Below are 115,343 nucleotides of genomic sequence, written 5' to 3'. Positions count from 1 at the left end.
AGCCGTAGTAAAAGCGACATTCCCGATGGAGATTGACTGGAAGATCGTACCGGCCGCCATCTGGCGCCGTTATCGCCAGGGCCTGCGCCCGGTGGAAGCGCCGGACCCGATCCGCTGGGAGGACCTTCACGGCATCGACACCCAGAAGGAAAAGCTGGCCCACAATACCGAACGCTTCCTGGCCGGAAAGCCGGCCAACCACGCGTTGCTCTGGGGCTCCCGGGGCACCGGCAAGTCGTCCCTGGTCAAGGCCCTGCTGAACCGCTACCGGGAGCAGGGACTGCGGGTGATCGAGGTGGACAAGGAAGACCTGGTCCACCTCCCGGAAATCGTCGATGATATCCGCCAGCGCCCGGAGCGGTTCATCATCTACTGCGACGACCTGTCCTTCGGCGATGGCGACCCGGCCTACAAGCCGCTAAAGAGTGTCCTTGAGGGCTCCATCGAGCTGCCGCCGGAAAACGTGCGCGTCTATGCCACCTCCAACCGCCGTCACCTGATGCCGGAGTATTTCAGCGACAACCGCAACACCACCATGGAAGATGGCGAGATCCACCCCTCGGAGGCGGTGGAGGAGCAGATTTCGCTGTCCGACCGTTTTGGCCTCTGGCTGTCCTTCTATCCCTTCCGCGAAGAGGTCTACCTGGAAGCGGTGGATGCGCTTTTTCCGGACGTGCAGGACCGCGAAGCCCTGCATCGGGAAGCGCTGCAGTTTGCGTTGGCCCGGGGCGGGCGAAGCGGTCGCACCGCACAGCAGTTCTACCGCATGCGCAGTGGTGAAATCCGCTGAAGCGTCCGGGTTTCAGGATTCAGCCGAACGCCAGTTTGAGTGACGCGAAGCCGCCGGCCGGGTAGTGCGCACGGCGCGGCTCAGCGCCGCTGGCATGGCGGAATCGGGGCCGCCAGTACAGCAGCTCCTCGAACAGGGTGCCCAGCTCCAGCCGCGCCAGGGGCGCACCGGGGCAGACGTGAATGCCGGCGCCGTAGAGCAGGTTACTGGAGGCATTCGCCTCGGGTCTGATGGCATCCGGATCACCAAACACTGCCTCGTCCCGGTTGGCGGCCGCCCATAGCAGGGTGATGCGCTCGCCGGCCTCGATCCGGCGCCCGCCGAGGGTCACCGGGCAGGTGGTAACGCGGCGGTTCGACATCAGCGGTGCGTCCCGGCGCAACAGTTCATCAATGGTGGCATTCAAGGTTTCCGGTTGGGCGGTAATTCGCTCCCGCAATACCGCATCGCCAGCCAGGGCATGCAGCACAATGCCGACACTGGCGCTGATCGTGCCCAGCTCGCCGACCGTCCAGTTGCGCAGGATGCTGACCAGCTCCTCATCGCTCAGCGAGCGGCCATTCACGGTTTCATTCATCAGCGCCGTGGTGGTGTCGGCAGGCGCCTGGTTGCCGGCTTCGCGGCGTTCCGCCAGCAGCGAGCGAATGGTGCTGTCGAAGTCCACGGCCACCTGGGCCATGGCCTCGCGGTCGCCGGAAAGGGTGGCGGCCAGGTTGCGGTGCAGCCATTCGCGTAGCGGTTCGTGGAGATCCGAGCGCCAGCCCATAAAAGCGCATTGGATGCGCAGCGCAAAATCCTCCGCAAAGGCCGGGATCACATCCACCTCGCCCTGTTCAGGGAGGGACTGAACCAGCTCCCGCGCGATGCGGCGGCACTCCGGCTCAAACCGCGCCATGGCATCCGGGCTGAAGTAGGGCTCGATGATGGCCCGGTAACGCCCGTGTTCCGGCGGGTCCATGCCATTGGGAACCGACAGGTGCTGGGAAACGGTGTTGGAGAAGGTTTCCGGCTCATGCAATACCCGCATCACGTCCGCATGACGGAAAAGCGACCAGTGCTGGTAGTCGCTCCAGGCCACGGGGCATTCACAGCGCATGCGGTCATATGCTTTCAGCGGCTGATGCAGTATGGCCGGATCCCGTGGATTCCAGTCCGGATTGCGGGTGTTGCTCATGAAAATATCCTCAAGGAAAGGGCGGCACACTCTGCATTATGACGCACGGGCTGCGGTAGTGCGGCTGAATCCATCAAGTTTTATGGGCGCCTTGCCTTACTCCTCATAAGGATTTAACAAAAATACATTAATATAAATATTTGGATCAGCTCCGTACCGCGAAACGGGAGGAGCGGGTTCATGGCGGCCACGTTGAGTGTCCCTCCGGACTGGCGAGCCACCTGATCCAGATGGAAGACGCCCTCGAGACGCCTATGCAGAAGGAAGAGGAAGTGGTGTTTCCGATGCTGGCTCGTGGGATGAACGGCATAGCAAACCAGCCCGTGGAACTGGAAAACAATGTGCTGTTCGCGGATCTCACAGAGACGGCCTTAGCGGGTTTGATAGTCATCAAGTGGTGACGCTTCCGATTCGCGTAAGCTGGCGATAGCTCAATACTGCATGCTTTCTGGAGGGTCACATCGATGAGCGATGAAATAGTAATTACCACTGAGCGCGCGGCGTTCGAGCAGGTTGACGGCGGTTGGCAGGTCACGCTGGCGCGGGAACTGGTGCATCCACCGGAGCGGGTCTGGGCATGGCTGACCGAATCGCAGTACCTGCGTGAATGGCTGGCGCCCGGGGAGATTGAGCTGAGCCCCGGCGGGCGGGTCCGGATTGAGTTCGAGATGAGCGGTGAACCCATTGATTCCCATCTGCTAACCCTGGAGCACGAACGGCGCCTGGCCTATTCCTGGAGCAACGGCGATAGGCCGCAGCGGCCCATCCGCTGGCTGCTGCAGCCTGGAGGCGGCGTGACGAGGCTGAGCCTGACACTGGAACTGCTGCCCGACGATCGCATTACCCTCAGTGCCGCTGGCTGGGATGCGCACCTGCAGATGCTGGAGGCCGCGCTGGAAGGGGTCTCGATCAATTTCCCGATAGCGCGATTCAAGGAGTCCCGGCAGCAGTTCGACGAGGCTTTAGCAGAACCGGAGTCATGTTGGTCACCCTGATGGCGCCGACCCTTCTGACGCACAGGCTGGCCAGCTCTTCTGATTCAGAAGGGGTGATTCAGAATTCGGGTCCCCAGATGCCGATCAATGCGCCGGTTCCCACGATCAGGGTGCCAACGACCTCCGCGAAAATCAGCAGCACCATGCTCATGGTCATCACCCAGGAAGGCAGAGTGAACCGGCCCAGAAGGTGAGGTTGCCGGAACTGGTTGCTGGTGTCCTGGAGGATCCCGTGCAGGATGTAGCTGGCAATGGCCAGAGCAAAAAAGGCCAGGGCAGCGACGACTGAAAGGCTGTTGATCCAGTCCGGAAACACGCTAAGGCGTGCAAACGCACCCAACAGCAGGGCCGCGAAACTGTAGAGCAGCGAGCTGCGGTGGGCGATGTCCACATACCGGGGCGCGCTGGCCCTGCTGGAACGCCGTATATGCACCCATTTCCAGACACCGGTGAGCAGACCGGTCATAAAGAAAATGAAGGCAGCGCTGAGGCAGAGTTTTTCAGCCATTGTCATGAAGGTTCTCCAGCCGGACGATGCTGGTCACTGAAGCATACTGCAGGCGCATGAGCCACCCAATCGAACGAAAACTTCCACTCCTTCCGCGGAGGTCTTTGGGTCATATTGTGAACGGGTGGTTCTGTCTGGGGCACGGCGGCCGGGATCCGCAATCCTCAGGCCGGGGGAGCCGTTAGGCGATCAGGCCAACCGGATTGATGGTTTTGGTCATTGTGGCAATGCCGGCGCCCCGCGACACTGAGCGCGAATGGACAACACCGGAGCCCATAGATGATCTCTCGCCCTCTCTTCGACAGCGACCACAACCAGTTCCGTGACACCGTTACCCGCTTTCTTGAGCATGAAGCCGTTCCCCACCACGGCCAGTGGGAAAAGGACGGCCAGGTCAGTCGCGAGCTCTGGACCAAGGCCGCCGAGCTGGGTCTGCTTTGCCCCAACGTGCCGGAGGAATACGGTGGTGCCGGGGTCGACTTCCGCTACAGCGCCGTGGTGATGGAAGAGGTCAGTCGGCTGGGCCTCTCCGGCATCGGCTTCTTCCTGCACTCGGACATTGTCGCGCCCTACATCCTCCACTACGGCACCGAGGAACAGAAGCAGAAGTACCTCCCTAAGATGGCCCGAGGTGAGATGATCACCGCTATTGCCATGACAGAACCCGGCGCCGGCAGCGATCTGCAGAGCATTCGTACCACCGCGGTGAAAAATGGCGATCACTATCTACTCAATGGGTCCAAGACCTTTATCACCAATGGCCAGATGGCGGACCTGGTGATCGTGGTTGCCAAGACCGACCCGAAAGAGGGTGCCAAGGGCACCAGTCTCTTCCTGGTAGAAGCCGACTGGGAAGGCTTCGCCAAGGGGCGCAACCTGGAAAAGGTCGGCATGAAGGCCCAGGACACCTCGGAGCTGTTCTTCCAGGACGTAAAGGTCCCTGCTGAAAACCTGCTGGGCAGCAGCGAAGGGCAGGGCTTTATGCAGCTGATGCAGGAGCTGCCCCAGGAACGTCTGCTCGTGGGTCTGGTGGCGCTGGCCGCCTGCGAGGGGGCCTTCCAGTGGACGCTGGACTACACCAAAGAGCGCAAGGCCTTCGGCAAACCTGTCATCGGCTTCCAGAATACCCGCTTCAAGCTGGCTGAGCTCAAGGCCGACATCACGGCGGGCCGCACCTTCGTGGACCGGTGCCTGGAGCTGCATCTGGATGGCAAGCTCGACGTCCAGACCGCCGCCATGCTCAAACAGTGGACCACCGACCTGCAATGCCGGGTCATGGATGAGTGCCTGCAGTTGTTCGGCGGTTACGGCTACATGTGGGAATACCCCATCGCCAGGGCCTGGGCCGACGCGCGGGTGCAGCGTATCTACGCCGGGACCAACGAGATCATGAAGGAGATCGTCGCCCGCTCCTTCTGAGCATCCGCGTTTCACAAATGCCAAGCGTATCAAGGTAAGCGCCGCCCGCGTCCGGTACAGTCGCGTCAGGGAAATGACCCAGACAACGCGACGGGTGGCGCACTCATGAACAAACGCATTCTCCAGATCGGCCTTCTTGCCATGGTCGTGATTGGCCTTGCCGGCTGCCTCAGGGAAGAAAGTTCCGATGAGTTCGAGGAGGACATTCAATCCCTGGCTAGTCCCATCAGTAACAATGATCCAGATCGTTACCATGGCCGGGTTATGAACGGTAAGCTGGAAAACGCCCTGGTCTGGCTCGATAGGGATGCCGACGGTCAGTTTGATGACGATGAGCCGGGCGCGTTCACCAATGCCGAAGGGCGTTTTGAGCTGGATATAACCGGGTTTCAGACGGGTAAAGATGAAGCTGACATTAACCCCCGTGAATTTCCTCTTATGGCCACTGCCATTCCCGGTTTTACGAGGAATGGGCAGGGGGATACCGTTGATCAAGCTTTTTTTCTCCTGGCTCCTCCCGGTGTGGAACTGGTGACGCCCTTCACGACCATGGCGGAGACGTGGCGGCGTCTTCAGGGACTTGAGGTTCGCGGTGAGAACAGCATCGAAATTGGCGAGGCGGTCAGCAGAGCCGGTACCGAGATCAATAATCGGTTGAGCGGTACTGAGGAAGCCATCGGGGTTTATTCCGATTATCTGGTAAGCGGCGCCGAGCGGGTCCCTTTTTATGCTCGCGCTTTACGGCGTCTTATCCAAAAACAGGTTCCTGGTGATATTAATGAGCTTGTGCGGGATCTAGGAGGGGCTGAATCGCCCGATGAACTTTCTAGCCCAGCGATATTTGCCAAAAAGGATCTGGCGGTGATTGGTTCCATTCTGCTGGATCAGGCAAAACCGATTCTCGGGGAGGTTGATGAAGCAATCCAGGTAAACGGGGGTGTTGATGGTTTTCAGCTTCCCGAACTTGAGAGCGTCAGAAGTTTTAACCCCGACCTTAGCGACCCCTGGCTGCTTCGTGAGCAAAGGCTTTACCTGCCGGTAGACGGAGGGGACCCCTTTACCTTGGGTGACTTGGGCGAGGTTCCGGACGGAGCACGCCAGGCTGGCGCCAGCCGGTATGACTACGGTTTGGGAACAGTGTTGCGCCGCGCTACTGTGCGTGGGCATGTGGCCCCATCCATGGAATTTGTGACGCGTCTCGCCAATGAAAGCGGCCGTATGGCGGATCAGGGTGCTCAGCTTGGAGTGGGGTTTGATCTGGATGATCCGGTCCCTGGCGCGGTAGATACGACTGACAGTCCTGATGAACGATTCCTTTTCGACTGGAGCTGGAGTAAGGACGGTAACCTGGCGAGTCTGCAGTCATTGCGGTTTGATACGGTCGGCCTTGGTAGTCTGGCGGACTATGAGCCGGAGGATGCGGATCGTTTCTACCGTGTCTCCACCGTTGAAGAACTTGAAGAAAATACTCGTATCAGTGCGGTGGAGCGTGTTGATGGCAATGGCAATCCGCCCGATTGGCTTATTGAAGAGCCGGCCAACGATGGGTACGAAAGCACGATCGATTTCCGGGTCTACAATCTTTCCAATGGGCAAGAGCGCAATCGGACAATTACCGGGTTCTCGGAATGCGGTGAGCCGAATTTCAGTGCGCCCAATGACCGCGTCGCCAATGCCAAGGTGGAAGTGACCGTTAAAGATGGCAATGGTGAAACAGTTGCGACTGAAAACTATTATGGCCATCGCCGGGAATCTGATGAGCCCGGACCCCGGTTCCGGGTTCTTTCAGTAGAGCGCTTGCCAAACAATGGAGACCCGACGAGTCGCTGGGATTATGAATATTATGACGACACCAGCGAGGGGCTGTTATCAGAGCAACAGCCGGACCTGCTTCGCTCCCTGCGAAAGACCGAGAGTGGCTTTGGTACTTATTGCCCGGATAGCGAGGGCGGTGAGCGGGATATAAGTGGAACCAATCTGGACGCCATGATCACGTATGAGCATATCCGGTTCACGCAATACCTGGAGCAGATCGGAGCCGGTAACTGATGGATCAGGGGGGGGTGCCGTAAACGACGAGTCGAAAAGGATTTGACAGGCCCCCTGACGCGCAGTAAAGTACGCGCCAGATTCGGGCGGCGCCCGGAGCAACAGAAAGACCTCTTGCCGAGGTGGCGGAAATGGTAGACGCGCTAGCTTCAGGTGCTAGTGTCCGTAAGGACGTGGAGGTTCAAGTCCTCTCCTCGGCACCACTTTTTATCCTTCCCCTTTTGTGCTCCCATAACAGTTTTCGCCCCCCTAGGTCCTAATAATATTCACAATCCAGCCACAGGCGAACGCAATGGCTTCAGGAACCCTGCAAGACGACCCCCACGGAAAGCGCGAAGCTGAGAAGTATGAGCGGCCCGTACACAGCCGTGAAATGATTCTGGAACACCTCAAGAAACGCGGCGCGCCCGCTACCCACCAGAAGCTCTGCGAAGAATTCGATCTCGATGACGAGGAGCTTATTGAAGGGCTGCGTCGTCGGCTTATTGCGATGGCCCGGGATGGTCAGCTGATATGCAACCGTCGGGGCGCCTATCTGCCCATCACCGAAGCCGATCTCACTCGCGGGCATGTTCAGGGCCATCGCGATGGCTTTGGTTTCGTGGTTCCGGACGGCGAGGGAGATGACCTTTTCCTCAATGCGCGTCAGATGCGCCAGGTGTTTCATGGAGACAGGGTCCTGGTCCGCGAGGATCAGCGCGATGCACGTGGACGTCGTGAAGGGGTTATTGTCGAGGTGCTTGAGCGCAATACGCATCAGGTTGTGGGCCGCCTCCATCGTGAAGACGGTATTGCCATGGTCCAGCCGGAAAATGCCCGCATCAATCAGGAAATCCTGATCCCCGAAGAGGGTTGTGGAGGCGCCGGCCATGGCCAGTATGTGACGGTCGCCATTGATAAGCAGCCCTCCATGCGCAACAAGCCCGTTGGCCGCATTGTGGAGATCCTGGGTGATCACATGGCGCCTGGTATGGAAATTACCGTGGCCATCCGTTCCTACGGCATACCGGACCAGTGGCCGCCCGCGGTGACCGAGCAGGCCAGACAGATTCCCGAAGAGGTTTCAGGGGAAGCCAAGCAGGGTCGAGTCGATCTGCGTGATATGCCCCTGGTGACCATCGACGATGAAAGTGCCCGTGACTTTGACGATGCTGTTTTTGCCGAGAAGCGCAAGGGCGGCGGTTACCGGCTGGTGGTCGCCATTGCCGACGTGGCCTGGTACGTGCGCACGGGGACGGCGCTGGACGAGGAAGGCAAGAATCGGGGCAACTCGGTGTACTTCCCGGACTATGTGGTTCCCATGCTGCCGGAGAAGCTCTCCAACGGGCTCTGTTCCCTGAATCCGGGCGTTGATCGCCTCTGCATGGTCTGTGACATGAACCTGAGTCGTGATGGCCGGATTACCGGCTATCACTTTTACGAAGGGGTAATGCACTCCCATGCACGCCTGACCTACAACAAGGTCAGCGCCATTCTGGAAACGCCCGATTCCGACGAGGGCAAAAAGCAGCGCGAGCAGTACGCCTCGGTGGTGCCCCACCTCGAGACGCTCTACGGCTGTTACGACATGCTGCGCCAGGCCCGGAAGGAACGGGGTGCCATCGAATTTGAGACGACCGACACCCAGATCCGTTTTGATCGTGAGCGCAAAATCAGCGAGATCGTGCCGGTGGTGCGCAACGATGCCCACAAGCTGATCGAGGAGTGCATGCTGTGTGCGAACGTAGCCACGGCCCGCTTCCTCAAGCAGCATAAGATCCCGACGCTCTACCGTATCCATGACGGACCCTCTCCGGAACGCCTGGCCGACGTGCGCCAGTTTCTGAGCGGGTTGGGCCTGGATCTTCCGGGCGGCGATGAACCAGAGCCCCAGGACTACCAGAAGGTTCTGAGTCAGGTTGCTGGCCGGCCCGACTCCCACATCATCCAGACGGTGATGCTGCGCTCCATGAAGCAGGCGGTGTACAGCTCCGAGCAGCGCGGTCACTTCGGGCTCGGCTTTGATGAATACGCCCACTTCACCTCGCCGATCCGGCGTTATCCCGACCTGCTGATCCACCGGGGCATCAAGTCGGTTATCCATCGCAAGGCAAAATCCGGTGCCATGGAAAGCCTCAAGGGATTGTTTGGCAGCAATACCAAGGCCAAGACGGTGGTGCCAGCAGAGAAGCCGGATCCTGAACTGGCGCGCTATGACTATTCACTTGAGCAGGTCCAGCAGCTGGGCGAGCACTGCTCAATGACCGAGCGGCGCGCCGATGACGCTACCCGTGATGTTACGGCCTGGCTCAAGTGCGAATTCCTGGAAAGCCATGTCGGGGATGTTTTTGATGGCGTGATCGCTTCCGTAACCGGCTTTGGGTTCTTTGTGGAACTGTCTGGAGTCTATACCGAAGGCCTGGTGCATATCTCCGCCCTGGGTGGTGATTTCTATCACTTTGATCGTGTGCGCCATACGTTGATTGGCGAGCGCACAGGCACAACCTATCGCCTGGGTGACGAAGTCCGGGTCCGTGTGGTCCGGGTGGATCTCGATGATCGCAAGATCGATCTGGAACTCGAAGATTCCGAAACCGGGGGCAAGGGCGGCAATAAGAAGAAATCCGGAGCAAGCCGGCGCCGGCAGTCACCGAAGAACGATGGTGGCAAGGGCGGCAAGAAGGACGGCGGCAAGAGTGCTGGAAAGGAAGGCGGTAACAAGGAAGGCGGCAACAAGGGCGGCGGTGGCCGTAAACGCCAGAAGTCCCGTCGTGACGGCTGACCAGGGAGGTTAGGGTGGCGCAGCGTATTCTGTTTGGGTGGCACGCCGTCGAGGCGTTACTGGAACACCATCCCGAGCGCGTCGTCCGGATCCAGTTCCAGCAGGGACGGGACGACAGGCGCCGAAAGCACGTCCGTGCCCTTGCCGAATCCTTTGGTGTGGCCATGGAAGAGTGCCATCGACGGACCCTGGATGAACTGACGGACGGCGAGAATCACCAGGGAATCGTCGCCCGCGTCAAGGCGGCACCGGAGGTTAGGGAAGCCGACCTCCTCGAACGGCTTGAGGCGTCCGCAAGACCGCCCTTCCTGTTAGTGCTTGATGGCGTCACAGACCCCCATAACCTGGGTGCCTGTCTGCGAACCGCCGATGCCGCCGGTGTGGATGCCCTGGTTGTTCCCAAGGACCATTCCGCGCCGCTCAACGGCGTGGCCATCAAGGTGGCCAGTGGTGCCGCCGAGTCCGTGCCCGTTGTAAGAGTCACCAATCTTGCACGCTTTATGCGCCAGTGTCGCGACCTTGGCGTCTGGTTCACTGGAACCACCGGCGACACGGACACCACCATCTATGACCTTGATCTCAGTGGCCCTCTCGGGCTTGTGATGGGCGCGGAAGGCGCGGGGATGCGTCGTCTGACCCGTGAACACTGCGATCAGTTGGGAAACCTGCCAATGGCGGGAATGGTGAGCAGTCTCAACGTCTCCGTAGCAACCGGAGTCTGTCTTTTTGAAGCCCGTCGCCAACGGCTGATTGCATCCTGAGCCTGTCGTCCCTAAAATGTGCGGTCCCCGTAATTCGGGGTTGTAACGCGATGCGCCCAAAGGGCATTGCTTCTGATCACTCCTTGCTTCCGTCGGACGCCCACGGAGGCTGCTTAACCCGTAAGGAGCTACAATGCGTCATTACGAAATCGTGACACTGGTCCATCCGGATCAGAGCGAGCAGGTCCCCGCCATGATCGAGCGATACACCAAGCTCGTGAATGAGGACGGTGGTACGGTACACCGTGTTGAGGACTGGGGTCGGCGCCAGTTGGCCTATCCGATCAACAAGATCCACAAAGCCCACTATATCCTGATGAACATCGAGTGCTCCCAGGAAGCGCTGGGCGAGCTGCAGCACAACTTCCGTTTCAATGACGCGGTTATCCGGGACCTTGTGGTCAAGAAGGATGAAGCGATCACCGAGCCCTCACCGATGAAGGCGACGGAAAACCGCGAAGAGCGCCGTGACGAGCGTCCGCGTCGTGACACCGAGACTGATTCCGGCTCCGACGCCTCCGGTGGCGAGAGCGAAGAGTCCGCGGAAGCCGAAGAAAGCAGCGAATAACACTCATCAGTGATGTAAGGAACCCTATTCATGGCACGTTTTTTCAGACGTCGTAAGTTTTGCCGTTTCACCGCGGAAGGCGTGAAAGAGATTGACTACAAGGATCTCGATACCCTGCGTGGTTACATTACCGAAACGGGTAAGATCGTACCCAGCCGTATTACCGGAACGCGCGCGCGCTACCAGCGCCAGCTCGCGACAGCCGTAAAGCGGGCGCGTTATCTGGCTCTGCTGCCGTACACCGACAGCCACGACCAGTAATACCCGGGGCTGATCAATGCAGCGTCTGGCCGAGTTCATATTGCGGGGTCCGGTCTATGCCGCGGGCGTAGCCCTGGTCGCAATGGCGGTACCTTTCCTGTTCTGGGTCAGTGCCGCCGCTGTGGCTCTGGTAACGCTGCGGTTGGGTCCGCGACAGGGGCTCAATGTCGGCATCTGGGCCCTGTTGCCGGGCGCGGCCTGGTTTCTGTGGGGAATGGATCCCGCACCACTGGCGGTCCTGCTGTTGACCATGGTGATGTCAGCCATTCTCCAGGCCACCGTTTCCTGGGAAAAAGCCCTGATCGGTGGCGCGGCAGCCGCCATTGCAGTAGCTCACGCCATACCCCTGGTCGCCCCCGACTTTTTCGGGCAGGTGACGGGGATGGCCGAGCAGGTGTACTCAGAGATGGACTCCGAGGCCACGGCCAATCTGCCGGAGGGGCAGGATCCGGCTTCAGTGATCCGTATGATGATGATCGCGACGCTGGGGCTGCTCAACTATGGCCTGGCCGTTCTGTCGACGCTGCTGGCTCGTGGCTGGCAGGCAAAGCTGTTCAACCCCGGAGGGTTGAAGAAGGAATTCCATGAATTCCGCCTGTCCGCCCCGGTTGCGCTGGCGGTGCTGGTGGTCCTTGCCGTAGGGGATTACGTTGGTCTCAATCCAACGTTGTTGCTCCTGGTGCTGGGACTGCCCTTGTTTATGGCCGGAATTGCGCTTGTTCACGGCGTTGTTGCAAAGCGTGAGCTGGCGCGCGGGTGGTTAGTCGGGTTCTATATAGCCCTGATCATCCTGACGCCCTGGCTGTTTTTGGTTTTGATGATTGCGGCAATTATTGATAGCTGGTTCGATATCAGACAGCGACTATAAAAGAGGTTAATGGAATGAACGTTATTCTGCTCGAGAAGATGCACAAGCTGGGCGACCTGGGTGACCAGGTTAAGGTAAAGGCGGGCTATGGCCGCAATTACCTGATTCCTTACGGCAAGGCGGTCCCGGCAACCAAGGCGAACGTTGAAGCATTTGAAGCGCGCCGCGCGGAGCTTGAAAAAGCGGCCGCGGAGCGGCTTCAGCAGGCGCAGACACGTGGTGAAGCCCTCCAGGACACGAATGTGACCATCGAGGCCAAGGCGGGTGAGGAAGGCAAGCTCTTCGGCTCCATCAGCGTACGGGACATTGCCGACGCCGTTTCCTCCTTGGGGACTGAGGTGGAGAAGAGTGAAGTGCTGCTTCCGGAAGGCCCGATCCGGGTAACCGGGGAGTATCAGATTGGTCTTCAGCTCCACACCGATGTGCAGGTTACGATCAACCTGAATGTCGTCAGGGGTTAATCCGGTCCACAGCAACGGAGTTCCCGGCTGATGGTGCAGGAACGGCAGGCGGATGACGACACTGGTCGTGTCAAGGTGCCGCCGCACTCGGTTGAGGCCGAGCAGGCGGTGCTTGGCGGCCTGATGCTGGATAATGCCGGCTGGGAAGTTGTTGCTGATCTGATATCCGCCAATGATTTCTACCGCTCAGAGCACCGGCTGATCTTTCATGCCGGCGAGCGCCTGATCGCCAACGACAAGCCCCTGGACATGGTTACGCTCGGGGAATGGCTCGAGCAGTCGGGGGACCTGGAGTCCTGTGGTGGACTTGCGTATCTGGGACAGCTTGCCGAGCAGACGCCCGGTGCCTCCAATATCCGCTCCTATGCGGAGATTGTTAAGGAGCGTTCGGTCCTGCGCCAGCTGGTGGAGGCTTCCGGACACATTGCCGACTCCGCCTTCAATCCCAAGGGCCGCACCAGTGCCGAGCTGCTGGACGACGCGGAAAGCCAGGTTTTCCGTATCGCCGAGGACCAGGTTCAGCAGAGCGGTGGCCCACGCGAAATAAACCCCATCCTCAAGGAAACGCTGACCCGGATCGAGGAACTGTTCGAAACCGAAGGGGGGCTGACCGGGCTTACCTCCGGGTTCAAGGATCTGGATGACATGACCTCCGGGTGGCAGCCGTCGGACCTGGTGATTGTGGCGGGCCGTCCATCGATGGGTAAGACCGCCTTCGCCATGAACCTGGTGGAGAACGCCATAATGGCCTCGGAACAGTCCGTGCTGGTGTTCAGCATGGAAATGCCGGCGGATGCCATTGTGATGAGGATGCTTTCCTCGATCGGCCGCATCAATCAGAGCCGGATACGCAGCGGCAACCTTGAGGAAGAGGACTGGCCGCGACTGACCTCCGCCATCAGCCTGCTTAAGAACAAGCCACTCTATATTGATGATACCCCGGCGCTCAGCCCCACGGAAATGCGTTCGAGAGCGCGCCGGATCGCGCGGGAAACCGGCAACCTGGGCCTGGTTATGGTCGACTATCTTCAGCTTATGCGCGCCCCGGGTAACTCGGAAGGGCGTACTGCCGAGATTTCAGAAATCTCCCGTGGCCTGAAGGGGTTGGCCAAGGAGCTGAATTGCCCTGTTATCGCTCTGTCGCAGCTGAACCGGAGTCTTGAGCAACGCCCGAACAAGCGACCAGTAAACTCGGATCTTCGTGAATCCGGAGCCATTGAGCAGGACGCGGACGTTATTGCGTTCATCTACCGGGACGAAGTGTACAACGAGGACAGCAGCGACAAGGGAACCGCCGAGATCATCCTCGGAAAGCAGCGGAACGGGCCGGTAGGCACAGTGCGTCTGGCCTTCATCGGTGAGTACACCAAGTTCGAGGATCTGGCTTTCGGGGATTATGGAGACGACTATTAATGCCGCGACAGACCCGAGCCCGGATCGATCTGAATGCGCTCAGGGGTAATTTCCGGCTGGCCCGGGAGCTGGCGCCTGGAACGCACTCCATGGCAGTGGTCAAGGCCGACGGATACGGTCATGGACTGGAGGCGGTGGCACAGGCCCTGACCCAGGAAACGGACTGCCTCGCGGTTGCCACCCTGGAGGAAGCCCAGCGCATCCGTCAGGTCGGCCTGAGCCCGGAAGTCGTTCTCCTGGAGGGGGTTCACGAGCCCAGCGACTGGCGGCTGGTTGTCGAGGGCCGATTCCAGCCGGTGTTGCATTCGCTCCACCAGCTTGAAGGAGTGGATTGCGTTCCGGGCAACGGGGCTGTTCCAGTCTGGGTAAAATGCAACACAGGCATGAATCGCCTCGGTCTGGACGCGGAAGGCGTCGAAACCATGGTATTGCGGATCCGGGAAACTCCAGGGTTGGAGGTGGCGGGCCTGATGACCCATTATGCCTGCGCCGATGACACCGCCGACGCCATGACCGGCGAGCAGGCACGCCGCATGCGCGCGATCAGCCGGGAATTCCCCGGGCTTCCGGTCAGTGCCGCCAACTCAGCCGCGCATTTTCATGGCAACGAAAGCCATTTTGACTGGACCCGCCCGGGTATCATGCTCTATGGCGGCACACCCCTTATCGGGCGCCGGGGACCGGATCTGGACCTCAGGCCGGTAATGAAACTGGAATCGCGCGTTATTGCCGTCCGCACGCTGGCCCCGGGGGAAACCGTGGGGTATGGCGCCACCTGGACCGCGGAACAGCCAACGCGCATGGGCATCGTCGAAATCGGTTATGGCGACGGTTATCCGAGGCACGCGCCCAACGGAACGCCCGTGGCTGTTGATGGGTGCCGGTGTGAGCTTATTGGCAGGGTTTCCATGGATATGATCGCAGTCAGTCTTGAGGCCTGTCCCCAGGCTGGTGTCGGTTCATCGGTGGAACTCTGGGGCGAGACGGTTTCAGTGGATGAGGTGGCGCAGCTGTCGGGCACCATAAGCTACGAACTGCTTACGGCGGTCTCACCCCGTGTTCCCCGCCTCCATGAGAGCGGGGAGGAGGCCTAGCGGGTCTCAGGCTCGAAAAGGATTTCCTCCATGAATTCCAGGATACCCTCGATGTGTTTGTCGTCCGCCTTTTTCACGACATTATGGATGACCATCCGGGTCCCCTTGAGCATGCTGCTGATCCCCATGCTTGCCATCTTCTGGAGCATGGGCCCGGCTTCCATACGCCTCAACGGTTCCAGGAAAAAGAAGTCCACCCCGGTTTCGGTCAGTTTCAGGATGGTATTGTAGAGTTCCTCGCGCTTTTTCTTGGTGACGCCGTTGGTACGGATGTCGTCAATCAGCTGGTTGGTTTCGGTAACCAGTGATTCCGGAAGGGGGGCTGCGAGGTGGTACTGGTCCTTTGGCATATCGTCTGTCTCCTGTGTTTGTCATGCCCAGTGTCATTACCATTAGAAGGTGTGAGCGAGGGTTGGGCATTGGCTGAAATGGCAGTTATTCTGTCGGCGAGGCAAGATGATGGCAATATAGGGAAGTGCATGGCGTGAAAATACTCGTTATCTATGAACCGGGGGCGTTTGGTCAATCGTTGCTGGAACGCCTGAACCAGACCGGGTTGAATATCACGCCGCTGCTGCTCAGTCGTCCGGCCGAATTAGCACTGGATCAGCTCCAGTCCTGGCTGGAGCCGGATTTCGACCTCGTGGTCAATGCCATCACCATGGACGACCCTGAGCTGGCGGAACAACAACCAGAAGAGAGTCGAGTACGCCTGTACGATATTCCCACGGCCCTGGCCCAACGGGCGGCCTTCCATGCGGTTGCCATGCTGCAGCTTTCCAGCTGTTATGTCTTCGATGGCCGCAAGCAGCAACCCTACATCGCCAGCAATCCCGGCAACCCATTATCCATACTCGGCCAGTGCCAGTGGGACACGGAGCAGTTCCTGCGCAGCAATCTCCCCCGGCACCTGATCCTGCGCACGGGCTGGTCTCTTGAGCGCTTTGTGGAAAAGGTAACCACCTACCCCGGCTCCGATCCCATGCACATGAGTGGCCGTCATTTCGGTCAGCCGACGGACGTTTCTGACCGGGTTCGTGTGGTTGTGGCAATCATGCAGCAGCTTTCATGTGGCGCGGAGGCCTGGGGAACCTATCAGTATGCGGGTGCGGATCCGGTGTCACTCTATAAACTGGGATTGGAAATCGCCGCGACGCTTCCCTCCGGAAAACAGCCCCACCTGATCGAGGAGGAAGCTCCCTGGCTGCGGCTGGAGCCGACCAACGCCATCCTCAACTGCAAGAAAATTCGCCACACCTTCGGTATTCAGCAGCGGTCATGGCGTGATTCACTGGTTGCCGATCCAGAGGCATGACGGACGCGTAACAAACCCGGTACAATTGCGCCTCTAAAAAACATAGCATGCGATTCATTTTTACCCGCTAGGATGGTCTGATGAGTACCACGCGCCGATTCATTATCGTAACCCTGGGTCTTCTGCTTGTGTTCGGCGGTATCGCCGGTTACAAGGTTTTCGAATACCGGATGATGCAGCAGTACCTGAATAAGGAAGAGCCGCCCGCCCTCGTGGACGCGACACGTGCTGAGTCCAGGGAGTGGGTGCCCTCGTTGCACTCGGTAGGCAGCGTTCGCGCCATCAATGGAATCAGAGTGGCCAACGAGGTGCCCGGCGTTGTGGAGGAAATCCAGTTTGAGTCCGGAGACATGGTTGAAGCCGGTGATGTACTGATCAGGCTGGACGCTGAAACGGACAAGGCAGCCCTTGAGACCCGCAAGGCGGAGGCAGAGCGGGCCCGCCAGGAATTCGAGCGCCTCTCCAACCTGGTCTCCCGTGATGCGGTATCCCAATCCCAGTATGACGAAGCCAAGGCGAACTTTGATGCCTCCCGGGCCCGCGTGAATGCGCAGGAGGCTCAACTCCGCAAGAAGACCATCCGCGCGCCTTTCCCCGGTAAGACGGGACTGCGCCAGGTTGACCAGGGCGAGTACATGGCCACCGGTACGCCCATTGTCGAGATCAATATGGTTGATCCCATCTATGTAGAGTACACGGTGCCGGAAAAGCATCTGGGAACGATTTCCACAGGGGACCGGGTCACCGCCACGGTTGCCGCCTTCCCGGAGCGGATTTTTGAGGGCGAAATCAGCGCCATCAACAGCTCGGTCAGCGCCGAGACCCGCACGGTGCGCGTACGGGCAACCCTTGATAACGAAGATGGCGCGCTCAGGCCCGGTATGTTTGCCAATGTCCGTACTCTGAGGCCCGAACCGCGGAAAGCGGTTGTTGTCCCCCGCACGGCCATCTCCTTCAACACCTATGGGGATTTTGTCTACGTGATTGCGGAAAACGACGAGGGTGAACTGGTTACCGAAAGGCGCAGTGTTGAGACCGGCGTCGAACGGGATCGGGTCGTCGAAGTGGAGTCCGGACTCGAGGCCGGTGAGCGGATCGTGAATACAGGGCTTCTCAGATTGCGCGCCGGGCAGCGTGTGGAGATTGCCGACGACAATGATGAGCCCAGCGACGATATCTCCGGTGAAGAGGCTGAAAAGGCGGCAGAGCAGGGAGCAGCTGACTGATGCGATTCACCGATATATTCGTCCAGCGGCCGGTCCTTGCCACGGTCGTCAGTCTCCTGATCCTGCTGTTGGGTGTGCGTTCGGCGATGGACATGGAGATCCGCCAGTACCCCGAGCTTGAAAGCACCACGGTCACCGTGACTACCGCCTATCCCGGTGCCAGCTCCGACCTTGTTCAGGGCTTTGTGACCACGCCCCTGCAGCAGGCGATTGCGGAAGCGGATGGCATTGATTTCCTGACCGGGCGAAGCACCCAGGGCACCTCCATCATCGAAGCCAAGATGGTGCTGAACTACGATGCCAATGACGCGCTGTCAGAGATACAGGCAAAGGTAGCGAGCCAACGCAATCAGCTTCCCGAGGGGGCTGAAGACCCGGTGATTGAATCGGAAACCGGCAGCTCAACGGCACTCATGTACATCGCCTTTCACAGTGATTCACTGGCCGTTCCCCGGATAACGGACTACCTGACCCGGATTGTCCAGCCACAGCTTCAGGCCCTGGAAGGCGTTGGCAAGGCCGACCTTCTGGGCCGGACCTTTGCACTGCGGGTCTGGCTGAATCCGGAAAAGCTGGCCAGCGTTAATCTGACGCCCCGGGAAGTGGTCGGGGTCCTGCAGGAAAACAACTACCAGGCGGCCGTAGGCAGCACGGAAAGTGACCTGATCAAGGTCAACATGGATGCGAACACGGATATTGCGGAACCTGAGCAGTTCCGCGACCTGGTGGTGAAGGAGCAGGATGGCAGTTTGATCCGGCTGTCAGACGTGGCGGACGTGGAGCTTGGCTCCGAGAACAATGACCAGATTGCCTATTACGCGGGAAACCCCGCCACCTACGTGGCGATCGAGCTTTCACCCGGCGCGAATCCCCTTGAGGTGGCTGAGCGCGTGCGCAGTGAACTGCCCGGGATCGAAAGCCAGCTGCCCAGTGGTCTGAATGTTGACCTTCCCTACGACGCCTCCGAGTTTATCGATGACTCCATCAACGAGGTGCTCCGTACCCTTCTGGAAGCGCTGGCGATCGTGCTGGTGGTGATCTTCCTTTGCCTCGGCAGTGTCCGCGCGGCGGCGGTTCCCTCGGTTGCGGTACCACTGTCCATGATTGGTGGCGCCTTTATCATGCTGATGTTGGGCTTCTCCCTGAACCTGCTCACACTGCTGGCCATGGTGCTGGCGATCGGGCTGGTGGTGGACGATGCCATCATCATGGTGGAGAACGTGCATCGCCATGTGGCCAGGGGCGAAGGGCGCTTTGAAGCCGCCATCAATGGTGCCCGGGAGATGGCGGTCCCCATCATCGCCATGACGACCACGCTGGTTGCCGTTTTCGCGCCTATCGGGTTCATGGGGGGGCTGGTTGGCTCGCTGTTCACCGAGTTCGCCTTCACGCTCGCGGGCACGGTCGTGATTTCCGGTATCGTGGCTCTTACCCTGTCGCCCGTTCTGTCGGCAAACGTCCTCAAGCCTGCGGGGCAGGAGGGGCGTTTCGAGCAGATGGCGGAGCACTTCTTCGAGCGACTTTCCAATGCTTACCGTAGAGCGCTCTCTTCGGTGGTACAGAGTCTCTCGGTCATCCTCTATTTCGGTGTGGTGGTGCTGATTGCCATCTACCTGATGGTGAACTTCAGCCAGAGCGAACTGGCTCCGGACGAGGACCAGGGCATCATGCTCTACCAGGGAACCGGGCCCCAGACGGCCAACCTGGATTACCTGGAGACCTACGGTGCGGAGATGCAGGAGCGTTTCGAGAGCCTGCCCGGCTACGAGGAGTCCTTCATGCTCCTGGGCGTCAATTCACCGAACACCATCTTCGGTGGTTTCAAGATGAAACCCATCAACGAGCGCGAGATCTCCCAGTTCGAGGTGGCCCCCATGCTCCAGGAGGAGATGGACAAGGTGACCGGAATGCGGGTGGCGACCTTCCCGCGGCCGCCTCTGCCGGCGTCCGGCGGTGGCCTGCCTTTCCAGTTCGTCCTGACGACCGGGAATGACTTTGAACAGCTCAATGAGGTTGCCGAGGAACTGCTCAGCAAAGCGAAGGCAAGCGGTAACTTTGTCTTTCTTGAAAAGACCATTGACTATGATCGCCCGATAACGCGGATCAAGGTGGACCGCGATCGGGTCGCCGACCTCGGATTGTCGATGGCGGATATCGGGGAAACGCTGTCGACCATGGTGGGCGAGGGGCTGGTGAACCGCTTCAATATGTCGGGTCGCGCCTATGACGTGATTCCCCAGGTACCCCGGGAATTCCGCGGAGAAGCGGAGCGCCTGCAGAATTATTACGTGCGCGCGGACTCCGGTGAACTGGTGTCCCTGGATCAGGTGATCGACTTTGAGAGCGATGTGGAGCCGTCCAGTCGGACCCAGTTCAATCAGCTCAACTCCATCACGCTCCAGGGTGTGCCCATGCCCGGGGTTGCCATGGGCGACGCGATGGAATACATGGAAGGGGCGGCCGGGGAAACACTCCCCAGCGGTTTCGGTTTTGATTACAACGGCCAGTCTCGGCAGCTGGACAAGCAGGGCAGTGCCCTGGCGGTGACCTTCTTCCTGTCGCTGCTGGTGATCTACCTGGTGCTGGCCGCGCAGTTCGAGAGCTGGCGCGATCCCATCATTATCCTGGTCTCCGTGCCTCTGTCGGTGGCGGGCGCCATGGTCTTTATCGTGCTCGGGGCCGCCTCCATGAACATCTACACCCAGGTGGGGCTGATCACCCTGATCGGGGTGGTCGCCAAGAACGGCATCCTGATCGTGGAGTTTGCCAACCTGCTCCAGAAAGACCGGGGCATGGGTGTGCGCGAAGCGGCCATTGAGGCCTCGGCCATCCGCCTCAGGCCGATCATCATGACCTCGCTGGCCCTGATTGTGGCCATGGTGCCGTTGCTGCTCGCATCCGGTCCGGGCGCAGTCAGCCGGTTTGCGATTGGCCTGACGGTGGCAACAGGGCTCGGATTCGGGACCTTTTTCACACTCTTCGTTCTGCCGGGCTTTTACATTATGCTGGCCAGGGATCATAACGCCCCGGCCCAAGGCCAGGAGGCATAAGTCAGAACCAAAACAAAGTAAAAAAATAAAGGAGCATCCGGCATGACGCCAGAGGAATACCGACAGCACGACGCCACGGCGCTCTCTGAGCTGATCCGCCGTGGCGAGGTGTCGCTGGGGGAGGTGGTGGATACGGCCATAAGCCGGGCCGAGGCCATCAATCCGGAACTGAATGCCATCTGCCTGCCACGCTATGACAAGGCGCGGGAAGACAGACCCGGGGCGGATGCCCCCTTTGCCGGTGTGCCGTTCCTGGCCAAGGATCTTGCTCAGGAGATGGCTGGAATGCCCTGCACCATGGGGAGCCGGGCCCTGCGTCTGAACATTCCCGCGCAGGATTCTGAGTATATAAAGGGGTGCCGTAACGCCGGCCTGGTTATTCTCGGGCGGACCGCCACGCCGGAACTGGGGCTGAAGGCGGTTACCGAGTCGCGGCTCTGGGGTCCGACGCGCAATCCATGGGACAGTGAACGCACGCCCGGTGGGTCGAGCGGCGGCTCCGGCGCGGCTGTAGCGGCGGGCATCGTACCCATGGCCGGTGCCAATGACGGCGGCGGCTCAATCCGCATTCCCGCCGCCTACAATGGGTTATTTGGGCTCAAGCCCTCCCGTGGCCGCGTTTCTTTCGGGCCCTACACCGGTGAATACTGGACCGGGGCGAGCATCGACCATGTGGTTAGCCGCAGCGTCCGCGACAGCGCGGGGATGCTGGATTGCATCGCCGGCAATCCCAAGGGAGACCCCTTCCGCATTGAGCCCCCGGCGCAACCCTACGCAAAAGCGATCAAATCCGCACCGCGCCCGCTGCGAATCGGTTTCTTCACCGAATCCCCCTATGGGACCGAGGTGGCCCCGGAAGCCGCGATGGCGATTGAGGCTACCGCCCGGCAGCTCGAAGACCTGGGTCACCACGTAGAGCCTGCTGCACCCGACTACAACGGCATGGACCTGGCGCGCGCCTATCTTTCCCTCAACTTCGGCGAAGTGGCCGCCACCATGGCTGAGGCCCGCGATACCTTCGGGGCCCGCGACAGCGACTTTGAAGTGGAGACCCGTCTTCTCGGCACCCTTGGCGACAGCATGCGCGCCGTGGACTGCGTCCGCTCCCGCCGCCAATGGAACGACTTTGCCCGCGCGCTCGGCGCCTACTTCGAGCAGTACGACATGTATCTCTGCCCCACCACCGCCCAGCCGCCCGCACGAATTGGCGAACTGGAAACCCCCATCCACCTCAAGATGGCCGCGCGACTCATGGTAGGGTTCAAGGCGGGAACGCTGGCGCTGAAAAGCGGTATCGTGGATGACCTCGCGAAGGAAAACCTGGCCCGGGTTCCCTTCACCCAACTCGCCAACCTCACGGGCACGCCGGCGATGTCGGTACCGTTGTACTGGAACGAGGAAGGACTACCGGTAGGCGTCCAGTTCGGAGCCCCCCATGGCGGAGAAACCGAACTCTTCCAACTGGCTGCGCAGCTCGAAGAGGCGCATCCGTGGTGGCATCAGTACGACCGAATTAGTATTTGAGGGCGTTCTGCACCTAGAAAGAAAGGCAGGAAGCGGGGGTTCTATCCGGGAAGCTCTTTCGCCATGGATGGCGAAAGCGCAGCGTACAGGGATGTATTTATAGCGTTTCCCGGATAGAACCCCCGCTTCCTGCCAGGCACTAAACCCTCAGTCTTCCGTTACTCAGGCTTTACTGTAAGGCCGCTGCTCCCGAAAGAGCTGATCCAGCTCCCCCTGATAATAAGCCTCGACCCTCGGATTCATCACCCACTTCCACAGCGGCGGCACCAGCGCCAGAACAAACATCGACGCATAGCCCCCTGGCAACTGCGGACTCTCATCATAGTGCCTCAACACCTGATAACGCCGACGCGGAAACGCATGATGATCCGAATGCCGCTGCAAGTGAAACAGGAACAGGTTGGTCAGCAGATAGTTGCTGTTCCAGCTGTGCGCCGGCGTCACCCGCTCAAACCGGCCATTCTCCTGAACACGGCGGTGCAGGCCGTAATGCTCCAGGTAATTGATGACCTCCAGCGTAAAGGCCGCAAAGAAACTCTGCCCCAGGAAGAACACCAGCCCCGCCCAGCCAAAGGCGACAGTGAAACCAACCGCGAACAGCGCGGAAATGGTGTACCACCAGATCAGTTCATTGGCAGGGCCGTAGGGGGTCTTGCCCTTGCGCCGGAGCTTCTTGGCCTCCAGCTTCCAGGCATTCATGAAATTGCGCGGAAACGCCTGGGCCAGGAATGCATAGACGCCCTGATTGTACCGTGAGGAACTGGCATCCTCTGGCGTGGATACGTGCACATGGTGGCCCATGATGTGCTCCACCTTGAACCCGGCGTAGGTCACGCTCGCAAGCGCCAGACCGCCAACCCAGGTCTCCAGCTTCGTATCCTTGTGGATCAGCTCATGGCCGATGTTGATGGCCATGATGCCACCGACCACGCCAATCGAGAGAATCCAGCCGAACTGGGCGACAAGGCTCATCTCCACGGTGGCGAAGGCCCAGCCCGCATAGACAATAACGGCCAGATGAATCGGGACGCAGCCCATGGTGAGGATGCGGTAGTACCAGTCATTGGTCATGCCCGGGACTTCGTTGTCCTCATCCGGGTTGGCGGGATCCTTGCCGATGATGTAGTCGATAACCGGAATGATGCCGAAGATGAAAATAACCGGGAACCAGGCCCAGAACATGATGTTCTCGCCCAGTGTCAGCTGATAGGAGACATAGGCAGCAATAGCGGGGACCACCAGTACCAGCAGATAGGCGTAGCGTTTGATGCGGAGCATCACCTCGGGTGGCACATGTTTGAGCATGGCGGCTTCCTCCTTGTGGTGTTGTTGCGACTGTAGAATCACTCTATCCTCGCAATTCATCAATTGTCAAACAACTCATGTATGAATCCATCAAGACCTCATGTAGAATGGGCGTGTAACGATCCAGGAGACGATAATGGCATTACCCCAATCCGTGAGTCTGAGTGAGCGCATTGCGCGTCATCTTGCGGTTCAGATCATCCGTGGCCAGCGCGCGCCTCTTGAACGACTGCCGGAATCTGAACTGGCGCGTGAGCTTGAGGTCAGCACCAATTCACTGCGCGAAGCGTTCCGGCTTCTGGAGGGATGGCACCTGGTCGAGATCCAGCCCCGCAAGGGGACGCGGGTCTGTGGTGTGAGCGAAGGGGATGTTCGGGATCTCTATGATTTTCTCTTCCTGCTGCTGGGTCGCCTGGCGGCGGATATTGCGGACAGCTGGCAGCCAGGGCAACTGGAGCCCTTCCTGGAGCTGAGTCGCCAGTTTGAGGCGCAGGCCGAGCATCATGATCGGGAACGGGTTCATGAACTCGCCTTCGATCTGGCGCGGGAGGGGTTAAGGCTGACGCCGAACCGTTATCTGAACGACGCGATTGAGGACCTGCTGCCGCTGTTACAGCGCTATTCCTTCATGGCCCTGCAGGAGGAAACCGCGGAGTTGGATACGTCCGTGGCGTGTATGCGCAATACCATCAACGCTGTTGTGAACAGGGATGGCACCCGCGCGGCCGCCTGCCTGCGCGAGTACGGGGAAAACCAGTGCCAGGTGGTGCTGCGCGCCGTCGCCAAGCGGGTAGCGGCCTGAGTCGATTCAGACGTCCTGCATCCGTCCCACTTCCCGGGCAATGCGCATGGCTTCGTGACGCTCCAGGTTCAGCAGGTTTTCGGCCATTTCCCTCGCTTCCGGGATCTCCGCACGGTCGGCCAGATTCTGGTAAAGCTCAATGACCTGGTCATGGAAGTCAAAGATTTCCCTGGCAATGCCATTGAAATCCAGCTTGGTGTAGGGCGAATCACAGGTGCGATGGGTCTTGATGGGCTTGTGGGTGAGGTAGTCATAGATCCAGGTTTTCAGGGCCCTGGCATCGCCGTCGTTCTCGAACCCTTCGACGGTTTTTTCGAGCTCGGCCTCATGGGTCGCGAGGTAGTCCAGCAGGATGCGGGCGCGCTCTTCCTCGTGCTCAGTGGCGCAGTGCGCCAGACAGGTGGATGTCTGGTGATGCAGGTTGCGGGTCCAGTCGATCAGGTCTCTGAACGTTTTGATTTCCATTGGCGGAAACTCCTGTCCGGTTGGTTCGCTAGCGGTAACAGTATGCCTGAGGATCAGTCGTGATGATCATGATGAAGATCATCGGATGACCCCTTACGGTTTGCAAGAAAGATGCTTTCCACCAGCAGTATGACCGCCATGGATAGCGCGGCAACGCCAATGACAACGGGATCGGACACCATCTTGACCCAGATGAATCCCACCAGAACGAGAAGATCGAGAACAATGGCGGTTACCAGAATGACCGGATTGGCGCCGACCGCCTGCCTCAGGTACCTCAGAACGCCCCAGTGACAGGTTGCTGGCGACCGCGAACCCGACCAGCGTGTAAATCACCACACAGAGAGCGATGGAAATGATAATGGCCAGGCCGACATTTTAGTTGTCAGTTCCGATTCAGCTTGGTATGCAATGCTTTCCGCTCCACTATCATAAGTCTGCATCAGGATCAGGCGAATGAGGGAGTTTGAATATGAACAATGATGATCATCCCGGCCAGCGCTCACTGTCGCGCCGGGACATAATCAGGGCCGGAACTTCCATGGGCCTGATGGTCGGGCTTGGCAGCCTACTGCCCGGCTATGCCTTCGGCCTGACCGGTAACCAGGAGCTCACACGCCGAACCGAGGGCAACTCGGACATCTACGAGCTGACCATTGACCGCACGCCCCTGGCGATCGACGGGCGCAAAAGCGCTCAGCCGATCACGGTCAACGGCTCACTGCCGGCTCCACTGATCCGTCTGCGCGAAGGACGCGAGGCCGTTCTCAGGGTGACAAACAAGCTTGATGAGCCCACCTCCATTCATTGGCACGGGATCCTTCTGCCCTTTGAAATGGACGGCGTGCCCGGCGTCAACTTTGAAGGCATCGCTCCCGGGGACACCTTTGAATACCGCTATCCGGTCCGCCAGAGCGGCACCTACTGGTATCACAGCCATTCCGGGCTCCAGGAGCAGCTGGGTCACTATGGGCCCCTGATCGTGGATCCGGCGGAGTCCGAGCCGTTCGAGTACGACCGCGAATACGTGATCGTGCTTTCCGACTGGACTTTCACTGAGCCCGCCGAAGTGATGCGCAACCTCAAGGTGGCCGAAGGCTACTACAACTACAACAGGCGGACGGTGTCCGACTTCTTCGAGGATGTGGCCAACCTGGGCTGGAGCGGCGCCTGGGAGAAGGCGGGCATGTGGGGCCGCATGCGCATGACCCCGAGAGACATTCTGGATGTCACCGGTGCCGAGTACACCTACCTGATGAATGGCATGTCGCCCAATGACAACTGGACCGGCCTCTTTGAGCCGGGCGAGAAGGTGCGTCTGCGCGTGATCAACGCCTCGGCCATGTCCATCTTCGATGTTCGCATTCCGGGATTGCCGATGACCGTGGTTGAGGCCGATGGCCAGAAGGTAGAGCCGGTGGAGACCGATGAGTTCCGCATCGGTGTGGCCGAGACCTATGATGTCCTTGTGGAGCCGCAGGACGAGGCCTACACCCTGTTTGCCCAGTCCCAGGACCGTTCCGGCTTTACTCGCGGCACCCTGGCCGTGCGCGAGGGCATGGAAGCGTCCGTGCCGGAGCTCTACCCGCGTACCGAGCGTGGCATGGCGGCCATGGGCATGGCTGATCACCGTGATGGCGGAATGGACCATGGTTCCATGGAAGGAATGGATGATATGAACCAGGACGGTGGTGGTATGGATGGGTCGATGCACGGCAACGGCGGTCAGCCTCCGGTGGCAGGTCGCGAGATCTCGCACGGACCGGACAACCACGGCGCCGGCGCTGCCATGGTGGCCATGAATCCGAGACCAAGACTCGATGATCCCGGTGTGGGCTTCGAACATGTGGACCACCGGGTACTGACGTACGACCAGCTCCGTGGCCTGCATGCCTGGCCGGACGAGCGCGAACCCGAGCGTGAGGTGGAACTGCACCTGACCGGCAACATGGAACGCTACATGTGGTCCTTCGACGGGCAGAAGTTTTCGGAAGTCGACGGCCCCATTCCTTTCGGTCATGGCGAGCGCCTGCGCCTGATCCTGGTCAACGACACCATGATGGATCACCCCATTCACCTCCACGGCATGTGGATGGAACTGGAGACCGGTAATGACGGTTACCGGCCCCGTAAGCACACGCTGCTGGTCAAGCCCGGGGAAATGATCTCGGCACAGATTACGCCGGAGCATAAAGGCGACTGGGCCTTTCACTGCCACCTGCTCTACCACATGAAAGCGGGCATGTTCCGCGTGGTGTCCGTTCAATGAGTGCGCAGAACAGGAGGAACAACATGGCTGTCAAACACGGTCGTTACACAGCCCTGGTGGTCCTGGGGCTGATCGGCTTGGCACCTGCGGCGCTCGCACAGGGCGTTGGTCCACAGGCGAAGTCGGACTGGCCGCTCCCAGTGCATGACGATGTCACCCAGGGCCAGCTTCTGATGGATCGCTTTGAGTACCAGGACGGCGACGATGAGGACGTTTTTGCCTGGGAAGGCCAGGCCTGGTGGGGCGGGGATACCCATCGCCTGGTGGTCGACTCCGAAGGTGAGGCCCTGGTCTCCGGAGGTGACGGCGGTGAAGTGGAAAGCTTCGATGTCCAGTACGGCTACGGTTTCAGTGCCTACTGGCAGGCGAAGGCCGGGCTGGGTTACCAGACCACTTTTGGTCCCGGGCCGGACAGGGACCGGGCGTCCGCCGTGGTCGGCGTTCAGGGGCTGGCCCCTTACTGGTTCGAGGTGGACACCGGCCTTCGCGTCAGTGAGGATGGCGATGCGGTGGCCGAATTCGAGGGCGAGTACGACTGGCTCTTCACCCAGCGCCTGATCCTGCAGGGCCGGGCGGAGACCAGTTACGCCTTCAGCGAGGTCCCTGAATTCGGTGTCGGTGAAGGAATTAACGGTCTTACGCTGGGATTGCGCCTGCGCTATGAGCTGGCCCGCGAGTTCGCGCCCTATGTCGGTGTGCGCTGGCAGGACCAGTACGGCGATACGGCGGACCTGACCCGTGCCGAAGGCGAGGATACAGAGAAGACATCGCTGGTTGCCGGTGTGCGCTGGTGGTTCTGAAGGAATGCCATGAGACTGCTGCTGGTTGAAGACGACAGCCTCCTTGCCGAGAGCCTGCAACGACAGCTCTCTTCGGCAGGCTTCAGTGTGGATGCCATCGCCACGGCGTCGGGCGCGGCCCAGCTTGGCAGGCAGGAAGACTACCGCGTTGTGGTGCTGGATCTGGGCCTGCCCGACGGCAATGGCCTGGATGTGCTCAGGCAGTGGCGGTCGCGCGGGCTAACTATGCCCGTGCTGATCCTCACCGCCCGCGGTGATTGGCAGGATAAGGTGAGCGGTCTCAAGGCCGGCGCCGATGATTACCTGGCCAAACCCTTCCAGACCGAAGAGCTTCTGGCACGTCTTGATGCCCTGATCCGTCGCAGTGAAGGGCGGGTAGATTCGTTCCTCTCCGCCGGCGGGTTCAGGTTGGATGAAAACCGTCAGGTCCTGGTGACCCCGGATGGCGAGGAACACCCACTCACCGGGACTGAATTCCGCCTGCTGCGCTGCCTGATGAGCCGGCCCGGCCAACTGTTCTCGAAGGAAAACCTTCTAGAGCAGGTCTATAACCTGGATGAAAGCCCGACCCATAACGCGATCGAGGCCTATATCCGCCGGCTTCGGAAGGTGGCTGGTCAGGATGCGATTGTGACGCGTCGGGGCCAGGGGTATATGTTCAATGCCGTGGATTGACCTCAACCGCTCCATCCGGCGCACGCTCCTGATCGTACTGCTTCCCGCTGCCATTGCCCTGATGGGGGCTGCCTGGGTTATCCATGGGGCACTGCTGGAGCGCATGGCTCGCAGCTTTGTGGAGGACCGCCTCAGGGAGGAGGTCGGTTTTCTCAAACACCGCATCAATCAGGCCGACGGGAGCATTGAGGCGCTGAGTACCGGGGATTATTTCGAGGAAGTCTTCCATCACGCCTTTGCCGTGCGCGTTGGCTCCCGGCAGTACGTCAGCCTGGGCCCCTGGAAGTCATTGCTGGGCCCTTTGCTGGAAGAGAGTTCCACGGGATTCATCCGCCAGACCGAGTCAGCCGGGGAGATTTCGGATTACCTTGCCTACCGTGAAACCTTTGAAGTAGGAGGGCGGGAAGCGGTCATAGTTGTGGCTGAAGATCTTTCCCGGATTGATACCAGTCAACGCGAACTGCATATCTGGACGGCAGTGGTGTCCGCCGTGCTGCTGGGCTTGCTCGTTCTGGTGATCTGGATGGGTATTCGGCTGTCCCTGGCGTCTGTGACGACGTTGCAGACTGCCTTGAAGGAACTGCAGCAGGGCGAACGGGAGCGTCTCGATATTGAGACGCCCGCGGAGTTCCAGCAGCTTGTGCGGCAGCTGAACCAGCTGCTGGAGACGCTTGACCAGCGCCTGATCCGTTCACGGGAGGCGTTGGCGAACCTGTCCCACAGTATCAAGACGCCGATTACCGCTGTCCGTCAGGTACTGGAAGAGCGCGAACAGCACCTCGACTGGGACATGCGTCGGCAACTAGCCCAGCGTCTTTCGGACATTGACGGGCAGCTTGAGACCGAGATGCGCCGCAGCCGCTTTGCCGGTGCTCAGGCTGGCAAGGGGGCCGCTCCCGTCAGCCAGGCGCGGGAGCTGATCTGGATGCTTGGGCAGCTGTACCCGGACAAGGCGTTCGAGCTCGAAACCGACTTGTCTGACGAGCGCCGTTGGCCGATCGAGGAATATGATCTTAACGAGGTTCTCGGAAACATCCTGGATAATGCCGGAAAGTGGGCAGTCTCAAGCGTGGTTCTGTCATTGAAGGAGGACGAAACCGGGTTGGTTATCGAGGTCAGTGATGATGGCCCCGGCATAGCCCCGAAAGAGTTCCCGACCCTCGGGACCCGTGGTCAGCGCCTGGATGAGCAGGCATCCGGGCACGGGCTGGGGCTGGCCATTGTCCGGGATGTTGTCCTCCGGTACGACGGCTGGGTGACCTTTGATGCCAGCGACACGGGTGGCCTCCGGGTTCGGGTTGTTCTTCCGGAAAGGGTTTCCCTTTGATGCCGTCAATTTTTGACGGCAATCAGTTCCATATCAGCTTTGTATGGTTTGATGGAGATTGTCGGGACTAGTTGCTCGGTCACGATGTGACAATGAAGCAATAAAAAGAGAGGGATGGAAATGAAAAAAATACTCGCGTTGATGCTTTTTGCTGTATTGGCCGTGAATCCGGCATTCTCCCAGCAGGGAAACAAGCATGACGGTATGAAGCAGGGTGGCATGATGGGTAATGGCTCTGGCATGGGAATGATGGGCGGCGAGCAGATGCAGGAGCGCATGCAGAGGATGCACGAGAAAATGGACCAGGCTCGGGAAACACGGGATCCTGAAAAACGTCGTGAAATCATGCGGGAGCACATGAAAACCATGCGCGGCACCATGCAGGAGATGCGTGGCGGTATGGGAAACAGGCAGGAAGGCTCCTCCAACCAATCCGAAATGCCCATGGAGAAGCGCATGCAGCGCATGGAACAGCATATGGAGATGATGCAGGGCATGATGGAACAGATGATGGAGCGGGACTCGCTCGAAGAGTAAGGAACGCGGGGGCCCTGTCATGATCGAGATCGTACCCAACTGGCACCCCATCTGGGTCCATTTCCCAGTCGCGTTACTGACCATTGCAACGGTCTTTTTCCTGGCCGGCCTTGTCCTCCCGGACAGGGCCGGGGAGCGGGTCACCGCCGCGGCACGCTGGAATCTGGCCGCCGGTGCCCTATTGCTGATCCCCACGCTGGTGACAGGCTACCTCGCCTACAATTCGGTCGCCCATGACGCCGCTGGCCACCAGGCCATGGAGCGCCACATGACAGCGGCCTGGGTGGTCGCGGTCCTGTTTGCGGTTGCCGTCCTGCTTGCCTGGCTGGATCGTTTCCGCGCCCGGGGCGCGGGGGTGGTGCTGACCATTGTTCTTCTGATTGGAACGGGCGCGGTTGGCGTTACCGGCTACCTCGGGGCGGAAAACGTCTACCGCCATGGCTTGGGCGTGGAGCGGCTACCGGAGGGGGTCAGCAATCAAGCAGCACCCCGGGGCGCCGAGCAGCAGCCTGAACAGACGGGAGGTGGTGTCAGTGGGGCCGCCCCCGAGCAGGAGCGGGCATCTCAGGATACTTCCGAGGATGAGGGCCAGAAGGCCAGTGATGTCCCCGAAGGGCACGAGGGGCATGACCACGAACATTGAGCCGATGCCGGTACTTCGGGCCGGTTATCCCGGCCCGCGGGGCCTGCTAATCCTTATTCCCTTGGTGAACCTCGCGTTCATCTACTTCCTGGCCTTTTCACGCTGGCCGGTGGAAGAGGGCCGTAGGGAGTAAGCTGTTTTAACTCTCGTCGGGCAGGTAGGCGCCGTCCTTATCGTGCACTTCACGGCCGGTCACCGGCGGGTTGAAGGTGCAGATCAGGCGCATGTCCTCGGTACCGCCGCGCAGGATATGACGGTCGTGCTCGTTGAGGGCGTACATGACACCGTCGTAGATCTGGTGGGTCTCGCCCGTGGCCAGGTCTTCAATGCTGCCGTTGCCCGCGACGCAGTACACGGCTTCCAGGTGGTACTTGTACCACAGGTGCAGCTCGGCGCCGGCCGGGATAATGGTCTCGTGGAATGAGAATCCCATGCCGTCCTTCTTGAGGAGCATGCGGCGGCTGGTCCAGCCCGGTCCCTGCACTTCCCGCTCTGTGCCGATCAGATCCTTAATGTCACGTACAATCATCTGTTGTCATCCTCCCATTGGACTAACGCTCCCCAGGGGCGAAATGCATGGTTCGCCATGGAGAGAAACCGGATTCAGTGTAGTAGCTCAGAAGTGGAAAGCCCAGAGGTAGAACTACTTACGCGGAGGTCACGGTCGCTCGGGTTGGATTTCGCGCGTCGTTTTAAAAGATGTTACCCGCCGCGGGAAAACGGACTTTGTCGTGTAGAATGCGCTTCGGAAAGAACCTGAATGCATCGTCAATGATATAAGGCAGGCACGCTTATGGCGGAACCTGTAAAACGCCGGCGGCGCCGGTTGGATTTCCTGATCGCCCGTCTCACGGGGATGACCCGCAAGCAGGCCAAGCAGTGCATCCGGGCGGGGCGGGTCCGCGTTGAGGGAATGGATGACAGTCAACTCAAGGGCCAGGCCCGTGTTGGCATCGAGGATGCGGTCTATCTGGACGATGAATTGCTGGAGCGCGAAAGCGGCGACCGGTATATCATGCTCAACAAGCCCGCGGGCGTTGTCAGTGCCACCCGTGATGACTATGACCCGACGGTGTTGGGGCTTATGGACCCGGAGGAACGCCGCGGGCTGCATCCCGTCGGTCGCCTGGACAAGGACACTACCGGGCTCCTTCTGCTGACCACCGATGGCGAGTGGAGTCACCGTATCACGTCCCCGCGCCATGCCTGTCCCAAGGTCTATCGGGTGGATGTGGCGGAACCGCTGGATGATGAGACTCTGGAGCGCCTGGAAACGGGCATTGTGCTGCGGGGGGATAACAAGGCCAGTTATGCCCAGCATATTGAACGGATCTCAGAGACCCGCATCCTCATGACTCTGAACCAGGGCCGCTATCATCAGATCAAGCGTATGATTGGGGCCGTGGGCAATCGTGTTACCGGCCTTCACAGAGAGCGGGTCGGTGGTCTTGTCCTGGATGATGCGCTGTCTGAAGGGGACTACCGTTCCCTGACCCTGGATGAAATCAACAGCGTCATGCCGCTTCAGGATCCGCAAGAACAATAGTGTCCCGGCCCGCGCCCTTGGCCCTGTAGAGGGCCTGGTCCGCGCGCTGCAGCCAGCGTTCCCAGTTGTCGTCCTCGCGGATCAGGGCACCACCGATGGAACAGGTCACCTCACCGCCCGAACAGGTGAGGTAGTCCCGTATTACCTGGTGGATGTGGCGGGCAGCGGTCTCCAGGCCGTGCAGGTCTACGTCCTGAAGAAGCAGGACAAACTCCTCGCCGCCGAAGCGGAAGAAACGGTCGCCACGACGGCTGTGGCTCTCCACCAGTGTCGCGAAATGGCGTAATACGTCGTCGCCCTCGGCATGGCCGTATTTGTCGTTAATCTGCTTGAAGTAGTCCAGGTCCAGCATCAGAAGGCCCGTATTGATGGTGTCGCGGTCGAATCGGGCAATGGCGATCCTGAGCTCGTCCTCGAGCATGCGCCGGTTGCCGGCGCCGGTGAGCGAATCCCGGGTGGCCAACTCCTCCAACTCATCCGCCTGCGCCTTGGAGCGGATGGCGAATGAATAGGCGAACACGGAAACGATGAAAATCGTGGTGGCGAAGGAAATCAATGGGAGCGTGCCCAGGCCGGCCTCCGCACCGAGCACAAGTGATGCCCCGGTTAGAATGATGACCTTGGGGACTGCAAACATGGGCGGCGAGAGGAAGAAGGAGGCAATGACGTCCACGAAGGCCCAGAACAGGCCCACGAGGCCCGCCAGATACACGACGGCCAGAACGCCACACCCTGTGACAAGAACCAGGACTATCCCCGCGCCGCGAGTCCGGCCAGTGCACCAGCTGAAGATAAGGATGCCAAGTAGGGCGGCGACCAGCAGTAGGTCAACAATGGCCATGAGCCAGTTGCCATCAATGCTGCGGAAAACCGCAAAACCGCCGATTGCGATGGCGGCCGGAAGGCAGAACAGCGTTATAAGGGATAGGCGGAAGTCAGCCTGAAAGCGTTTTCGGGCTTGTTTGTATTGATGCTGCAACTTTTTAAGGGCCATAAGCAAAAAATAGCGGCAACACGCGTAAAATGCACCCGCTAATTCATTGAGGACCCGCTTTGGGGACGACTTTATGAAAACGGAACGGCGCGGACTGATCCTTTCGGCAGTGATGTCGCTGGTGCTGGGCAGCGTTGCCCTGGTGGCTTCCGTTGTTACCGGCTCCCAGGTGATACTGCTGGATGGTCTCTTCAACCTGATCTACAGCGTCATGGCGTTTTTCAGCGTCCGCGTGGCCACCCTCCTCGCTGTCCCCGATAACGAAAAATACCCCTTTGGTTTCGCCTATTTCGAGTCCCTGGTAAACGCGGCCAAAGGGCTTCTTATACTGGGAGTTGGGCTGTTGGCGCTCGGGGATTCAGTGCTGGTGCTGCTGGCCGGTGGGCGTGAGATCACTGCGGGGCTCGCCATTGTCTACGCGGTATTTGCAACCGTGGCCAGCCTGGTCAGTATGATCCTCCTGAGGCGTCTCCGGCGTCACACCTCAAGTCCACTGGTCGAGGCGGATTACGCCAACTGGCGCATCAACACCACGATCTCCGCGTCGGTCCTGATCGCGTTCTGCCTGATACCGGTAGCGGATATGAGCGGATGGTCCGCACTGACGCCCTATGTGGACCCGTTGATGGTGGCGGTCGTGGTGGTCCTGTTCTGCCTCAGCGCGCCGTTCCGGATGGCATCGGAGGCCATCAAGGAACTCCTGAACCGGGCGCCACCGAGCCGGATCCGTCATCCCGTGCAGTCCGCCGTCGAGGATGTGCTTGGCCACTGGCCGGTAAGCGACTTCAGCCTGCGGATGGTTCGACCAGGGCGCACACTTTATCTGGTGATCTACGTGGTCCTGCCGGAGGATTCGCACGTATCAGACCTGAAGACCCTGGACCGGCTGCGGGAACAGCTGGACAGCGGCGTACGGGCCATCTGCTCGCCGCTTATTCTCGATGTCGTCTTTACGGCAGACAGCCGTTGGGTCGTACCCACGAATGGCTACCAATAATTTGGCGATGATCCCGGCAATGGAAAGCCGCTTCTGTGATACCCTTTTCCGCGATCTGTAGCACTGAGGTGAACATTGGCACCGATTCTGACCGTCAAGAATCTCGACAAAACCTATGAGTCCGGCTTCCAGGCTCTGAAGGATATCAACCTCAACATCGAAAAGGGCGAAATCTTCGCGCTGCTGGGCCCCAATGGCGCCGGAAAGACCACACTCATCAGTATCATCTGCGGCATCGTCAACAGCACCGGCGGCAGCGTGACTGTTGATGGTTACGACATCGTGCGCGACTATCGCCATACCCGATCGCGCATCGGGCTTGTCCCCCAGGAACTCACACGGGATGCCTTCGAGACGGTCTGGGCCACGGTCAATTTCAGCCGGACGCTTTTCGGCAAACCGCGCGACGACGCCTACCTGGAAAAGGTCCTTCGCGACCTCTCGCTCTGGGACAAGCGCAACAATCAGCTGCGCACGCTCTCCGGCGGCATGAAGCGCCGCCTGCTTATCGCCAAGGCCCTGTCCCACGAGCCCTCGGTGCTCTTCCTGGATGAACCCACGGCCGGGGTGGACGTGGAGCTGCGCCAGGGCATGTGGGAAACCGTTGAATACCTGCGCGAAACCGGCGTCACCGTCATCCTCACCACGCACTACATCGAGGAAGCGGAATTAATGGCCGACCGCATCGGCGTCATCAACCAGGGCGAAATCATCCTGGTGGAGAACAAGCGACAGCTGATGAAAAAACTTGGCCAGAAGCAGCTTGTCCTGCAACTGCGCGAACCGCTCAGCAGCGTTCCCGCAGGCCTGGCTGCCTACAGCCTGAGTCTGGGCGATAACGGCGAGTCACTGATCTATACCTACCAGACCCAGTCCGCCCAGACCGGCATCGACAGCCTGCTCCAGGACCTCGGCGAAGCCGGCATCCGCTTTACGGACCTGCACACCACGCAAAGCTCACTCGAAGACATTTTCCTGGACCTGGTGAACGGATGAAGATGAACCCAAGAGGCATGTACGCCATCTACCGTTTCGAAATCGCCCGCGCCGCCCGCACCTGGCTGCAGAGCGTCGTCTCGCCCGTGGTAACCACCTCCCTGTACTTCGTCGTCTTCGGCGCCGCCATCGGCTCGCGGGTCGAGCAGGTGCAGGGCATCCCCTACGGCGCCTTCATCGTCCCCGGCCTGATCATGCTCATGCTCCTCACCCAGAGCGTCACCAACGCCTCCTTCGGCATCTTCTTCCCCAGGTTCACCGGCAACATCTACGAAGTCCTCTCCGCCCCGGTGTCCTACCTGGAAGTGGTCATCGGCTACGTCGGCGCCGCCGCGACCAAATCCCTGATCCTGGGCCTGATCATCCTCATCACCGCCCATCTCTTCGTGGACCTGCCCATACAGCACCCGTTCCTGATGCTGTTCTTCCTGGTCCTAACCGCAATCACCTTCAGCCTCTTCGGCTTCATCGTCGGCATCTGGGCCCAGGACTTCGAACAACTCCAGATCGTGCCCCTGCTGCTCATCATCCCACTGACGTTTCTGGGCGGCACCTTCTACTCCCTCGACGTCCTCCCCGAGTTCTGGCAGACCGTCTCCCTCTTCAACCCGGTCGTCTACCTCGTCAGCGGCTTCCGCTGGAGCTTCTTCGAAGTCTCCGACGTCCCCATCCTCGTCAGCCTCGGCATGACCTTCCTGTTCATGCTCCTGTGCCTGGCGCTCGTCTGGTGGATTTTCCGCACTGGGTATCGTCTGAAGTCGTAATCCGTCAGCTTGATGTAGCAGGGTTCAGTGCCGGGGTCGGGGGATGCCTTCCGGGAAGCTCCGGAGCCATGGATGGCGGAGGGCAGCGTACATGGATGTATTCACAGCGTTTCCCGGAAGGCATCCCCCGACCCCGGCACTGAAGTCTGCGGCCGGGCTGGCCGGATAAACTGCACTGATCGGCGCCAGGGTCAATGTGAACCATCCTTTCTGCCCCATAATTGAAGGATAATCGGGGACCAACAAAAAGGAAGGGAACCATGCCCAAAGACGCCATCGGCTACGCCCTGAGCGCACTGAACAACATCGCCCGCTCCGACATCCTCGACCGCCTCCACCTGAGGACCACCGCCGAAAACCTAAGCTACCACCTCACACGCAGCGGCTTCCGCGCCATCAGCACCAGCAGCCGCGCCTTCAAAGCCGCCAACCCCCTCAAGAAACCCCAACGCCTCCACGCCCCCGGCCAGACCACCGACTACTTCGACCTCAACATCACCGACGAACAGCGCATGATCCGCGACAGCGTGCGCGACTTCGCCACCGAAGTACTGCGGGAAGAAGCCGAGACCGCCGACGCCGAACAGCGCACCAGCGACACCGTCATGAGCCAGGCCGCTGAACTCGGCCTCAACCTCTTCGCCGTCCCCGAGGCCCTGGAAGGCGCCGCCACCGAACGCTCCCCCGTCACCTCCATGCTGGTGGCCGAAGACCTGGCCTACGGCGACATGGGACAGGCACTGTCCATCCTGGCCCCCATGAGCGTTGCCAATGCGCTCACCCACTGGGGCAGCGCCCAGCAACAGTCCACCTATCTCAACACCTTCGCCGGCGAGAATCCGCCCCGGGCCGCCATTGCCCTGTGCGAACCCCGCCCGCTTTTTGATCCCATGAACCTGACCACGACGGCTCGGCGGGAAGGGGACAACTACATACTCGAAGGGGAAAAATCCCTGGTTCCGCTGGCCGAGGATGCTGAACTCTTCCTGGTGGCCGCCTGCACCGCCGACGGGCCCGGCGTCTTTATCATCGAGCGGGGAACACCCCGTCTTTATATCGGCAGCGATTCGCCCATGGGGCTCCGTGCCGCCTCGCCGCGCAGCCTGAAACTGGACAGCGTCCGGGTGTCGGCGGCCAACCGCCTTGGCGACCGGGATTTTGATTACCGCGCCTTCGTGGACCTCGGAACCCTGGCCTGGTGTGCCATGGCCATCGGCACCAGCCAGGCCGTGATGGATTACGTCGTGCCCTACTGCAACGAGCGCAAGGCCTTCGGTGAACCCATCAGTTACCGGCAGAGCGTGGCCTTCATGGTCGCGGACATGGCCATCGAGCTGGATGCCATGCGCATGCTCACCTACCGAGCCGTATCCCGCGCCGAACAGGGGCGCAGCTTCCAGCGCGAGGCGCACCTGGCCCGCACCCTGGTCAAGGATAAGGCCATGACTATCGGAACCAACGGCGTCCAGCTGCTCGGTGGCCATGGTTATACCCACGAATACCCGGTGGAGCGCTGGTATCGCGACCTGCGGGCCATTGGGGTCGCCTTCGGCGGCCTGCACCTTTAAGGGAGGAAGCGTTCATGAACCTGGAAATTCCGAAAAAGTTCCGCGCCCTGGTCAATAATGCCCATCAGGTGGCCATCAGCACCTTCAGACCCATCTCCCGCTACTATGACCAGCACGAGCATGAACCACCGAAGGAGCTGGATATGCTGGCCTCGGTGCTGGACGGATTCAACGAGGGTGACCCTGCGAATTCCGCCGGGGCGGCGACCACGGGCGGCACTGGCGAAGCTGGCGATCATGGCGTCAGGAACGGCTCCAATATGGGCGTATGCCTGGGCGCCATGGAGCTGTGCTACGGCGACGTGGCGCTGATGCTCTCGCTGCCCCGCCAGGGCCTGGGTAATGCCGCCATATCCGCCGTCGCCAGCGACGAGCAGAAGGAACGTTTTGCCGGCAAGTGGGCGGCCATGGCAATCACCGAGCCCGGATGCGGTTCGGACTCCGCGGCTATCCGCACCACCGCCCGCCGGGACGGAGACCACTATGTGCTTAATGGCGAGAAGATTTATGTGACTGCGGGCCAGCGGGCCGACTGCGTGGTGGTCTGGGCGAGTCTTGACCCCAGCCTGGGCCGTGCCGCCATCAAGTCCTTCGTGGTGGAGTGGGGCACGCCGGGCATGGAGCTCGCACGGCTGGAAAAGAAGCTGGGCATCCGGGCCTCCGACACCGCCGCCATCCATTTCCAGGACTGCCGGGTGCCGGAGGAGAACCTGCTGGGCACTCCCGAGATCGATACCCAGAAGGGCTTTGCCGGGGTCATGCAGACCTTCGACAACACCCGCCCTCTGGTGGCTGCCATGGCCGTGGGCTGCGCCCGGGCCTCGCTGGAACGGCTGAAGGAACTTCTGGCCGACCAGGTGAGCCTGGACTACAGCCAGCCGGTGGAAACTGCATCCGCCATTGAAGCGGAACTCTATCGCATGGAGGCGGAATGGGAGTCCGCCTACTGGCTCACCGTGCGCGCCGCCTGGATGGCGGACAACCGGGAGGCAAACTCCATGCAGGCCTCCATCTGCAAGGCCAAGGCCGGTCGCGTGGGCAATGAGATTACCCTGCGTTGCGCCGAGCTGGCGGGCAGTCTTGGCTATACCGAGGAGGAGCTGCTGGAGAAGTGGGCCCGGGATTCGAAGATCCTGGACATCTTCGAGGGCACCCAGCAGATCCAGCAGCTTATCATTGCGCGGCGGGTTCTGGGGCTGAATTCAAGCCAGCTCCAGTAGTCGCCACCCGGGCTCAGAACTGGTAGTTGGCCTGCATGCCAAGGCTGTGCAGACTGGCCTCGGTGGTGCCCACGGCACGGTGGAGGGTGCCCGCCGGGTTTTCCTGAGGGCTGACATCCGCTTCCGTGATCTTGGTGAACGCATATCCCAGGTCAACATTGAGCCTGTCGTTGACGGTGTAGCTGCCACCAAGGCCGACGATGATGCGGTCGTTGTCCGGACCCCGGGGTGTGCGGTAATCCGAATCCGGGATCGGGGTTTCGTCGTAGCTTCCGCCGAAGCGCAGGGTCAGGCGGTCATCGAAGCGGTAGCGGGCACCCAGGCCGTAACGCATGGTGTCCTCGAATTCCAGTGGCTGGACCAGGTCACGGCGGCGAACGTCGTCCCCGGAGCCGGTGATGTCAGAGCCACCCCTGATGGACTCACTGGTGTCCGTTTCCGAAGCCGCTACGTCATCGCGCAGTTCATACTCCAGGCGGAGCTCGTCAAAGACGCTCCAGTTGATGTAGGAGACGCTGCCCATGACCGACCACCGGTCTGACAGGTCATGCTCCAGACTCAGGGTGGCCACCGCGGGGAAGGTGATGCGTGAATAGAGATCCCCGGGTGCGGCGCCCCGCTCATCCACGGCCGAGCGCGCTGATGCGCGGGCGTCTTCCTCGCTCAGGTTGGCAAAATCAGCCAGCGTATCCGTAAGATCGCCCTCAATATCAACCTCATCGAGGGTGGGGCGCTTGGCTTCGCCTTCCGCCAGGTGGTTGGTCTCGCTCCGGAAGTTGAAGCCCACGGAGGTATCATTACGGGGCTCCCACAGCAGGCCGAAGCTGAACCCGTAGGTGACGCTGTCGATCTCGATGTCGTTCTGGACGTCCAGCCGGTTGTTGGTGGGATCGTTGGGATCGCGGAAGGAGTCCACCTCATCCAGTATGTCCTGGGCGATTTCCGGCGTCATGGTTGCCTGGTCTTCGGCCTCCTTGATGATGGCTTCGGCCACCAGGTAGCCCACATCGATCTGGTTCGTGAGTGAGGCCTCATAGGTCTGGATGATGGCGCCGAGGCCCATGGAGAGCTCATCATTCAGGTCCACCGCTATGGTGGGGTTGATGTTGACGGTGCTCTGGGAGGTTTCCTCGGCGTGGTAGCGTCCGGCCCAGCCCTTGGGGTACTTGCTCCCGGAGCCGAAGGGCGCATAGAGGCCGATGCCCACGGCCGTATCCTCGTTCACCTTGTGGCCATAGTACAGGTGGGGGATGGGTGTGACCTGCTGGCTGTTGGCGTTCCCGGGGCCGTTGACCGTGGAAGGCGCCAGGCCATAGGCCTCTTCAAGTTTCTCGCGGCGGACTTCCGCGTTGTAATCGATATCCGCGTAGAGGGCTGTCAGACCACCGCTGAATTCGCTGCCTTCGACCCGCGTCAGGCCCGCCGGGTTGTGGGCGATGGCAGAGGCATCCTCCAGCAGAGTGGCGGTGCCGGCAAAGCCGTGGCTCAGCTCCTTGACGCCATGCTGGTTCAGCTCCAGGCCACCGCCCTGGGCAGTGGCGGCACCAAGGGCGATAAGACAGACCGGTATACAGCGTTTTTCAAACTTCATGACAGATTTCCTGTTGTCTTGAAAACGGATTTAAAAAGACGAGGCTTATATATAATTGCCTATTGTCCATTAACGATCGGAAATAGGTATGGCCGGATCTGCCTATGAAAAGGTCATGACAGCCAATGTTGAAAGCCATTCAAACACTTGGAAATTCAGTGATTTGTAAAATATGGAAAGGTCTTTTGGGGGTGGGTGTTTAATCAAATAATAAATGTGAAATACATCACAGAAATAATTCCGATTAAATAGTTTTTATTCGATCAGAATAATGAATGGCTGATGAGGGCGGCGAAAAACAGTGCTTCTATCAGTCTCTGGAGCCAGCCGCGGTATCGGGTCGGCGTATAGGGTGACAGCCCGGCCAGGCCAACAAGGCTGAACACGCCTGCCATGGTAAAGCCGGGCGCCTGCTGGTGGGCGGCAATCAGGCTCAGCCCGCCCCCCAGATACATCACCATCCCGCCCAGGTTGTGCCAGAAGTTGGCCCGGCTTCCATGCAGGGGAGCCCCCTGGTCCACCGGAAAGATGGCGGCAAACAGGTAGCCGATGGCGACGGACGCGGCCAGTGCTGCGGCTTCGAGGTGGCTTTCCAGAAGAAACAGGAAGCTGATCAGGGTGGCGAGGAGGCCGGAGGGCAGGAACAGGGCAAAGCGTGCCACCTTCTCGTGTTCAGCGCCACTGGCTCCGAGTTCGCTGATGGTCTGGCGCAAGGGGTAGTAGTCCGGCGTTTTGCGCCCGAGAATCCAGGTTCCGGGGATGAGCCAGATTAAAAGCAGAACAGAAAGAATGGTAGTCACGGTGGCCTCCTCCAATGATTGCCACCGTGACTATAGCGCAGAGCGGGACCTTTAGCGCGCTTCGACCAGCTCCAGATCACCAATGGTGAGGCGGGTATTCCCGTCCCGGGCGTTGGTCAGGAAGCTGGCGATCTGGTTCTGCATTTCCGCGTGGGTTGCTTCACCGTTGGGGATGCTGAAGCTTTCCTCACCGTTGTCCCGGGGGTCGTCGTCTTCGGTCAGCGGCTGGAGCGGTGATGCGTGGGCGCCAAAACGGAAACCCACGGTCGCCTGGATGGCATTGTCCCTGGCGTAGTCCTGACCCAGGGGAAAGCTACCGCTGCCCAGATCGTCCTCCTTGCTCGGCGCAAGCGTCAGATCCGCAGCCTTGGCGAGCGCTGTGCTGCCGGCCAGCGGTTGACCCTCCACTCCCGGTGGCAGAACCAGGTCGGCCGGATTCGCATCACTGCCGTCGGAACCGTCGTTGCCGAGGATCTGTGAGAGGTAGACCGGGCGAGGCGCGTTGTCCTGGCCCCGGGTGATGGCCGGCGCGTGGTTGAGCGGGTCGACGCTGTCGAGTGCGGCCTGGACCGAGGCGAAGAAGCGGTAATAGTCCTCGGTACCGGGCTCAATGCCGGATTCCGCCAGCCCTTCCCGCAGCTGTGGGCCAATGCTTGCCGAGCCTTCCAGAGTGCGCATGATGCCGCCGGGCGGGGTAAGCATGGTGACGCTCTGGATGGCCTCATCATGGGTCAGGAAAGGGGCAGCAACGATGTTACCCACGGAGTGGCCCACGAAGTGGAGGTTGGTGGTATCAATTTTGTCGAGGGCTGCGTCCTTGTCGCAGTTCGGCCCTACAGGGCTGTCGTCGAGTACTTTTGTACCGCACTCCGAAACGTCACCGCTGCGCAGGTGATGGGCCAGAGTGACAAGGTCGAGTGAGCCCTGACGGATGTTGTCGCGCTGGGTCAGCGGTTGGGAGGGATTCAGGAAATGGGAGCCGGACGAATCAATGCTACCGTCACTACCAGGGTTGCCGTCCTCGTCGACCAGATCCAGATACTGGGTACGCTCCCAGGCCTGGGGCAGTGAATCCTGCATTGCCTGGGCGATGGTGGCCTCATCACACAGAAGGAAGCAGTCGTAGACAATGGCCGAATCCTGCAGCTGGGCATAGAAAGCCGGTGCATACAGGTCGTTCAGTGACTCGTTTTCAATGTCCGACTTCACGAGACCATGGAGCGGCATGTCGATGCCCACGACCGCAAAGCCTTCCTGAGCCAGGCGGTCGGCAACCGCCAGTGCATTGGATCGGTTCTGCTTGATGGCATGCTGGAAGATGACTACCGGGTAGCCGTCGCCTTCGGGCTCCGGAACACCCTCTGCCTCCGGGTCCGGGACGGCCATGATAACGGGGGCGGTCTGCACGGACCGGATCAGGCTTTCTCCGTCTACACTGCCCCGGTTATCGTCCGCGTTACAGTTTCCTTCACTGCATTCCCAGGCCGTTTCAAGCACACGGTCGTCACGTGCCGGCGTCGGCTCGTATCCATTGGCCTCTGACCCCTTGGTGCGGTCCTCGGCTTCCTCGAGCCCATAGGGAAGGTGAATGGTTCCCGGCAGGATCTTCGCCTTTCCGCCCGGTGTGGACGGAGCTTCTTCGCCGAATACTTCATCCAGGTTGACCAGGCAGATAATGTCCTTGCATTCCGGGTCGTCGTTTTTCTTGAGCTTACTGACTTCTTCAAGATCCTTTAACCCGTTAGATTGAATGAAATCGGCTGCCTGCATGAAGGTCGCATCCGGACGCTGGGTCGTCACACCCCAGGCCAGGAGCATGTCGTCGCGGTCCAGGTCGATGTTATCGCTGTCCTCGATCGGTGTGATCGCCGCATTGGTGGTGCACTGGAGCAGGGCGCTGTCGCTCTTGCTCGGGTCATCGCACTGATCCAGGTCACCGGTGCCGGTGGCTACGGACCATTGCAGCGGACTGCCGACGAGATCGCCGCTGGGATCCAGGACACCCTCGGTGATCACGGCCGTGTAGGTGGTGTCGTAGCTCAGCGGTTCGGCAGGCAGGATGCGCATCTCATTGCTCTGCTCATCATAGGCAACGCGGAACTGATCCGGGCTGAGTTCTCCATCCACCTCGGTTGGCCGCGTTCGCTCGGGGTAGCCCTCGCCACTCGGCTTCATCCGGAAGACCCGCACTGTCTCGCCCGCGACCAGCGAATCCGGGTCAACGTCTCCGGTGAACGCCATGCGCCACGACGCCGTCGTGGAGAAACCATCGAGGGTATTGAGCGCCCGGATCACCGGTGCCGAACTGTCCTGCGGATCGTCCACGGGGACGTTCAGCGTCCCGTCCAGATCCTCCGCGCTGTTGGCGTCGGCCTCGAAAAGCAGGTTGTTGGGGAAGGGCAGGACCTGTTCCGCCGGATTGAAGGCGACCCGGACATCCGACTGTCCGCGCCCCTGCTCATCGTTCTGGCCGGAAACACCGCCGTTATCGGAAGCCTGGGCTGCATCGTCGCCGTCGGCGCTGCTGCCCGTGCTCAGACAGCCTGTCAGGGTAAAGGCCGTGAGGCCGATGAGAAGATAAGGTGTAACCGCTTTCATGAACCTACCTCCAGAATGGTTCAGGTTGATGGCGCAACTTTCACAGAATCGTCGAACAGTCTTAATGGCCGCTTTGGCGCATGCCTTCGGGCGTTTCAGTCAATGTTGAAATGAATTGAAACATTTCAGGATGTTACTGTTTGTAAAACGGTGGCAGGGGTGTTGGAAGTGTGACAGCCATCACCAAGGCTTTGCGTTGTTTGACAAAGGCAGGCGTTTCCGGTTTTTGGATTCAGCATTGCATGCGGGTATCCGGCCATCGACAATAATCCCTTTTGTCGGGAGGCAAATGTGTTGAAGGCGGTTTTTCTGGATTCAGACACCCTGGGGCGGGATGTGGACTTCTCGCCATTGGAGGAAGCGGCGGAACTGACCACGTACGCGACTACGGCACCGGCCGAGGTCGCTCAGCGGATCGCCGGTGCCGAGGCCGTGATCACCAACAAGGTGGTGCTGGGAGATGAGCATTTCGCCGCCGCGCCGCACCTGAAGGTGGTGATCGTAACCGCCACGGGGGTCAACAACATTAACCTCGAGGCCGCTGAACGGCGTGGAATCCGGGTTGTGAATGCCATTCGCTATGCACGCCCTGTACTGGTTCAGCATACGTTTTCCCTGATTCTGGCGCTGTCGAATCATCTGCTGGATTACGTCACGGATACCCGTAACGGCCGCTGGCAGCAGAGCACAATGTTCTGCCGCATGGACTACCCCATCATGGAACTGGCTGGCAAGACGCTGGTGGTCCTGGGCTATGGGGACCTGGGGCAGGGCGTTGCACGGCTCGGTGCCGCCTTCGATATGGATGTGCGCGTGGCAGCCCGTCCCGGGCAGGCATCCGGTGACGTGGACGGTTTTCCCCGTGAACCACTGGCGGAGCTGCTTCCGAAGGCGGACGTGCTCTCGGTGCATTGTCTGCTCAGCGAGGAAACACGGGACCTGATTGATGCCCCGGAACTGGCCGCGATGAAGAACACGGCCATTCTGGTTAATACCTCCAGGGGTGGCATTGTTAATGAGCAGGCACTGGCAGAGGCGCTGCGTTCCGGGGAAATCGGTGGCGCGGGCCTGGATGTGCTTACCGAGGAGCCTCCAGTCAACGGTAACCCGCTTCTGGCGGATGACATCCCGAACCTGCTGGTAACGCCGCACTGTGCCTGGGCCAGCCAGGATGCCCGCCAGCGGATGGTGGCGCAGAGCGCGGACAACCTCAAAGCCTTTGCCGCCGGCACGCTGCCAGCGGTGGGTGGTGTGAGGCTGACCCATCGTGCCCACGAGGCCGTGGCCCAGGCCCTCGGAGAAGGGGATCTGGCCCTGGATGCCACCGCCGGTAATGGCCATGACACGCTTTTTCTTGCGGAACAGGTAGGCGCCGCCGGCTGCGTCTGGGCGTTTGATGTCCAAGAGGCCGCCATTACCGAAACCCGGCGACGCCTTGCGGAGGCTGACCTGGTGGAGCGGGTTTGTCTGGTGCATGACAGTCACGCCAACATCAGAACGTATCTGCCCGATGATGCCAGGGGCAGAGTTGGTGCGGTGATGTTCAACCTGGGTTATCTTCCCGGCAGCGACCGGGGCCTGGTGACGGATGCCGATTCCACCCTTGCCGCATTGGAGGCCGCGCTGGGGGTGCTCAGGCCGGGTGGACTGATTTCGCTGCTGGTCTACAGGGGGCATCCAGGGGGGCGCGAGGAGTGGCAGGCTGTGCAGCACTGGCTCTCGCGGTCGCCGGTGACGCGGGACGTTTTTGGCAATTCGGATACGGCGTCTGATACGCCTGTACTGGTACTGATTCACGGCTGGAAGGGACATCAATGTGGACAGTTGTGAACGCGCTTGCCATTCTTGAGTTCAGGGGCTGTGCCCGAAGTCACTGGGAGGACCCATCATGCAACGGCTGAAGGGACTGGCCATTGCTGTTTTGCTGGCAGTGTCCATCAGCGCAACGGCACAGGAAGAATCCGGTCAGGAGCTGACCACGGTCCGCATCACCAATGGTGAGTGGCCGCCTTATCTTGGCAGGGACGAGCCGGGATATGGGGTCGCCTCGCGCATCGTGACCCGGGCGTTTGAGCGCGCCGGTTATGAGGTGGAGTATGGATTTTTTCCCTGGTCCCGCTCGTTGTATCTGGCCCGTCAGGGGAAGTGGGATGGCGCGGCGGTCTGGCTGCCGTCCGAGCAGCGTTTCAGGGACTTTTACGTCAGCGAGCCAGTCATCTTTACCGAGTACGTTTTCTTCCATCGCCGTGACATGAATTTTGATTGGGACATGCCGGCCGACCTCTCCGATTACCGGATCGGCCTGACCCAGGATTACGACTACGGGAAAGTCATCGAGACCGTGGTGGATCTGGAGCTTGTCCGCACGGAAACCGTTTCGTCGGATCGGCTGAACTTCGAGAAGCTGATTGCGGGTCGTATTGATCTTTTCCCGATGGACCGGATTGTGGGTCAGCGAATTCTTGAAGAGCAGTTTTCCCGCAAGGAGCGGAAAAAGATCACCTGGCACCCCCATCCGGTGCGACTGGACCGTCTGCGGCTTTTGCTGTCGCGGGAGGTGCCGGAAAACGCCGAACGGATGGAAGCCTTTAACGAGGCGCTGCGGGAGATGCGCAAGAACGGGGAGATCGAGGAAATCCTTGTGAGGGAACTGGGCCGCGTGCCTACCCCCTGATGGCGTTTCCCGAGGTCCACGGGTTCCCGATCCAGCGCCTGTTAGCGCTGGCTTTCGGGCGTGATGCGCATGACCTCTTCCACGGTTGTCACGCCCGCGGCCACTTTCTGGGCACCGGAGAGCCGCAGTGACATCATGCCCTGGCGGTAGGCTTCACGGCGAATTTCCGCGACATTGCAGTCTTCCGTTATCTGATCCTTGAGTGCGCCTTCCACGGGCATGATCTCGTAGGCGCCGGTTCGTCCCAGGTACCCCGTGTTGCGGCAATTCAGGCAGCCCACCGGGCGGCAGGTCTTTTCCGGAAGCGGTGCTTTCCAGGGGCGCGTCAGGTCGCGCCACGCTTCCTCGTCCAGTCGTGTGCTTTCCTTGCAGTCCTCGCAGAGCGTCCGCGCGAGCCGCTGGGCCATCACGCCGATCAGGGTGGCGCGGATCAGGTAGGAGGGCAGGCCCAGTTCCAGCAACCGGGTGATGGCACTGGGCGCATCGTTGGTGTGCAGGGTGGACAGCACCAGGTGACCGGTGAGGGCTGCCTGGACGGCCATCTCGGCCGTTTCTTTGTCCCGGATCTCGCCGATCATGATGATGTCCGGGTCCTGGCGCATCAGGGCACGTACGCCATGGGCAAAGGTCAGGTCGATGCCGTGCTGGACCTGCATCTGGTTGAAGGACGGCTCCACCATCTCGATCGGATCCTCGATGGTGCAGATGTTGACGTCGTCCGACGCCATCTGGCGCAGGGTGGAGTAGAGCGTTGTGGTCTTGCCGGACCCGGTTGGACCTGTCACCAGGATGATGCCGTAGGGATTGTCTGTAATCCGCTCCCAGCGCTGGCGGTCCTCGCGGGAGAACCCCATCTGTTCGAAGGGCTTGAGCAGCACCTCGGGATCGAAGATCCGCAGCACCATCTTTTCGCCAAAGGCCGTGGGCATGGTGGCGATGCGCAGTTCCACCTCGCTCTCGTCGGGTTTGCGGGTCTTGATGCGGCCATCCTGAGGGCGGCGTTTCTCGGCGACGTTCAATCGGCCCAGAATCTTGAGGCGGCTGAGCACCGCGATGCCCACATTGGCGGGGAACTCATAGACCGTGTGCAGCACTCCGTCGATGCGGAACCGCACCTGGGAAATCTCACGCCGTGGCTCGATGTGGATGTCGCTGGCGCGCTGCTCGAAGGCGTAATGGAGCAGCCAGTCGACAATACTGACCACGTGCTGGTCGTTGGCATCGGCCTTGCCTTCGCCCAGATCCAGAAGCTGCTCGAAGTTCTGCACGTGCTGGCTGGCATCCTCGCCACCGGCCTTGCTCACCGAGTTGGCCAGCTGGTAGAACTCCACCAGGAATCGGCGGATCGAGGCCGGGTTCGCAATAACCGGCGTGATGTCCGTGCGGTTGACGTGCTCCAGGTTGGCGATCCAGTCCTTCTGGAAGGGCTGTGCCGTGGCCACGCGGATCTCCTGTTTCCCCACCGATACCGCCAGGATCCCGTGGCGATTGGCATAGGCGTAGGACATGACGCCGGCTACCGCCGGCACATCCACTTTTAAGGGATCGATCTGGACATATTCCATACCCGCCCATTCGGCGAGCCACTGGGTCAATGCCTCAAGATCCAGAAGACGCCCGGTGAGCTGGTCCTTCAGTTGTGCTTGCGCCACCATTTCCAGCGGGTGGGACTCGGTATTGGACCCCAGGTTGGCGTTGCGCAGCTCCCTGCCTTCCTCACCGCTGATGCGCTCCTGGTCAATCAGGGCCTCGCAGACTTCATTGAGCGTCAGGGGCCTGTCTGGCCCGGGTTTGGGCGCCAGCGTCATGGTTGTTCAGCCGTCTGATTCATGCCGGGGTTGCGCGGATCATGCTTGAGTTTGAACATGGCCGCCGTAAAGAAGGCGATGGTCAGTGTCAGCAGGATCAGGGTCGTCGCCGGCCAGCTGTTGAGGTAGGCGCTGGCGGAGAAAGGGATGAAATAGATCATCAGCATGAAGCAGGCCCAGATGTAGGTGGTGTTGCGCGCCCGCAGCAGCCCCGGAACAAAGATCAGCAACGGCAGGATCTTGACGGTCAGAATAACCACCGGGGATGCGCCCTCCACGGGCGAGGGCCAGAAGGTGGTTACAGCCAGCACGAGGATGAGACCGAAAAAGCAGGCCAGTGCGAGCCAGTGGGCCAGCGGAAGATCCGAGTAGCGGCGAACAGCTGTGGTCATGGACAACAAATTCCTGCGTCTGGTTATGGATTACGCCCGCCGGTTTTGCCGTTACAATGGCTGTTTTGCAAGGGGCCGACAGTGCCCTCTACTCTATCAGGAGGTTGGCAGTGAATCATCTCGGGGCTGCGTTTGCGGCTGGTGTTCTGGCACTTCTGGTTACCGGCTGTAGCGGTGAGACCACCTTTACCACAGCGGAGGATGAACCCCTGGTCTGGGAGGAGCTGCGCGGTGACTGGGTCTTCGTCAACTACTGGGCGGAGTGGTGTGAGCCCTGCTACGAGGAAATTCCCGAGCTGAATCGTCTTGATAAGGCCTCGAATGTCACCGTCCTTGGTGTCAATTTCGACGGGGAGAAGGGCGATTCTCTGCGCAACGTGATGACGGAAATGGGTATTGAGTTCCGCGTTCTGCAGCAGAACCCGGCCCGGGAGTTCGATTGGGAACAGCCGTTATCGCTGCCGGCGACCATGGTCGTCAATCCCGAGGGCGAACTGGTTGAAGCACGCTTCGGCGAGCAGACCTACGAGGAACTCATGGAGGTCGTGGAGTAAGCCTGTGGCCCGATCATTCGTACATCTGCGCATTCATTCCGAGTATTCCCTGGTTGATGGCCTCATCCGCATCAAGCCGCTGATCGAGCGTGCCGGCGAGCTGCAGATGCCGGCCATCGGGCTCACCGAACAGTCCAATATGTGTTCCCTGGTTAAGTTCTACGAGGGCACGACCGGCGCGGGGATCAAGCCCATAATCGGGGCGGATATCTGGCTCCACAACGAGGAGGAGCCCGCCAATCCCTTCCGGATCACCTTCCTGGCCCGCAACCAGACCGGCCACCTGAACCTGACCGAGATCATCTCCCTGGGCTACACCCATGGGCTCAAGACCGGTCGCCCCATCGTGGAGCGTGATTGGATCGAACCGCGGAGTGAAGGGCTCATCATGCTCTCCGGTGCGCGCATGGGGGATGTGGGCAAGGCACTGCTCGCCGGCAAGGAGGCACTCGCCGAGGAACGGGCCCGTTACTGGGCGGCGCTGTTCCCGGATGCCTTCTACCTGGAACTGCAGCGGACCGGCCGTCCGAATGACGAGGACTGCGTCCACGCTCAGGTTGCCCTCGCCGAAAAGCTTGGCCTGCCGCTGGTGGCCACCAATGACGTCCACTTCCTGCATGCCGAGGACTATGAGGCCCACGAGGCCCGGGTCTGCATTGGCGAGAGCAAGACCCTGGACGATCCCCGGCGTGAGCGCCGATTCAGCGAGCAGCAGTATCTCCGTTCCCAGGAGGAGATGATCGAGCTGTTCCAGGACATCCCGGAAGCCGTGGACAACACCGTGGAGATCGCGCGGCGCTGCACGGTGCCGGTGCGTCTCGGCGAGATCTTCCTGCCCCAGTACCCGATCCCGGACGGGATGACCATGGACGAGTATTTCCGCAAGGTTTCCGAGGAAGGGCTGGAAGAGCGTCTCAAGCGCATCCTGGACCCGGAGCAGGCGGATTACGAGGAGCGGCGACAGGAATATTTCGAACGCCTGGACTTCGAACTCAACATCGTCAACCAGATGGGGTTCCCGGGTTACTTTCTGATCGTGATGGACTTCATCCAGTGGGCCAAGGACAACGGCGTGCCCGTGGGGCCGGGGCGGGGCTCCGGTGCAGGCTCTCTGGTGGCCTACGCACTGCTGATCACCAACATCGACCCGCTCCAGTACGACCTGCTCTTCGAGCGCTTCCTCAACCCGGAACGGGTCTCCATGCCCGACTTCGACGTGGACTTCTGCATGGAAGGCCGCGACCGGGTCATCCATTACGTGGCCGAGCGCTACGGCAAGGATGCCGTCTCCCAGATCATCACCTTCGGTACCATGGCCGCCAAGGCCGTGGTCCGGGACGTGGCCCGGGTCCAGGGCAAGTCCTACGGGCTGGCGGACCGCATGTCCAAGATGATCCCCTTCGATCCGGGCATGACCCTGGAACGGGCCTACGAAGAGGAAGAACCCCTTCGCGATTTCCTGGAACAGGACGACGATGCCCGGGAAATCTGGGACATGGCCCAGAAGCTGGAGGGCATCTGCCGAAATGCTGGCAAGCACGCAGGCGGCGTGGTGATCGCGCCCACCAAGCTCACGGACTTCGCCCCGCTGTACTGTGAAGAAGACGGCGGCAGCGTCGTCACCCAGTTCGACAAGAACGATGTGGAAGAAGCCGGTCTGGTCAAGTTCGACTTCCTCGGCCTGCGGACCCTCACCATCATCGACTGGGCCCTGGCCATGGTGAACCGTCGTCGGCGGGAGCGGGGCGAGGATGACATTGATATTGACGAGATTCCGCTGACCGACAAGCCGTCTTTCGAGCTGCTCAAGAAAGCGGAAACCACGGCGGTATTCCAGCTCGAATCCCGGGGCATGAAAGACCTGATCCGGCGCCTGGAACCCGAATCGCTGGAGGACATGATCGCCCTGGTGGCCCTGTTCCGCCCAGGCCCGCTGCAGTCGGGGATGGTCGATGACTTCATCGACCGCAAGCACGGCCGCCAACCGGTGGCCTATCCGCACCCGCAGTTCCAGTACGAGGGCCTCAAGCCGGTCCTCGAGCCAACCTACGGGATCATCCTCTACCAGGAGCAGGTGATGCAGATTGCCCAGGTCATGGCCGGTTTCACACTGGGTCAGGCCGACCTCCTGCGCCGGGCCATGGGCAAGAAGAAAGCCTCCGAGATGGAGAAACAGAAGAAGGCGTTCCTGGAAGGCTGCGAAAACAACGGCATCAGCAAGCATCTTGCCGACAACATCTTCGATCTGGTGGAGAAGTTTGCCGGCTACGGCTTCAACAAATCACACTCCGCCGCCTATGCGCTGGTCTCCTACCAGACCCTCTGGCTCAAGACCCATTACCCGTCCGAATTCATGGCGGCCGTGCTCACCGCGGACATGCAGAACACCGACAAGGTGGTCACGCTGGTCGAGGAATGCCGCAACATGGGCCTCGATCTGGTCCTGCCGGATGTGAACAACAGCGAATACAGCTTCACCGTGAACGACGACGCCCAGGTGATCTACGGGCTCGGTGCCATCAAGGGGCTGGGCGAGGGCCCCATCGAGAGCATTGTGGAAGCGCGTAAGGAAGGCGGTCCCTTCAAGGATATGTTCGACTTCTGCGCCCGGGTGGATATCCGCCGGGTGAACAAGCGTGCCATTGAAGCCCTGATCCGCGCTGGCGCCCTGGACAAGCTCGGGCCCGGGCGGGCGGGGATGATGGCCAGCATCGACAAGGCCATCCAGCAGGCCGGTCAACTCAGCCGCAACGCCAACGCCGGCATGACCGATTTGTTCGGCGAGGACCTGGTCTCCACCGGCGACGAGGATCCCTTTGCGGATGTGGCCCACCTGCGCGAATGGAGCGACAAGCAGCGCCTGCAGGCGGAAAAGGATACACTGGGCCTCTATCTGACCGGCCACCCCTTCGATGCCTACGAGAAGGAGGTCCGGCGCTTTGTGCCCAACAGCATCGCGGACCTGAAGCCGGGCAAGGGTACCCAGCGCATTGCGGGCCTGCTGGTGGCGGTTCGCACCATGAAAAACCGCCGTGGCCAGCCCATGGCGTTCGTGACCCTGGATGACCGCAGCGCCCGGATGGAGGTGACGCTGTTCTCGGAGGCCTTCATCGAGCACAAGGATCTCCTGCAGCAGGACAACGTGCTGATCATGGAAGGTCGTGTCAGCCATGACGACTACTCCGGGTCACTGAAAATGACCGCCGACGGCGTCATGGACATCAATCGGGCCAGGCGTGAGTACAGCCGTGGATTGCGCCTTTGCGTGGAGCAGCCACAATGTGCCAATGGTTTCCTGGATGAACTGGAGGACGTGCTGCGTCCCTATCGGGGCCCGGGCTGCCCCGTGAATCTGGACTATGAGAGCCCGAGTGCGCGCACCCTCATCCGACTGGGGGAGAACTGGCGGGTCCAGCCGGATGACGAACTGCTGTTGAGTCTCCGGCACCTTCTGGGCGAAGATCGTGTGACTTTGGTATACGATGAGTAAACGGATCAGAAAAAAAGACTGACGGAGCAACATGAACCCTCAATACCTGGATTTTGAACAGCCCATCGCGGAACTCGAGGATAAGATCGAGGAACTCCGTCAGGTCGGCAATGACACCGACATTAATATCACGGAAGAAATCAACAAGCTCCGGAACAAGAGCACCAGCCTGACGGAGAACATATTCGCCAACCTGCAGGCCTGGGATATCTCCCGACTGGCGAGGCATCCCCAGCGCCCCTACACACTGGATTACGTGCGCGAAGTTTTTACAGACTTTGACGAGCTGCACGGCGACCGGACCTATGCGGACGACCCCGCGATTGTGAGTGGCATCGCGCGGCTCAACGGCCAATCGGTGATGATCATCGGGCACCAGAAGGGGCGTGAAATCCGGGACAAGGTACACCGCAACTTCGGTATGCCCCGTCCCGAAGGGTATCGCAAGGCGGCCCGGATGATGCGCATGGCCGAACGCTTCCAGATCCCGGTGATCACTCTGATCGACACCCCGGGGGCCTATCCCGGGATCGGGGCCGAGGAGCGGGGCCAGAGCGAGGCCATCGCCAACAACCTGGCCCTGATGTCGCGGTTGAAGACGCCAATCATCAGCACCGTCATCGGCGAGGGCGGCTCCGGGGGAGCGCTTGCCATTGGCGTCTGTGATCGACTCTGCATGCTGCAGTATTCCACCTACGCGGTTATTTCACCGGAAGGCTGCGCCTCCATCCTCTGGAAGAACTCCGAGTACGCAGCGGAGGCCGCCGCCGCCATGGGCGTCACCGCCGAACGGCTCAAGTCCCTGGGCGTGGCGGACCGCGTTATTCCGGAACCGCTCGGTGGCGCCCACCGTGACCAGGAGACCATGGCCGTCAGTCTCCAGGATGTGCTGGCTGAAGAACTGGCGGCGCTGCAGGAGATTCCCCTGGAGGATCTGTTGCAACAGCGTTATGAGCGACTCACCCGCTACGATGCCAGCAAGTGACTGGCGGGACCCGGAGCAATGGCCCGATGACCTGAAGGCCGCCTTCGGGACCCTGCCCCGCCAGGGGCGCTGGCATCTGGCCCTGAGCGGGGGCCTTGACTCGGTCTTCCTGCTTCACTGCATCACGGCCCTGGCAACCGCCGAGGGCCGAGCCCTCAACGCCATCCATATCAATCACGGCCTGCAACCCGAGGCGGAGGAATGGGAAAGCCAGTGTCAGGCCCTCTGTCGTGAGCTCGGGGTGTCCTTCCAGAATCACAGCCTGGCGTTGGATCCCAACCGTCCCGACCTGGAAGCTCGAGCACGTCAGGCCCGGTACGACGTGTTCGAACAGGCGCTGGAACCGGAAGATACCCTGTTCATGGCTCACCACGGCGACGACCAGGCCGAAACCGTCCTGCTCCGCCTCCTGCGCGGCAGCGGCGTACGCGGCCTGGCTGGCATGCCCGCCAGCCGAAGCCTGGGGGCCGGCCAGCTTCACCGCCCCCTGCTACCTCTGACCCGTGCCCGCATCGAGGCATTGGCACGGGAATGGCAGCTGGACTGGTGCGAAGACCATTCCAACAACAACACCCGCTTCGACCGCAACTACCTCCGCCACCAGGTGATGCCGCTTCTGAAAGAACGTTGGCCCGAAGCCGTCTCGAGGTTCAATCGCAGTGCGGATCACTGCCGGGAAGCGGATGAACTGCTGGACGAACTGGCGCGCCAGGACGCGGAGGCCGTAACTGCGGGGGAGGGCGTCAGCGTTGCCCACATCCGTGAACTGACCAACCCCAGACGCCAACAACTGATCCGTTACCTGCTACGCCTCAACGGCCTCCAGCCCCCCGGCGAAAAACGCCTCCAAACCGGCCTCGACGCCCTGCTCACAGCCCCGCCGGACGGAGCACCGGAACTCCGCGGCGAAGACTACCGCCTCTGTCGATTCCGGGACCGACTCTGGATTGTTCCCGAACTGCCCGACATTCACCCGTCCGCCTCCGCCCCATGGCACCCGGACCAGCCCATGGACTGGTTCGGAACAATACTCGAGGCACACCGGTATAGGGGAGTGGGGATTGCCGTACCCAGAGCGGGCGAGTTGACCGTGGCACCACGCCGGGGTGGGGAACGGATCCAGACAAGGCCGGAACAACCGGAACGCCCCCTGAAAAAATGGCTACAGGAACAGGGCATTCCCCCCTGGGAGCGGCAACGATTGCCATTGATCTGGCATCGCGATGAACTGGTGGCCGTAGCGGATTATTGGCTCTCTCCATGCTACAAAGCACGTTCAGGTGATCAGGGGTGGCAGCTCGTCTGGCACCGACCCTGGCGGCTGCTACGCAGCCGCTAGCTGGCAGAAACAGCACCAAAGTGCCAATCTGAGCGTCAGTAACAGGAAGAGAGAAGGGGGAGGCCTTACCGGGAAGCTCCGGAGCCATGGATGGCGGAGGGCAGCGTACATGGATGTATTCATAGCGATTCCCGGTAAGGCCTCCCCCTTCTCTCTTCCTGTTACTGACCTTCAACTCCAAACGGAGGACGGCATGGCAGGCAACCCAGACCGTACATGTGCCGTTACGTGATTTTGATGGGCCTATGAGGGGTTCTGCTTTATCCTGTGCGCACTTTCCTTGCACGCCCATCCAATCAGGAGCACCCGTTGACCCAACCCCCGTTTTCCGAGCTGCCACTGCAGCCCGCGCTGCTGGATAATCTCACATCGCTGGGGTACACCCGTATGACGGCCATTCAGGCCCGGAGCCTGCCATCCATCCTTGCCGGCGAGGATGTGCTGGGGCAGGGGAAAACCGGCTCCGGCAAGACCGCGGCCTTCGGGTTGGGGTTGGTGGACGGCCTCGAGATCGAGCGTTTCCAGGTCCAGGGACTGGTGCTGTGTCCGACCAGGGAGCTTGCGGACCAGGTGGCCCGCGAAATCCGCCGCCTCGCGCGGACTATTCCCAATATCAAAGTCCTCACCCTCTGTGGCGGCACACCGCTCGGCCCCCAGATCGGGTCCCTCGAACACGGGGCCCACATCGTAGTGGGTACGCCCGGGCGTATTGAGGAGCACCTGCGCAAAGGCACGCTCAGGCTGGAAAGCATGCGCAAGCTGGTTCTCGACGAGGCCGACCGGATGCTGGATATGGGGTTCCAGCCGGCGCTGGAAGCCATTTTTGGTTATATGCCCAGAAAGCGCCAGACGCTGTTGTTCAGCGCCACCTTCCCGGAATCCGTCCAGGTGATTGCCGAGCGCATCATGACCCAACCGGTGAAGGTCCAGGTGGAAGAGGCGCACGATGATAATGCCAGTATCCAACAGCATTTTTTCGAAGTGCCGGATGACGCGCAGCGACTGACGGCAGCGCGGTTGCTGCTTCTTCAGCAGCGGCCGGATTCGGCGGTGATCTTCTGCAATACGAAGAAGGAAACCCAGGAAGTGGCGGACGAACTCTGTCGCAACGGTTTTGTGGCCCTGGCACTGCATGGTGACCTGGAGCAGAAGGAGCGGGATCAGGTGCTGGTGCGCTTCGCCAACAAGAGCGCATCCGTGCTGGTTGCCACCGATGTAGCGGCCCGGGGCCTGGATATTGATGCCATGGACCTGGTCATCAACTACCACATTGCCCGGGACAGTGACGTGCATCTCCACCGCATCGGGCGTACAGGTCGTGCGGGCAGTACGGGCACGGCCTGCACCCTTTTCACGCCAAAAGAGCACCATAAGACGATCCGCCTGGAAACGGATCTGGACATGAGCATTGACTCCGAGCCTCTGCCTCCGAAAAATCTTCTGGAAGCACCTGCCTACAAGCCAGCCATGGTGACTCTGCAGATCGATGGTGGCAGGAAGGACAAGGTGCGCCCCGGTGACATCCTGGGTGCATTAACGGGCGAGCAGGGCATTGCCGGAGGGCAGGTCGGGAAAATTGACGTCATGGAGCAGTCCGCCTATGTGGCGGTGGCCAGGGACGTGGCCAAGCCGGCCCTGGGCAAACTGCAGAACGGCAAGCTGAAGGGACGTTCCTTCAGGGCAAGGCGCATCACGTAAAAAAGGGCCCGCGGGCCCTTTTCCTACTGTCTTATTTCTTACGCTTGAGCACCCAGATCTCGAGCATCACCCACTCTTCACCCGGGTAATTGGATCGCTCCAGCTCCGACATCAGGCGATGGCGTGACGCCATGCTGCCCACAAACTCGAACCGCTCCAGCAGGGTGCGCTTGGTCGCATCCGCCGCTTCCATCGCGAAGGGATTCAGGAAGTTGACCAGCAGGTAGCCTTCGCTGTTGTTGGCGGCAAAGGCATCCATGACGTTTTCGACGGCGTCCGGCTCCAGATACACCAGGGCTGCCGTGGAGATGAGGATATCGGCGTCCTTGAGTGCGTCGTCGAGCTGTGCCTTGGTGTCGGCATCCGGGGTGTTGAGGTCCGCCTGGATGGTGTTGTCATAGATGCCCGCGGACTTGCCGTAGGCCAGGGCATTGGCGGAGATATCAATGCCGGTAACACGGGCCGGGAAACGACGGGGTTCCGCGACGGTGCTGGCCGTGTCCGCATCCTTCCAGTTCTCGCGGATGGCGTCATAATCCATGCCATTCAGGGTGGCCATGGTGGTGTTGCCGAAGCAGCCCGCCAGATCCACGAAATTCAGGGGAGTGCCGCTGGCCGTCTTCTGTTGCGCCCAGGGCAGGATCAGCCGATCGAAAGTCAGGCGGTTGAAGTTGTCCGAGACGTACTTGAGCTCGTCCATGATCCGTTCCTTGAAGGGAACGGGATTCTCTGCGACGTAAATGTCGTCAAAGTGCTGTTTTTTCTCGTCGGTTTTAACGCCGGAATCACTCATGCGCTGTTGTCCATGTTGCGAAAGGGGTGCTTATGATCGTGCCGGGCAGGGGTGTTGGTCAAGCTGGAGGCGTGTCCGGGGCGTACAATGCCGCCACGGGAGTGGCGGCATCAAGGCATGGTGATCAGTGTTGCGGTACCACGAGAATTTTCCCGTCACGCTCCCCGGAGGCCGCAGCGGCTACGGCGTCCTTGATCTGGCTGACGTCGTATTCCGCCGCAATTTTCGCCTTCAGCTTTCCGCTGGCGATCTGCTGGGTCACCTGGCCGTAGATCTTCATCTGGTCTTCCTTGCTCGCCTTGCTGAACCAGCGCGCCAGCCAGAAGCCCTTGAGGGACACATCGCGAAAGACAACGTTCGCCGGTGACATCTGGCAGGGCTCGCCGCTCATCATGCCGTAGTTGACCACGGGTGCGCCTTCCGTCAGGCAGCTGGCGATGTGGTCCGTGGACTGGCCGCCCACAGCGTCGATGCCCAGCTTGATGGCCGCGCCGCCCGTGGCTTCCTTCACACGCTTATGCAGGTCCGGGCCATCCACCAGGGTTACATCGCCACCCTGTTCCTCAACGCCGGCAACCGCCGATTCACGGCGAACCACGTTCACGGTGCGGATGCCTCGCTGGGCGGCAATCTGCATCAGGTAACCGCCAACGCCGGAATTCGCCGCATTCTGGATGACCCAGTCACCTTCCTTGAGGTCCACAAACTGCTCAAGCAGCAGGATGGCGGTCGGCGGATTGATGGTCATCATGCTGAGCTGCTTGGGATCGGCCTCGCCGGGCAGGGGGATCAGGTCCTTGGCCGCCGCCGTGACGTGGGTCGACCAGGTGCCCGCACCCACGGGCAGCAGCACGGTCTGGCCCTTTTCCACGCCGGAGGCGTTGGGGCCGAGTTCGGCAACACGGCCCACGCCTTCATTGCCGCCAATGGCGGGAAGCGGGGGCAGGGTGCCGTAGTCGCCGGTGAGGGTGAGTACATCCGAAGGGTTGATGGGCGCCGCCAGCACCTCCACGAGAACTTCCCCCTCGCCGAGTTCCGGGGCATCAACGGAGACTGCCTCGATCACATCCTGGGGGACCGGGCCGCGTTTTTCATAGCGTGCCTTGAGCATGGTGACACTCCTTATTGATCATTGGAATGGACATACTAGACGACTGGTCGGTTTGAACACAACAGAGAATCGAGGTCACTTCCCTGATCCTGATTGGCTCTGGAGCCTTTCCGTGATCCGTGCGACCATCATCAACCAGAAAACGGACCGGTGATGATGGAGTAAGCATGCCCACTTCCGCCTTTGATCAGACCATTCAGGAACTTGATGCCCTTCACGCGGGCGACCCCCGCCATATTGAGCAGGACGGGGAATCCATCCCCCGCGAACTCTGGCACGCCCAACAGATGAGCGCCTGGCTCGGGCGCCTTAAAGACAGCCCGGATGAGCTTTTGCGGATTGCGGTGCGCGGACAGCACCTGCAGCGCTGGCAGGTATCCCGGGACGAGTACGGGGAAGGGCGCCAGGGCTATCTCCACTGGCGCCGGGACCAGGGTAAGCGCGCCGGTGAGACCACCGCTGCGCTCATGCGTGATGCTGGTTATTCCGATGAAGACGCTGAATGCGTGGCCAGGATGATCCGCAAGGAAGGCCTGGGTCGGGGGGAGGCCGCTGCCCAGGCCGTGGAGGACTGTGCCTGCCTCGTATTCCTGGAAAACTACTTTGCGGACTTCTCGCGGAAAGTCGACCACGATCACATGGTGCGGATTGTGCAGAAGACCTGGGGCAAGATGTCGGACCAGGCCCGCGAGCTGGCACTGGGGCTGCCCATGGCGCCGGAAGCCCGCAGTATCGTTGAGGAAGCACTCGCCTCATAAAGGGCATCAGGGGAGCCCCTGATGCCTTCGCGCTTCAGCCGAGCCCGGAGAAGAACTCGCGGGCGTTGGCCGCCAGCGCTTCCAGGTAATAGCCGCCTTCCTGAACAATCAGTGTCGGCAGGCCCATCTCGTTGATTGCATGCCCCATGCGGCGGAAGCCCTCGTTCGAAACAGAGACTTTCGCCTGCGGATCATCCTTGTAGATGTCAAAACCAAGGGCGACCACCAGAACGTCGGGCTCGAAGAGGCGTATGGCGTCGCGGGCCTGATCCAGGCGTTCGAAGAACGCGGACTCCGGCGAGCCATGGGGCATGGGCATGTTGATGTTGTAGCCGTATCCCGCGCCTCTGCCCCGCTCATCCTCATGGCCGCTAACCACCGGATAGAAGTTGGTTGGGTCCCCGTGGATGGAGACGTAGAGCACATCGTCCCGCTCATAGAAGATCTCCTGGACACCCTGGCCATGGTGCATGTCCGGATCCAGGATGGCGACGCGGGAGAAGCGTGAGCGCAGGGATTCCGCCGCAATGGCTGCGTTGTTCAGGTAGCAGAAACCGCCGGCCGCATCCGGGCGGGCGTGGTGCCCCGGTGGGCGGCTGATCGCGTAGGCGCGCTGTTCACCGGCCAGGAGTTCATCGGCACCGGAGAGCGCGCTCTGGGCCGACCAATAGGCCGCCTCCCAGGTATGCGGGCCGATCGGGCAGCTGCCATCCGCCTGGTAGCGGGCGGATTCCGCGAGGATGCCCTTCATGGGGTTGGGTGAGCGGACAAAGACATTGGACATGACCTCGTCGCCCCAGTCTTCCGGCTGGCTCTTCCAGCGCCGGTGAGCGGATTCCAGGAACCGCAGGTAACCCAGGTCGTGCACCTGGTTGATGGTGCTCATGCCATGGTCCTTCGGCTCGGAAACGTTGATTCCCAGCGACTTCATGCCCTCGAGCAGATGGGGTGTCCGTTCCGGCAATTCCTGGGGTGCCCGCATCTGCCCGCGGGACAGGTAGCTCTGGGGTGCATGCTTGTCCTGGCTCGGATGGAAAAATGCTTTCAAAACGGACTCCTTCAGCGCATGTCAGTAGTAACAATGGAATGATACCGGTTGGTTGGCACCGCGGACACCCGGGAAACCCGAAATGGTGTCGCATCTGCTAGACTTCCCTGTTGGTTGATGTGTGCAGTATAGACAGGCACCTATCGGCAATCCAACGACTGGCGACAACCTAGTGCAGAATCGATTCCGCCCACTGAAACAGGATGTTATCCAGGCCAGCCAGCGATTGAGGCCGGGCCGCAAAGAGGCCAGACACTTCGGCGTCATCGGGCAATCCCGACCGCTGCCGCTGCCCGCGCTCGTGTGGGGCCGGGTCCCCTTGATGGTCTACACCGAAGGTGATGCCCTCTACGAGGCGATGCTCGACGCCATTCGCAATGCTCACACCCAGGTCTGGCTTGAGAGTTACATCTTTTCCAGCGATGTCATTGGCGAGCGCTTTACCCAGGCGCTCTGCGAACGGGCCAGGGCGGGCGTGGACGTTCGGGTTCATGTGGATGCGGCGGGATGCCTTTTCTGGGGCTTTGATCAACTTGAACCGGAGCTGGTAGCAGCTGGTGTCCAGGTGAAGTGGTTTCATCCCTGGACCTGGCGTGATCCCTTCCGCTACAACCGTCGCAATCACCGCAAGCTGCTGGTGGTGGATGGCGAGGCTGCTTTTTTTGGTGGGTTCAATATCCACCGTGAAAACTCCCTGCGTGAGTACGGCGAGCTGCGCTGGCGGGATACCCACTGCTTGGTGGAGGGCGAGCTCGCCCTGGAGGCCGCCGCGCTCTTCGAGGCACTCTGGGTGGGAGATCGGGGCTGGATGCCCAGGATGCCGGAACGCCCGTCCTGTGTGCTGGTGACCAATCAGGGCATCCGGCGCCGTCATGCCCTGTCCCGGCTGATACTGAGGGCTTTCGCCCGGGCCCGGAAGCGGATCTATGTTACAACGCCCTATTTCATTCCGAATGAGAATCTGCAGCGGCGCATGATCGCCGCGGCCAGGGCGGGGGTGGATGTGCGTCTGCTGGTTCCGGAGCGGGGCGATGTCGGCCTCGCGCACTGGGCGAGTCGGATTGCCTTCCGGCCGCTGCTGCGTCAGGGGGTGCGGATCTTCTATTACGGGCCACGTCTGCTGCACGCCAAGACCATTGTCGTGGACGGTGAGTGGACCACCATCGGCACGGCCAACATGGATTACCGCAGTTTTCTTCTCAATTATGAACTCAACCTCGTGAGCCGGGATCCCGGGATCGGCGAGGTCCTCGAGAACCAGTTTTTTGAGGATCTGGAATCCAGCCAGGAGTTGCGTGAGGTATCCCGCCTGTTTGCCTCGCCGGTGGAGCACTGCCTGGGGATGCTGGCATGGTTTGCCCGCCGGTTGCTTTAGGTAACTGGACGGTGACTGTGTAGCATCATTGGGTCTATGTGTATCAATTTGTATTTGGTAATCAAAAATTTCCGCACTTTCCTTTAGACTGATTCGAACTTTACGCCGCCATGCGCAGTTGTTGTGAATCATGACGAAAAGGCTCCGTCCAATATTTCCGGCTCTGACTGTCATGCTGACCCTGGTGGCGGTCACGCCCGTTCAGGCTGCCGGCCCTCATAATCCCGATTTTGACCAACCCCCGGAACTCAACCTGGATACGTTCATGGTGCCATTGCCCAATGAGGCCGTGAGCCTCCGGGTCGGGCATCACCAGGCCGCCAGCCAGGGGCTCCTGTTTGAGGGCAGTGCGAACTGGGGCGTATCGGCGGATGCCAAACTGGACGCCATCAACAGTGATCTGTCCCTTTTCGGTGTTCACGCAGCGGGCGGTGGCAATGCGGGCCGAGGCGTGAGTCTCTCGGACGGGAGTGATTATTTTACCGGCGGCAACTTCCAGGCGAGGGTGCCTGTACCCTGGATGGGGTTAAACCTGTCCGCCAGCTACGTCATGGGGCGTGAGAGCGAGGTGGATACCTTTGGTGGGCACCAGTTCGGGAGAGCGGTCGGGCAGGGCGTTGGCTATTCCCTGGGCCTGGAAAGCACCTGGTTCAGGGACCAGGTCAGGCTTGATCTTGAACGGGCGCTCACCCGGTTTGCACGCGACAGCGTCAAGGACCACGAAAGCCTGGATGACAAGGCCTATTCTGCCGCGCTGATCTATGCTCCCGATCTGGGGAGCCTTCCGCTGGACTGGGAAATTGGCGCTGAGTCGTTGAATGTCGGACCGCAATTCCGTAGTCCGGCCAACCAGGGCCTCTCAAGGAACCGGTCGCTCGACCGGATCTTTACTCGTATCAGGCCGGGAAGCAACTGGTCCCTGGGGTACAGTTACCAGGAGCACGGTGCCGGTGGCGAGAACGACCGGCACCGGACGCAGGGCGACGAGGTGTTCGCGGATCTGACGCTCAGGTTCTCGGACCGGTTCCGGATCAAGCCGTACGCGCAGTTTGAGCGCGAGTACAACCGCCAGTTCCAGTCAACGGCCTATCACAGTCTTCTGAGCCTGACATTGGATGCATGGCTGATTCCCGGGAGCCTGTTCTACCGCAACACAGTACGGGTGGATGAAAGGCGCAGCCCGTTGGACTCCGGGTTCGGCGGGGACAGGCGGCGCCGTTATGTGGCCAGTGAATTCAAGTGGCATGCCCTGAAGCCATCGCGGCAGCGTCTGGGATTCGATATCAACCTGAGCCTCAGTGCGGATGAGGTTGAGACCGAGCGCGAGAGCCACTCCGGGCTGAACAACTACAAGCTGCGGCTGTCCATCAGCTCAAGCCGCTTCTGAGCCTGTTACAGGGGGTTCTCAAGAACAACAAACCAGAGGTCGTCCACCAGCGGATTACCGAAGCGCTCTGATTCAGGGAAGGCGGCGGTTTCCCCGGTTTCCCGGTAGCCACGGCGGTGGTAGTACGCAATGAGATCATTCCGCTGGTGCAGCACGCGCATCCGTAGCTGCTCGCAGCTGAGTTGCTGGTGGGCTACGGTTTCAGCATCCTTCAGAAGCCGGTTGCCAATGCCTTCCCCCTGCCTTGATGGCTCCACAGCAAACATCCCGATTTCGGCCGTCGTTTCGTCAATGGGGACCAGTTGGACGGAACCGAGGAGCGTGGACCCTTCCCAGAGCAAACGGAAATAAGCGCTGTCCATCATCTCGAGCACCATGTCCCGGTCCGTGCGCTGGCCGCCCAGAAGGTTCGCTTCCGTCGTCCAGCCGGCCCGACTGGCGTCACCACGGTAGGCGCGGTTAGCCAGCTTGGCGATCGCACCAGCATCCTCCTGGCCCGCATCGCGAATCAGCACACCATCGGTAGCCGGTTCCAGCAACTCCCGGGCCCCGGAGAAATCAATGCCCGCCTTCAGTTCGCCCTCCTCGTAGCGCATGCCACAGCCCGCGCGGCGGTATTCAGGGCTGGGCACGGTTCCGGCACTGGGGTGGTCATCGTTGTTGGCATTCATGATGAGGGTTCCTCGTTGCTCTTATCCTCGTCGGGAATCGGTTCGGGTACGCGGTCCCAGCCCACCAGCGCTAGCGTAGCAATAACGCCGATGGCCAGCCCAATCCAGGGCTCAAAGAAAGCCAGTGACGTCCCGATCAGAAGGACGGTACCCCGTGAGGTATTGGTGCTGGGTATGGCCATGGCGACATAGGCGCAGGCAAAGCCCGTCAATACCAGTGTCAGGGACAGGGCAATGTCGAGCAATGGCCGGAGTCCGGTGAGCACCGGCAATACAAAGAAGATGATCGGAAGGCCCATCATGTAATAGGAGGCGAGCCCGCTGTGCAGGCTTTTCATCGCCTCGGGCCCCTGCTTCCAGCGCTGCACCACCACCACGTGCACACCGGCCCAGACGGCACCCTGTGTCGGGAAGAAGGGGGCAAAAAAACCCATCAACGCGTTACGGATTGCCAGGGAGTAATGGGTTCGCGTGGGGTTGATGTCGATCTTCTCATCCCGGCGCCAGCGCTTGCCATCACGGATGATCTCGTTGCCGGTCACCATGTCGCCGAACAGGATGACATAGCTGATCAGTGCCAGTGGCACGCTGGTCATGAACATATCCATAGTCGGCCAGCCATTGACGAACGGCGACGCCTTGCTGAATGCATCGGTAAAAGGCGGAATCAGGATTCCCCACTCGATGTTGTATTCCACTTCGCCGACCATGGGGCCAACGATGGCCGCGGCCGCAAACCCCGGCAGCAGTCCCAGGCCCGCCAGCGTCTGTATCAGTTTGTTTTTCTTCTCCATGCGCTGCAGGGGGAGGCTGAACATCAGGAACAGGCAGATGGCACAGGCCAGGGTGATGGCAATGGGTTGCTGCAGCAGCCGCTCGTCCGCGTCCTTGACGAAAACGCGGTGCAGGGCGGCGATGGCCGCGCCCAGGATGATGCCGGCCTTGAGGGTTTCCGGGAGCCAGATCACGAACTTGCGTCCCAGGCCCGTTATGCCCAGAAGCAGGACCAGGAGCGCGAAGGTCAGCGACAGTGCCGTCATGGCCTGGAAGCGCATCTGTGGATCCTCGTAATTGCCGATCACGAAGAACAGCACCAGAGGCAACACTGGGGTGATCCAGCCCGGAGCGTAGGGTTCCCCGAAAACGATCACCGCCGAGGCGATCAGGGCGGAGTGGATGAAGGACAGCGCCACCGCTTCCTCGAAGCTCAGGCCAAAGGCATTGGTCATGATTGGGACCAGGGCCAGGCCAGTGGCTGCAGCAACCAGCATCCCCTGGATGAACTCGGGCCATAACAGGCGGCTGTGGTAGAAGGGCAGCCTGAAGGTGAAGGGGCCCCATTTCCAGCCGGGCTGTTCGCGGGTTTCGGGTGACTCGGACATGATATTGGACCGTCTTGTGGTTATTGTTCGCGAAAGTATGGTCGGCGTCGCTGGGATCGGCCAGTGCCTCGCGATTTGATTCACATGCCCTGTAATGTCGTGCCAAGCTTATACTGCTATGTTGATTGGCAATTCAAAGGGAGTTCAGGAGACGGGGTGTGAATGGCGTGGCGTAGGCTGAAACGGGCTGCCGGTTCCAGTCCGGGGATGCGGTATCTGGGCCTGGTTTCCGGGCTACTGGTTGTGGCGGTCGTTGCGGCCAGCTTTACGGTAGCGGTTGTTCAGCTGCAGTCATCCGTTGCGGCCTACCTGGCGGCCAATGGTGTCTGGTCACGGGGTCAGGCTGAGACAGTGCGCTACCTGGATCGCTATGCGGAAACGGGTGAGCCCCAGGCCCTGGCTCAAGCCCGTAACTGGTACACAATCCCCCTCAGTGATCTGCGCGCGCGCCGGGCCATGGAGTTGGAATCTCCGGATTATGACGTCGCGAGGGAGCAGCTTCGGCGCGGCCGGGTTCACCCCGAGGATATTCCCCTCATGATCACGCTGTTCCGCTTCGTGTCCGATGCGCCTTATTTTCGGGAAGCGGTGCAGGCCTGGCGGGAGACAGACCCGTACATCCTTGAGCTTGGGCGGATCGCCGACCAGCTTGAAGCGGAATGGACCTCGGACGACCCCTCACGGCAGCGTATAGACGAACTGCGGGGCCAGCTGGAACACCACAGCAGGGAATTGATCACCCTTGCGACCGCCTTTCGTGGCGCCATGGTAAAAGCCGCTCATACGCTGACGTGGCTCCTGTCGGTTGTGGGCATCGGTTTTTTCCTGATCCTGGGGGGCTTTGCCACAATCCTCATGCTTCGCCTTACCCGTGCCATCCGGCACTCGGAACAGAAGTTTCGTGCCACCTTTGAGCAGGCAGCCGTGGGCATTGCGCAGGGCGATTCGCAGGGACGCTTTCTGGAGGCGAACCAGGCACTGTGCAATATCCTTGGGTATTCCAGGGAAGAGCTTCTCCAGTTGCGCTATCCCCATCTTATTCACCCGGAAGACCGGTGGGTGGGCCGCCCCGAACGGCGTGCAGCTGCCGCGGGAGAGCTGGACAGCTACACCATCGAACAGCGCCTGATCCGGTCTGATGGGGAAACGGTCTGGGTCAAGCTCACGGTTTCCGGATTCCGTGATCAGACCAATCCCTCTGAAATGCGATACATCGGTATCCTGGAGGACGTTTCCGAATCCCGCCGCCTGTCCGAGGAACTCAGCCATCAGGCGACTCATGATGAGCTGACGGGATTGCTCAACCGGCGCGCGTTCGAAAGACACCTGGGCGATTACCTGCGGCGCGCCCACAGTGAGAACTCCGTGCATGCGCTGTGCTTTATTGATCTGGACCAGTTCAAGATCGTTAATGACACCCAGGGGCATGAGGTCGGCGACCAGTTGTTGCGTCAGGTCGCCGACCACCTCAGTGGCCACCTGCGAAAAGGCGACCTTCTGGCCCGCCTTGGGGGTGACGAGTTCGGGCTGATACTGGATCGCTGTGACCCCCAGTCGGCCGTCATGGTTGCCGAAAAGCTGCGAAGGGCATTGGATGAAGCGACCTTCGAATGGCAGGGGCACAGTTTCAGTGGCGGCTGCAGCATTGGTGTCGTGCCCATTACTTCGGCGGCCGCCGATACCGTGGAGTTGCTGCGCGCTGCGGATGCAGCCTGCCACCTTGCCAAGGAGCAGGGTCGCAATCGTGTCCACCTGGCTGCCGACGATGATACGGAGCTCTCCGAGAGGCGGGAGCAGATGGAGTGGGTGGGACGGATCCGGTCCGCGCTGGAGCAGGACCGCTTCTATATGGATGCCCAGTTCATCGCGTCACTGGCTGACCCCACCCGCGTGCGCTATGAGGTGCTGGTGCGCATGCTGGATGAGGATGGCAACAGGGTCCCGCCGGGCACATTCCTGCCCGCGTCCGAGCGTTTCGGCCTGGCGCACCAGATTGACCGGTGGGTCCTGGAGCACGTCTGCCAGCAGTTGCAGGCGCATCCCGAGCATCTGGCGGAGCTCGAGGCCTGTCATGTGAACGTCTCGGGGCGTTCTTTTGACCACGAGGACTTCATCGACTTTGTAGTCGGGCTTCTGGAGCGGTACAGGGTGCCGCCGGAAAAGCTCTGCTTCGAGATCACGGAAACCGCTGCCATCCGCCACCTTGCGGATGTCCACGCCTTTATGAAGCGACTGGGTGCGCTGGGTTGCACCTTCGCGCTGGATGATTTTGGCTCTGGACTCTCGTCGTTCGGCTATCTCCGGGATATGCCGGTCGACCTGCTCAAGATCGACGGCTCCTTTGTACGCAATATCGCGCATGACGAGACGGATCGTGCCATGGTCCGCGCCATCAACGACATTGGTCAGACCCTGGGCAAGACCATCGTGGCCGAATTCGTGGAGGACGATGATGCCCTCAATATGCTCCGGGAGATGGGTGTCGACTACGGCCAGGGCTTCGGCATCCACCGCCCGTCCAGTTTCCTGGAATTGATCAGTAGTGACTGATTCAGCCCTTTGAGGTGATTTCCAGCACCCGGTCCAGCATCGGATCCCGATCCAGATCCCGCCCCCTGCGATCCAGGAAGTCCATGGGGATGTGTGGCGGAATCCCCACATCCTCGTAAAGGGTCTCGTCAAAGGCCCGGTAGATCTCGTTGGACAGGGTCAGATGCCAGCCATTGGGGAGATGGCGCTCCAGAGTGTCGGACAGGATGCCCTGGGTGGGTTCGCCGATGCGGGTAACACGGGGATGCTGGAGCAGTGCCAGCACAAGGATTTCGGCGGCGCTGGCGGTGAGTTCGCTGGTCAGCAGGTAGATGTTGCCGCTGTAGGTGCCAGCTGATGCCGGAGTCACGTAAATGGGCTGCCTGCCGGTAAAACCGTTGCAATGGCGGGCAGCCTTGGAGAAGGCCATGCGCTTGCGGTCCGTCAGGTAGGCCGCGAAACGCAGTGCCACCCCGTCATAGCCACCCCCGTTACCCCGGATGTCCACCACCAGGTTGGGCAGGTCACCAATCTCCCCCAGGACCTTCTGCATGAGGGAATCGGTAACCTCGAGATCCTCGGCGGGGCAGCCGATATGACCACTCTGGCCAGCCATGGCCCGGAGGTTGAGAAAGCCCGTGTTATCGCTCAGCTGCCCCCACTCCACCAGGTGATGGGCGTCGTGGCGGACCCTGCCGCCCAGGTAATCCTCATGGAGGACGTCATGCAGCCACTCCCGGAGCTCGGCGAGGTAGCCCGGCACGTCCCGGTCATCGCCCGCCTTTTCCAGCTCCTTCTCCAGGCGCGTGTAGAGTGCCAGCTGGGCCTCCGCGCTGTAGTGGCTCCAGTGTGCATCCAGGCGCACATGACCGTCGCGCAGCGGGCGGAGCATGGCGGTCATGATGGAAAACAGTTCCTCGGGCTCGGTCTCTCCCGAGACAAGCGGCCGGTATTGCCAGTAGGTCCTCTCCCAATTGACCTTTTTCGTGTCGAACAGGGCGTAATGCTCCGCAAAGGTATGCCAGAACACCTCGAAGTTGTATTCCGGGTCATTCGGGTCCCTGAGTTCGGTTTCGGAAAAGGCGTCCGGCAGGTGTCTGAGCCGGTAAAAGCTCACTCGGGTGACTCCCGTTGCGCGGCGAACACTGAAAGCCTGTCCGCCCGGGGAAATTGAGAGGTCGTGATAGCGTTCCGCCAGATCCCGGAGCTTGCCCCGCTCAACCGGCAGACAGCTTACTCCCGTCTCTTCGTGAAGGATGTAGCCATCCCCCTTGATCAGCAGGAGTTTGCCGTAACCGCGGGAGCGCCAGACGCCCTCAAGGGCATGGAACTCCCGCACGGAAGGAATGGAGTCTTGCTGAATGTCAGCCTGCATTGGCGTCGCTCCAAATTAAAGGCTGGCGGGACGGCCGGCACTGGGGCGGTCGTAGTCGCAGACGCCCTCCGGATGGATTGCCTGCAGTCGTTCCACCTGCTCCGGCGTAAAGCTGTGGCTGCCGTAGGTGCCGTCATTCAGCGCCTCGGATACCGGCTTGAGCTGGCACTTGAACACGTCCCCGGTGATGGGGCCACCCGCCTCGATCCGCGAGGTCGTGTAGACCGGGAATTCCCGGGTACAGGCGCCTTCGCCACCGTCATCCAGGATGCCGCTCCAGACGTTCTTACCGGCGGCAATGATGTCTCCCTGGTAGCCAAAGCAGGTATCCACGGCGGCCTCCGGCCGGTTCTTTGCGATACTCTGTTTCGGATTGCGGAGGATATTGCCCATCCATTCGTCCATGACCTTCAGGGCCCGCAATGTCATGTTGAACTGGGAGCCGGGGTAGGGCCTGGGACCAATGCCCGAGAACCAGATCTTCTGGTGTTCGGCCGTGCCCATCTCGTTGCGGATGCGCTGGCGGGTGGCGAAGGACTGGTGGGCGTTGTGCATATCCAGTATGGGTTCCATGTAGTCGCGGATATCGAGGATCGGTATCTCGATGTCACCGTGGAAGATCATGCCGGTTTCGTAGAGCGACCGGATAGCCTCCAGGTTGCCCTCGTGACGCGGTGCCGGCTCGTTCGAGTCGCTCAGCATCATGTTGCGGCGGCTCCAGGGGTCGAAATTGGCGGGCGTCGGATCCCCAATGAACGGAAAGCCTTCCTGGACGGCCTCGTCGCTCGGCTTCCAGCCACCCACTTTGGCGTTGACCTTCAGGAACTGCTCCGCTCCGATCTCGCCATTGCGGAAGGCCTTCAGGCCGTACTGAACGCCCACGTTGTCCACGGCTCGCCTGGCGTAGCCGTCGTCGCCGACGCCGTAGATATTGCGCAGATCATCCATGTGGGTCCATTCGATGTCCGCGATATCCGACTGCGGCGCCCAGCGCTGCATTTCCGGTACAGAACCGAAGTTGGGATTGAGCACCAGCGGTGACAGGCCACGCCAGGCCGGCACGCACTCGGTCATGCCCGGTGCAGCGGCAAAGCCCAGGGCACGCTGGACGTCGTAGAAGGGATTGCCCAGGAAGTTGGTGGCGTTGAGGCCCACCAGCAGGCTGCGGTTGTCCGTAACCTGCCAGAACGGATTATTGCGGTCGGTGGCATCCATGTAGTGTTCCAGTAGCTCACAGTCGCCGACGTGAATGGTCTGGGTGACCATGTCCGGGTAGGAGCGTTGGGGAATGGCTGCATCCAGCAGGTCCGGGTGATTCTGACCGTAGACGTACTGCTGGATGGCGCCACCGGAGCCGCCCAGGCCAAGGGTGTAGTCCGGCACGCCATAGCGCTCAATAAAGCGCTCCTTGGTCATCAATGCGGTTTCACCGCCCAGCTGCAGGTTGTAGTGCACGTCCGTGCTGTTGCCGGTGGAGTAAGCAATGGCGTGACCCAGCCCGAGCACATCCTCGTTCATGGCCAGGCGCTGGGCCCATTCACCCTGGGTGTGCCCGATGGCCACGCCGCCCTGGAACTGGTAAACGAGGCGCTGGTTCCAGCGACTGGTGTCTGGGCCATCCTCATCATCGCCAATCCGGTCCGGGTCCACCAGCATGGCGTAGCTGTAGATGAAGCGGTTGATCGTGCCGCGTTCAACACGCACCACAAAGTCCACCGTATTGCCGTCGATGGTTTCGGTCTGCGCCAGGTCGTCTGGTCGCTCTCCATCTTCCGGCCAGTCACGCCATTCGCCGTCCGTGGTGCGATAGGAGTAGGTGATGAACGGCTCAATGGAGCAGTTGGTGCTGTAGCCGATCACGGTGTCGCCGGCGTCGTTATAGACCTTGAACCCGGGAGGGTCCTCTGAGTCCACCTGGGGCTCAATGCCGAACTCATGGGGCGTCATGCAGATGAAGGGCGACTGCTGGGGGCCGGAAAAAATGGGGCCGGTGATGGGATGGTTGGTCAGCGTCAGTGTCTGCACCTGGCCGAAGCGCTCATGGCTCAGATTCAGTTCATTGTCGCCCCTTTCCAGGCCCTCGATCACGCTTTCAATGCGGCGCTGGCCGCCTTCAACCCGACCCAGGTCCACCGGCTCCCCGTTCAGTGTCAGGGATAGTTTTTTTCGCTGTCCCGGGGGCGCTTCAATGGCGATACGGGCATCGCCACCGCTGACCTGATCGGGCGCGCTGGAGAGCACGGAAATTCCGATGTTCTTTGAATGCCCCGGTGGCAGCTGGGGTGGCCCCTTGGCCAGGGCTGCGGCGGAACCAAGGCTGAGCGCTGCTGTAATGGTGGCGGAAAGGCATGCGGAGGTTGTGATTGCCGGCATGGTTGTGCCCTCCTGACGATGGAATATTCCTTTATTAAGCGCCGACAGCCGTCCGACATCATCCTGGAAACACAACGCTCTTAATAACCGACTCTAACCGGCTGCAATCATGACGTCGAGAATCTTTATTCTGTGACCAGTTTGCTTATTTTGACGTCTGTCTCAGATCCGTGACGCCGGGGCGGAAAATAATGGTCAGGGCGCTGGATATTGAACCGGAACGCAAGGAGGCCCGAGCATGGAATACACAAGTGATGCAGCCATGGCGGACGCGGCTGAACCGACGACGGAAAACTGCGGCGATTACACGCTGACTCGTTACGGGGTCCTAACCGGTGATAATGAAAGGCTTACCCTTCATCGCGTGGGAACACCGCCTTTTAATGCCGATCGGCCGGTTGTGGTGCTGGTGCATGGTACCTACAGCAACCGGCGTTTCTGGATATCCCGTTCCGGGAAGGGGCTTGCCGCCTATCTTTACGACCGGGGCTACGACGTCTGGATTCCCGAAACACGCGGGCATGGTTATTCCATGGAAGGGCGGCGCTACAGCGAATGGACCATCAGGGATGTTGTCAGCCAGGACCTGCCATCGGTTGCGGGCTTTATCCAGGGACGCGTTCTGAATCAGCGCCAGCGGTGGGTTGGCCATTCCTATGGCGGCGTCTATATTGTGGCCGCCCTCTCAGGCGGTTGGCTGAGCCAGGATAATGTATCCGCCATCGCGCTGTTCGGGAGCCAGTTTCAGCAAGGGCAACGCTACCTGAGGTTTGCGCCGGTAACCTGGCTGCTCCGCTCCACCATCTCCGGTCTTGGGCGTTTCCCGGCCCGGTTGCTCGGCATGGGTGGGGAGGACGAGCCGCCGGGCATCATGAACGAGGCCATCCACTGGAAGAAAACCGGCAAGTGGCAGTCCCTGCAGGGTGACGATTACGGCCAGGGGCTTGATGACATCCGGGTACCGGTTTTTGCTGCGGCGGGGAGCGCGGACGGCCTTGATCCTCCGGAAGGCTGTCGGGCCTTCTTCGACAGCATCCAGGCGCCCTCCAAGACCTTTTGTGAGCTTGGCAGGAACGCCGGGTTCCGAAAGGACTACCAGCACGTGGACATGCTGATCGGGGCCGATGCCGCAGAAGAGGTATGGCCGGAGTTGGAGAAGTGGCTGTCCTCCGAGTCTCCTTAGTCAGTTTCGCGCCGCAAAGAGTCGCTCCGCCAACCCCGAATGCCGCTCCACCGGATTGCGCACGCCCGCCTTCCAGACGTCGGCGCGTCCGCAGATCATGGCCTGTGACCGGGCGCGGGTCAGCCCTGTATAGAGCAGTTCGCGGCTGACGACGTTGTGACTCTGTTCCGGCAGGATCAGGGCTACCCGCTCGAATTCCGAGCCCTGGGTCTTGTGGATGGTCATGGCGTAGACGGTCTCGACAGGTGGCAGACGGCCGGGTGCCAGGGGGCGGTAGCCGTCGGCGTCCGGGAACCAGGCCAGGAGCTGGTTGTCGCTGTCCTCGTCCGGCCAGATCAGGCCGATGTCGCCGTTGAACAGGCCCAGGCCATAGTGGTTCTCGGTGACCATGATGGGCTGGCCCCGGTAGAAGGGGCGTCCTTCCGGGTTGAGGCGTTTCAGGATCCGTTCGTTCAGCGCCACCGAGCCCAGGGGGCCGACCCGGGTGGGGCAGAGCAGGCGGAATTCCGCCAGGGCCGCGAAGGCGGCGTCCCGGTTGTCGGCTGCCGCGATGGGGGCGTACCACTGGGAGACCCAGTGTTCGATCTGCGCGGGCACCTGCTCCGGCTCGATCCAGGCCAGTCCGTCCTCCTCGGTTTTCAGTGTTTCCAGGCTGCCTTCCGCGTCACCGTCCATCACCTGCCGGGCCAGCTTGCCGATGCCGCCAGTGTCGCTGAAACGGCGGCTGCGGTAGAGGTAGCTCAGGTAGTCGGCGGACTGGGTGCTCCCGGTTTCCACGGACAGGCCCAGTTGCGCGAGCTGCTGTTGCCGTTGTGTTGAATAGCCCGGATGGGGGCGCAGGGCGAGGTCCGCGAGGACGGAGCCGGCGGCTACCGAGGGGAGCTGGTCCGGGTCGCCCAGGAGGATGATCCGGGCATGGTCCGGCAGGGCCCGGAACAGGCGGGTCATCATGGGCAGGTCGATCATGGAGACCTCGTCCACCAGCAGCACGTCCAGGGCCAGGGGGTTGTCCCGGTTGTGGCGGAAATGCACCTGGTGGGGGATGACACCGAGCAGGCGGTGCAGGGTGGTGGCCTCGTCCGGGATCAGCGCCAGTGTTTCCGGGGCAACGGCATTCGCCAGGGCCTGGCGGGCCTCGCGCACGGATTCGCCCAGGCGCTGGGCGGCCTTGCCGGTGGGGGCGGCCATGCGGACGCGAAGCGGGCTTTCGTTCCCCGTGGCTTCGGTTTCCGCCAGCAGGGCGAGCAGTCGGGTGACGGTGAAGGTCTTGCCCGTGCCAGGGCCGCCGGCGATCACGCTCAGTTTCTGGAAGAGGGCGTTGGCGGCGGCGGCGGCCTGCCAGTCGGTTTCCGTGCCGTCCTGCATGCTGGGAAAGAGGCGGCTAAGGCTGTTTTTTGCGGTGTCTGCGTCCTCAATCGGCACGGGCTCCAGACGGCTACGGATAGAGTCGGCCAGTTCGGTTTCAAAGCGCCAGTAGCGGCGCAGGTAGAGGCGTTGCTGGTCCAGTACCAGGGGCGCCGCGTCCCCGGGGCCGATGGGGAGCTGGTCCAGTTTGTTCAGCCAGTCATCCAGCTCCGGAAAGCGGTAGCCGGGATCCTCGTCCGTCGCCCAGGCGGTGGCACTGGCCCAGCAGGCCAGGTTCAGGCAGCTGTGGCCTTCGCGCAGGGCCTCGCTGACCGCCAGGATGCTGTACCAGAGCCAGTCGTCGCGGCAGTCCAGCCAGTCGCAGAGGTGGTCGGCCAGGAAACGGTCGATGGCAGCGGTGTCGGGGGCCGTTGTCATGGGGTCACCTCCTCGCCGGTAAAGAAGGCGTCCAGCGCCTCAATGGCCTCGATGTCCGCCTCGCAGTGGTAGACGCCGCCCGGGGCGTCCGGTGCCATGCCCCGTAGGTAGAGGTATTCCACGCCGCCCAGGTGCTGCTTCGGGTCGTAGTCGGGCAGCCGGGTGCGCAGGTAGCGGTGCAGGGCCAGGCTGTAGAGCAGGTACTGGAGGTCGTAGTAGCTGCGGCGGATGCTGTCCGTGAGCTGGGGTTCCCGGTAGTCGCTTAAGCGATCCCCCAGGAAGCTGGACTTGTAGTCCACCACGTAGAAGCGGCCCTGCCATTGGTAGATGAGGTCCACGAAGCCGTGGAGCATGCCTTTCAGCGTTGGCGGCTCGGCCAGGATCACGTCCGCGTCGTTACGATGCCGGGCCAGGATGCGCGCAAGCCGGCCCCGGGCCTGCTGGCTGTTCATGGGGAAGTAGAAGGCGGTCTCGCGCAGCGTGTTCTGGCTGGTCAGGTCCGCCAGCCGGGCGCCGCTGGCCAGGGGTGTCTGCAGGATCTCGCGCAGCCATTTGGCCAGCGCCTCCTGTTTCTCCTCGAACGGATCGAGCAGCATGGGGTAGCGTTCCGCCGCGCGGCGGATCAGCCCGTCGTAATCCGGATTGGGGAAGTCCAGCCATTCCAACAGGTCGTGGAGAAGGTTCCCCGCTTCCGCGCCCCGGGGCAGTGTGAAGCGTAGAGAGCCCTGTTCCCGGGTATCGGCCGGGGTTTCCGGTTCGTCCTGGTCCCGGTCCGGGGTCGAGAGGCCGCCGTGGCGCGCGTTGCGGGTCAGTGCCGAGAAGGAGCTGAGCCACCAGTCCCGTTCGATGCGGCCCTGGAAGACGGCGGGTTCGGGCTGGGTTTCCGGGGTGTCCTCCGGGATCTCGGGGGCGGTTACCGGTGTTTCGTTCAGGTCGATGAGGCCGCAGGTACCTTCGGTGGCATGGGTTTCCAGGGTGGCCTGCAGGGCATCGAATCGCTCCGTGGCGAAGCAGCGCGCCAGCGGCGAAAACTGGAACTGCTTGAAGTCGGCCGCCAGCAGGTAGATGCGGCGTTCGGCCCGGGTTGCGCCCACGTAGAGCAGGCGTATTTCCTCGGCGATCTGCTCCTCCGCAAACCAGGTCAGTTCCTGCTTGCCGGGGTTCAGGACCTGTTGGGCCGAATAGTCGTCGCGGTCGTGGTAGCGCACCAGCAGCGCCTTATCGTGCTTCGGCTGCTTGCCGTAGCTGACGAAGGGCAGGAAGACCACCGGGTATTCCAGGCCCTTGGCGCCGTGCAGGGTGACGATCTGGATCAGGTTGGCGTCGTTCTCCAGCCGCAGCTGCTGGGTCTCCCCGGCGCCGGCGGTGTTTGCCTCTTCCATGGACTGTTGGAACCAATGAAGCAGCGCGCGCGGTTGGCGGTGCTTCTGGCTGGCTTCCTGGAGCAGTTCCAGCAGGTGGATGCTGTTGGTCAGGAGCCGCTCGTGGCGTTGCGGCTCGGGATGGGCATGGCGCTGGAGCAGGCGCAGGGCCATGGTCATGAAGCCCTGGTTGAGCCAGCGCTGGCGCAGGTCGTGGACTTCCTCCAGGGCACGGGCCCAGGCGTGTTCGTCCTGCTGCAGGTGGTGGAGCGCCGCTGTGTCGTAGCCGAACCAGGGCGTGGCCAGGGCGGCGATCAGGGCGCGGTCGTCCTCCAGGTCCAGTATGCCGTTCAGGGCCCTGTAGAGGCTGTCCGCCTCCGGGCTGTCCATGACGTTGTCCCGGGCGCTCAGGTAGACGGCATTGAGGGTCTGTTCCCGCAGCGCGTCCTGCATGACGGCGGCCTCGTTGCGGTCGCGCACGAGGATGGCGATGTCGCCGGGGCGCACGGGGCGTTCCGAGGGTTCGTCCGCTTCCCCATCCGCCAGCCGGGCTTCCGCCAGGAGGCGGCGGATTTCCCGGGCGCTCCAGTCGGCCAGATGATTCTGGCCGTCCTTGTTGTAGCCCTGGACCTTGCCCTTGTCGTTGGGCTCGCCGGGCAGCAGCCCCCACTGGAAGCCGGCCCTGTCGGCGGGATCGGTCAGGCCGGGGAGGTCTTTCTTGCCCGTATTCACCGGCGTGTAGTGGATGCCGAAGCCGAATACCTCGCTGCCTTCAGGAGCATCGAGAGGTTGCCCGAAGAAGAGGCGGTTGTAGCCCTGGATGACGTCGTGGCAGGAGCGGAAGTTGGTGTCCATGACCCAGTAGTGCTGGGCGTCGGACCGGGCCTTGAGGTAGGCGAACACATCCCCGCCCCGGAAGCCGTAGATGGCCTGCTTGGGGTCGCCGATCAGGCACAGGAAGGCGTCGTCGGCGTCCGGGCGCTGGTAGATGGCGCGGAGTATGGCGTACTGGTCCGGGTCCGTGTCCTGGAACTCGTCCACCAGGGCGGCGGGGAACTGGGCGCCGAGCTTTCTCGCGAGCGCCGGGCCGCCCTCGTGGTCCTGGAGGCGCTGGCGCAGGAGGCGGATCAGGTCGTTGAAGTCGAGCTGGTCCAGGCGGTCCTTGCTCTGGTTGAGGTGGTCCCGGGCGTAGTGGATGCCCTTCCAGGCCCACCAGGCGCGGCAGCTCTGGTCGAAGTCGGCCAGGGTCTCAGTCAGGGCTGCCAGTGCCGGCATTGCCTCGGTTTTCTTGGCGGTACTGAAGGCACCCTTGGTGAAGTCGCCACCAAAGACATCCGGCACTTCGCCCGGCCAGGGCTCGCGGCTCCAGGCATCCAGTTCTTCCATAATGTCCGCCCATGCCTGTTGGGTTTCGGGCGTAGTCCGTTTCTTGACGTTGAGCTGGAAAAAGGCGTCCGCCTCGTCCTCCCAGGCATCCCGGAACGCCTGCCAGGCGGGCTTGGGATCTGTTATCGCCGGTTCGGGCACCTCATCACTGCTGTTGATGATCCGCCCCCAGGCGGCGCCGAAGGCCTCCGGCGTCGCGTAATAACGATGGAGCCGGCGGAAGTCCGGCCCGCGCGCCTCGATCCGATACCAGTCCTCCAGCGCCTCCATCATCAGCTCGCTGGTGTCGGACTCCAGCTCCGCCTGGAAGCTGATGCCGCTGGCGAAGGCCTGCTGGGTGAGGGCGCGCTTGCAGAAGCTGTGGATGGTGTAGATGGCCGCGTCGTCCAGGCAGAGCAGGGCGCGTTGCAGCAGTATCCGGGCCTTATGGGCGGGCATGGTCTCCCGAAGCCGGGCGAAGAAGTCATCGTCCAGCTTGTCCCACTCATCGTGGACGCGCTGGATCTCCCGGCCCAGACGCCCCTTGAGCTCGGCGGTGGCGGCGCGGGTGAAGGTCATCACCAGGATCTGCTCCACCGGCAGCTCCTTCTCCAGCAGCAGGCGCAGGTAGAGGCGGGTGATGTTGAAGGTCTTGCCGGTGCCGGCGCTGGCCTCGATCAGGTGGCGGCCCGCCAGCGGCAGTTCGGCGGCGTTCAGTGGCTGGGCATGGAGCTCACTCATGGGCGGCCTCCAGGCTCAGGTCCTTGGTTTCCATGGTTTCGAAAATCGGGCCGTAGAGGGGCGCGACCATCTCATAGAGCGGGTCGTGCTCGGGGCCTTCCGGCCAGAACCAGGCCATATAGGGGTCCAGGCCCACGCCGCGCTGGTTGTAGTCGTCGTGCCAGAGGGCGCCGAACTTGCCCTCATGGTATTTCTCATCCGCCATGGCAACGCCCAGGTCCGCGTGGCAGGGCAGGGGCTCGCAGAGGCTGCGGCGCCAGAGATCCAGCCACTGGCGGAGGTGGTCCGTGGCGGTGTCGGTGTCCATGGCTGGCAGGGTTACCCGGGTGAGCTGGTGGACCTGCTTGGCGCGGTAGAGGCCGCGTGTGGTTGTTTCCTTCACGCTGTTGGCCAGCAGGTGGTTGAGCCAGAGGCGCAGGTAATCCTTGGCCTTGAGGCTGGCAAGGCGCCAGATCAGGGCGGTTCCGTCCGGGGTTCTGGGCAGTTCGCCCTCAAGGGTAATGCCGTCGAGTTCGACCGACAGCGGTTCGGGGGTCAGTGACTGGGCCTTCTCGTCCCTCAAGTGATGGGCAAAGCGTTCGGCCTGTTCCTGCCAGTCGTCCAGTTCCTCGTCCACCAGCGGATGATCCGGGGCGTCGCCGGAGAGGTGGAAGCGTTGCCGTGCCCGTTCAATGGTATCCGTATCGCCCGTCAGGACGCTGTCGATCACCGAGTGCTGGAGCTTGTATCGGTCCAGATGGTTGGTCTGGAAGGGCTCGGAGTCCTCCAGGCTGGGTTGTCCGGACTGGTCCAGGTAGAGCTTGAGCCGGTTCCGGGCGAAGTGGAGAGCCGGGTTTTCCAGGGCGCGGACCATCGCTTCGATGGACAGCGACTCGGGCCATTCGGGGGCTTCCAGGGCCACGCAGTTGTGGCGTGGTTCCCGAGGTTCACCCAGCCTCAGCCAGTGTTCGTCAAAGCCCGGATACTCGCCGGTGTAGTTGGCTTCGCTGAAGGGTTGTAGGGGGAGTTCGCGGATATGCTCGCGGCTCCAGTCGGAACGGCCCTCCAGGTAGTTCAGCAACTCGCTCAGCACCAGCGAGGGCTGGCGTTCGGTGTTGGTGCGCACGTCCCGGCCCTGGTAGCTCAGGTAGAGCCGGTCCCGGGCCGAGAGCAGGGCTTCCAGGAAGAGGTAGCGGTCGTCGCCCCGGCGGGACCGGTCCCCGGGCCTGGGGCCGTCCTCGGCCATGAGATCAAAGCCCAGGGGCGGTCGCTGGCGGGGGAAGTCGCCGTCGTTCAGGCCCAGAACCGCGATGACCCGGAAGGGGATGGAGCGCATGGGGATCATGGAGCAGACCGTGATCTGGCCCGTCAGGAACTGGCGCCCTGTGCGCATGGGGCTGGCCAGGCTGTTCTCGATCACGTGGCGCACCACGGGCAGCGTCACCTCGCCCGTGAAGCCGGCCCGGGCGGAGTGTTCGCTGAACTCGCGGATGCAGCTCCGCAGGTCGTCGTGGGCCGGCTCGAATTCGCTGTCGGCGGCGAACAGGGCCTGGCGCAGGCGCTGGTGAAGGAAGGCCTGCCAGTCGCCGACGGTGCGCGGCTGGCGAAGATCCCGGGCCAGGGCGCGGAGTTCGTGAATGAAGGCCATCAGCTTGCCGAGGATCACGGCATCGCCACCTTCCACCTGGGGCAGCAGCAGGCGATTGCCGACAATGGCTTCCTCGTCGCCCCAGGCAAAGCCCAGCAGCAGTCGCTCCAGCCCCTGGTCCCAGGTGTAGTGGTCGTTATCGTGGCCGCCGGTCCATTCGGCCTTCTGCCCGGCATCCAGGCCCCAGTGGACGGAGGCGGCCTCCAGCCAGTGGGCGATCTGTTCAATGTCGTCGCCGCTGAGATCCAGCCGTGCCCGTATGGCCGGCACCTGGAGCCAGCCCATGACCTGGTTCACCTGGAAGCGGGCATCCGGCAGGGAGAGCAGGTCCAGGAAGGCCGCCACCGTGGGGTCGGCGTCGCGCAGGGCGCGGTCGGCGATGGAGCTGGGCAGCGGCGGGACCGTCTCCGGCAGGTCGTCGAAGCGCCTGGCGAAGACCGCCTCCACGAAGGGGGCGTAGTCCTCCACGTTCGGACACATCACCAGCACGTCCCTGGGCTTCAGGCTGGGGTCGTTGTTGAACTGGTGCAGCAGCCAGTCGTGCAGGCCCTGCACCTCGCGCAGCGCACTGTGGGCGCGCACCACCTCAATGGAGCCGTCCGCTTCGCCTGAAGGCTGCCCGCGGCTGTCCGCCAGCTCCAGTATGTCCGCCTGGAGCCGGTGAAGGAGGCTGTCGGATTCCGCCATGGGGTGGGCGAAGCCGGGGGTTTCCCGGTCCGCCCGCTCCATCAGCTGGTTCATGAAGGTCTGGCCCTGCTGGCCCAGGCTGGCGATAAGCGGGTTGCCCACGTCCAGCGCCAGGTCCTGCTCCTCCTCCTGGTGCGATATCCACTGCGCCCGCTGGCGGGCGGCCTGTTTCTCGCTGACCAGGTCGCCCCAGTACTCGTCGCTGGGGTTGAGGCAGAAGATGTGGAAATCCACGCCGCCGCGTTCCGCCAGCCCCTTGATGAAATCCAGCCACAGCGGCGCCAGGCTGTTGATGCCGAAGATGAAGAGCCGTTCGGGCAGGGGGGCTTCCGGTCGGGCAATCCGCGACTCCGCATCGCGCAGCAGGCGCACCGGGTGGTCCGGCTCGTCCTCCACCAGTAGCCGCCAGAGCTGCGCCTGCCAGTGGTCCTCGCCGCCCTGGTCCCAGCGCTCGATCCAGTCCGGGCGGTACATCAGGTACTGCTCAAAGAGGTCGGCGAGCTGTTCCGCCAGCTCGAAACGGCGCAGCGACTGCTGGCGCTTTGACTGGTGCTGCCAGTAGCGGTTGGGTTCGGCAAAGGCGTCGTCGTTGAGGACCCGCTCAGTGGCCAGCAGTTCGTAGAGCCGCCAGGTCATCACCTCGCGGGCGTAGGGGGACTGCTCCGGCACCCGTTCGCCGCCCAGGATGGCCCGGATCAGGGCCCACATCTGCGCCACGGGCAGGGGGTATTCCAGGTTCATGGCCACGCGGCGCTCGGGGTGTTCCGCCAGCGCCATGCTCAGCCAGTGCTCCATGCCGGGGTGCTGGACCATGATGGTGTCCGGCGCCAGCGGGTTGGCCACGGGCACCGCCAGCAGGGTGGCCAGCGGGTTCACCAGGTCTTCCATCCGGTTGCTGAGCAGGGTGTGGATCATCAGGTCCGTCCGTTTTCGCAAAGCGTTACTGTGCCACAGGGTAGCGGAAAACCGCAGTATCCAGCATCTGTGTGTGGTAGCGAACGGACGACAATGCTCCAAGTGCCTAGAATCAAGCTATAGGGACGGCTTGTCATTGGACTCTATGCCGCCACCACAGACGCTGGTTCAAGTTTTGGTAGGGAGATTCTGAACATGAAGGACTATGGGCGCTTTGCTCCGCTGTCAGACGATGGTGGCATGCCTTTCCGGATACTTGAGCCGCCCCGGCCAACGACCGAAGATCTTCTGTATGAAGAGCGCGAACGCGCCAGGGTGACCCTGGATTCGATCGGTGATGCGGTCATCAGCACCGACGCCTCGGGGCGTGTGACCTATATGAACCAGGTTGCCGAAAACATGACCGGATGGCCGTTTTCCGAGGCGAAAGGCAAGCGCTTTACGTCGATTTTCCAGGTTCTTGACGCAAGCACCCGTAAGACGGCGAACAACCCTGCGGAGCGCGCCATACGCGATAACTGTACCGTGGCGCTTGCTTCCAATTCCGTTCTTGTGCGCCGTGGTGGTGATGAAGTGGCTATTGAGGACTCGGCGGCACCCATTCATAACCGGTATGGGCGGGTTACGGGCGCGGTTATTGTTTTCCATGATGAAAAATTCTCACAGGCCGTGACCGACCGGATGGCCTATCTTGCGACCCATGACGCATTGACCGGCCTGCCCAACCGCACGGCGCTCACTGAGCGGTTCTTCCATGCCGTGGCACTGGCCAGGCGCCATCACCGACAGGTGGCGTTATTGTTCGTGGATCTGGACAACTTCAAGGAGGTCAATGACACCCTGGGCCACGAAGCCGGAGACCAGTTGCTGATCAATCTGTCACAGGTGCTTTTGAGCTGTGTGCGTAAGACGGACACGGTCTGCCGCTATGGTGGTGATGAGTTTGTTGTGATGCTCAGTGATATCGAGCAGTTGAACCACCCCGAGCGCATGGCCGAGAAACTGCGTAAGGCAGTGTCGGCGCCGGGCCTGCTTGAGGGCTTTGCGCCGACACTGAGGTTGAGCATTGGCATCAGCGTTTACCCGGAGGACGGGATCGGGCTTGAAACGCTGCTTGAGAAGGCGGATGCGGCGATGTACCGCCGCAAGGAAACTTACCGGCCGGCGGAGCCGGAACCAGAGGCGGCTCCATCCCGTATTGTTGCACGCACGCGCTCCATGTACCCGTCGATGCGACGGCTATAGGGGCTCGGGATAGGACTGAAGCCGGTCGGTCTCGCGTTTGACCTCCGCGTAGCATTCACAGCTGAGTCTCTCGAGCATTTCCCGGTCAAGTACGGCTATGTGGCCGCGCGAGTACTCAATGACCCCTTTTTTCTGGAGCTTGCCGGCGGCCTCGGTGACGCCTTCGCGCCTGACGCCGAGCATGTTGGCGATCAGCTCCTGGGTCATGGACAGCTGGTTGGTGGGCAGGCGGTCCAGGGACAGCAGTAGCCACCGGCACAGTTGCTGCTCGATGGTGTGGTGACGGTTGCACACCGCAGTCTGTGACATCTGCGTGATCAGTGCCTGGGTATAGCGCAGCATGATCATGCGCATGCCCGGATGCTGGTTGAATTCGTCCTTGAGTTCCCGTGCGGGTAGACGGTATGCCCACCCGGCACTTTGCGTGACGGCCCGGCTGGGGGTGCTTTCGCCGCCCATGAAAACGGCAATACCCACCACCCCTTCAAAACCAACCACGGCAATTTCCGCCGAGCCTCCGTCAGACATCACATAGAGCAGGGAGATGATGTTGTCGACGGGAAAATACACATAGTCCAGTTCCTCACCCGCTTCATAGATCACGTCTCCCAGTTGCATGTAAACCTGCCTGAGGTGGGGAAAGATACGGTCCTGAGCCTCGGGGGTCAGTTGGTACAACAGGCGATTAATGGTGGGTGTCACGGTTTGCGACGTACGCGGCAGCATAATCATTCCCTTATTTATGCAGTGACTGATCTCAGGTCTTGGAGCTCCGTCCTACCGCAATCTTCAAAGCACGGAAAATTCATTCACTCTCTTACCAGATAATACTCCTCCATATAAACATATCTACCTGCCATGGGAAGAGTTTTTTTCTTTATGTGGGAAAACGAACATACAGTGGTGATGATCGGGGTCATCGTTGAGAGCAGGATATGAAGTAATAGTGGAAAATGGAGCCATAGCATTGTCAATTACTCTTAGTGGCGCTGAGCCCGGCAACCGCACCGTCACGACAGATCTGCTGCTTATTGAAACCGATGATGACAATGCCCGGGTCATCAGGGAGGCGCTGAGCCGGGACAGGGATTGCTGTTTTGAAATAACACGCGTGCGCCGGCTTAACGAAGCGTTGGCCCGTCTGGCCGAGAGTGATACGGAAGTGATTCTGGTCGGCCCTGACCTGCCGGATAGCGAGAGCTTGGGGGAGTCGATCCGCCAGGTGCGCGATGCGAGCCAGGAAGCCCTGATCCTGCCCCTCTCCGGGGATGCTGAATGGCTGCCTCATACGCTGCGTTATGTAATCCAGCGCAAGTCCGTTGAAGCCGGGCTGCGGGCGACGGAGCAGGCGCTGTTTGAGGAAAAGGAATGGGCAAGGGTCACGCTGAGCTCCATCGGCGACGCCGTGATTGTCACCGACCCCGATGGTTGCGTTACCTACCTGAACCCCATGGCGGAGACCATGACCGGTTGGGCTTGTGAAGAGGCGGTTGGGGAACCCCTCGGGGAGGTGTTTCACATTATATCCGGGCAAACGCGCGAGCTCGCCACTAACCCTGCACTCTACGCGATTGAGCAGGACCGGACCGTGGGGCTGGACGCCAACTGTATTCTGGTACGCCGTGACGGCGAGGAAAACGGCATTGAGGATTCGGCCGCGCCGGTTCATAACCGGAATGGTGAGGTCTCCGGGGCTGTTATCGTGTTTCGCGATATCAGCCAATCCCAGGAAATGACTCGCAAAATGGCCTATCTGGCCCATCACGATTCACTGACCGGACTGTGCAATCGCGCCCTTCTGGACGAACGCCTGAAACAGGCCATTCGTCTTGCCCAGCGCCACCAGAAGCAGACCGCGCTGCTGTTTGTTGACCTGGATGGGTTCAAGCGGATCAATGACACACTGGGGCACGCTGTTGGCGACCACGTGCTGCAGGCGGTTGCCGAGGTGCTGTCGGACTGTGTCCGCACCACGGATACGGTCTGTCGCCATGGCGGCGACGAGTTCGTCATACTGCTGACTGAAATCGAACGGCCCGAGGATGCGATCCAGGTTGCCGATAAAATCCTTGCCAGTTTTGCCACCCCGTTAATCGTCGAGGGACATCCGCTGCGCCTCAATCTGAGTCTGGGTATCAGCGTCTACCCGGAGGATGGGGACAGTACCGATGCCATTTTCGAGCGGGCCGACGCCGCCATGTATCACGCCAAGATCAGCCAGCACCCCAATTACGGGTTTGCCCAGAGAGACCGTGACAGCTGGCCTACGACGCGGGACTGCATTGACCGCCGGTTGGCGCGGGCGTTTGAAATGGGCGAGTTTGTCCTGCACTACCAGCCCCAGATTGATATGGTCACCGGGCGGATCGGTGGGGTTGAGGTCCTGGTCCGTTGGCTCGATTCGGAAAGGGGACTGGTCTATCCGTCGCAGTTCATGCCGGTGGCCGAGCGTACGGGTCTGATTATCGCCATCGGTCGCTGGATTATCCAGGAGGCCTGTCGCCAGGTTGCTGTCTGGCGGCGTGAAGGGCATGACTCACTGCCTGTTGCCATCAACGTGTCCGCCATGGAGTTTCATCATCCGCACTTTGTTCCCTTCGTTCGCGAAGTCCTTCATGAAACCGGCATTGATCCCTCCGACCTGGAGCTTGAGTTCACGGAAAGCGTCCTGATGCATGAACCGGAGCTGTCGATGACACACCTTCAGCAACTCAGGGACATCGGGGTGCGTCTGGCCATGGACGATTTTGGGTCCGGGGAGTCGAGCCTGCGGTACCTGAACCGGTTTCCGATCGATACCCTGAAGATTGATAAGTGTCTGATGGAAGGCGTGACGGCGGATCCGGCCACCTCGGTTGTGCTGCGGTCTCTGGTTGCCATGGGCAAGGACCTCAAACGCCGCCTGGTGGCCGAGGGCGTTGAAACCGCGCACCAGCTGGGTTTCGTCCAGACGCAGCTGTTTGATGTGGCCCAGGGATTCCGGTTCGGTTATCCACAGACATCGGAGGATTTCTCGCGGCTCCTCGAAAAGGAGCATTGAAGCCCTGAGCAAGGCTTCAATCACGGCAGCAGGGTGTGCCATGCTGGAATCGATCAACGACCGCTAGCGGGTCACGGCTCGCCGGTGAATGCCTCCGCCCGCTGCGAAAGTATTGGGTCGCGTTCCTCTTTCGGCCGCTCAGCCAGTTGCCTGACCTCGTCATAGAATGCCTTGAAGTCATAGCCGTTGGTTTTCAGCATCTGGCGGAAAGCGGGAATGTGCTGGTTGTACTGGCGGAACAGCGCCAGGTTGGCGTTGTTCAATCCCCTGGGGTCCTCGCCGAGAGGGCCCGGTTGGTCCCAGTTGCTGGACAGGGCCCTGTAGTCGGCGACCAACTGCTTGAACAGCATTTCCTTGCGTTCGCGCAGCGTCTCCTTCGGGAGTTCGTTGATTCGGTTGTAGAGGCGCTCAAGCTGGCTGGTCGTGGCCTCCACCAGGGCCAGGGTCCGTCTCTGGTGCCTGAGGCGGGCAAGGGCGCGCTCGAAAGCATCGTCATCCCCCGTCTCCCGGGCCCAAAGGCGTAATCCTTCCAGTTCAACCGCGGTGGCAAAGCCTTCATTGAAGGCCGTGTCCCCATCCACGTAGAGCACGCGATGGGCAAGTTCATGGAATATCAGCGCCACCATGCGACTTTCCTCGAGCGTGGTGAAGCCGCTGTGGAGCGGGTCGTCAAACCACCCCAGGGTGGAGTAGGCGGTGACGCCGCCGATAAAGGTGTCGTAACCCTCGGCTCTGAGTTCCCGGGCCTTGGAGCGTGCCATGCCGATGTCGAAATAGCCCCGATAGGTCTGGCATCCCACAAACAGGTAGCACCACTGGCGGGCCTCCAGTGAGAACTCCGGGGCGGAAATCAGGTTGACCAGGACCCAGGGGCGGTCGAGTTCCACATACTCGGTGTAGCTGTCGCCCACGGGTAGATCGAGTTTGTCCCGCGCGAAACGGCGGGCCTGGTTCGCAATCGAAAGCTGCTGCCGGAGATCCGGGTCCGTATCCGGGTCCTCAAGGAGTTCTGCGACGTCCTCACCGCTCATCATCAGCGAAAGATGGCCGCCCACGGCCTGCCTGTAGTAGCTCAGGGTTTCGCAACCGGCCAGGGGGACTGCAAGCAGCAACAGAATCAGGCAGCGTCCCAGTTGACTCATCCTAACCCGCCACTTCCGTCAGCAGGCGCATCGGCCCAAAGGTCTCAAGCGTCTTGAATTCGGCCTCATCCCGAACCATCAACGCCCCCGCGAATGCCAGTCCATTGGCACCAAGCCCCTCCCAGGTCTCCCGGGAACGCGGCACGAGCCACATCCATTCCCGTGTCGCCAGCAGGTTATAGGGAATGGGTTGATACCGGCCTTCGAGCCTGAACCCCAATGCGGACCACAGGGCATGGTAGCGGGCCAGAAGCTGCGCGGCGCCCTGTTCCGGCGCGGTCAGGCACGACTCGGGCATGGGCGTAATGGCGTGGGGGAACGGCAGGGACGGGCTGCTGGTAACCCTGTTCACGGCGCCCGTGTCTGGAGGGAAGCATGGGGCCAGGGGCAAACCGGTCCAACCCGGTGCCAGGGGCAGGGGAACCAATTGCAGGTGCTTGTGGGGCTGGCTTGCGCCAGCATCGGTGCCGCCGTTGTAGAACGCCAGCCCATCGACTGCCGCCAGCCCGCAGAGCAGCGCATGAAAGTCCGATTCATCCAGCAGTTCCGTCTGCTCGGCATAGTCACGCCTCACCATAAGCAGGTGATTCTCAAGCACACAGAATTTATTGAGCAGACCCACGTGCGTCGCTGATACATCTCCCACATACAGCTCGGACTCATAAGGGGGCAGGAAGGGGTCCTTTTTGGGGGTGGCGTCCGGTTTGGGTGATGCTTCTTTCTTTTTGTCGAGGTTCTGGGCCATGCGTACTATAAAGGGAATCCCCTGGTCTTCCAGGGTATGCACAGAGGTTTCCAGTGGTACCAACGCGCCGCTGGCGGCAGCCTTACCGGATTGTTCGCGAACGCGGGGCCAGAGGGTGTCTGCTGTCAGTATCCTGCTCAAGTGTCGCCTCCCCTGTTGTCTGCAAAGGTGACAGTTTGCCAGAGGACGGGCATGTCGGGGAGAGAGGACATTCAGTGCCAAACCGGTTAGGACGACCGGGCGTAAACGGGGCTGGGCCCTAAAAGCGACTATAGTGGGTAGAAAGTTCCATCGTTGTATCGGGAGTGTTCATGTTGAATTACAGATGGTGCCAATGTCTTTCGGGCGCCTTTATCCTCAGTTTCATCGTTGTTGTTTCCGCCTGTGATACTGGCCCGGAGGAAGGCCAGGAGACAGCGAAGCAGGAAGCTGACCAAGTGTCGATTCCGCCCAAGCTTGATTCGGGCGTCGAAGCCGACCCAATGCCGGCTTTTCACGAAATATCCGCGGGCCCGAAGCGCAAGGAGGCTTTCTTCGATTACCTCGCCCCCATTGTGCGGGATATCAACAGGGAAGTGGAGAAACGCCGCGAAGCCCTGTTTGCGCTGGAGGAGCAGCTTGAGAACGGGAAGTCGCTGCACCAGGAAGCCCAGGACTGGCTTGGCCGGATGACGGACCGCTACCGTGTGGATGCGGATGAACCGGCGCAACGGGTGGCGGCCCTCAAGCGCCGCATCGACATCGTCCCCGTATCCCTCGCCCTGGCCCAGGGCGCCCTGGAGTCCGCCTGGGGCACGTCGCGTTTCGCTCGCCAGGGCAATAATATTTTCGGCAAATGGTGCTTTACCGAGGGCTGTGGCATTGTGCCCGCCCAGCGTCGCGCCAATGCCACCCATGAAGTGACGGATTATGAGGATGTGGCTGACGCCGTGCGCGACTACATGCACCACCTCAACAGCCATCCGGTGTACGAGCCGCTCAGGGAGCGCAGGGCACAGGCGCGGAAGGAAGGTCGTTCACCCGAGGGGGCTGATCTTGCGGCAGGGCTTGAGAAGTATTCGGCCAAGGGTGAAGGCTATATCAAGCTCATCCGCCGGGTAATCAGTGCCAACAATCTGGCTGATCGTGATGCCACGGAAAAGGATGCCTGAACCGGAATCGGAATCGGAAACAGCATGTTAAAAGGTAATCTCTTCCACGGTGTGGGGTATCTCGGCGAAGGCTTTCGTTTGATCCGTCAACCGGGGCTGCGCCTGTTTGTGGTCCTGCCGCTGGTGATCAATGTCGTACTGTTCGGGGTGCTCTTCTGGCTGTTGGGGGAAGGGTTCTCCATGATGATTGATGCTGCCATGAGCTGGCTGCCGGACTGGGCCTGGCTCCAGCCCCTGGAATGGGTCTTCTGGCTGCTCTACGGCGTGGTGATTCTGCTGTTGCTGGCCTACGGGTTCGTCATGCTTGCCAACCTCATCGGCTCGCCCTTTTACGGGTATCTGTCCGAGCTGGCGGAGAAAGAGGTGAGGGGCCAGAGGCCGGTTCTGGATGAAAGCTGGAGCCAGATTCTCTGGGAAATCCCGAGGGCCTTCCTGCGCGAAACCCAGAAAATCCTGTACTACCTGCCGCGGGCACTGGTGCTTCTGGTGCTCGGCCTGATCCCCGTGGTCAACCTGGTAGCCGCCGCGCTCTGGTTCCTGTTCAACAGCTGGATGATGACGTTGCAGTACGTGGACTTCCCCGCGGACAATCACCGAATGTCCTTCCATGGGTTGCGACGGAAGATTGCAGAACGGCGCCTCACGGCGATCGGCTTCGGCGTTCCCGTGGCTGTGCTGGCCATGGTGCCATTGGTGAACCTGGTGCTGGTTCCCGCTGCGGTTTGCGCAGGGACGGTCTACTGGGTTCGGGAGAACGATAGGGTCTAACCAGGAGCTCACCATGAAATACCTTTTCGAGGTGCATATCCGGGACGGGCACACCGCCGAGGAATACGCCGAGGCCTGGGTCCGTGCCAGCGAGATCATCCAGCAGGCGCCCGGTGCGCGGGGGACGGCGTTGCATCGTAAGGTGGATGACCCGAACGTGCTGATCGCCATTGCAGAATGGGACAGCAAAGCCCACCGGGATGCTATGGAAGAGACGCCCGATCCGAAAGTGGCGGAAATCATCCGCGGCGCCTCTCACCTCTGTGATATCCGCCCGATCGGCGAGTTCGAGGAGCCTGAGTGGGTTGTGAACCCGCACGGGCGCGATTGAATCGTAACTTGCCGTGGGCCCTGAGCTTACTAAGATAATGGTAACCGGGAGACATTACCCTGAGGAGCTTGGACCGGTGATAGCCAGACATCTATTCTGTTGTTTCATGCTGATCGGCCTGGTGGGCTGCGCGAGCACCGGCGGGTCCCTGCAGGAGCCCGTCTCGGTGACCACGCGCGAGGACGCGGTTAACCTGAGTAACAGCGGGGCGGTTCGGAACGTGCTGCTGGAGCAGTATTCAGAATGGCAGGGCACGCCGCACCGGATGGGCGGGACGACCCGCAGCGGTATCGACTGCTCCGGGCTGGTGCACCGGGTTTTCCGGTCGCATCTCGGCCATGAGCTTCCGCGAACCACCAAGCAGCAGGTAAGGGTGGGTGAACCCGTAGGCAGGGATCAATTGCGGCCGGGCGATCTCGTCTTTTTCAAGACCGGTTACAAAACCCGTCATGTGGGAATCTATACGGGTGAGTCCCAATTCCTGCACGCATCATCCAGTCAGGGTGTATCCATGTCGGACCTGGATAATCGTTATTGGGAAGCCAATTACTGGCAGTCGCGGCGGGTCGGGCAGTGAGCCAGAGCCTCACCTGCAAATGCTGTGAGGCTCTGGGTTGGCCGTTCATGTGTTCCTAACGTGAACTACCGGCAGCGGGCGCGGATTGGGTGTTGCCGATGATAATCTCCACCCGGCGGTTCTGCTGCCGACCGGTGGACGTACTGTTATCAGCGACCGGGCGATCCATGCCGATCCCCTCGGCAGACAGCCGTTCTGCGGCAATCCCTTTTTCGCTCAGGTAATTGCGGACTGCTTCAGCACGTTGCTGCGAAAGCCTCTGATTGAGTTCTCCTCCGCCCACATTGTCAGTATGCCCCTCCACGAGGACCTTGCGCTCCGGGTGTTCATTGAGAAAGGTCACAAGCTTATCCAGGTTGGCGTTTGCGCCGCTCTGAAGATCAGCACTGCCGGTAGCGAAAAGCACGTCACCGAGTGTCAGAACCAGTCCCCGATCAGTGACTTCGGCTTTCAGGTCTTCCATCTCCTGCTGCATTTCCTCGGCCATACGCTGGGCTTCAGCAGCAGAAGCGGCAGCTGACGCTGTCTCCGACTCTCGGGCAGCCTCCGCCTCCTGGCGTGCGGTTCTGGTCTCCTCGCGGGCCCGCTCTACTTCGCTGGTGCGTGCTGCCAACCGCGCCTCATCACGCTCCTGGCTGAGGCGCTCACGTTGGGCTTCCGCGTGCAGTGCGGTGGCCCGAGCCTTGGCAATCTCCACCTTCCTTTCGGCCATATAGACCCGGTGTTCGCCCAGATCGGATTGCTCCGCCGGGAGCGGTTGTTCGGCGAGCTCCACTGCCTGTTCGGCGGCTCTCAGTTCAACCCGGGTGCGATTGGCAAGATTCGGGTCGTTTTTCAGGGCGTTCAGTTTATTCCGTACCTCGGCAGCACCTTCCGGGCTCTCAGGGGTGGCGGCACAGCCGCCCAGGGCGAGAGACACGGCGATAGCGACTGCGAGGAGCAGGCCTCTGTTGTTGATTGAATGGCTCATTGCTGTTCTCCTGTACGCCGCATTTCCTCGGTCAGGGCTTCGGCACCCTCCTTCATTTCACGGTTGATCGCGACGGCCTTGGACGCTTCGCTCTTGGCGGCCGCGAGCTCCGCTGAAACCTGTGCCTGATAGGCATGACGTTCCGCAAGCTCCATGTTTTCTTCACTGACGGACTCTTCAGCCTTCATCAACTGTTGGCGAGCTTCGTCGAGCTCCGATCCGGCGTATTGGCGCGCCCCCGACTGTTCAGCCGTTACGATGGCCTCGCGCGCTGCGAGCAGGGCGTCATTGGGTGGCACTGGAGGTGGGGAGGCGCAGGCGCCAAGCAGCAATAACATCAGGAACAGCGTGGTATAAAGGCGCACCTGTCCGTTCACTTTGTCCCGGGATAGCTGTTTCATTGTGGATCTCCTTTTGGGCGCGACTCGTGGCACGATCCATACGCACCACTTCGCACTTTGAGCATGCATGAACCCCTGCAATGCATCGGTTCGGTAGCGCACCTAAGATCGAAAAGGTTTTGGGGATGGGGGCAAGTTAGTCGGCTGTAATGTTCATCGCTGTGCCAGTGAGTCACACTGGCATAATTAGCATTAAAAGCTCTGGGGTTATCCGGCAGTAATGATTTGAATTTTCAAATGTTGTCGGACAATGCTAACGTATTGAAAAAGAGTGCGTGCACGGGAGAGGTAATCAGGAGTACCCGGGAAAGAAAACTTCAGAAGCCGGAGTCTGGAACAAAAATGGGAAAGGGAACTTTCACGCTCTTAAGAAATCGGAACCAATCCGCTGTCTTCCAGAATCAAGCTCAAGTCCGAGTGTTGATTGTTGAATCAGAGAATGCCAGCGCGCGTGCCATCAAACGGGCGATACGCGCCGACCTGCTGTTCACCTGTGACATTGAGCATGTGCGAAAGCCAAAGGACGTGGCGGATCGTTTGGCCAACAAGGATTTTGATATTGTTCTCGTTGGTCCCTCCCAGTATGACAGCGAGGAGGGCACGTCCGCAGAACTCAAATTCGAGCATATCGGGCCCGAAGTCCTGATCCTGCCCTTGCCGATGGGTAAGTTGAAGGGCGGTCAGGGCCGCCGGCTATTGGATGCGGACTGGCTGTCCCAGGTTCTCAGGTACGTGACTCACCGCAAGCAGGTGGAAGCCTTCCTCAGGGCGACCGAAGATGCCCTGTGCGAGGAAAAGGAGCAGGCCCGGGTGGCGTTTAACGCGATTGGTGATGCCGTGCTCATCAGTGACAGCCAGGGCCGGGTGATCCGCATGAACCCCGTCGCTGAGAGCCTGACGGGCTGGTCCAGTGCCGATGCGATAGACCGCCCCGTGGATGAGGTTTTCAGTGTTGTTTCCTCAACGGCGCGGACCTCTCGGGAGCACCCTGTGCTGCTCGGTATACGCGAGGAGCGCGCAATCACACCGGATGGCGGCACAGTTCTGCTTCGTCGAAACGGTGAGGAACTTGGGATTGAGGATTCCGTGGTACCGGTTCACGACCGTGATGGCGAGGTAACCGGCGCCGTCCTGATTTTCCGTGACCTCAACCACTCCCTGGCCATGACCCGGAAGATGGCCTATCTGGCTCATCACGACTGCCTGACTGGCCTGCCCAACCGGACCCTCCTTGAGGAGCGCGCGGAACAGGCCATCAGCCTTGCCAGGCGTCATGAAAAGCAGGCAGCCCTGCTGTTTCTGGATCTTGATGGGTTCAAGGAGATCAATGATGCGCTGGGGCATGCCCTGGGGGATCGGGTCCTTCAGGTGGTCGCAGAAAAGCTCAGGCGTTGTGTGCGGGCAACCGATACCGTCTGCCGTCTGGGCGGGGATGAGTTCGTGGTACTGCTCAGCGAGATCGAGAATCCCGAGGATGCGGCGCAGGTTGCCGAAAAAATCCTGGCCGGGTTTACTGCGCCGCTGGTGTTGGATGGGCAGACATTGCAGCTTCGCGTGAGTATCGGCATCAGCGTTTTTCCCGATGATGGTGACAGCGTGGATACCATTCTCACTCAGGCGGACGCTGCGATGTACTTTGCCAAGCTCAATCACAATGTCAGTTACGGGTTCGCCCGAAAAGACCTCAATCACTGGCCCAAGGGTACGGAAACCATGGAACACCGCCTTTTCCGTGCGTTTGAGGCCGGCGAATTCCTACTGTACTACCAACCCCAGATTGACCTTGTTTCCGGAGCCATCGTTGGCGTTGAGGCGCTGCTCCGATGGAATGATCCCGAGCAGGGCCTGGTTTACCCCTCCGAGTTCCTCCCGGTTGCCGAGCGCAGCGGTCTGATCGTGTCGATTGGGCATTGGGTTATCCAGCAGGCATGCCGCCAGGTTGCAGCCTGGCGGGACGAGGGCAGAGTGTCCCTGCCCGTGGCCATCAATGTGTCTGCCCCGGAATTTGAGCATCCCCACTTTATTGGCTTTATCGGGGAGGTTCTGCGGGAAACCGGGATTGAACCGGAAAAGCTGGAGCTTGAATTCACGGAGGACGTGCTGATGAAGAATCCGGAGAAGTCCATGGCGCGCCTTGAGCAACTCAAGGCGATGGGCATCCGGCTGGCCCTTGATGACTTCGGTGCAGGAGGGTCGAGTCTGCGGTACGTCCGGCACTTCCCGGTTGATACGATGAAGATCGATGGATGCCTGATGAGCGATATCACCGCAGACCCGGCCACGTCCATTGTGCTGCGGTCGCTGGTTGATATGGGCAAGGGGCTGAAGCGCCGGCTGGTTGCCGAGGGCATTGAAACAGCCAACCAGCTTGGCTTTGTCCAGGCTCAGTTGTTTGATGTGGCCCAGGGGTACCGCCTTGCTCCGCCACAGGACGCCGAAGGGTTCTCGAAGCTGCTCCAGGACCAGCAATGAACCCCTCCCTGGCTCATGCCAGGGTGATCTCATCATCCAGGTAGACATCCTGGACTTTATTCAGCAGCGTCACGCCCTCATCCATGGACTTCTGGAAAGCCTTGCGCCCGGTAATCAGCCCCATCCCTCCCGCGCGCTTGTTGATTACCGCGGCGCGGACCACTTCGTGCAGATCGTTACTTCCGGAGGCGCCGCCAGAATTGATCATGCCCACGCGGCCCATATAGCAACTGGCCACCTGGTAACGCACCAGGTCGATGGGATGATCCGTCGTCAACTCCGAGTAGACGCGCTCATGGGTCTTGCCGAAGTTGAGCGCCGTAAAGCCGCCGTTGGTGTCGGCCTGCTTCTGCTTGACGATATCCGCGCCGATGGTCGCGGCCAGGTGATTGGCCTGGCCCGTGAGGTCGGCAGCCGTGTGGTAGTCGGCATCGTTCTGCTTGAAGGCATCGTTGCGCAGATAGGCCCAGAGAATGGTGCCCATGCCCAGTTCATGGGCACGCGCGAACGCTTCGCTGATCTCCTGAATCTGCCGCCGGGTATTCTCGGACCCGTAATAGATGGTCGCTCCCACTGCCACTGCCCCCAGGTCAAAAGCCTGGTCGACACTGGCAAACAGCGTCTGGTCGAAATGGTTGGGGTAGGTCAGCAGCTCGTTGTGGTTGAGTTTGACGATAAAGGGAATCCGATGCGCGTAACGGCGGCTCACCGAACCAAGCACACCGAGTGTGGACGCAACGCCACTGCAGCCACCGGCCAATGCCAGCTCTACAATCTTTTCCGGATCCATGAACAGAGGGTTCTTCGCAAAGGAAGCGCCGGCTGAGTGCTCAACACCCTGGTCGACCGGCAACAGCGATAGATAACCCGTCCCGGCCAGACGCCCCTGGTCGAACAGGGACTGCAGGCTGCGCAGTACCCGGGGGTTGCGGTCACTCTGCTCGAATATGCGCGAGATGAAATCCGGCCCCGGCTGATGCAGGTGGTCCCTGGGGATGGTGTTGGATTCATGGGTCAGCAGGGAGTGGGCTTCGTCTCCCAGAATCGAGGTAATTTCAGACATGTTGCCTCCTGCAGGGGTAAAAGGGATCGTTCCCGGCCTCATTGTAGTCTGTGGCAACAGCCGGGTCACCATACATGACCTGCATCAATCAGCCTGCCTGTTCCAGGTGCTGTAATACTGTAGAAATGATTCCGGTCACTGTTCTGGTGGGATTACTGTCGGCGCACATTGACGCAACACCCGGTTTGCGGACTAATACCAGCAGGGCAGTTCAGTTTAGGGATGGAAAAGGGGAAACGAAATGAACACGCTTGAAGGGAAAGTCATCGTTATCACCGGTGGCGCAGGTGGCATTGGCGAAACCACGGCGCGCCTCGCGCACGCCCGGGGTGCCAGTGTCGTCATTACAGACCGTGAATCCGGGCCGGTGGAAGCCATTGCGGAGTCACTCGGAGAACGCGCCTGCGGTCTCGCGGTGGATGTTACCCGTCGGGAGGATAATGAGCACATGGTTGCGGTTGCTGAGAAACAGTTCGGGCGTCTCGATGCCGCCTTCCTGAACGCCGGTATTGAGGGGGAGGTGGGGCCTTTCGACAGCCGCTCAGATGAAGCCTGGAACAGGGTGTTCAGCGTTAACGTGCACGGCGTCCGGTTCGGCGTTGAAGCCGTGATTCCCGCGTTGCGCAGAGCCGGCGGCGGGAGCATCGTGATGACCTCCAGCGTGGCCGGGCTGCGTGGTGCGGCCGGGTTATCGCCCTATGTCAGCAGCAAGCACGCAGTGGTTGGCATGATGCGCTGCCTGGCCGCGGAGCTGGGACCGGAAGGTATTCGCGTCAACACCCTTAATCCGGGGCCGGTCGATAACCGCATGATGCGCTCAATCGAGGAGCAGGCCAATCCGGGCCATGGCGAGGACGTTCACCGGATGTTTGCATCACGGGTGCCCCTGGGCCGTTATGTGACCAACGAGGAGTGCGCCGCCATGGCCGCGATGCTGTTCTCCGATGATGCCAGCGGCTGCAATGGTAATACTTACCTTGTTGATGGTGGATATTGTGCCCAGTAATCGGGGCAAATAATGGGCAGCCCAGGGGGCTATGATATGTACGAGGATCGCGAAGACGCCGCGGAGACGCTGGCGCGGGAGCTGATTGAGTACCGGGGGCAGAATCCGCTTGTGCTCGCCATTCCGCGTGGTGCGGTGCCGATGGCGGCACAGATTGCCCGGGCGCTGCAGGGCGAGCTGGATGTGGTCCTGGTGCACAAACTGGGCGCTCCGGGCAATCCGGAATTTGCAGTAGGCGCCGTCAGCGAGGATGGCACCGTTTACATCGCCGATCATGCCCAAAGACTGGGCATTGATGAAAGATACCTGCAGCGTGAGACGGACCAACAGCTGGAAGTGCTGCGCCGGCGTCGTGAGCAATACACCCCGGTACGTTTATCCATTGACCCGCGCGACCGTATCGTCATCGTGGTGGATGATGGTATTGCCACGGGCGCAACCATGCTTGCCGCACTGAAAGCGGTTCGTGCCCAGCAACCCAGTCGCCTGATCGCAGCCGTGGGCGTGGCGCCGCCGGAGACCCTGGAGCGGATGCGTGCCATCGCTGACGACGTGGTATGCCCGCTGAAACCGCAGAGATTCCGGGCCGTGGGCGAGTTCTTCCGGACGTTCGGTCAGGTGGATGACGCGGAGGTGGTGTCGATCCTTTCAGGGGCAAGTGGTAAGCAACAATAGGCCATTGATGTTTTAATGCCTTGGTGCTGAATGTGATCAGCTCGCGTTGGACGAGCTGAGGTATGCCGCGATCCTGTCCTTGAGCGCCAGACGCTTTTTGCGGGTGTCTTCCTCGATATGCGTGGCCACCGGTTCGACCTCGGTTTCCATGCGGTGGACTGTCCGGTTCACCTCGTGGTATTCATCCACCAGCTCGGCAAAATGGGTGTCCGATTGTTTGAGTTCGTGGATGTGTTCGGCCTGTTCGGGAAATTCGTCGGCCAGTTCGTGCGGTGTGTGACTCATAGGATCTCCACGCGTTTTCTGTTGATTGGTGCATGAATGCAAAGGATCACTGTGCCAGTCCTTCAGGCGCTTGTCGTTGCCCGTGATCAACGCAGCCCGTGATCAACGCAGCCCGCGATCTCATTCCAAAATCCTCATATTCATCCTTGCGCTTAGGGATTATTCTGGAAAAGAAAGAGGGAGGTTGCCCGCCGTTTGACGGCCGAGGTGGGGGCGCCTGTCCCTGGACGACTTCGGAACAGGCTATTCGTCACCGGGCCATTTGAATGAATACTTTCTTCAATCCCCCCATACGCAAATCTCCTTATAGCCGTGCAATTACCGTTCTGTAATCTGAGTAAATATCGTCGCCGTGTCTGGAGCCCCGGGCAGGGCGGAACTCAGGAGAGTGGCTCTCTTATGAGCCCTGGAACGGTAAGGGTGAAATGGAATGGAATACGGTAAAACCGATTCTTCGTTCAACCAATCCTCTTTGCGGCCGGAACCCGGGCGGCGGCGCAGTTTCCGTCGGTGCCCCGAAGGTATGACGGCGGAGATAGAGATCGAAGGCGCCGGCAAAACCTGCCAGTGCCAGGTGGTGGACCTCAGCCCGCACGGCCTTGGTTGCCTGGACTGCGACGCAAGCGCGGAGCTACCGGAGAATGCCAACCTCATTGTCTGGCTAACCCATGCCGAGGATGAGCTGCTCCCGGTTATCGGCAGGGTGGTGCACCGCCATGATTATGGCTCGTTCCGTCACCTGGGCATCGAATTTGAGCCTGAAGGGGCCGAAATGGTGGGGATTGGATCCCTGGTATAGCCTCCCATGGGAGGCCGGGGTTCCAGCGTTGGCTGTATCTATGTGCAGAAACAATATAGTCTGGTAAGTTTGGAGTTATCCAAGGCGTGGCGGCAATGGAGTGTGGACTCATGGCCAGGCAACGTTCCATCCCCATGATCATCGGCCCCTGGGCCATGGCTTTCGTGGCTGTTGTAATGCTCGCGGTCTGGGGTTACCTGAGTGTGTATCACCAGGATTCAGGCCTGGAACTCTCCTCGATGGTTGACGCCCATCGAGTCGAAACCACCTTTCGCCCCGGGCCTCTGATCAGCCTGCCCAGCGGTGGACTCCGCCGTGCGGTTCCGTTGATTCATGGGGGTGCAGCACCGCCTCCGGCTCAGTACCGGGTCAGTGTGAAAGCGGATGAGCCGCAGGTGCCTGCGCAGGCGCGGTTGAATGATGGATTCCGCACGAGTGTCCGCTTCCGCGTCACGGTTGCTGCCGAGGGTGGGGCGTCTGAACGCGAGGCCTCCCAGGAGGCGGCCATCAGGCGGGAGATCCAGCGTCGACTCCAGGTGAGGCTGGATCTTGCGGGTGCCCAGGTCCAGCCGCAGGGTCCGGTTCCGGTTGGGCGCGACCTCAGGGCGAGCTGGTCCGTCATTGCTTCCCGGCCCGGCAACCTGCGCGGGCAGATTGCGACGGCCCTGGAGGCCACCGACTCGGGTGACGGCGTCGTGCCCGACGAACTGCCGGGAACCATCCCATTGGCAATCAATGTCTCGGAGCCAACTTTCCAGCTGGGGCGGATGGCGCAAGCCGCAACGCTGGGCATCGGGTTGCTCGCCTCCCTGGTTTCCCTTATCGAGTTCGTGTGGAAGTGGCGGGAGCGGAGAGCTTCCTGACTCCTCATCCTGTAACACCCCGTTTGGTTTTCGTTACCGCTATGCACGGTAGACCTGACGAATCCTTTCATTTCGCCCAGCGGGCGAATCAGAGAAAGTAGAGAATCGACTGGCCGATGACAATGGTGAACAGCAGCGAGGCCAGGGTCCCGATGAGTACGTATTCCGCGAACTCCCGTTCATCCATCTGTCGGAACCGGGCAAAGCCCTTGGCGGCCAGGATCAGTGCAATGACGTTGTAGTTCTGCGCGAACACCACCACCAGGTAGATCAGCCAGCGTTCCAGCATGCCGATGACGCGGCCGGCGTTGTATTCGCGGTCGTCCACGGTGCGTGTCTCGCCCTTCGTGGGCGTGGTTGGCTCCATCTGGAAACGGTGGAGCAGGGTGCGGATGGCCAGGTTGGTTTCGTTCGCCACCAGCAGGAAGCCGAGCAGCCCCAGCATGGCAGGGCGCAGCACTTCCGGCTGCTGTACAGGCAGCAGCCAGGACCCGGGTGAACCAAAGTGAGCCGAGAGAAACGCCACCATCCCCACGAGGGCGCCCCCCGCAAGGCGCCCCGCGTTCAACCGTTCCTCCGGGACCAGGGCCTCGGACAGCGCGAGCGAGGCGATTACCGTCGCGACAAGCGCCAGGGTATGCAGTCCGGGTGTGAGGACACCGACCAGAACCACCTGGACCAGTGCCAGGACTGTCCACTCGCGCGTGGGCAGTGGCCGGTCCCGGAAGGTGAACCAGAGCCGGGTGAGCAGCCAGGCGTTGAGAAAAACCAGAATGGCCATGGGAACTCCGTTTCAGTGGGAGAGGGCGCCGTTCATGCGCCGGGTCAGTGCGCGTATCAGCTGGATCGCGTACGCCAGGCCCCCTTCATGGATGTTTTTGTATACGCTCCGTTCCGTGATGCCAAGGTCCTGAGCAATGTCCGTAATCCCCCTGTCCTGCAGCAGCTGCTGAAGGATGGCCAGGCGGTTGGGGTGCCATTTCCGGAGCTGGAGATTGAACAGCCCCAGCGCGGCCTCCTGGAGACCGTCGTCGTCCGGCAGCCCGGTAATCGCCAGCGTCCGGCTGTCGTGCTTCATATCCGCGAGCAGGTCCCGCGCCCGGTGGAAGGCGGGGCCGTCCATGCCAATGGCCCGCTCCGGGTTAATGTCTGTGGACAGGGAGCCAACACCAAGGGCGAACCGGAGCTCGACCGGATGCAACTGCCGCATGATGGCGAGGATATCCGGAAAGACACGGTCCGCGCCGTCATACAGGGCCTGGAACTCATCACCCAGGGTGATGGTGTAAGGTGACAGCAGCTGATCCTGTTGCCCATTCAGCTCGCCCAGCAGGGATTCCAGTTCGGTCTGGACCTGCTTGCGGTTGGTCAGGTTTCTTGAATCAATGATATCGGCGATCATCACTAGCCGGTTCATGGCCCTCTCCCAGCCATCGCTGCCCCTATGTTGAACTGTATCAGTTCATTTTTATTTTTTGAACCTTAAAGGTTCATATTGTGGTTGTGAACCCTATGGGTTCGTCAGGGGCGGGGGTGAATGACTACACGCATTACGCTGCCCACTTTTGTTACAATCCATTGACGGAACGGGCCAATTAGACCTAACTAGAATTGCCCAAAAGGATACTGCCAAGGGTAAGGCAGAGGAGTGCGGTTGTTCTGCGCCCTGAGAGGGAATTTGATATGAGCTTCGAGCACGCCGCACACCTGGATACCTCCCCTTATGAGGGCCTCGCGGACTGCCACCGGGAACCCATACGCACGCCCGCTGCGATTCAGCCAAATGGCTTCCTGATCATTTTTGATCCGCTGAGCTTTCGTATTCTCAGCGTTTCCCGCAATTGTGAGTCGCTGTTCCAGAAGGAGCTCGACACTTATCCCGATCAAACCATCGATAACCTGTTCAATGAACACTCTGCCCATTGGATCCGGGAGCAAATCGGGGAGGAGGCCTCTGGGCCCTGCCTGGACTATATACCCCTGAGCCTTGGCAAACAAACCCTGGAAATGGGTGCCTTCAGGTACAGGGGGCTGGGGTTCGTGGAGGGCTTGCAGAGCCCTCATTCAGCCCAGAACCGCCTTGCGCTCAACCGGGAATTTTTCTGCTTTGTCAGGGAAGTGGCAGACTATTCATCCAACCAGGCCCTGCTTGAGTGCGCTGCCAGCAAGATCCGCGAGTTCACCGGTTTTGACCGGGTCATGATTTACCGGTTCAGTGAAGACTGGCATGGCGAAGTCATCACCGAGCAGGTGGGTGAAGGCCTCTCCAAAGAGTATGAGGGGCTTCACTTTCCGGAAACCGACATTCCTGCCCAGGCCCGGGATCTCTATGCCAGCAACAGGATTCGATGCATTCCAGCCGTCGACGCGGAAAATGTGCCCCTGTTTCCGAGCGCCCACCCGATTAACGGCCAGGCATTTGACCTGAGCTTCTGTCACCTGCGCAGCGTCAGCCCGGTGCATATCCAGTACCTGAAAAACATGGGCGTGAGCGCTTCGATGTCAGTGAGCATCATGGTGGAAAACCAGCTGTGGGGACTGGTTGCATGCCACCACCTCGCCGGCGCCAAAGCCGTCTCGCTGGACCAGCAACAGAAGTGCCTGGCTACTGCCGAAGTCATGGCCAGCCATATCATGCGGATTCGGAGCCAGCGCTTCAACAGGAAGAACAACGAAGCCCTTCGGATCTGCAGCCAACTGGCCCTGGGAGGCGGATTCAGTGGCGAATACGCGCTGTTCAACAAAATACTGGAGCTGAAAAAGGCATTAATAAAGCTGTTCGTGGCGGACGGACTGGAAATCCATATACAGAACCGTCGCCATCGAAGCGGTCCTCTGTCGATCAGCGAGGAGACACTGAAACGGATCAGACCCCTGGTCAAACAGGGTATGCTCATCACCAGCAACCTTTACAGTCTGACGGGGCACCATGAACCGCGTATGCCCGCCGGTATCATCTTTATCGGCCTTAACAATGACATGGATGAATACCTGTGCCTCATGCGCAGGGAGCATCAAGAAGAAGTGGCGTGGGCCGGAGAGCCCCTGAAACCGGACGAGGAAACCGGTGAGCTGCGGCCAAGGAAAAGTTTTGAGAGCTGGCGGCAACAGGTAGCCGGAACGTCGAGGCACTTCGAGGAGACTGATTATCAGATTGCGCAGATCATCCGGAACGGCCTCGTGGAACAGCATGCCACCGCGGAAAAGATCGCCACTCAGAAACAGCTCGAAATCCAGGCAATGTACGATGGGCTGACCGGCTTACCCAACCGGTTTCATTTCAACATGCAGCTCACCTCGGAGCTGGATAAACAGGAACTGCAGGACAATCCTTTCGCGCTGCTTTTTATTGATCTGGACAATTTCAAGCGTATCAATGACTCCCTTGGCCATCCGGTAGGCGACAGGATTCTCCAGGACGTCAGCGCCCGATTGATGGAGGCCGTCAGTCAGACGGATTTTGTGGCTCGCCTCAGTGGCGACGAATTCTGCGTCATTGCAGACAGACGGCACAGTCACCGGGACATCGCGAATCTCTGCGAGCGGATTACGGCCAACCTCAGCCAGCCCATCAGCGTCGAGGAGGGGCAATTATTCCCCGGTTGCAGCATCGGGGTCACCCTTTCCCCGGAAGACGGCAACCACTCCACCGAACTCACCCGCAAGGCCGACCTGGCCATGTACCAGTCGAAATCCCGGGGCAAGGGCAGTTACACGTTTTTCCAGCCCAGCATGCTGAACGTACTGAAAGACCGCCAGGTACGGGAAAACGAGATCCGTCACGCCATTGTCGAGCACGAATTCGGCTACCACTACCAGCCTATTGTCGACGTGACTGAAAACCGGATCATCGGGCGCGAGGCGCTGGCCCGCTGGACGCACCCGGAGAAAGGGCTTCTGCCACCGTCCAGCTTCATCCCTCTGGCCGAGCAGATGAGCCTGATCAATGAGATCGACAGACAGCTGATTCTTGGCTGTGGGGCGCTTGCGGTAAATAGCAGCGAGGGCTCGCCCCAGGCCAGCTACCTGAGCGTCAATGTTTCAGCTACCGCCCTTATCAATGACTCCATAAAAACCCTGGTATACGAGCTGGAAAAGCGGGAGATCGATTGCCGGAATCTGGTGTTCGAGATCACCGAAAGTACACTTATTTCGGATCCGACCAAGGCGCGCTCCCTCCTGAGGTTTCTGACGAAAAGAGGAATCCGGGTGTTCCTGGATGATTTCGGAACCGGTTACAGCAGCCTGAGCTATCTTAACGAGTTTCCCGTGAGCGGGATAAAGATCGACCAGAGTTTTGTCAGACAGCTCCACAAACGGAAAATCCAGAAACTGGTGAGCTCGATCGTTACCATCGCCGATAACCTGGACCTGAGCCTGTTGGCTGAAGGCGTGGAAACCGAGTCGCAGAAGAATACGCTGCTGAATCTGGGGTGCCACATCCAACAGGGTTTCCTGTACGGCAAGCCCATGGCGAAGGATGGGTTCGATGCGTTCGTTAAAGCCTATCCGGCGTGAATAGAGCCATGCCTGGGTCCTGAGCGAGTCGCTCAACTAGAGACTTCGGGTAGCAGAGCAGGCTAGTCCGCCCAGACAGCCCGGTCCCTGGCCCAATCGCGCAGGGCATCGATGGATTCTCCTTTCACCACCGACAGCGGCTGTGTATTGGACAGTTCATGGCTGATCAGATCTGTGGTCACTGGCCGGTTCTCCGCATGGGAGTGGTATAGAGCGGCCACCACGGCCTGTTCGATCTCGGCTCCGGAGAAGCCCTCGCTCGTAGCGGCGAGCCTGGGCAGGTCGAACTTGCCGGGGTCCAGATCGCGCTTGTTGAGGTGGATCGTGAAGATATCCTCGCGCACGCTTGAACTGGGCAGATCCACGAAGAAGATCTCATCCAGCCGGCCTTTCCGTAGAAGTTCCGGTGGCAGCTGGCTGACATCGTTCGAGGTGGCCACCACGAAGACGGACTCATCGTTTTCCGCCATCCAGGTCAGGAGAGTGCCCAGCAGGCGCTTGGAGGTGCCGTTGTCCTGTCCCTCCTGACTCATGCCTTTCTCGATCTCATCCATCCAGAGCACGCAGGGCGCCATCATCTCAGCCAGCTGCAGCGCCTCGCGCATGTTCTTTTCCGACTCGCCCACGTACTTGTTGAACAGTGCCCCAAAATCCAAACGCAGCAGCGGCGAGCCCAGCAGCCCGGCGGTCGCCTTCGCCGCGAGGCTCTTGCCGCTGCCCTGAACCCCGAGCAGCATCACCCCCTTGGGTGGCGCCAGGGTCTTCTCATCGTCTGTCTGGTGAAAGACATTCCGGCGCCGCTGGATCCAGGTTTTCAGTCCCGAGAGCCCGCCCACCTCGGCGAACTGGGCTGTGTCGTATTCGTAGCTGAGCACCGCATCCATGCCCATCAGCTCGAACTTCGCCTTGCTTACGTCGGGGACGTCCTCCGCAGTAATCGCCCCATCGTTAACGATGGCGCCCCGCGCCAGCCGACGGGCTTCGCTGAAGCTCAGGCCCTTGAGGTTCTGGATCAGCTGGTTCAACGCCCGGCTATCCGTTCTGACCCTTTCAGCCCCGTTGTTGCGCTGCCAGTGACGCGCTTCCTCGCGGATGATGGTCAGCAGTTCCTGGTCGGTGGGCATGCGCATGTCAAGCTTCGCGCACAGGTGCTGGATGGACGCCGGGATGGTGATGGAATGGCCCAGCAGCACCAGCGTATGCCCGAGCCGTTCATAGGCCAGGGCAACGTCCTTGATCTGGCGTTCCAGTTTCGGGGAGCGCTCAAAGTAGGGCGCCACGTCACAGAGCACGTAGATGCAGCCCCCGGACGTGTCCTTCCGGATGTAATCGAGTGCATCCTCAGGGTCGGAGTAATCCTCGTCATCATCTTCCTTCGGCTCCAGGCCGAATCCCAACCGCTTCAGACCATCCGTGCAGGTCCACTGCATGGCCATGGAATGCTTTGTGAGCGCCAGCTCGCCGATGAGTTTGACCACCCGCGCTTCGTCCCGCGACTCGATGACGATCACCGGCTGGCCGGCGTCGATCATCAAGCGCATATCCCTGACTTCGGACATGGTTGCCTCTTCCTCTTCTATCGTTTCTGAAAAGCCTGTACTTTTTTAAAGTAGACGATACTCGCGACTACTGCGGCTGTTGGAGTGGTCCATGAAAAGGGCTGCAGCACTTCCGATCTATAACTTCTAGCGCTTTCCTCCTGCTGAATGGTTGTCTGAGCGATAACATTCCGGCAGATGATACCGAGTACTGCGACCGCCCTCCGGGCATTTTTCCAGGCATCCTTTCTTTGCGAGATCGCTCAGGTGGCGGGTTGCCGTCGCCTTGCTGACTTTGGCGAGTTTCTGGTATTTCGCGGCGCTGATGCCGTCCTCAAAGTTGTCCGGTCCACCCTCCAATAGACGGTTCAGCAGCTTCTGTTGGCTGCCGTTCAGCTCCACACCTTCAAATCGCTGCCAGAACCTCGCCTTCTGAATGGTCCGGTTAATGGCGAGTTGGGCCTGGTCCAGCGCTTCGGAAAGCGTCTCCATGAACCAGGTCATCCAGCGAGAGATATCAAGTCCGTTCCGTTGGGTGCTCTCCAGAATGTCGTAATAGCCCTTGCGGTTATCCAGAATCGCCTCGGACATGGCGTAGAGGCGAATGCTTTGATCGTCAGCCTGCGCCAGTGCCAGATCGGTGATCGCCCGTGTGATCCGTCCATTGCCGTCGTCGAAAGGGTGGATCGTCACAAACCACAGGTGGGCCAGCGCTGCCCGCTCAAGTGGGTCCATGGTGTCCTGATCCCGCGACTCATTGAACCAGTTGAGGAAGGCGTTTACTTCCCTCTCCAGCCTGTGCGGGGGCGGGGCAATGAAATGGATGTGCTTGCGGTCAGCGCCGCGCCACGAAACCACCTCCATCTCCTCATTCCTCAGAGACCCGACAGCGACACTGTGCCCAATACGTGGTGGTTCCGGGAAGAGCCAGCGGTGCCATTGGAGTAATCGTTCCAGTGTCAGGTCCTCATACCGATTATCAATGGCATCAAGCATCATATCCGCGACGCCCTCGCTGCGCGCTGATGTAGGATACTGCTGCTCGTGCATAACACCCAGCCGGTTGGCCAATGATGATTTCACCGACAAAGCGTCCAGCCGCTCTCCCTCGATAGCGGAGGAAGCAAGGATGTTGTGCAGAAGGGTGTCAAGCATTTTCTCCTTGCCGGTGTCATCCAGCACATCCGCCTTGCCGAGCAATTGGCCTATCTGTTTCTGGATGTCACGGGTAAGGGCAGTAACGGAGGTGGCCCAGTCGAACTCGGGCCAATCCGGTCTCTGCCAGATCCACTGATAGGTCCTGTTTTCCGGTGTCGGCATTAGAAAATCGCTGCTTTATGGGTCAATGAGCCGATTATGGCACTTAAACGGCTCATTTTTCGAGCCGAATAGGAGGTTTTTTCGGCTCACGGTTCAATACCAGAGCTGCTCCCGCTTCTCCGCGAAATCTTTGCTACGCTCACCTGGAGTGTCAGGACTCGGCTTGTCCGGGGCACCAACTTCGTTCCCGGGATGCGGGATTATTGATTAACAGGGAGGAAATACCATGAGCGAGATTTCAACCAGTCAGCAGGGAACCCCGGATGGCGCGGCTGGGGACCATAACGCAATGCAGGTCGGTGAATCGCGTCGCCGGCCCATCGGGAGCGGGTGGCGCTGGATCAGTCAGGCCTGGCCGTTGTTTTCACCCTCATGGGGGCAGTGGATACTCGCCGTGCTGCTCTTCCTGGTCATCTACATAGGCCTTGAGATGATTCCGCTGATCGGGCCAGTGATCAGCATGCTATTGGCCCCGGTCCTCGGAGCCGGTCTTCTTTACATGGCACACCGGGCGCGCGAGGAGGGAGTAGTCGAGATCGGCGATCTTTTCGTTGGTTTCCGCCAGCATACAGGGGCTCTGATTGGCTTGGGTGCCCTCAACCTTCTGGTCACCCTGGGTATTGTGATCGCGGTTCTGGGGCCGGTATTCGCCTCGATGGATATGCAGGCCATGGCCGAGATGGAAAGTGGGGCAGCGCTTGAGCAAAGAATGATCGCCAACGCAGGCATGGGCCTGATGCTGGCACCCCTGATTGCGCTGGCATTGATGATTCCCTGGATGATGGCTTACTGGTTTGCCGTGCCGCTGGTGTTCTTCGGTAACTACGGTATTGGTTCGGCACTCAAGAGCAGCCTGATCGCATCCCTTCGCAATATCCTGCCCATGCTCTGGCTCAGCATTATCTTTATTCTACTGGCAATTGTTGCCTCGATCCCCCTCCTTCTGGGTTGGCTCGTGTTGCTGCCGGTTATTGCGATAACAAGCTACGTTATGTTCCGGGACATTTTCAGCGAGACGTGAGAAGAGTCGTGGAGGAGGCCATTTCTGAATGGTGCCAGTGGCATCCGTGCATGGGGACTGAAACGCCTCGGGCCCGGTCCGTGATTGATATCAGAGCTGTCCCACCGGACTGCAGCCGCGCGTGGCAAGCGCCAGGTTCGTGCTGAGCCGGATCTGTTCGTAGTACTCGTTGGCGGAGCCAATGCCTTTCGACGCGAGGGAGCCGGCGGTTGGGCTGAGAACCTGAGCCAGCTGCTGGTAAGCCTCGGCGGACTGCCGGTCCTGCTCGTAGGCATTGAACGCCTGTTGGATCTCACCGCACGTCACCCCATCGCCGTCAGCAACCGAGGAAGACAGTTGGGTGGACGTCTGGCAGCCGGCCATTGTGAGCGTTAGAAGGGCGATAATGGGAGCAGTGTGTTTCAATCTGGATACTCCGGTTGGTGCGTGTTTATTCGGATCAGAAGGGACGATATCATCTTAGCGACGATGGCGTGTGAAAATGGGGATTACCGTTGGCGCGCGTTACTCGATGGCCATTGATCTATAGCCACCCTTGCCAAACAATGGGCACCATAAAAATTGATTGGCGATTCATCTTATGCTCAATTTCCTGCCCAAACCCCTCATCGGCGTACTGAACTCATTGCTGCTCGCCGTGAACACCGTCTTCTGGTGCGTGCTGCTGTATATCCCGATGTTGTTGAAACTGATCATCCCCATACGCCCCTGGCGGGTGTTCTGCACCCGGCTCATCATCTGGATTTCCCAGTGCTGGGTGGCCTGCAACACGGGCTGGATGCGGCTGACCCACCGCACCACATGGGATGTTTCCGGGCTGGAGGGGCTCAGCCGGGAGGGGTGGTACCTGGTGATGTGCAACCACCAGAGCTGGGTGGATATTTTCGCCCTGCAGCACATCTTCAACCGGCGCATTCCGTTCCTGAAGTTCTTCCTTAAACAGGAGCTCATATGGGTGCCGGTGATCGGGCTGGCCTGGTGGGGGCTGGATTTCCCGTTCATGAAGCGTTATTCCCGTGAGTATCTGCTGAAACACCCCGAGAAACGCGGCGAAGACATGAAGGCTACCCAGCGCGCCTGCGAGAAATTCAAGTACACCCCGGTCAGCGTGATGAACTTCCCGGAAGGCACCCGTTTCACCCCGGCGAAGCACGCCAGCCAGAAATCCCCCTACAAGCATCTGCTGCGCCCCAAAGCCGGCGGCACCGCCTTTGTCCTGGAAGCCATGGGAGACACCCTCTCCACCATGCTCGACATCACCATTGCCTACCCCAACGGCCGGCCCGGGCTCTGGGAGTTCATGTGCGGGCGGGTCACCCACATCGTCATCCGCGTCGAGCAGGTGCCCATTCCGGAGCATCTTTTGGGCGGTAGCTACAGCGAGGACGAAACGCATCGCCAGCGGGTCAAGGAGTGGCAGGAAGGGCTCTGGGAGCGCAAGGATCGGCTGTTGGATGAGCTGAAATCCGGGGCGGGTTAAAGAAGACGTTTGGTAGTCTGTTACCGGTGTCGAGCGGGGCGTATGATGGAATGTGCGGCCCAGACAACCGTCTGGGCGTGCAGCAAACGGAGGGCAGAATCATGCATATCGCAAAAAAGGATGTTCCCGTTCGAATTGATGTACCCGGAGCCACCGCCCGCCAGCAGGGCGATTTCGGTGATGTGACGGGGTATGGAAAGATGGGCGCCGAATACTTTTCCTTCGGGGCCGGCACCGATATCACCGAGTTGTTGCAGGGGCTCGAGGGCGACCGTTGCCAGAGCCCGCACTGGGGCTATGTGGTCGAGGGCGCGATAACCGCGTTGTACGCTGATGGTGGCGAGGAAACATCACGCACTGGTGACCTGTTCTACTGGCCGCCCGGGCACAGCGTCCGGGCCGAAGAGGACACGGATATCGTGATGTTCAGCCCGCAGCACGAACATGGTGCGGTTATTGACCACATATCGCAGAAAGTAAACAGCTGACTTCAGAAGTGACAACATGCCCTGGTCCGTAAGGCGGGCCAGGGTAACAAGAGGAGGGATTCCGCGATGAAGCTTTTTGATCTGACAGAGGATTTCCGGGGTCTGGTCGGCGACGTGCTGCCCGATAACGTGCGCTTCGGGGAGGTCTTCGGGAAATCATCCGCCACCCAGGCGGGCAACGGCGAAGTGAAACAGATTCCGCTCAACCCCCGCACGGAAACCTACGACGACCTGGACGCCCGCTCACGCTCACTGATCAAAAAGACCATCGATTTCTTCGAAAAACGCGGCAAGCAGCAGCTCAAGGAAGACGATCACAACCGCACCTGGTACCAGGATTTCCTGGACTTCCAGGCAAAGGAAAAACTCTTTGCCACCTTCCTGACCCCCAGCGAGTACGGCCCCAAGGACGCGCGCTGGGATACCTACCGCAACTGCGCGCTGAACGAAGTGCTCGGCTTCTACGGCCTGGCCTACTGGTACACCTGGCAGGTTTCCATCCTCGGCCTGGGGCCGATCTGGATCAGCGACAATGAAGCCGTGAAAAAGCGCGCCGCGAAGCTGCTCAAGGAAGGCGGTATCTTCGCCTTCGGCCTGTCTGAGAAAGAGCACGGGGCCGACATCTACTCAACCGATATGGTCCTCACGCCCCAGAAGGACGGCAGCTTCCGCGCCAACGGCGGCAAGTACTACATCGGCAACGGCAACCAGGCGGCACTGGTGTCCGTCTTTGGTCGGCGCGAAGACACCAACGAATACGTGTTTTTCGTCGTCGAGTCCCAGCACAAGAATTACGAACTGATCCAGAACGTGGTCAGCTCCCAGAACTACGTGGCCGAATTCCGGCTCAACGATTACCCCGTCCGCCGGGAGGACATCCTGGCCGAAGGGCAGGACGCCTGGGACATGGCACTCAATACCGTCAACATCGGCAAGTTCAACCTCGGCTGGGCCTCCATCGGCATCAGCACCCACGCCTACTACGAGGCCATCAACCACGCCTCCCACCGCTGGCTGTTCGATCACTACGTGACGGACTTCGTCCACATCAAGCAGCTGTTCACGGAAGCGTATACCCGGCTCACCGCCATGAAGCTTTTTGCCCAGCGGGCGACCGACTACGTGCGGGTCGCCGGCCCCGAGGACCGCCGTTACCTGCTGTTTACCCCCATGGTGAAGATGAAGGTGACCACCGAGGGGGAAGCGGTCATCAACGAGCTGTGGGACGTGATCGCCGCCAAGGGCTTTGAAAAGAACATGTACTTTGAGACGGCCGCCAAGGACATCCGCGCACTGCCCAAGCTGGAGGGCACGGTGCACGTGAACATGGCCCTGATCCTCAAGTTCATGCCCAACTACTTCTTCAACCCCGCGGAGTTCGACGAGGTGCCGCCACAGCAGGAGGCGCGCAACGACGACTTCCTCTTCCACCAGGGGCCCACGAAAGGCCTGGGCAAAACCCGGTTCCACGACTACCAGAAAATTTACGACGAGTTTGACCTGCCCAACGTGAACCGCCTGCAGAAGCAGATCCGGCTGCTCAAGCTGCTGCTACTGACCGCCAAACCCAATAAGGAGCAGCAGAAAGACTTCGATTTCCTGCTCAACCTTGGGGAGCTGTTCACCCTGGTGGTCTATGGCCAGCTGATCCTGGAAAACGCCAAAAACCAGTCCCTGGACCATGCGCTGGTCGACCAGATCTTCGACGTCCTCGTCCGCGACTTCTCGAAGTACGCGCTGGAACTGGCGCAGAAGCCGAGCGCCACGGTACTGCAACAGCAGATCACGCGCCGAATGATCCAGCGCCCGGCCGTGGACCAGGATCGCCAGCAGCATGTGTGGGAGAACTACGCCTACGCGCTGCGTGATCAGTACGAGATGAAGGACTGAATCAGCAGGAGGGCTCCCGTTGTCCCCAAAGTTTGATCGCAAGGAGGCGATGTGAGTGAAATCGTGATTTTTGAAGACGACAGTCACCCCGTGGAAGTCCGACTGCAAGGGGAGACCGTCTGGCTCACCCAGAAGCAGATGGCGGAGCTTTTCGGAAAGGATCTTCGAACGGTGAACGAACACATTGGCAATGTGTATGAAGAGGGGGAGCTGGGCCGGGAGGGAACTATCCGGAAATTCCGGATAGTTCGCCAGGAAGGCAAACGACAGGTCCAGCGCGCCGTTGAGCATTACAGCCTTGATGTCATCATTTCCGTGGGCTATCGGGTCAAATCCCAACGGGGCGTGCGCTTTCGCCAATGGGCCACCCGCGTCCTCCGCGAACACCTGACCCAGGGCTACAGCCTCAACGAGCACCGCCTCGCCCAGCAGGGCCTTGAAGAACTGCAGCAGGCCGTGGAGCTGCTCGGGCAGACGTTGAACAAACAGGCTCTGGTTTCCGATGTTGGTCAGGAAGTAGTGGGTCTGATTTTGGGATATGCCCGTACCTGGCGCCTGCTTCTTAATTACGACGAGGGCGAGCTGGGTATCCCGGCGGGAGCACGTCCAGCGCGTGGTGTTCTGAATTTCGATGAAGCCCGTCGCGCACTGGATGCCCTGGCTGGGGAGTTGCGCGAACGGGGTGAAGCCAGCGAACTGTTCGCCCGGGACCGAGGCGATGGGCTTGCTTCCATCCTTGGCAACCTGGAACAGAGCATGTTCGGTGAGGCGCTTTATAGAACCCGGGAAGAACGGGCTGCCCATCTCCTGTATTTCGTCATCAAGAACCACCCCTTTTCCGATGGCAACAAGCGGTCTGGCGCGTTCCTGTTCCTGCTCTATCTGCGTCAGGAGGGGGTGCGCCTTTCGCTGGATGATAACGGCCTTACGGCATTGACCCTGTTAATTGCGGAAAGCGATCCCAAGGCAAAGGACCTGATGGTGCGGCTCGTGGTGAACCTGCTGGCAACGGAACCCTCGGCCCAAACGGAGAAGGCGGAATGAACGCAGGAGCGCAATGACCATCAACCTCGTTGGCGTCGATTGCGCCTCCGACCCCAAGAATGTGGGCTACGCCTTCGGCACCTTCTCGGATAAGCTCAAATTCCGGAGCTGGCTTGAGCGATGAAAACCCAACAGTAGTTATCATTTTGGGAAGCTTTATGGCTGTACGCAGATTGCGTATAGTTGTGTGTAAAGGACAAGGAGTGTCATGAGAGCTGTTTTTATCGAACTTCCTACGTTTGAGCGCGAAAAGGCTCAGAGAATCGGGAGGTATTCCCATGAAACGTAACCTGTTCGAAGAATTGAGTGAGGGCCTTGATGCTCTTGAAAAAGAACGTGAAGGTAAAATCACTCTGCGCACACACAAGGTTGAGCAACGGCCAGCGCCTACGATTTCCAACCAGGAGATTCGGGAGCTGCGCGAAAGCCTGAATCTTTCCCGTGGCGTGTTTGCCGCCCGACTAAGAGTGTCATCGCGTACTCTTGAGAATTGGGAGCAGGGCCGAAGTAATCCCCCGTCCCATTCGGCATTGCTGCTACGCATGCTTCAGAAATATCCGGATACCCTGGAGCGTATGGAAAACGTGTGATCATTTCAGGGCCATAGGCTGACCATCACCTCCAACCAAGATTCCGGGGCTTTTTCAGGTGTCTACTGCATCGGGGGCTTGCTAGTTCATATTGATTGTTGCGTGATGCGCAACAAGCTAATATCTCTTTATGATTAAATCATTCCGCCACAAGGGACTGAAGCGGTTTTTATGAGGATTATCACTGATGGCTATGCATAATCCGCCCCATCCCGGGGAATTCATCCAGGAAGTCTATTTGGAGCCTTTCGGCATCAGCTCTCGCCAGCTTTCCTCCAGCCTTGGTGTATCGCCTTCAACGCTATCCCGGCTGTTGAAAAAAGATAGCGGAGTCAGCCCCGAGATGGCATTGCGGCTATCAAAAGTTCTCGGTCGCAGCCCGGAAAGCTGGCTGGCGATGCAGGACATGTATGATCTCTGGATGGCGCGAAATACAGTGAATCTGGATGACATTCATCCGCTGGATTTTAACGCAGCCTAAATGGGCAACGCCGAACTGTAGCGCAGCTTCGGTGCTTAACGCTGCAGTGTTGCCAGCTTTAATTCATAACCACAGGCATGCGCATAGCGGGTGAGCATCCTCCAGCTCGGATTGCTCCGTCCGTGCTCCAACCTGCTCACGTTGGATTTCTGCGTCCCCATGCGTTCGGCAAGCTCCTGCTGGGTCAGGCCCGCGCTATTACGCATGGAAAGGAGTTGGTCGATCAGCTCAAATTCCGGAGTCAGCTTGTCGTACTCGGCCTTGACCCTATCGTCTTGAAGGGCCTTTTTCTTCAGCGTATCGAGGCTCATGGTTTTTTCACCCTCTTCATGCGCTCCCGCGCGAGCTTCATATCCTTACCGGGAATCTTCTGGTCCTTCTTTCTAAAGTTCCTTGGCTGAAACGGCGCCTCACGCAGGAAGCAGAGCAGGCAGGGGGCTGGCTTTGGCGACACTTTCGGAGGGAATGCTCTCCGGGCTGACCATGAATACGATAAGCGCGATGGCGAAAATGACTGCAGCAGCGATAGCGAGCTGGATCAGCGATACCAGGATGCCCCTGCCGAAGCCCAGTCGTTCTCCCGTATCCTCGACCAGTAAATAGCCGTAGCATGGCCATTGACAGCCATCAGGCGGGACACTGCCCGTCCATCTGGCTAATTTTTAAGATTAGGGCTCGAAAAGGTAGAAAAAAGGAGCGATCAGGAACGCCACCATCAAACCGTAGATAGCTCCATACGCGGCCACCTTTTCATACCACTTGGCGAAAGACCTGACGTCCAGGCCAGGGTAGAGCAGCTGAAATCTTTTAAGCCTTTGGACCCAGGTTGTTGCGCAGGCCCAAGCGAATATGATGGTATTGATAAAGTCGAAATCAATGGTGCCGCTATGCCAGTAGTCGCCGGTTGCCTTCAGCTTTTTCTTGAGGCGACGGGTTAGCGTGAGCCTGAGGAGCAGAGCTCCAAGCATCGAGCTTGCTATGGCTCCAAGTCCTATGAGAGCGAACAGAATATGCAAGGGCATATTGATCATTTCGTTGCCCAATCGTAGAAGCCACCAACCCAATCCTTGACCAAATAATCCATTCCCACAGCCGCTGCCCCTCCGGCAACGACACCAACAGCAAGTCCAACTGGCGTGAAAGCGATCACGGTGGCGATCACAGCTCCCGCCCCGATGCCGGTTCCAAACGAAACACCCTGAACAACCGCTTTTCGCTCCCAGTTGGGATCGTTGTTTTGCCAGCTATGGTAAACGTCTTTGCCGCGCAGGTAGCCATCAAACACGATAAATCCGGGGCCGGCCACTCTGCCGGCCTTGGCGAACTTGGCGAGCCTTTCCATCCATTGTATTGCGTACCGGAATGGACTCCTGAACGGTCCGGCCGGTTGCATTGGTGGTCTGGCGCATCCCAAAGGTATTGTTGTTCAGGTAGTTCAATGACTTTTCATTGAGGACCTGATTCATTTCCTTGAAGGCGGCCTGCGCTCGCGTTTTTGCGGCGTTAATCGTTCTGGGGGCAGCCCGGTGATTCTTCAGGTCCTCATAGTGCTTGTTCGCCAGGTCGTATTTGTTGATGGAGCCCAATACCCGGTCGGATTTTGCCACGGCGGCGCCCATGCCGTTGCCGCCAAACGTGGTCAGGTCACCCACTGCATCAGGAATCTTGGTGTCCCAAAGCAGATTTGCCAGCCCCATCACCGTGGCGCCACCGGCATAATGGCTCATGTGGGATAGCGTCTGTCGTTGTTCAGCGGTGCACGCTTTCAGCGGAGCAATACTGACGGAGCGATCCTGAGCCGCGGACGGGACCACTACTGGCTTATTGGGTGAGACGACGCATTGGCTATCCGGGGATTTCCCGTTGGCAGCCAGAAACATGCTCTCGAATTCCTCGGACGTCA

At 60.5% G+C, this 115,343-nt stretch carries 100 protein-coding genes and 1 tRNA gene (1 of these 101 only partly in view); 63 read left to right on the top strand and 38 right to left on the bottom strand.

Annotated features, from left to right (window positions below; all coding sequences use genetic code 11):
* Both DES49_RS13830 and DES49_RS13825 read left to right on the top strand, forming a co-directional pair.
* Positions 1-36, top strand: partial view of a flavin prenyltransferase UbiX gene (locus DES49_RS13830; RefSeq protein WP_133737100.1) — the end only. The gene continues 597 nt to the left of window position 1, outside the view; only the last 36 of its 633 coding nucleotides appear in the window; its start codon lies off the left edge, out of view; its stop codon occupies positions 34-36.
* Complete coding sequence (locus DES49_RS13825; protein WP_133737021.1) at positions 26-790, top strand: ATP-binding protein; 765 nt, start codon at positions 26-28, stop codon at positions 788-790. Before DES49_RS13830 ends, DES49_RS13825 begins: the two co-directional genes overlap by 11 nt.
* 19 nt (positions 791-809) lie before the next feature.
* On the opposite strand, the gene DES49_RS13820 is transcribed toward DES49_RS13825, so the two are convergent.
* On the bottom strand, positions 810-1,964 hold the full coding sequence (locus DES49_RS13820) for a cytochrome P450 (RefSeq protein WP_133737020.1): 1,155 nt from the start codon (positions 1,962-1,964) through the stop codon (positions 810-812).
* A gap of 140 nt (positions 1,965-2,104) precedes the next feature.
* Between DES49_RS13820 and DES49_RS13815 the strand changes: the two genes are divergently transcribed.
* Entirely contained in the window at positions 2,105-2,365 is a 261-nt protein-coding gene (locus DES49_RS13815; protein ID WP_133737019.1) for a hypothetical protein, read from the top strand.
* 63 nt (positions 2,366-2,428) lie between these two features.
* On the top strand, positions 2,429-2,959 hold the full coding sequence (locus tag DES49_RS13810; RefSeq protein ID WP_133737018.1) for an SRPBCC family protein: 531 nt from the start codon (positions 2,429-2,431) through the stop codon (positions 2,957-2,959).
* Positions 2,960-3,017: 58 nt separating this feature from the next.
* On the opposite strand, the gene DES49_RS13805 is transcribed toward DES49_RS13810, so the two are convergent.
* On the bottom strand, positions 3,018-3,473 hold the full coding sequence (locus DES49_RS13805) for a hypothetical protein (protein ID WP_133737017.1): 456 nt from the start codon (positions 3,471-3,473) through the stop codon (positions 3,018-3,020).
* A gap of 273 nt (positions 3,474-3,746) precedes the next feature.
* Between DES49_RS13805 and DES49_RS13800 the strand changes: the two genes are divergently transcribed.
* The 11 genes from DES49_RS13800 to alr all read left to right on the top strand — a co-directional run bounded on the left by DES49_RS13800 (position 3,747) and on the right by alr (position 15,122).
* Complete coding sequence (locus DES49_RS13800; RefSeq protein WP_133737016.1) at positions 3,747-4,886, top strand: acyl-CoA dehydrogenase family protein; 1,140 nt, start codon at positions 3,747-3,749, stop codon at positions 4,884-4,886.
* A gap of 105 nt (positions 4,887-4,991) precedes the next feature.
* Positions 4,992-6,935, top strand: coding sequence for a hypothetical protein (locus DES49_RS13795; RefSeq protein WP_133737015.1), 1,944 nt, complete (start codon positions 4,992-4,994; stop codon positions 6,933-6,935).
* A 116-nt stretch (positions 6,936-7,051) separates the two neighbouring features.
* Positions 7,052-7,138, top strand: a tRNA-Leu gene (locus DES49_RS13790).
* Positions 7,139-7,227: 89 nt separating this feature from the next.
* Positions 7,228-9,696, top strand: coding sequence for a ribonuclease R (gene rnr, locus DES49_RS13785; RefSeq protein WP_133737014.1), 2,469 nt, complete (start codon positions 7,228-7,230; stop codon positions 9,694-9,696).
* Positions 9,697-9,710: 14 nt separating this feature from the next.
* Positions 9,711-10,457, top strand: a complete 747-nt coding sequence (gene rlmB / locus DES49_RS13780; RefSeq protein WP_133737013.1) for a 23S rRNA (guanosine(2251)-2'-O)-methyltransferase RlmB — start codon at positions 9,711-9,713, stop codon at positions 10,455-10,457.
* A 133-nt stretch (positions 10,458-10,590) separates the two neighbouring features.
* Positions 10,591-11,025: a 30S ribosomal protein S6 gene (gene rpsF, locus DES49_RS13775; protein WP_133737012.1), complete on the top strand. Its 435-nt coding sequence runs from the start codon at positions 10,591-10,593 to the stop codon at positions 11,023-11,025.
* Between the two features lie 30 nt (positions 11,026-11,055).
* Positions 11,056-11,286, top strand: a complete 231-nt coding sequence (rpsR, locus tag DES49_RS13770; protein WP_133737011.1) for a 30S ribosomal protein S18 — start codon at positions 11,056-11,058, stop codon at positions 11,284-11,286.
* 16 nt (positions 11,287-11,302) lie between these two features.
* Entirely contained in the window at positions 11,303-12,154 is an 852-nt protein-coding gene (locus tag DES49_RS13765; protein ID WP_133737010.1) for a hypothetical protein, read from the top strand.
* Between the two features lie 14 nt (positions 12,155-12,168).
* Positions 12,169-12,615, top strand: a complete 447-nt coding sequence (rplI, locus tag DES49_RS13760; protein ID WP_133737009.1) for a 50S ribosomal protein L9 — start codon at positions 12,169-12,171, stop codon at positions 12,613-12,615.
* A 30-nt stretch (positions 12,616-12,645) separates the two neighbouring features.
* Complete coding sequence (dnaB, locus tag DES49_RS13755) at positions 12,646-14,028, top strand: replicative DNA helicase (RefSeq protein ID WP_133737008.1); 1,383 nt, start codon at positions 12,646-12,648, stop codon at positions 14,026-14,028.
* Complete coding sequence (alr, locus tag DES49_RS13750) at positions 14,028-15,122, top strand: alanine racemase (protein WP_133737007.1); 1,095 nt, start codon at positions 14,028-14,030, stop codon at positions 15,120-15,122. Before dnaB ends, alr begins: the two co-directional genes overlap by 1 nt.
* On the opposite strand, the gene DES49_RS13745 is transcribed toward alr, so the two are convergent.
* On the bottom strand, positions 15,119-15,472 hold the full coding sequence (locus DES49_RS13745) for a hypothetical protein (RefSeq protein ID WP_133737006.1): 354 nt from the start codon (positions 15,470-15,472) through the stop codon (positions 15,119-15,121). The two genes, alr and DES49_RS13745, sit on opposite strands and share 4 nt — an antisense overlap.
* 134 nt (positions 15,473-15,606) lie before the next feature.
* Here DES49_RS13745 and DES49_RS13740 point away from each other — a divergent pair, with 134 nt between their 5' ends.
* The 4 genes from DES49_RS13740 to DES49_RS13725 all read left to right on the top strand — a co-directional run bounded on the left by DES49_RS13740 (position 15,607) and on the right by DES49_RS13725 (position 22,237).
* Complete coding sequence (locus DES49_RS13740) at positions 15,607-16,437, top strand: SDR family oxidoreductase (protein ID WP_133737005.1); 831 nt, start codon at positions 15,607-15,609, stop codon at positions 16,435-16,437.
* Between the two features lie 80 nt (positions 16,438-16,517).
* Positions 16,518-17,663 carry an efflux RND transporter periplasmic adaptor subunit gene (locus DES49_RS13735; RefSeq protein ID WP_133737004.1) on the top strand — a complete coding sequence of 382 codons (1,146 nt, stop codon included), beginning with the start codon at positions 16,518-16,520 and terminating at the stop codon, positions 17,661-17,663.
* Positions 17,663-20,713: an efflux RND transporter permease subunit gene (locus DES49_RS13730; RefSeq protein WP_133737003.1), complete on the top strand. Its 3,051-nt coding sequence runs from the start codon at positions 17,663-17,665 to the stop codon at positions 20,711-20,713. The genes DES49_RS13735 and DES49_RS13730 overlap by 1 nt, the downstream gene beginning before the upstream one ends.
* Before the next feature lie 42 nt (positions 20,714-20,755).
* Positions 20,756-22,237 (top strand): amidase, encoded by a 1,482-nt coding sequence (locus tag DES49_RS13725; RefSeq protein WP_133737002.1) that lies wholly within the window; start codon positions 20,756-20,758, stop codon positions 22,235-22,237.
* 162 nt (positions 22,238-22,399) lie between these two features.
* Here DES49_RS13725 and DES49_RS13720 read toward each other — a convergent pair whose 3' ends face one another.
* A complete protein-coding gene (locus DES49_RS13720) occupies positions 22,400-23,542 on the bottom strand; it encodes an alkane 1-monooxygenase (protein WP_133737001.1) in 1,143 nt (380 codons plus the stop codon).
* Positions 23,543-23,678: 136 nt separating this feature from the next.
* Between DES49_RS13720 and DES49_RS13715 the strand changes: the two genes are divergently transcribed.
* Entirely contained in the window at positions 23,679-24,344 is a 666-nt protein-coding gene (locus DES49_RS13715; RefSeq protein WP_133737000.1) for a GntR family transcriptional regulator, read from the top strand.
* 6 nt (positions 24,345-24,350) lie between these two features.
* Here the strand turns inward: DES49_RS13715 and DES49_RS13710 are convergent, their stop codons facing one another.
* The gene (locus DES49_RS13710) at positions 24,351-24,809 is read right to left on the bottom strand and encodes an ATPase (RefSeq protein ID WP_133736999.1); all 459 of its coding nucleotides are present in this window, start codon (positions 24,807-24,809) and stop codon (positions 24,351-24,353) included.
* Between the two features lie 472 nt (positions 24,810-25,281).
* Here DES49_RS13710 and DES49_RS13705 point away from each other — a divergent pair, with 472 nt between their 5' ends.
* The 6 genes from DES49_RS13705 to DES49_RS13680 all read left to right on the top strand — a co-directional run bounded on the left by DES49_RS13705 (position 25,282) and on the right by DES49_RS13680 (position 31,060).
* Positions 25,282-27,078, top strand: coding sequence for a copper resistance system multicopper oxidase (locus DES49_RS13705; protein ID WP_133736998.1), 1,797 nt, complete (start codon positions 25,282-25,284; stop codon positions 27,076-27,078).
* A 23-nt stretch (positions 27,079-27,101) separates the two neighbouring features.
* A complete protein-coding gene (locus DES49_RS13700) occupies positions 27,102-27,878 on the top strand; it encodes a copper resistance protein B (protein WP_133736997.1) in 777 nt (258 codons plus the stop codon).
* 9 nt (positions 27,879-27,887) lie between these two features.
* A complete protein-coding gene (locus DES49_RS13695) occupies positions 27,888-28,553 on the top strand; it encodes a response regulator (protein WP_133736996.1) in 666 nt (221 codons plus the stop codon).
* Positions 28,540-29,880, top strand: a complete 1,341-nt coding sequence (locus tag DES49_RS13690; RefSeq protein WP_133736995.1) for an ATP-binding protein — start codon at positions 28,540-28,542, stop codon at positions 29,878-29,880. Before DES49_RS13695 ends, DES49_RS13690 begins: the two co-directional genes overlap by 14 nt.
* Positions 29,881-30,000: 120 nt before the next feature.
* Complete coding sequence (locus tag DES49_RS13685) at positions 30,001-30,417, top strand: hypothetical protein (protein WP_133736994.1); 417 nt, start codon at positions 30,001-30,003, stop codon at positions 30,415-30,417.
* 19 nt (positions 30,418-30,436) lie between these two features.
* Positions 30,437-31,060: a DUF2231 domain-containing protein gene (locus tag DES49_RS13680; RefSeq protein WP_133736993.1), complete on the top strand. Its 624-nt coding sequence runs from the start codon at positions 30,437-30,439 to the stop codon at positions 31,058-31,060.
* Positions 31,061-31,199: 139 nt separating this feature from the next.
* On the opposite strand, the gene DES49_RS13675 is transcribed toward DES49_RS13680, so the two are convergent.
* Positions 31,200-31,589, bottom strand: a complete 390-nt coding sequence (locus DES49_RS13675) for an ectoine synthase (RefSeq protein WP_133736992.1) — start codon at positions 31,587-31,589, stop codon at positions 31,200-31,202.
* 264 nt (positions 31,590-31,853) lie between these two features.
* Here DES49_RS13675 and DES49_RS13670 point away from each other — a divergent pair, with 264 nt between their 5' ends.
* On the top strand, positions 31,854-32,606 hold the full coding sequence (locus tag DES49_RS13670; protein ID WP_133736991.1) for a pseudouridine synthase: 753 nt from the start codon (positions 31,854-31,856) through the stop codon (positions 32,604-32,606).
* Here DES49_RS13670 and DES49_RS13665 read toward each other — a convergent pair.
* Positions 32,575-33,585, bottom strand: a complete 1,011-nt coding sequence (locus DES49_RS13665) for a GGDEF domain-containing protein (protein ID WP_166646094.1) — start codon at positions 33,583-33,585, stop codon at positions 32,575-32,577. The genes DES49_RS13670 and DES49_RS13665 overlap by 32 nt on opposite strands.
* Positions 33,586-33,673: 88 nt before the next feature.
* Between DES49_RS13665 and DES49_RS13660 the strand changes: the two genes are divergently transcribed.
* The 5 genes from DES49_RS13660 to DES49_RS13640 all read left to right on the top strand — a co-directional run bounded on the left by DES49_RS13660 (position 33,674) and on the right by DES49_RS13640 (position 39,145).
* On the top strand, positions 33,674-34,597 hold the full coding sequence (locus DES49_RS13660; RefSeq protein WP_133736989.1) for a cation diffusion facilitator family transporter: 924 nt from the start codon (positions 33,674-33,676) through the stop codon (positions 34,595-34,597).
* 75 nt (positions 34,598-34,672) lie between these two features.
* Positions 34,673-35,593 (top strand): ABC transporter ATP-binding protein, encoded by a 921-nt coding sequence (locus DES49_RS13655; RefSeq protein ID WP_133736988.1) that lies wholly within the window; start codon positions 34,673-34,675, stop codon positions 35,591-35,593.
* Positions 35,594-35,595: 2 nt separating this feature from the next.
* Positions 35,596-36,357, top strand: a complete 762-nt coding sequence (locus tag DES49_RS13650; RefSeq protein WP_133737099.1) for an ABC transporter permease — start codon at positions 35,596-35,598, stop codon at positions 36,355-36,357.
* A gap of 260 nt (positions 36,358-36,617) precedes the next feature.
* Positions 36,618-37,925: an acyl-CoA dehydrogenase family protein gene (locus DES49_RS13645; protein WP_133736987.1), complete on the top strand. Its 1,308-nt coding sequence runs from the start codon at positions 36,618-36,620 to the stop codon at positions 37,923-37,925.
* A gap of 14 nt (positions 37,926-37,939) precedes the next feature.
* Positions 37,940-39,145: an acyl-CoA dehydrogenase family protein gene (locus DES49_RS13640; protein WP_133736986.1), complete on the top strand. Its 1,206-nt coding sequence runs from the start codon at positions 37,940-37,942 to the stop codon at positions 39,143-39,145.
* Positions 39,146-39,158: 13 nt separating this feature from the next.
* On the opposite strand, the gene DES49_RS13635 is transcribed toward DES49_RS13640, so the two are convergent.
* The 3 genes from DES49_RS13635 to DES49_RS13625 form a co-directional block, all read right to left on the bottom strand.
* Positions 39,159-40,736, bottom strand: coding sequence for an OmpP1/FadL family transporter (locus DES49_RS13635; protein WP_133736985.1), 1,578 nt, complete (start codon positions 40,734-40,736; stop codon positions 39,159-39,161).
* A 263-nt stretch (positions 40,737-40,999) separates the two neighbouring features.
* On the bottom strand, positions 41,000-41,536 hold the full coding sequence (locus DES49_RS13630) for a DUF998 domain-containing protein (protein WP_166646093.1): 537 nt from the start codon (positions 41,534-41,536) through the stop codon (positions 41,000-41,002).
* A gap of 51 nt (positions 41,537-41,587) precedes the next feature.
* The gene (locus DES49_RS13625) at positions 41,588-44,134 is read right to left on the bottom strand and encodes an Ig-like domain-containing protein (RefSeq protein ID WP_133736983.1); all 2,547 of its coding nucleotides are present in this window, start codon (positions 44,132-44,134) and stop codon (positions 41,588-41,590) included.
* A gap of 294 nt (positions 44,135-44,428) precedes the next feature.
* Between DES49_RS13625 and mnmM the strand changes: the two genes are divergently transcribed.
* The gene (gene mnmM, locus DES49_RS15775) at positions 44,429-45,964 is read left to right on the top strand and encodes a tRNA 5-(aminomethyl)-2-thiouridylate-methyltransferase MnmM (protein WP_133736982.1); all 1,536 of its coding nucleotides are present in this window, start codon (positions 44,429-44,431) and stop codon (positions 45,962-45,964) included.
* A gap of 58 nt (positions 45,965-46,022) precedes the next feature.
* Positions 46,023-46,808: a substrate-binding periplasmic protein gene (locus DES49_RS13615; protein WP_133736981.1), complete on the top strand. Its 786-nt coding sequence runs from the start codon at positions 46,023-46,025 to the stop codon at positions 46,806-46,808.
* Positions 46,809-46,849: 41 nt separating this feature from the next.
* On the opposite strand, the gene tfpB is transcribed toward DES49_RS13615, so the two are convergent.
* Together tfpB and DES49_RS13605 are read right to left on the bottom strand one after the other, a co-directional pair.
* A complete protein-coding gene (gene tfpB, locus DES49_RS13610; RefSeq protein ID WP_133736980.1) occupies positions 46,850-48,616 on the bottom strand; it encodes a type IV pilus assembly ATPase TfpB in 1,767 nt (588 codons plus the stop codon).
* Positions 48,613-49,008, bottom strand: coding sequence for a DUF2069 domain-containing protein (locus DES49_RS13605; protein WP_133736979.1), 396 nt, complete (start codon positions 49,006-49,008; stop codon positions 48,613-48,615). The genes tfpB and DES49_RS13605 overlap by 4 nt, the downstream gene beginning before the upstream one ends.
* 110 nt (positions 49,009-49,118) lie before the next feature.
* Between DES49_RS13605 and DES49_RS13600 the strand changes: the two genes are divergently transcribed.
* The 5 genes from DES49_RS13600 (at position 49,119) to dbpA (ending at position 57,074) form a co-directional block, all read left to right on the top strand.
* Positions 49,119-49,562, top strand: coding sequence for a TlpA family protein disulfide reductase (locus DES49_RS13600; protein ID WP_243865056.1), 444 nt, complete (start codon positions 49,119-49,121; stop codon positions 49,560-49,562).
* Positions 49,563-49,566: 4 nt separating this feature from the next.
* A complete protein-coding gene (gene dnaE / locus DES49_RS13595) occupies positions 49,567-53,052 on the top strand; it encodes a DNA polymerase III subunit alpha (RefSeq protein WP_133736977.1) in 3,486 nt (1,161 codons plus the stop codon).
* A gap of 31 nt (positions 53,053-53,083) precedes the next feature.
* The gene (locus DES49_RS13590; protein WP_133736976.1) at positions 53,084-54,037 is read left to right on the top strand and encodes an acetyl-CoA carboxylase carboxyltransferase subunit alpha; all 954 of its coding nucleotides are present in this window, start codon (positions 53,084-53,086) and stop codon (positions 54,035-54,037) included.
* Positions 54,003-55,376, top strand: a complete 1,374-nt coding sequence (gene tilS / locus DES49_RS13585; protein ID WP_166646092.1) for a tRNA lysidine(34) synthetase TilS — start codon at positions 54,003-54,005, stop codon at positions 55,374-55,376. The genes DES49_RS13590 and tilS overlap by 35 nt, the downstream gene beginning before the upstream one ends.
* 309 nt (positions 55,377-55,685) lie before the next feature.
* A complete protein-coding gene (gene dbpA / locus DES49_RS13580) occupies positions 55,686-57,074 on the top strand; it encodes an ATP-dependent RNA helicase DbpA (RefSeq protein WP_133736974.1) in 1,389 nt (462 codons plus the stop codon).
* A 31-nt stretch (positions 57,075-57,105) separates the two neighbouring features.
* On the opposite strand, the gene DES49_RS13575 is transcribed toward dbpA, so the two are convergent.
* Both DES49_RS13575 and DES49_RS13570 read right to left on the bottom strand, forming a co-directional pair.
* A complete protein-coding gene (locus DES49_RS13575; RefSeq protein ID WP_133736973.1) occupies positions 57,106-57,867 on the bottom strand; it encodes a class I SAM-dependent methyltransferase in 762 nt (253 codons plus the stop codon).
* Positions 57,868-57,991: 124 nt separating this feature from the next.
* Positions 57,992-58,978 carry a zinc-dependent alcohol dehydrogenase family protein gene (locus DES49_RS13570; protein WP_133736972.1) on the bottom strand — a complete coding sequence of 329 codons (987 nt, stop codon included), beginning with the start codon at positions 58,976-58,978 and terminating at the stop codon, positions 57,992-57,994.
* A 167-nt stretch (positions 58,979-59,145) separates the two neighbouring features.
* Between DES49_RS13570 and DES49_RS13565 the strand changes: the two genes are divergently transcribed.
* Positions 59,146-59,736 (top strand): DUF4202 domain-containing protein, encoded by a 591-nt coding sequence (locus tag DES49_RS13565; RefSeq protein WP_133736971.1) that lies wholly within the window; start codon positions 59,146-59,148, stop codon positions 59,734-59,736.
* A gap of 34 nt (positions 59,737-59,770) precedes the next feature.
* Here the strand turns inward: DES49_RS13565 and DES49_RS13560 are convergent, their stop codons facing one another.
* Positions 59,771-60,784: a histone deacetylase family protein gene (locus tag DES49_RS13560; protein WP_133736970.1), complete on the bottom strand. Its 1,014-nt coding sequence runs from the start codon at positions 60,782-60,784 to the stop codon at positions 59,771-59,773.
* 172 nt (positions 60,785-60,956) lie between these two features.
* Here DES49_RS13560 and DES49_RS13555 point away from each other — a divergent pair, with 172 nt between their 5' ends.
* Together DES49_RS13555 and DES49_RS13550 are read left to right on the top strand one after the other, a co-directional pair.
* The gene (locus DES49_RS13555; RefSeq protein ID WP_133736969.1) at positions 60,957-62,159 is read left to right on the top strand and encodes a phospholipase D-like domain-containing protein; all 1,203 of its coding nucleotides are present in this window, start codon (positions 60,957-60,959) and stop codon (positions 62,157-62,159) included.
* 130 nt (positions 62,160-62,289) lie between these two features.
* Positions 62,290-63,546: a hypothetical protein gene (locus tag DES49_RS13550; RefSeq protein WP_133736968.1), complete on the top strand. Its 1,257-nt coding sequence runs from the start codon at positions 62,290-62,292 to the stop codon at positions 63,544-63,546.
* A gap of 5 nt (positions 63,547-63,551) precedes the next feature.
* Here DES49_RS13550 and DES49_RS13545 read toward each other — a convergent pair whose 3' ends face one another.
* Positions 63,552-64,217 carry a GNAT family N-acetyltransferase gene (locus DES49_RS13545; protein ID WP_133736967.1) on the bottom strand — a complete coding sequence of 222 codons (666 nt, stop codon included), beginning with the start codon at positions 64,215-64,217 and terminating at the stop codon, positions 63,552-63,554.
* Positions 64,214-65,599, bottom strand: a complete 1,386-nt coding sequence (locus DES49_RS13540) for a hypothetical protein (protein ID WP_133736966.1) — start codon at positions 65,597-65,599, stop codon at positions 64,214-64,216. The genes DES49_RS13545 and DES49_RS13540 overlap by 4 nt, the downstream gene beginning before the upstream one ends.
* A 162-nt stretch (positions 65,600-65,761) precedes the next feature.
* Between DES49_RS13540 and DES49_RS13535 the strand changes: the two genes are divergently transcribed.
* Positions 65,762-68,149, top strand: coding sequence for a putative bifunctional diguanylate cyclase/phosphodiesterase (locus DES49_RS13535; protein ID WP_243865055.1), 2,388 nt, complete (start codon positions 65,762-65,764; stop codon positions 68,147-68,149).
* 1 nt (position 68,150) lies between these two features.
* Here the strand turns inward: DES49_RS13535 and DES49_RS13530 are convergent, their stop codons facing one another.
* Positions 68,151-69,503 (bottom strand): S41 family peptidase, encoded by a 1,353-nt coding sequence (locus DES49_RS13530; protein ID WP_133736965.1) that lies wholly within the window; start codon positions 69,501-69,503, stop codon positions 68,151-68,153.
* A 15-nt stretch (positions 69,504-69,518) separates the two neighbouring features.
* Positions 69,519-71,876: a DUF6351 family protein gene (locus DES49_RS13525; protein WP_243865054.1), complete on the bottom strand. Its 2,358-nt coding sequence runs from the start codon at positions 71,874-71,876 to the stop codon at positions 69,519-69,521.
* Positions 71,877-72,114: 238 nt separating this feature from the next.
* Here DES49_RS13525 and DES49_RS13520 point away from each other — a divergent pair, with 238 nt between their 5' ends.
* Entirely contained in the window at positions 72,115-73,059 is a 945-nt protein-coding gene (locus DES49_RS13520) for an alpha/beta fold hydrolase (protein ID WP_133736964.1), read from the top strand.
* Here DES49_RS13520 and recD read toward each other — a convergent pair whose 3' ends face one another.
* Genes recD through recC form a run of 3 tightly spaced genes read right to left on the bottom strand, consistent with a single transcriptional unit; the run spans position 73,060 to position 81,537 of the window.
* A complete protein-coding gene (recD, locus tag DES49_RS13515) occupies positions 73,060-74,841 on the bottom strand; it encodes an exodeoxyribonuclease V subunit alpha (protein ID WP_133736963.1) in 1,782 nt (593 codons plus the stop codon). It abuts the gene before it with no gap.
* Positions 74,838-78,308: an exodeoxyribonuclease V subunit beta gene (gene recB / locus DES49_RS13510; RefSeq protein ID WP_133736962.1), complete on the bottom strand. Its 3,471-nt coding sequence runs from the start codon at positions 78,306-78,308 to the stop codon at positions 74,838-74,840. The genes recD and recB overlap by 4 nt, the downstream gene beginning before the upstream one ends.
* Positions 78,301-81,537, bottom strand: coding sequence for an exodeoxyribonuclease V subunit gamma (gene recC / locus DES49_RS13505; protein ID WP_133736961.1), 3,237 nt, complete (start codon positions 81,535-81,537; stop codon positions 78,301-78,303). The genes recB and recC overlap by 8 nt, the downstream gene beginning before the upstream one ends.
* A 195-nt stretch (positions 81,538-81,732) precedes the next feature.
* Between recC and DES49_RS13500 the strand changes: the two genes are divergently transcribed.
* Positions 81,733-82,782, top strand: coding sequence for a diguanylate cyclase domain-containing protein (locus tag DES49_RS13500; protein WP_133736960.1), 1,050 nt, complete (start codon positions 81,733-81,735; stop codon positions 82,780-82,782).
* Here DES49_RS13500 and DES49_RS13495 read toward each other — a convergent pair.
* Positions 82,777-83,508, bottom strand: a complete 732-nt coding sequence (locus DES49_RS13495; RefSeq protein ID WP_133736959.1) for a Crp/Fnr family transcriptional regulator — start codon at positions 83,506-83,508, stop codon at positions 82,777-82,779. The two genes, DES49_RS13500 and DES49_RS13495, sit on opposite strands and share 6 nt — an antisense overlap.
* 241 nt (positions 83,509-83,749) lie before the next feature.
* On the opposite strand from DES49_RS13495, the gene DES49_RS13490 reads away from it, so the two are divergent.
* Positions 83,750-85,822 carry a putative bifunctional diguanylate cyclase/phosphodiesterase gene (locus tag DES49_RS13490; protein ID WP_243865053.1) on the top strand — a complete coding sequence of 691 codons (2,073 nt, stop codon included), beginning with the start codon at positions 83,750-83,752 and terminating at the stop codon, positions 85,820-85,822.
* A 71-nt stretch (positions 85,823-85,893) separates the two neighbouring features.
* Here DES49_RS13490 and DES49_RS13485 read toward each other — a convergent pair whose 3' ends face one another.
* Both DES49_RS13485 and DES49_RS13480 read right to left on the bottom strand, forming a co-directional pair.
* Positions 85,894-86,964 (bottom strand): aminopeptidase, encoded by a 1,071-nt coding sequence (locus DES49_RS13485; RefSeq protein ID WP_133736958.1) that lies wholly within the window; start codon positions 86,962-86,964, stop codon positions 85,894-85,896.
* Position 86,965: 1 nt separating this feature from the next.
* Positions 86,966-87,850 carry an ATP adenylyltransferase family protein gene (locus DES49_RS13480; RefSeq protein ID WP_133736957.1) on the bottom strand — a complete coding sequence of 295 codons (885 nt, stop codon included), beginning with the start codon at positions 87,848-87,850 and terminating at the stop codon, positions 86,966-86,968.
* A gap of 170 nt (positions 87,851-88,020) precedes the next feature.
* On the opposite strand from DES49_RS13480, the gene DES49_RS13475 reads away from it, so the two are divergent.
* The 4 genes from DES49_RS13475 to DES49_RS13460 all read left to right on the top strand — a co-directional run bounded on the left by DES49_RS13475 (position 88,021) and on the right by DES49_RS13460 (position 90,536).
* On the top strand, positions 88,021-88,860 hold the full coding sequence (locus DES49_RS13475; protein ID WP_133736956.1) for a glucosaminidase domain-containing protein: 840 nt from the start codon (positions 88,021-88,023) through the stop codon (positions 88,858-88,860).
* Between the two features lie 24 nt (positions 88,861-88,884).
* Complete coding sequence (gene cysZ / locus DES49_RS13470; RefSeq protein WP_133736955.1) at positions 88,885-89,628, top strand: sulfate transporter CysZ; 744 nt, start codon at positions 88,885-88,887, stop codon at positions 89,626-89,628.
* A 13-nt stretch (positions 89,629-89,641) separates the two neighbouring features.
* Positions 89,642-89,959: an antibiotic biosynthesis monooxygenase family protein gene (locus tag DES49_RS13465; RefSeq protein ID WP_133736954.1), complete on the top strand. Its 318-nt coding sequence runs from the start codon at positions 89,642-89,644 to the stop codon at positions 89,957-89,959.
* A 76-nt stretch (positions 89,960-90,035) separates the two neighbouring features.
* A complete protein-coding gene (locus DES49_RS13460) occupies positions 90,036-90,536 on the top strand; it encodes an NlpC/P60 family protein (RefSeq protein WP_243865052.1) in 501 nt (166 codons plus the stop codon).
* A gap of 55 nt (positions 90,537-90,591) precedes the next feature.
* Here DES49_RS13460 and DES49_RS13455 read toward each other — a convergent pair whose 3' ends face one another.
* Together DES49_RS13455 and DES49_RS13450 are read right to left on the bottom strand one after the other, a co-directional pair.
* Positions 90,592-91,506, bottom strand: coding sequence for an OmpA family protein (locus DES49_RS13455; protein WP_133736952.1), 915 nt, complete (start codon positions 91,504-91,506; stop codon positions 90,592-90,594).
* Positions 91,503-91,907, bottom strand: coding sequence for a DUF4398 domain-containing protein (locus DES49_RS13450; protein ID WP_166646091.1), 405 nt, complete (start codon positions 91,905-91,907; stop codon positions 91,503-91,505). Before DES49_RS13450 ends, DES49_RS13455 begins: the two co-directional genes overlap by 4 nt.
* Positions 91,908-92,327: 420 nt before the next feature.
* Here DES49_RS13450 and DES49_RS13445 point away from each other — a divergent pair, with 420 nt between their 5' ends.
* Positions 92,328-94,379, top strand: coding sequence for a putative bifunctional diguanylate cyclase/phosphodiesterase (locus DES49_RS13445; protein WP_166646090.1), 2,052 nt, complete (start codon positions 92,328-92,330; stop codon positions 94,377-94,379).
* A 13-nt stretch (positions 94,380-94,392) separates the two neighbouring features.
* Here DES49_RS13445 and DES49_RS13440 read toward each other — a convergent pair whose 3' ends face one another.
* Positions 94,393-95,442 (bottom strand): class I fructose-bisphosphate aldolase, encoded by a 1,050-nt coding sequence (locus tag DES49_RS13440; protein ID WP_133736949.1) that lies wholly within the window; start codon positions 95,440-95,442, stop codon positions 94,393-94,395.
* A gap of 241 nt (positions 95,443-95,683) precedes the next feature.
* Here DES49_RS13440 and DES49_RS13435 point away from each other — a divergent pair, with 241 nt between their 5' ends.
* On the top strand, positions 95,684-96,448 hold the full coding sequence (locus DES49_RS13435) for an SDR family NAD(P)-dependent oxidoreductase (protein WP_133736948.1): 765 nt from the start codon (positions 95,684-95,686) through the stop codon (positions 96,446-96,448).
* Between the two features lie 36 nt (positions 96,449-96,484).
* Positions 96,485-97,123 (top strand): phosphoribosyltransferase, encoded by a 639-nt coding sequence (locus tag DES49_RS13430; RefSeq protein ID WP_133736947.1) that lies wholly within the window; start codon positions 96,485-96,487, stop codon positions 97,121-97,123.
* A 36-nt stretch (positions 97,124-97,159) separates the two neighbouring features.
* Here DES49_RS13430 and DES49_RS13425 read toward each other — a convergent pair whose 3' ends face one another.
* Positions 97,160-97,408, bottom strand: a complete 249-nt coding sequence (locus DES49_RS13425) for an HP1242/YdcH family protein (RefSeq protein ID WP_133736946.1) — start codon at positions 97,406-97,408, stop codon at positions 97,160-97,162.
* 430 nt (positions 97,409-97,838) lie between these two features.
* Here DES49_RS13425 and DES49_RS13420 point away from each other — a divergent pair, with 430 nt between their 5' ends.
* Positions 97,839-98,207 (top strand): PilZ domain-containing protein, encoded by a 369-nt coding sequence (locus tag DES49_RS13420; protein WP_133736945.1) that lies wholly within the window; start codon positions 97,839-97,841, stop codon positions 98,205-98,207.
* A 110-nt stretch (positions 98,208-98,317) separates the two neighbouring features.
* Positions 98,318-99,070: a hypothetical protein gene (locus DES49_RS13415; protein WP_133736944.1), complete on the top strand. Its 753-nt coding sequence runs from the start codon at positions 98,318-98,320 to the stop codon at positions 99,068-99,070.
* Positions 99,071-99,158: 88 nt separating this feature from the next.
* Here DES49_RS13415 and DES49_RS15650 read toward each other — a convergent pair whose 3' ends face one another.
* Together DES49_RS15650 and DES49_RS13405 are read right to left on the bottom strand one after the other, a co-directional pair.
* Positions 99,159-99,851 (bottom strand): hypothetical protein, encoded by a 693-nt coding sequence (locus tag DES49_RS15650; protein ID WP_243865051.1) that lies wholly within the window; start codon positions 99,849-99,851, stop codon positions 99,159-99,161.
* Between the two features lie 12 nt (positions 99,852-99,863).
* Entirely contained in the window at positions 99,864-100,487 is a 624-nt protein-coding gene (locus DES49_RS13405) for a SatD family protein (protein WP_133736943.1), read from the bottom strand.
* Positions 100,488-100,753: 266 nt separating this feature from the next.
* Here DES49_RS13405 and DES49_RS13400 point away from each other — a divergent pair, with 266 nt between their 5' ends.
* Complete coding sequence (locus DES49_RS13400) at positions 100,754-103,588, top strand: bifunctional diguanylate cyclase/phosphodiesterase (protein WP_133736942.1); 2,835 nt, start codon at positions 100,754-100,756, stop codon at positions 103,586-103,588.
* 62 nt (positions 103,589-103,650) lie between these two features.
* Here the strand turns inward: DES49_RS13400 and DES49_RS13395 are convergent, their stop codons facing one another.
* Together DES49_RS13395 and DES49_RS13390 are read right to left on the bottom strand one after the other, a co-directional pair.
* Positions 103,651-105,147, bottom strand: coding sequence for an AAA family ATPase (locus tag DES49_RS13395; RefSeq protein ID WP_133736941.1), 1,497 nt, complete (start codon positions 105,145-105,147; stop codon positions 103,651-103,653).
* 126 nt (positions 105,148-105,273) lie between these two features.
* Positions 105,274-106,446 carry a Fic family protein gene (locus DES49_RS13390; RefSeq protein ID WP_133736940.1) on the bottom strand — a complete coding sequence of 391 codons (1,173 nt, stop codon included), beginning with the start codon at positions 106,444-106,446 and terminating at the stop codon, positions 105,274-105,276.
* Positions 106,447-106,672: 226 nt separating this feature from the next.
* On the opposite strand from DES49_RS13390, the gene DES49_RS13385 reads away from it, so the two are divergent.
* Positions 106,673-107,467, top strand: coding sequence for a BPSS1780 family membrane protein (locus DES49_RS13385; RefSeq protein ID WP_133736939.1), 795 nt, complete (start codon positions 106,673-106,675; stop codon positions 107,465-107,467).
* 90 nt (positions 107,468-107,557) lie between these two features.
* Here the strand turns inward: DES49_RS13385 and DES49_RS13380 are convergent, their stop codons facing one another.
* The gene (locus tag DES49_RS13380) at positions 107,558-107,872 is read right to left on the bottom strand and encodes a hypothetical protein (RefSeq protein WP_243865050.1); all 315 of its coding nucleotides are present in this window, start codon (positions 107,870-107,872) and stop codon (positions 107,558-107,560) included.
* A 175-nt stretch (positions 107,873-108,047) separates the two neighbouring features.
* Here DES49_RS13380 and DES49_RS13375 point away from each other — a divergent pair, with 175 nt between their 5' ends.
* The 6 genes from DES49_RS13375 (at position 108,048) to DES49_RS13350 (ending at position 113,440) form a co-directional block, all read left to right on the top strand.
* The gene (locus DES49_RS13375) at positions 108,048-108,947 is read left to right on the top strand and encodes an acyltransferase (protein WP_133736938.1); all 900 of its coding nucleotides are present in this window, start codon (positions 108,048-108,050) and stop codon (positions 108,945-108,947) included.
* A gap of 101 nt (positions 108,948-109,048) precedes the next feature.
* Positions 109,049-109,435: a cupin domain-containing protein gene (locus DES49_RS13370; protein ID WP_133736937.1), complete on the top strand. Its 387-nt coding sequence runs from the start codon at positions 109,049-109,051 to the stop codon at positions 109,433-109,435.
* Between the two features lie 66 nt (positions 109,436-109,501).
* Entirely contained in the window at positions 109,502-111,325 is a 1,824-nt protein-coding gene (locus DES49_RS13365) for an acyl-CoA dehydrogenase family protein (protein WP_133736936.1), read from the top strand.
* Positions 111,326-111,376: 51 nt separating this feature from the next.
* The gene (locus DES49_RS13360; protein WP_243865049.1) at positions 111,377-112,369 is read left to right on the top strand and encodes a virulence RhuM family protein/type II toxin-antitoxin system death-on-curing family toxin; all 993 of its coding nucleotides are present in this window, start codon (positions 111,377-111,379) and stop codon (positions 112,367-112,369) included.
* A gap of 278 nt (positions 112,370-112,647) precedes the next feature.
* Entirely contained in the window at positions 112,648-112,959 is a 312-nt protein-coding gene (locus tag DES49_RS13355; protein WP_133736935.1) for a helix-turn-helix domain-containing protein, read from the top strand.
* Between the two features lie 187 nt (positions 112,960-113,146).
* Positions 113,147-113,440 carry a HigA family addiction module antitoxin gene (locus tag DES49_RS13350; RefSeq protein WP_133736934.1) on the top strand — a complete coding sequence of 98 codons (294 nt, stop codon included), beginning with the start codon at positions 113,147-113,149 and terminating at the stop codon, positions 113,438-113,440.
* 35 nt (positions 113,441-113,475) lie between these two features.
* Here the strand turns inward: DES49_RS13350 and DES49_RS13345 are convergent, their stop codons facing one another.
* From DES49_RS13345 to DES49_RS13330, 4 genes are all read right to left on the bottom strand, one after another.
* Entirely contained in the window at positions 113,476-113,751 is a 276-nt protein-coding gene (locus tag DES49_RS13345) for a helix-turn-helix domain-containing protein (RefSeq protein ID WP_133736933.1), read from the bottom strand.
* A gap of 357 nt (positions 113,752-114,108) precedes the next feature.
* Entirely contained in the window at positions 114,109-114,471 is a 363-nt protein-coding gene (locus DES49_RS13340) for a hypothetical protein (protein WP_133736932.1), read from the bottom strand.
* The gene (locus tag DES49_RS13335; protein WP_133736931.1) at positions 114,468-114,725 is read right to left on the bottom strand and encodes a hypothetical protein; all 258 of its coding nucleotides are present in this window, start codon (positions 114,723-114,725) and stop codon (positions 114,468-114,470) included. Before DES49_RS13335 ends, DES49_RS13340 begins: the two co-directional genes overlap by 4 nt.
* Positions 114,718-115,320, bottom strand: a complete 603-nt coding sequence (locus DES49_RS13330; RefSeq protein WP_133736930.1) for a hypothetical protein — start codon at positions 115,318-115,320, stop codon at positions 114,718-114,720. The genes DES49_RS13335 and DES49_RS13330 overlap by 8 nt, the downstream gene beginning before the upstream one ends.
* Positions 115,321-115,343 lie beyond the last annotated feature (23 nt).

This window comes from Halospina denitrificans, from assembly GCF_004364635.1.
GTDB classification, from domain to species: domain Bacteria; phylum Pseudomonadota; class Gammaproteobacteria; order Pseudomonadales; family Oleiphilaceae; genus Halospina; species Halospina denitrificans.
Note: the sequence above shows the minus strand (reverse complement) of the source record. Positions and strands in the feature narration are given on the sequence as shown.

Coding starts and splice junctions, on each gene's coding strand:
- DES49_RS13825 (WP_133737021.1), top strand. CDS start 26: ATGGAGATTGACTGGAAGATCGTACCGGCCGCCATCTGGCGCCGTTAT.
- DES49_RS13820 (WP_133737020.1), bottom strand. CDS start 1,964: ATGAGCAACACCCGCAATCCGGACTGGAATCCACGGGATCCGGCCATA.
- DES49_RS13810 (WP_133737018.1), top strand. CDS start 2,429: ATGAGCGATGAAATAGTAATTACCACTGAGCGCGCGGCGTTCGAGCAG.
- DES49_RS13805 (WP_133737017.1), bottom strand. CDS start 3,473: ATGACAATGGCTGAAAAACTCTGCCTCAGCGCTGCCTTCATTTTCTTT.
- DES49_RS13800 (WP_133737016.1), top strand. CDS start 3,747: ATGATCTCTCGCCCTCTCTTCGACAGCGACCACAACCAGTTCCGTGAC.
- DES49_RS13795 (WP_133737015.1), top strand. CDS start 4,992: ATGAACAAACGCATTCTCCAGATCGGCCTTCTTGCCATGGTCGTGATT.
- rnr (WP_133737014.1), top strand. CDS start 7,228: ATGGCTTCAGGAACCCTGCAAGACGACCCCCACGGAAAGCGCGAAGCT.
- rpsF (WP_133737012.1), top strand. CDS start 10,591: ATGCGTCATTACGAAATCGTGACACTGGTCCATCCGGATCAGAGCGAG.
- rpsR (WP_133737011.1), top strand. CDS start 11,056: ATGGCACGTTTTTTCAGACGTCGTAAGTTTTGCCGTTTCACCGCGGAA.
- DES49_RS13765 (WP_133737010.1), top strand. CDS start 11,303: ATGCAGCGTCTGGCCGAGTTCATATTGCGGGGTCCGGTCTATGCCGCG.
- rplI (WP_133737009.1), top strand. CDS start 12,169: ATGAACGTTATTCTGCTCGAGAAGATGCACAAGCTGGGCGACCTGGGT.
- dnaB (WP_133737008.1), top strand. CDS start 12,646: ATGGTGCAGGAACGGCAGGCGGATGACGACACTGGTCGTGTCAAGGTG.
- alr (WP_133737007.1), top strand. CDS start 14,028: ATGCCGCGACAGACCCGAGCCCGGATCGATCTGAATGCGCTCAGGGGT.
- DES49_RS13745 (WP_133737006.1), bottom strand. CDS start 15,472: ATGCCAAAGGACCAGTACCACCTCGCAGCCCCCCTTCCGGAATCACTG.
- DES49_RS13735 (WP_133737004.1), top strand. CDS start 16,518: ATGAGTACCACGCGCCGATTCATTATCGTAACCCTGGGTCTTCTGCTT.
- DES49_RS13730 (WP_133737003.1), top strand. CDS start 17,663: ATGCGATTCACCGATATATTCGTCCAGCGGCCGGTCCTTGCCACGGTC.
- DES49_RS13725 (WP_133737002.1), top strand. CDS start 20,756: ATGACGCCAGAGGAATACCGACAGCACGACGCCACGGCGCTCTCTGAG.
- DES49_RS13720 (WP_133737001.1), bottom strand. CDS start 23,542: ATGCTCAAACATGTGCCACCCGAGGTGATGCTCCGCATCAAACGCTAC.
- DES49_RS13715 (WP_133737000.1), top strand. CDS start 23,679: ATGGCATTACCCCAATCCGTGAGTCTGAGTGAGCGCATTGCGCGTCAT.
- DES49_RS13710 (WP_133736999.1), bottom strand. CDS start 24,809: ATGGAAATCAAAACGTTCAGAGACCTGATCGACTGGACCCGCAACCTG.
- DES49_RS13705 (WP_133736998.1), top strand. CDS start 25,282: ATGAACAATGATGATCATCCCGGCCAGCGCTCACTGTCGCGCCGGGAC.
- DES49_RS13700 (WP_133736997.1), top strand. CDS start 27,102: ATGGCTGTCAAACACGGTCGTTACACAGCCCTGGTGGTCCTGGGGCTG.
- DES49_RS13695 (WP_133736996.1), top strand. CDS start 27,888: ATGAGACTGCTGCTGGTTGAAGACGACAGCCTCCTTGCCGAGAGCCTG.
- DES49_RS13690 (WP_133736995.1), top strand. CDS start 28,540: ATGCCGTGGATTGACCTCAACCGCTCCATCCGGCGCACGCTCCTGATC.
- DES49_RS13685 (WP_133736994.1), top strand. CDS start 30,001: ATGAAAAAAATACTCGCGTTGATGCTTTTTGCTGTATTGGCCGTGAAT.
- DES49_RS13680 (WP_133736993.1), top strand. CDS start 30,437: ATGATCGAGATCGTACCCAACTGGCACCCCATCTGGGTCCATTTCCCA.
- DES49_RS13675 (WP_133736992.1), bottom strand. CDS start 31,589: ATGATTGTACGTGACATTAAGGATCTGATCGGCACAGAGCGGGAAGTG.
- DES49_RS13670 (WP_133736991.1), top strand. CDS start 31,854: ATGGCGGAACCTGTAAAACGCCGGCGGCGCCGGTTGGATTTCCTGATC.
- DES49_RS13660 (WP_133736989.1), top strand. CDS start 33,674: ATGAAAACGGAACGGCGCGGACTGATCCTTTCGGCAGTGATGTCGCTG.
- DES49_RS13650 (WP_133737099.1), top strand. CDS start 35,596: ATGAACCCAAGAGGCATGTACGCCATCTACCGTTTCGAAATCGCCCGC.
- DES49_RS13645 (WP_133736987.1), top strand. CDS start 36,618: ATGCCCAAAGACGCCATCGGCTACGCCCTGAGCGCACTGAACAACATC.
- DES49_RS13640 (WP_133736986.1), top strand. CDS start 37,940: ATGAACCTGGAAATTCCGAAAAAGTTCCGCGCCCTGGTCAATAATGCC.
- DES49_RS13635 (WP_133736985.1), bottom strand. CDS start 40,736: ATGAAGTTTGAAAAACGCTGTATACCGGTCTGTCTTATCGCCCTTGGT.
- DES49_RS13625 (WP_133736983.1), bottom strand. CDS start 44,134: ATGAAAGCGGTTACACCTTATCTTCTCATCGGCCTCACGGCCTTTACC.
- DES49_RS13615 (WP_133736981.1), top strand. CDS start 46,023: ATGCAACGGCTGAAGGGACTGGCCATTGCTGTTTTGCTGGCAGTGTCC.
- tfpB (WP_133736980.1), bottom strand. CDS start 48,616: ATGACGCTGGCGCCCAAACCCGGGCCAGACAGGCCCCTGACGCTCAAT.
- DES49_RS13605 (WP_133736979.1), bottom strand. CDS start 49,008: ATGACCACAGCTGTTCGCCGCTACTCGGATCTTCCGCTGGCCCACTGG.
- DES49_RS13590 (WP_133736976.1), top strand. CDS start 53,084: ATGAACCCTCAATACCTGGATTTTGAACAGCCCATCGCGGAACTCGAG.
- tilS (WP_166646092.1), top strand. CDS start 54,003: ATGAGCGACTCACCCGCTACGATGCCAGCAAGTGACTGGCGGGACCCG.
- DES49_RS13575 (WP_133736973.1), bottom strand. CDS start 57,867: ATGAGTGATTCCGGCGTTAAAACCGACGAGAAAAAACAGCACTTTGAC.
- DES49_RS13570 (WP_133736972.1), bottom strand. CDS start 58,978: ATGCTCAAGGCACGCTATGAAAAACGCGGCCCGGTCCCCCAGGATGTG.
- DES49_RS13565 (WP_133736971.1), top strand. CDS start 59,146: ATGCCCACTTCCGCCTTTGATCAGACCATTCAGGAACTTGATGCCCTT.
- DES49_RS13550 (WP_133736968.1), top strand. CDS start 62,290: ATGACGAAAAGGCTCCGTCCAATATTTCCGGCTCTGACTGTCATGCTG.
- DES49_RS13545 (WP_133736967.1), bottom strand. CDS start 64,217: ATGAATGCCAACAACGATGACCACCCCAGTGCCGGAACCGTGCCCAGC.
- DES49_RS13540 (WP_133736966.1), bottom strand. CDS start 65,599: ATGTCCGAGTCACCCGAAACCCGCGAACAGCCCGGCTGGAAATGGGGC.
- DES49_RS13535 (WP_243865055.1), top strand. CDS start 65,762: ATGGCGTGGCGTAGGCTGAAACGGGCTGCCGGTTCCAGTCCGGGGATG.
- DES49_RS13530 (WP_133736965.1), bottom strand. CDS start 69,503: ATGCAGGCTGACATTCAGCAAGACTCCATTCCTTCCGTGCGGGAGTTC.
- DES49_RS13525 (WP_243865054.1), bottom strand. CDS start 71,876: ATGCCGGCAATCACAACCTCCGCATGCCTTTCCGCCACCATTACAGCA.
- DES49_RS13520 (WP_133736964.1), top strand. CDS start 72,115: ATGGAATACACAAGTGATGCAGCCATGGCGGACGCGGCTGAACCGACG.
- recD (WP_133736963.1), bottom strand. CDS start 74,841: ATGACAACGGCCCCCGACACCGCTGCCATCGACCGTTTCCTGGCCGAC.
- recB (WP_133736962.1), bottom strand. CDS start 78,308: ATGAGTGAGCTCCATGCCCAGCCACTGAACGCCGCCGAACTGCCGCTG.
- recC (WP_133736961.1), bottom strand. CDS start 81,537: ATGATCCACACCCTGCTCAGCAACCGGATGGAAGACCTGGTGAACCCG.
- DES49_RS13500 (WP_133736960.1), top strand. CDS start 81,733: ATGAAGGACTATGGGCGCTTTGCTCCGCTGTCAGACGATGGTGGCATG.
- DES49_RS13495 (WP_133736959.1), bottom strand. CDS start 83,508: ATGCTGCCGCGTACGTCGCAAACCGTGACACCCACCATTAATCGCCTG.
- DES49_RS13485 (WP_133736958.1), bottom strand. CDS start 86,964: ATGAGTCAACTGGGACGCTGCCTGATTCTGTTGCTGCTTGCAGTCCCC.
- DES49_RS13475 (WP_133736956.1), top strand. CDS start 88,021: ATGTTGAATTACAGATGGTGCCAATGTCTTTCGGGCGCCTTTATCCTC.
- cysZ (WP_133736955.1), top strand. CDS start 88,885: ATGTTAAAAGGTAATCTCTTCCACGGTGTGGGGTATCTCGGCGAAGGC.
- DES49_RS13465 (WP_133736954.1), top strand. CDS start 89,642: ATGAAATACCTTTTCGAGGTGCATATCCGGGACGGGCACACCGCCGAG.
- DES49_RS13455 (WP_133736952.1), bottom strand. CDS start 91,506: ATGAGCCATTCAATCAACAACAGAGGCCTGCTCCTCGCAGTCGCTATC.
- DES49_RS13450 (WP_166646091.1), bottom strand. CDS start 91,907: ATGAAACAGCTATCCCGGGACAAAGTGAACGGACAGGTGCGCCTTTAT.
- DES49_RS13440 (WP_133736949.1), bottom strand. CDS start 95,442: ATGTCTGAAATTACCTCGATTCTGGGAGACGAAGCCCACTCCCTGCTG.
- DES49_RS13435 (WP_133736948.1), top strand. CDS start 95,684: ATGAACACGCTTGAAGGGAAAGTCATCGTTATCACCGGTGGCGCAGGT.
- DES49_RS13430 (WP_133736947.1), top strand. CDS start 96,485: ATGTACGAGGATCGCGAAGACGCCGCGGAGACGCTGGCGCGGGAGCTG.
- DES49_RS13425 (WP_133736946.1), bottom strand. CDS start 97,408: ATGAGTCACACACCGCACGAACTGGCCGACGAATTTCCCGAACAGGCC.
- DES49_RS13420 (WP_133736945.1), top strand. CDS start 97,839: ATGGAATACGGTAAAACCGATTCTTCGTTCAACCAATCCTCTTTGCGG.
- DES49_RS13415 (WP_133736944.1), top strand. CDS start 98,318: ATGGCCAGGCAACGTTCCATCCCCATGATCATCGGCCCCTGGGCCATG.
- DES49_RS15650 (WP_243865051.1), bottom strand. CDS start 99,851: ATGGCCATTCTGGTTTTTCTCAACGCCTGGCTGCTCACCCGGCTCTGG.
- DES49_RS13405 (WP_133736943.1), bottom strand. CDS start 100,487: ATGAACCGGCTAGTGATGATCGCCGATATCATTGATTCAAGAAACCTG.
- DES49_RS13400 (WP_133736942.1), top strand. CDS start 100,754: ATGAGCTTCGAGCACGCCGCACACCTGGATACCTCCCCTTATGAGGGC.
- DES49_RS13395 (WP_133736941.1), bottom strand. CDS start 105,147: ATGTCCGAAGTCAGGGATATGCGCTTGATGATCGACGCCGGCCAGCCG.
- DES49_RS13390 (WP_133736940.1), bottom strand. CDS start 106,446: ATGCCGACACCGGAAAACAGGACCTATCAGTGGATCTGGCAGAGACCG.
- DES49_RS13385 (WP_133736939.1), top strand. CDS start 106,673: ATGAGCGAGATTTCAACCAGTCAGCAGGGAACCCCGGATGGCGCGGCT.
- DES49_RS13375 (WP_133736938.1), top strand. CDS start 108,048: ATGCTCAATTTCCTGCCCAAACCCCTCATCGGCGTACTGAACTCATTG.
- DES49_RS13370 (WP_133736937.1), top strand. CDS start 109,049: ATGCATATCGCAAAAAAGGATGTTCCCGTTCGAATTGATGTACCCGGA.
- DES49_RS13365 (WP_133736936.1), top strand. CDS start 109,502: ATGAAGCTTTTTGATCTGACAGAGGATTTCCGGGGTCTGGTCGGCGAC.
- DES49_RS13355 (WP_133736935.1), top strand. CDS start 112,648: ATGAAACGTAACCTGTTCGAAGAATTGAGTGAGGGCCTTGATGCTCTT.
- DES49_RS13350 (WP_133736934.1), top strand. CDS start 113,147: ATGGCTATGCATAATCCGCCCCATCCCGGGGAATTCATCCAGGAAGTC.
- DES49_RS13345 (WP_133736933.1), bottom strand. CDS start 113,751: ATGAGCCTCGATACGCTGAAGAAAAAGGCCCTTCAAGACGATAGGGTC.
- DES49_RS13340 (WP_133736932.1), bottom strand. CDS start 114,471: ATGATCAATATGCCCTTGCATATTCTGTTCGCTCTCATAGGACTTGGA.
- DES49_RS13330 (WP_133736930.1), bottom strand. CDS start 115,320: ATGTTTCTGGCTGCCAACGGGAAATCCCCGGATAGCCAATGCGTCGTC.